We start from the raw sequence: 111834 nt of genomic DNA, 5'->3' as shown, positions 1-111834 counted from the left end.
CGAGGGTGAGGTCGAGGCGGACCTGACCGTCGGTGTGGACGAGGGCGTTGGTGACGAGCTCGGAGACGACGAGCTGGACGGTGTCCAGGTTGCCCTCGGGGACACCCCAGGCGCGCATGGTGCGCCGCGTGAAGCGGCGGGCGTGGCGGACCGCCTCGGGGACGCGCCACACCGTCCAGCCCTCACGCAGCGGACGTACGGCCATGCCGTCGTAGCGCATGAGGAGCAGGGCGACGTCGTCAATGCGGCGGGCGTTGCCGAGCAGGGCGTCGGCCACGAGGCCGAGGTGGGCGGGGTCGGAGACGGAAAGTTCGTGGGCGAAGCGGTCCATGCCGGTGTCGATGTCCGACTCGGGGGACTCGACCAGGCCGTCCGTGGTGAGGGCGAGCAGCGTGCCGGGCTGCAGCCGCAGCGGGGTCATCGGGAAGTCGGCCTGGGCCACCACACCGAGCGGCGGGCCGCCGTCCGCCTCCGCGATCTCCGTACGGCCGTCCGGGTGACGCAGCACCGGCGGCAGGTGTCCGGCGCGCACGCACCAGGCGGAACCCTCCTCCATGTCGACGTCGACGTAGCAGCAGGTCGCGAAGAGGTCCGTCTCCATCTCCATCAGGAGGCGGTTGGCGTGCGAGACCACCACGTCCGGGGTGTGCCCCTCGGCGGCGTACGCACGCAGGGCCGTGCGCATCTGGCCCATCAGGGTGGCGGCGCTCGCGTTGTGGCCCTGGACGTCGCCGATGACGAGGGCGACATGGTTGTCGGGCAGCGGGATCACGTCGTACCAGTCGCCGCCGAGCTCCAGTCCGGCGGTGGTGGGCAGATAGCGGGCGACGGCGATGGCGCCGGGCAGTTTCGGCAGACGGCGCGGCAGCAGCTGGCGCTGGAGCATGCCGACCAGTTCGTGCTCGGCGTCGAAGGCGTGGGCGCGCACCAGGGCCTGGCCGGCCAGGCCGGCGGAGGCGGTGAGCAGGGCGCGTTCGTCGGGGCCGAACTCGTGCGGGTCGTCCCAGCCGATCAGGCAGGCGCCGGCCATCCGGCCCCCGGCGGGCAGCGGCAGGACGGCCAGGCCGCCGGGGCCGACCTCGGCGAGGGCGGGTTCCAGAGCGGTGCCGGTGGGCCCGATCCGGGCGCGGCCCTCGCGCAGCGCGGCGGCGAGGGTGGGCATGGCGCGCAGGGGCGCGTCGGGCCACTCGGTGCGCCACTCCAAGCGCCACAACTCGGGCCAGGCCTCCTGTTCGGGCGGGTCCAGGACGGTGACGACGAGCCGGTCGCCCTCCAGTTCGGCGAGCGCGATCCGGTCGGCCCGCAGCGGCTTGCGCAGGGCGGTGACCACGGCCTGGCTGACGTCGCGGACGGTGCCGGCGGTGGCCAGCGCGGCGGCCAGGCGCTGGACGCGGATCACGTCGGTGACGTCGGGGCGCAGCGTGGAGGCGTCCTCGACGGTGCCCGCCAGCCGCATCGGATGGCCCTCGCCGCCGGGCAGCAGGCGGCCGCGCAGCCGGAGCCACTTCGGCGGGCCGGCGGGCTGCAGGATCCGGAACTCCAGCTCGCGGTCGCCGATGGACATGTGGTCGGCCTCCACCACGGACATCAGCGAGGGCAGGTCCTCCGGGACGGTGCGGCCCAGCAGGGTCTCGACCTTGCCGTCGAACTCCGCCCGGGTCAGCCCGAACACCTCCAGGATCCCGTCGCCGACCTCCACACGGCCGGTGTCCATGGCGAGGCTGAACGCGTCGGACGGCAGCTCTCCGCCCTCGGCAGCCCCGGGCGGCGCGGGGCCGGCGACGGCCTCGGCGATCAGTGCGAGGCATGCGCGGTCCTCGGTGTCGAAGCCGCGGGGGCCCTGACTCACGGCCAGCAGGCAGCCGCCGCCGTCCCCGGGCACGGGCAGAGCCCCCACGAAGAAGTCCGGGGACGGCGTCCGCCTCGACTCGGGGTACCCGGCGAGCTCCTCGGGGCCGAGCCACACCGGCCGCCCGGTGCGGTGGGCGTCGGCCGCAGGGGAACGACCGGAGACGGGGTAGCTGTCGCGCAGCCCGTACAGCGTCCGCGGCACACCGGCCGACTCCACCAGGCAGAGCAGCTCGCCGCCGTCGCCCGGCGTGTAGACGGCGGCCAGCGCCGCTCCCGCAAAGACGAGCGCCTGTTCGAGTGCGCGGTGCGCCCGCTCGGGTGAGTCGAGATCGGTCGTGATCGATTTGAGGGCATCTTCGGCACGCAGCGTTCTCGTTCTGCGTCCCGCAGCGCCCTCACTGACCACGTCCGTAATTACAGCGCTTATGGGGTCGCTGCGCAGCCCCTGTGACCGTTCTGCGCAGGCCGCGGCCGGCGCACGCTCGAAAGGCGCCGAACACGTATTTACGCATGCGTTCCGCTTTACGCATGCGTTCCGCACAGTGATCTCATGACAGCCGCGGCTGTCCGGGCCGTCGCCCGCTGGAGTCTCGTGTCGCGGCTGCCCGGGCGTGGGGGCGTGGCCGGGCGCCGTTCGCCGTGCGCGTCCGGCCGCCAGGAGAGAGATTTGATCCGGGACCCCGCGCGGCCGTGCGAGGAGGTGGTCGGCGTGCCCGACGGGCAGACATCCGAGCAGGCGCCGTCGGCCCCCAGGGCGCCGGTCGGCCGTCCGATGCTGTCGCTCGCGCTGACCGCGATGATGGAGGCCGTCCACGCGCACTCCGGCGGGGTGTACCTGCGCGCGCCCGACGAGCCGGTGCTGGAGATGGCGGTGATGGCGGGCCTGCCGCGGGCGTTCGCCGCACCGTGGGAGCGGGTCGGACTGAGCGCGCCGATCCCGGTCGCCGAGGCGGTGCGCCGGCGGCGGCTGATCTGGGTCGGCGGCGAGGAGGACATGGCGCGCCACTATCCGCGGATCGCCGTGGTCCTGCCCTACCCCTTCGCCCTGGCCGCGATGCCGGTGGCGACCGCGACGACCGTGTACGGCGCGGTGTTCGTGACCTGGCCCGGTTCGCATCCCCCGGAGCTGTCCGACCGGGAGCGGAACCACCTGACCACGGCCTGCGACCGGCTCGCACTGCGGCTGGAACGCGCCGCCGGGCAGGACCGCCCGCTGGGCTCGGAGCCCGATCTGCTGGCCGCGCCGCCCGCGGGAGGCGTGACCGGCACGCTGGGCACGGTCGAGGCGGCGCGCATGGTGGCGCGGCTGCCGTACGGGCTGTGCTCGCTCGATCTGAACGGGCGGATCAGCTTCGCCAACGCGGCGGCGGCCGAGCTCCTCGGCACCCCGGTCGACTCGCTGCTCGGCACCCATCTGTGGGCGACGGTCATCTGGCTCAACGACCCCGTGTACGAGGACCGCTACCGGGCCGCGCTGATCAGCCAGCACGTCACCTCGTTCGTGGCGCTGCGCCCGCCCGGGACCTGGCTGTCGTTCCGCCTGTATCCGAGTACGACCGGGCTGAGCGTGCGCATCAGCAAGGCGCGGGCGGTGGCGGACATGAGCCGGTCCGGGCCGCAGCCGGGGGACGCGGCGTCACGTCTGGTCACCATCTCGCAGGTGCTGACCCTGGCCGGCGCGCTCACCGAGGCAGTGGGCGTCCAGGACGTGGTGCAACTGGTCGCGGACGAGATCGCCCCGGCCGTCGGCAGCCAGGCCCTGGTGCTGCTCGGCTCGCGGGCGGGCCGTCTGCACGTGCTGGGGCATCGTGGGTATCCGGACCCGCACATCGTGGAGCGCTTCGACGGCATCCCGCTGACCGCGCCGACGCCGGGCGCGCACGCCCTGCGCAGCGGGGTGCCCGCGTTCTTCGACTCCGGGGAGCAGCTCGAGCGCCTGTATCCGGTCCGGCACTCCACGCCCGACGGCTTCGCGGCCTGGGCCTATCTGCCGCTGATCGCCTCCGGGCGGCCGGTGGGCACCTGTGTGCTCGCCTACGCAGAGCCGCATCCCTTCCCCACGGACGAACGGGCGGTGCTGACGAGTCTGGGCGGGCTGATCGCGCAGGCCCTGGAGCGAGCGCTGCTGTACGACGCCAAGCAGCAGCTCGCCCACGGGCTGCAGGAGGCCCTGCTGCCGCACTCGCTGCCGTCGCTGCCCGGCATCGTGGCGGCCGCGCGCTATCTGCCGGCCACCCGCGGCATGGAGATCGGCGGCGACTTCTACGACCTGGTGCCTTCGCAGCCGCTGGCGGCGGCGGTGATCGGGGACGTCCAGGGCCACAACGTGACCGCGGCCGGGCTGATGGGGCAGATCCGTACCGCCGTACGGGCGTACACGACCGTCGGCCAGTCGCCGGGGGAGCTCATGGGCAGCACCAACCGGCTGCTGATCGACCTCGGCGCCGACCTGTTCGCCAGCTGTCTGTACCTGCGGCTCGATCCGGGGCGGGGTCGCGCCGTGATGGCCCGGGCGGGGCATCCGCCGCCGCTGCTGCGCCGGCCGGACGGGCGCGTGCGGGTCCTGGACCTGGCCGGCGGTCCGCTCCTCGGTATCGACGCCTCGGCCAGGTACCCGACGACGGAGGTCGATTTCACCCCCGGCTGTGTGCTCGTCCTCTACACCGACGGCCTGATCGAGTCGCCCGGCGTCGACATCGAGGACGCCCTGGCCGACCTCGGCGAACGCCTCGCGCTGACCGGCGACCAGCCCCTCGACGAGCTGGCCGACGACCTCGTGCGGCACTACGCGGCCGCGGAGGAACGGATCGACGACGTGGCGCTGCTGCTGTTGCGGGCGACCGGGGACGGCTGACGGGGAACCGAGGACGGGGGCTGCGCGGGGCGAAGACGGACGGTCCGGCCCTCCCGCCGGAGGGCCGGACCGTGCCACCGTCGGCAGGAACCGCTGGTCTGTGCCGATCAGTGGGTCTCGGTCAGCCCGGAGTTGTCCTCGGTGCCCGTGCCCGACTGGTTCTCGGCCGCGCCGGACGGATCGGCCGTCCCTGACTGATCACCGGCACCCGACTGGTCGTCAGCACCCGACTGGTCGCCGCCGACCGCATCGCCACCGGCACCGGCCTCCTCGCCGCCCGCCTGGTCGCCGCCGGCCTGGTCGCCCGCTCCGGCGCCCGCGTCGCCGAGGGTGGCGCCGGTCGCCGTCAACGCGGTGGTGACCGGCTGGAAGAAGGTCTCGCCGCCGGCGGTGCAGTCACCGCTGCCGCCCGAGGTCAGGCCGACCGCGCTGCCGTCCTGGGTGAACAGCGAGCCACCGCTGTCACCGGGTTCGGCGCACACGTTCGTCTGGATGAGTCCGGTGACCGTGCCCTCCGGGTAGTTCACCGTGGCGTCGAGGCCGAGGACCTGGCCGTCGTTCAGGCCGGTGGTGCTGCCCATCCGGAACACCTGCGCGCCGACCGTGGCCTCCGCGGCCTGGAGGATCTGGACGGTCTGGCCGCCGCCGATGTTGACGTCGCTCGGGGCCTGGGTGTTCGGGTCGTCGTACTTGACGAGGGAGAAGTCGCCGTCGCCGGGGAAGACCGCCTGGTCGACGGTGGCGATCGGCTGGCCTGTCTCGGAGTCTGACCACTGGTCGGCCGCGACTCCGCAGTGACCGGCCGTCAGGAAGGCGGGCGAGCCGTCGCTCGCGGTGACGTTGAAGCCGAGGGAGCAGCGCGCGCCGCCGCCGAAGATGGCGTCGCCGCCCGACACGAACGTCTTGAAGGTGCCGGCGGACTTCTTGATGGTGGCCATGCCCGAGCCGAGGCTCTGCACGGTCGACTCCAGCTGGTCCCACTTGCTGCCGGTGACCGTGGTGTCGGCGGTGACCAGGATCTTGTTCGTTCTGGGGTCGACGGCCCACGCGGTGCCCGGGATGGTGGCCTCGGTCTTCAGCGTCTGCGCGGCGGTCTTCAGCTCGGCCGTGCTGTTGTCGACCTCGCGGACCTTCGCGCCGGCCTTCTTGACCTGGACGACCACGTTGTTCTTGTCGCCGGAGACGTTGACGACATTGACGACGAGCTGCCGGCTGTCGGCGTCGTAGTACGAGCCGGCGAAGGCATCTCCGAGCAGGTTCTGGAGCTGCGAGGCGAGGTCCGAGGCGTCCGCCGCCTTCAGGGTCTTCGGGGCAGCCGCGTCCGACGCGCCGTCCTGGGAGGCGTTGGCGTGCGGAAGCAGCAGGGCCGCCGCTCCGAGTGCCGCCACGCTGCCCGCCGCTATCGCGGCCTTGCGCTTCGGAATTCGCTTGTGACTCAAACTTCTCGACCTCCTGGGGGACGGGGTCTGCGCTGCCGGTCGGCAGCTCGTACAGCGGCGCCTGGATGGCTGTAGGTACGGGCGGGGCAGGCGGGGCGTTCAATTCCGTTTCCCAACTTCCTTTGTGCGGCGCCGAATCGGCCATGCCACGGGCCGGGCGGCCGCGCGGCGGGAACAATCCCCCATATGACGATGACCACCGCCGAAGCAGACAAGATCCTCTCCGCCAACTTCGCCCCTTGGGTCCTGGCCCTGGGCCTGACCGTCGAGACCCTGGGGGACGACCGCGCGACCTTGCGCCTTCCCTGGTCGGCGGGGCTGGCCAGGGAAGGCGGGGGCCTTTCGGGGCAGGCGCTGATGGCCGCGGCCGACACCGCCACGGTCATCGCCGTCTCGGCGGCCCGGGGTGCCTTCGGGCCCATGACGACCGTCCAGCAGTCCACGTCGTTCCAGCGCGCGGTGACGGATTCGGATGTCCTGATCGAAGCGGTGCTGACCAAGCTGGGCCGCCGGATGGCGTTCGCCGACATCACGATGACCGCCGAGCGTTCAGGCGAACTGGCGGCACGCGCCAGCACCGTGTACGCGCTTCTGGGCTGACAGGGTTTCACATCCCGATCCGACACGATCAGCGATCGGCCCATCACGATCTGTTCCGATCACGGGGCGGAATCCCGGCTTCAGCGAATCTGCACATCCAATGCTCAACCAAGTCACCGGAAGCGGGGAATCTGCACAAGTCGACGACGGCGCCGATGCCTTTGGGGCGGGAGTGTCGGATTCGGCCACGCGGCGACAAGAGGCGGTGTGCGCCGATGCCGCGCGGCTTGTGAAGAAGTCGCCAGCAAGCCGTGCGCGCACCTGCACGGTTGGCCGTCCATGAGCCGCAATTGCGCAGGTGGGACAGGTGGTTGATTGGAACCGCAGACCGCAAACCTGCTTTGATCCATCGCACCGCGGGAGCCGCGAGGGCTCTCCGAAAGGGGCGTCCGGCGCCTGCGGTGGCGGCCGTCCATCTGTCCCCAGAGGGGGCCGCTCCCCCCTTGTGAATATCCATATGAAGGGAAGTTCCATCATGAACTCCACCCCCCAGGTTGAGACCGTCGAGATCTCCGACGCCGAGCTCGACAACGTCTCCGGCGGTCTCTCCCTGAACGCCGTCGGCACCGTCACCGGCCTGGTGGACGGCATTGCCCCGGTCTCCGGCCTGGTCAACACGGTCGTCGGCACCGTCGAGGGTGTCACCGGCCTGAACACCGCCCCGGTCACGGGCCTGGTTGCCGGTCTCTGATCGCACCTTTTGTTCCGTTGAGTCCCGGAGCCGCAACCCGGCTCCGGGACTCTCGGATGCCGTGAAACTCTCCGACAGGTGAGGGAAGTCCCTTGCAGTTCCGCCAACAGGCCCTCGCCAAGCTCCAGTCGCCGGAGGAGCTCGATCTCCCGGTGCGCTTCGCCCGCCCCCAGGGCTGGCTCGTCCTGTCGGTGACGGTGCTCGCGCTGGCGGGCGCCTCTGTGTGGGCGGTGACGGGCTCCGTGGCCTCGACGGTCAGCGCGCCCGCGATCCTCACGCACGGCGAGGGCAGCTACATCCTGCAGAGCCCCGCCGCAGGCCAGGTCACCGCGATCCTCGCCAAGGAGGGCGAGCGGCTGCCCGCCGACTCCCCCGTCCTGAAGGTCCGTACGAGCGAGGGCGACACCGTGGTCCGCACGGTCGCCGCCGGCCGGATCACCGCGCTCGCCGCCACCATCGGCCAGATCATCCAGACCGGCGCGAACGTCGCCGCCGTGGAGAAGGTCGCGCACGCCGGCGACCCGCTGTACGCGACGGTGTACGTTCCGGCCGAGAATGTCACCTCCATCCCGGCGAACGCGCCCGTGGACCTCACCGTCCAGACCGTGTCGACGCAGGAGTACGGCGTGCTGCGCGGGCATGTGAAGTCGGTCGACCGGTCCGCGCAGTCGGCGCAGCAGATCGCCGCGTTCCTCGGCGACAGCCAGCTGGGCGAGCAGTTCACCAAGAAGGGCCGGCCGGTCGCCGTCACCGTCCGCCTCGACAAGTCGTCCGCGACGAAGAGCGGTCTGAAGTGGTCCTCGGCGGACGGACCGCCGTACGCCCTCACCTCCATGACCATGGCCACCGGCTCGATCCGGCTGGCCGACCAGCGTCCCGTCGATTGGCTGCTCCCGTGACCACCGCCCAGGACACCCGAGGCAGACGCCGCGCCGCGCCGCCCGCGCGCAAGGTCCCCAAGGCGACCGCGAAGACCGTCCGCACTCCGACCGTCCTGCAGATGGAGGCCGTCGAGTGCGGCGCCGCCTCCCTCGCGATGGTCCTCGGCCACTACGGCCGGCACATCCCGCTGGAGGAGCTGCGCATCGCCTGCGGCGTCTCCCGCGACGGCTCACGCGCCAGCAACCTGCTGAAGGCGGCCCGCAGTTACGGCCTGACGGCCAAGGGCATGCAGATGGACCTGGCCGCCCTCGCCGAGGTGAAGTCCCCGGCGATCCTCTTCTGGGAGTTCAACCACTACGTCGTCTACGACGGCATGGGGCGCCGCTTCGGCCGACGCGGGGTGTTCATCAACGACCCCGGCAAGGGCCGCCGTTTCGTGCCGATGGAGGACTTCGACGGCAGCTTCACCGGTGTCGTGCTGGTGCTGGAGCCGGGCGACGGCTTCGAGCGGGGCGGGCGCCGGCCGGGCGTGTGGGGCGCGATGCCGGCCCGGCTGCGCGGCACCGCGGGCACGATGCCCGCGGCCGTCCTGGCGAGCCTGCTGCTGGTGCTGGTCGGCGCGGCCGTGCCCGCGCTCAGCCGCACCTACATCGACATGTTCCTGATCGGCGGGCAGACCTCGCTGCTGGGCGTGCTGTTCACGTCCATGGGCGCGTGCGTGCTGCTCACCGTCGTCCTGACCTGGCTGCAGCAGGCGAACCTGCACCACGGACGCATCATCTCCTCGACGCTCTCCAGCGCCCGTTTCCTGCGCCATCTGCTGCGGCTGCCGGTGACGTTCTTCTCCCAGCGCAGCCCCGCCGACCTCGTCCAGCGCCTCCAGTCGAACGACGCGGTGGCCGAGACCCTGGCCCGCGACCTCGCGGCGGCGGGCGTGGACGCGGTGGTCGTGGTGCTCTACGCCGTGCTGCTGTACACCTACGACCCGCAGCTGACGTTCGTCGGCATCGGCGTGGCGCTGCTCAACGTCGTCGCCATGCGTGTGGTGATCCGGCTGCGCGCGACCCGTACGGCGAAGCTGCGCGCCGACAACGCCCGGCTCACCAACACGGCGTACACGGGCCTGCAGTTGATCGAGACGATGAAGGCGACCGGCGGCGAGGACGGCTACTTCCGCAAGTGGGCCGGCCAGCACGCCACCACACTGGAGGAGCAGCAGCGGCTCGGCGTGCCGAGCGCCTGGCTGGGCGTGGTCGCGCCGACGCTCGCGACGCTGAACAGCGCGCTGATCCTGTGGATCGGCGGCATGCGGGCGATCGAAGGCCATATCTCGGTGGGCCTGCTGGTCGCCTTCCAGGCGCTGGTCGCCCGCTTCACCGCCCCGCTGACCCGGCTCAACGGCGTCGCCGGCCGCATCCAGGACTTCGCGGCCGACGTGGCCCGCCTGAAAGACGTGGAGAACTTCCAGGCGGACCCGCTCTATGACCGTCGGGCCAGTGACTCGACGCGCCGGCTGCACGGCCATGTCGAGCTGGAGAACATCACGTTCGGCTACAGCCCGCTGGACAAGCCGCTGCTGTCCGGTTTCGACCTGACTGTCGGACCGGGCCGCCAGGTGGCGCTGGTCGGCGGTTCGGGCAGCGGCAAGTCCACGGTGTCGAGGCTGATCTCGGGCCTGTACGCGCCGTGGGAGGGCGTGATCCGCATCGACGGGCAGCGCCTGGAGGACATTCCGCGCGGCGCGCTGGCCGCCTCCGTCTCCTTCGTCGACCAGGATGTGTTCCTCTTCGAGGGCACGGTCCGCGACAACGTGGCGCTGTGGGACCCGTCGGTCCCGGACGACGCCGTGGTGGAGGCGCTGCGGGACGCGGCACTGTACGACGTCGTCATGCGCCGCCCCGGCGGCATCCACAGCAGGGTCGAGCAGGACGGCCGCAACTTCTCCGGCGGACAGCGCCAGCGCCTGGAGATCGCCCGGGCTCTGGTGCGCAGACCCAGCATCCTCGTCCTCGACGAGGTGACGAGCGCGCTGGACGCGGAGACCGAGCTGACCGTGATGGACAATCTGCGCCGGCGCGGCTGCGCCTGTGTGGTGATCGCGCACCGGCTGAGCACCGTGCGCGACAGCGACGAGATCGTCGTACTCCAGCACGGCACGATCGTGGAACGCGGGCGGCACGAGGAGCTGGTGGCGCACGGCGGCGCGTACGCCGCGCTGGTCAGGGAGCGATGAGATGACGTCTGTTCAGGAAGGCGACCTCGTCCTCGGCGCGCTCGGTTCGCTGGGCACGCCGATCGACTGCGCGGGCTTCGCCCGGCTCGACCTCGAGGGCCCGCAGGTGCTGTGGCTGGTCGCGGCGGGCGCCCTGGACCTGTTCGCGGTGGACGCGGCACAGCAGGGCCACTGGCACCACCTCGGCCGGCTGGAGGCGGGCTCACTGCTGCTCGGTCCCGTCGCCGGACCGCAGCACACCCTGGTCGCCCGCCCGGTCAGGGACTGCGTGGTGCACCGCATCGGGCTGCGCGAGCTGTACCAGCCCGCGGACACCCAGACCTGGTCGTACGACGAGTACGGCAACCCCCAGTACGTACCGCCGACCACCAGCCCGCTGGAGTACGCCCTCGCGCTCGGCGTCGGCCGCGGCCTGTCCATCCTCTTCCAGGCGCCGATGGCCACCGAACGGGCCGCCGAGGTGACCGACGACGACGTCTTCTGGATGCAGGTGCCGCCCGGCAGCGTCCAGTACGGCTCGCTGTACGGCGCGGAGGCGGCCGCCGACCTGCTGATGGACCCGGCGGTCTGGCAGGGCATGGTCGACCAGCAGTACCGGCTGCTGGCCACCCTGGACCGCTGGATCGAGCAGCTGGAACGCACCCACGAGACCCGTACGGCCGCCGGCATCAAGGCCGGTGAGGCGGTACGCGCCCAGGCCGACCGGACGCTGCTGGCGTCGATCGGCAAGTCGTCCGCGAAGCGCACGACGTCCGCCGACGCGGACGCCACGTACGCCGCGTGCAAGCTGGTCGCCCAGGCAGCCGGGATCACCCTGGCGGCGGCCGCGCAGAGCGGCACCGGCAGCGACCGGCTCGACCCGGTCGAACAGGTCGCCCTCGCCTCCCGCGTGCGCACCCGGGCCGTACGGCTGTACGGGACCTGGTGGCGCGACAACGTCGGCCCGCTCGTGGGCCACCGGGCACTGTCCGGTACGCCGGTCGCGCTGCTGTGGCGGCGCGGCGGATACGTGGCCGTACACCCGGCGACCGGCCGGGAGACGCCCATCGAGAAGGCCAACGCGGAGGAGTTCGAGCCGCGCGCGGTGATGTTCTACCGTCCGCTGCCGGAACGGGGGCTCAGCCCGCTGCGGCTGCTGCGGTTCAGCATGCGCGGCACCGGCGGGGACCTCACCGGCCTGCTGCTCAGCGGCCTGGTCACGGTCGCGATCGGCGCGCTGGTGCCGGTGGCCACCGGCAAGGTGCTCGGCGAGTACGTGCCGAAGGCCCAGCAGGGGCTGATCGTGCAGGTCTGTCTGGCGGTGATGGTCGCGAGCGTGGTGGCGGCGGCCTTCACCCTGCTGCAGAACCTCACCATCCTGCGCCTGGAGGGCCGGATCGAGGCGACCCTCCAGCCGGCCGTCTGGGACCGGCTGCTGCGCCTGCCGACGAAGTTCTTCACCGAGCGCTCCACCGGTGAGCTGGCGAGCGCGGCCATGGGCATCAGCGCGATCCGCAGGCTGCTCGCCGGAGTCGGCCCCTCGGTCGCCCAGGCGGTCACCGTCGGCGCGATGAACCTGGGCCTGCTGCTGTGGTACAGCGTCCCGATGGCGCTGGCCGCGGTCGGCATGCTGGTCGTGATCGCCGCGGTGTTCCTGGGGCTCGGGCTGTGGCAGGTGCGCTGGCAGCGGCGTCTGGTGGTGCTGAGCAACAAGCTGAACAACCAGGCGTTCCAGACGCTGCGTGGTCTGCCCAAGCTGCGCGTGGCTGCGGCCGAGAACTACGCCTACGCGGCGTGGGCCTCCGAGTTCGCGCGCAGCCGTGAGCTCCAGCAGCGGCTCGGGCGGATCAAGAACCTCAACGCGGTGCTGGGCGCGGTTTATCTGCCGGTGTGTTCCCTGCTGATGTTCATGCTGCTGGCCGGTCCGGCGCGCGGTTCGCTGTCGGCCGCCGAGTTCCTCACGTTCAACACGTCGGTGACCATGCTGCTCACCTCGGTCACCCAGCTGACCGGCGCCTTCGTCTCGGCGGTGGCCGCGCTGCCGCTGTTCGAGGAGATCAAGCCGGTGCTGGACGCGACGCCCGAGGTGCGCACGGCGAGCACCCGGCCGGGCCCGCTGTCCGGCGCGATCGAGGCCCGGCGGCTGTCCTTCCGCTACTCCGACGACGGCCCGCTCGTCCTCGACGACGTGTCCTTCGAGGTACGGCCGGGCGAGTTCGTGGCGGTCGTCGGCCCCAGCGGCTGCGGCAAGTCGACACTGCTGCGGCTGCTCATCGGCTTCGACCGGCCGGTCTCGGGCAGTGTCCTGTACGACGGCCAGGACCTGGCCGCCCTCGACCAGTCGGCGGTACGCCGGCAGTGCGGCGTCGTGCTCCAGCACGCTCAGCCGTTCACCGGCTCCATCCTGGACGTCATCTGCGGCACCGAGCCGTACACGCCGGAGGAGGCGATGGCGGCGGCCGAGATGGCGGGACTCGCAGAGGACATCAAGCGGATGCCGATGGGCCTGCACACGATCGTCGCGGGCAGCGGCGCGGTCTCCGGCGGCCAGCGCCAGCGCTTGATGATCGCCCAGGCGCTGATCCGCCGGCCGCGCATCCTGTTCTTCGACGAGGCGACCAGCGCCCTCGACAACGAGACACAGCGCATGGTCATCGAGAGCACCAAGGCCCTCAACGCCACCCGTATCGTCATCGCGCACCGTCTGTCGACGGTGCTGGACGCCGACCGCGTGATCGTGATGGAGAACGGCAAGGTCGCCCAGCAGGGCCCGCCGGCCCAGCTGCTCGCGGACACGGGCGGGCGGCTGCACGAGCTGGTACGGCGGCAGCTGACGTGACGACGCGGCGGGGTCAGGCGCCGAGGCCCGGAACGGGTGCGCCCGACGGCACCCCGGCCTCGACGTATCCCTCGTAGAACTCCTTCCAGGGCGCGCCGGCCCCGGTGTGCGGCCCGTCGGACCGCTCGCCGCGCGCCTTCGCGTCGAGGGCGATGAGACAGACCTCCCAGCCGGCGCCGTTGCGGGCGGCGGTGTCCGCCGCGCCCAGCACGTTGGTGAGGGTGAAGCGGGTGCGCTTGTCTTCGGCCTCCGCCAGGTCGAAGCGCAGTTCGTCGCCGCCCCACTCGAAGGACAGGTGGCGGGGCGGGTCCACGGCGATGACCCGACCGGTCGACTCGGGCATGTTCGGGTCGCCGCTGAAGGTGATGGTGCCGCCGGGACGCAGCTCGATCTCGGCGCGGGAGGGGAACCACTGGGCGACTTCGTCGGGGTCGGTGACGAACCGCCAGACGCGGTCGATCGGGTGGTCGTAGGTGCGGCTGAAACGGACGGCGGGGCGGCCGTCGTCGAGGGTCACGTACGTGCCGGTGAGGTCGGCGGACATGGTCGATCAGTCCTTCGCGGAGGGTTCCTCGGGGTCATCGGTGTCGTCGATGTCGTCCGGTGTCTCGTCGAGGCGGCGGCCCAGGGCGTCCAGGCTGGTGTTCCACAACCCGCGGTAGGGGGCCAGCCAGGCGTCGAGCTCGGCGATCGGGGCCGGGTCGAGGGCGTAGACACGGCGCTGAGCGTCCTGCCGTACCCGCACCAGACCCGCGTCACGCAGCACCCGCAGGTGCTTGGACGTGCTCGGCTGGCTCAGGCCGCATACCTCCACGATCTCGCCGACGGGCCGCGGCCGCTCGAGGAGCAGCGCGACGATGGCCCGCCGGTGCGGATCGGCGAGGGCGGTCCAGAGCAAGGCATCGGACATGGCCCCAATATGCCTCGGCGGTTATATTCCCGTCAAGGAATACATACGGGGCTAGCGATTCCAGGACTCCGGAACCTCACCACCACCGCTGTGCAGCTGGGTCGCCAGCACCCGCAGGGCCGCCGCGAAGCGCTGCGGGTTGCGCAGGAACTCCATGTGGATGCCGGGGAATTCGGCCCAGGGCACCCCGATCCGGCGGGCGATCTCGACCGAGGGGCGGGCGTAGTACGTACCGCGGTCCTCCGAGCCCGCGCCGAGGACGATCGGGAACGGGGCCGCCTTCAGCGCGGCCTCGTCGGGCCGGAAGGAGGCGAACCCCTGCCAGGCCATCGGTACGTCCCCCCACCACGCGTCGTCTCCGCGAACCGGCGGCCGGCCACGGGGCCGCCACCCTGCGCGTACAGCGCGGCGAGCTCGGAGAAGAAACGGCGTGCGGGGTCACGGTCGGGCAGGACGTTCACGGCGGGCCCGGACTCCCTCCGCAGCGAAACGTTGCCGTTTCGCTGGAACTGGTTTAGGGTCGATGTGTACGAAACCGTTTCGTTCATGACTTGGCGAAGCCCGACTCGGCATATCCGCCGGACCTCGCCAAAGGCTCGGACGACTTTCCCTGGAGTACTTCCCCGATGCCCCAGAAAACCCTGACCGACGGCACCCGTACGGGTGCCGTGGAGGCGCCGCCCGGGGCCTCCACGAAGCGGTGGTGGATCCTCGCGGTCGTCGCCGTCGCACAGCTGATGGTCGTCCTGGACGCGACCATCGTGAACATCGCCCTGCCGTCGGCCCAGGCCGACCTCGGCTTCTCCGACGGCAACCGGCAGTGGATCGTCACCGCATACGCGCTCGCGTTCGCCTCCCTGCTCCTGCTCGGCGGACGCATCGCCGACCTCTTCGGCCGCAAGCCGGCCTTCCTCATCGGCGTCGTCGGCTTCGCCGCCGTGTCCGCGCTCGGCGGTGCCGCGAACGGCTTCGGCATGCTGGTCACCGCACGCGCCCTTCAGGGCGCCTTCGGCGCGCTTCTCGCGCCCGCCGCGCTGTCGCTGCTGAACACGACGTTCACCGACGCCCGTGAGCGCGCCAAGGCGTTCAGCGTGTACGGCGCCATCGCCGGTGCGGGCGGTGCGGTCGGCCTGCTGCTCGGCGGTGTCCTGACCGACGCCTTCGACTGGCGCTGGACGCTCTACGTCAACGTCGCCATCGCCGTCGTCGCCTTCGTGGGCGGCTGGCTGCTGCTCTCCAACCACCGCGACGCCTCGAACTCCAAGCTGGACGTGCCGGGCACGGTGCTGGTCGCCGCCGGTCTGTTCTCCCTGGTGTACGGCTTCTCCAACGCCGAGACGCACGACTGGAGCTCGCCCGCGACCTGGGGCTTCCTGATCGCCGGCGGTGTGCTGCTGGCCGCCTTCGCCTGGTGGCAGACGCGCTCCGCGCACCCGCTGCTGCCGCTGCGCATCCTGCTCGACCGCAACCGCGCGGCCTCGTACCTGGCCGTGCTGATCTCCGGCGCGGGTATGTTCGGCGTGTTCCTCTTCCTCACCTACTACCTGCAGTTGAACCTGGGATTCAGCCCGACGAAGACCGGCGTGGCGTTCTTGCCGATGGTCGCGGCGCTCATGGTGGCGGCGCAGCTCGGCACCACGGCCCTGGTGCCGCGGATCGGCCCGAAGGCCGTCATCCCGCTGGGCTTCGCGATCGCCGCGGTCGGCATGGCCTGGCTGACCGGGATCGGCGTCGGCTCGGACTACACGAGCGCGGTGCTGCCGCAGCTGATCGTGATCGGCCTGGGTCTTGGCCTGGTGATGCCTCCGGCCATGCAGCTGGCGACCGGCGGGGTGGCCGCCGAGGACGCGGGTGTGGCCTCCGCGACGGTCAACGCCATGCAGCAGGTGGGCGGTTCGATCGGTACGGCGCTGCTGAACACCCTCGCCGCGAGTGCCGCGACCGACTACCTGGCCGGGAAGGACCCGAGCAACAAGCTGGTCCAGGCGCAGGCGACGATCGAGAGCTACACCACCGCCTTCTGGTGGTCGGCCGGCTTCTTCGCGGCCGGCACGGTGATCGCGTTCCTGATGTACCGCCGTGGCGTGCCGCAGCAGGACGCCGACGCTCCTCAGGTCATCCACATGTGATCAGCCGCCCGTGACCGAGGGGCCGCCGTCCTCAGGGAGACGGCGGCCCCTCCGGCCGGTGGCGGACGCACATCGGACCGCGTGCCTGGGTAGTCAAACCCCCATGAGAATCAGCGTGGTGGATGTGGGCTCCAACACGGTCCGGCTGGTCGTGGCGGACGCGGAGGGCGGGGTACCGCTGCCGGTGCACACCGCCAAGTGGCGCCTGCGGTTGTCCGAACAGGTGAGACCCGGGGAGCCGATCCCCGGCGACGCCGTCGAACGGCTCGTCGACGCGGTCGCCGAAGCTAGCCGGACCGCGACCCGGTGGGGCGCGGCCGCACCACTGGCCTTCGCGACGGCGGTGGTGCGCAACGCCCCGAACCGACAGGAGGTGTTGCGGGCCGTCCGGACCGGAACGGGCGCCGCGCTGTGCACCCTGCCGGGTGAGGTGGAGGCCGAGCTGACGTTCCTCGGGGCCCGGCGCTGGATGGGCTGGCGGTCGGGGCCGCTGGCACTGCTGGACATCGGCGGCGGTTCGCTCGAAGTGGCCTTCGGGCGCGGCCGGTTACCGGACTTCGTGGCCTCGCTGCCGCTCGGGGCCGGCCGGCTCACCCATGAGTTCTTCGCGGACTGCCAGGATCCGCCCGGCCCGGAGCGGGTGCACGCCCTGCGGCGCAGGGTGCGCCATCAGCTGCGGGACGTGGCTGCGCGTATTCGCTGGGAGGGACCGCGCACCGCGGTGGCCACCTCACGCACCTTCCAGCAGCTGGGCCGGCTGTGCGGGTCCGCGCCCGGACGCAACGGCCCCTTCGTGGAACGGCAGTTGTACCGCTCGGATCTGCGTGCGGCGATCGGCCGGCTGGCCGCGCTGCCCGCCGCGGAGCGCGCCCGCCTCCCCGGCATCTCCGCGCCGCGCGCCGCACAGAGCCTGGCCGGCGCGGTGGTGGGGCACACGGCGATGAAGCTGACGGGACTCACCGCGGTCACCGTCTGTCCCTGGGCGATCCGCGAAGGAGTCCTCCTACGGCACATCGAGGACGGCCCTTCCTGGTGGGCGGAGGTCACCCGCCGCAGCGAGGAGGCCGATCCCCCGGACCTGGTGCCGCTGCGCGTGGCGACGGTGTCGAGCTGACGCACCGGTTCGCTCGGCGCGGCTCTCGCCGGTCCCGCCGTCGGACAACTCGACGGCACGACTCTCGTCGCCTCCCGCCGTCGGACAGTGCGCCCGAGGTTCGCTCTCCGCAGCCGTCGAGGGACATCTGCGCAGCGCGGGACCGCTGCGGGACGCCTCGGCCCGTCGCGGACGCCGCCACGTACGGCGACGACCTCCAGCCGACCCTTCACCCAAGTCAAGAGGTCGAACTGGAAGTTCACCGGTTCGAGTGAACAAGATCGTATGGGCGGCCGGGCAGGGATGGCCGCCACCCCGCCGGGGTAACTACGGAGATCAAATGCCCCCCTGCTGCGGTGGAGCACACATGACTCCGCAAGCCCAAGCCCACGACGGCGACCCGCCCCCGGCACCGAACGCCTGCGCCCGTACTCAGGCGATCGGTTCGTTCACCGTGGTCGAGGTGACGGGAGAGGTGGACATCGCCACCGCGTACCTGGTCGCCGAGCACCTGGACGCCGCGACCTCGCCCCCGGAACCGAACGTGCTGGTCGATCTGCGGCCCGCCGACTTCCTCGACTGCTCGGCGCTGCGCGTGCTGTGCCGGGCCGAGACGCGGGCCAGGGAGCGTGGCGGCAGCCTGCGAGTCGTCTCCGACGATCCGCGCGTGCGCCGGCTGCTGCGCGCCGCGGGCCTGCTGGGCCGTTTTACGCCGCTCCCCGGGCTGCCCGGGGAGCTGAGCGAAGCCAAGTGATTACCAGGGGTCGGCGGGCGGCCCCACTCCGCCCGGCCGACCCCTGGTGCGAGATCGCAGCGGCCCCGCGCCAAGGGCTCGCGCAACTCCCCACCTGCGGGCCTCCCGTACCGCTCACGGGGCCGCACGATCCCGGTCCTTTCAGAACTCGAACACGCTGGTCCCGTAGGAGTTCTTCACGCACTCGTTGGCGAAGGTGCGCTCATAGGAGACGCGCTTGCCCTGCCAGACGCCGTCGACCGTGACGACCACGGGCGCGTACTGCCTGGTGCACTGCACGTCGTCTCTGCTCGACAGGGCGTCGAGGTCCCCGCCGGCACCGCGTAGTTCGGCACAGGCCAGGGCGGCGGCCGGATGGGTGCCGGACGCCGTCGGGGCGCAGGTCAGGGTGACCGCCCGCGCCGGGGTCGCGGCGGCGGCGCTCTCGCCGTGGCCGACGGTGAGCACCAGGGCGGACGGGGCGTAGAGCGAGGTCGGGGTGGCGTCCTGGGCGGCGACGGAGGCCCCGGTGAGGGGTCCGCAGACGGCGGCGGCCGCAAGGCCGAGGGTGGCTGCCAGGCGCGCGGTGGTCCGCATTGTGTGCATCCTTCCGCTGGATTCGAGGTGGTGCCGACCGCGCCCCGATGGGTGCCGCGGCGGCGAGCGTGAGTCTGCCGAGTCCACCGCCGGAACACACATCCGACCCACAGGTTTCAGTAACCTTGCGTATTGAATCAGTGGCGTGAAGTCACGGAATTCGAACGTGCCAACCGCTCAACCGGGCGGTTCCTGATCCGTCGAACCGGTCAGATGGCCTGATTCCAGGTGCCCGTTAATCGTCCTGAAACATTCCGCTTCCGCTCTCGGCTGACTCCTCCGCGGCCCCTTGTGTTCACGTTCGAGCGGAGTAATCGTCATTACATGATTACGACAGAGCAACAAGAGAAGCTGCGCGGCTGGTTCGCCGGCCGTCTGCCCGACGACCTCTTCGAGGAGCTGACCGAGGTGACGGTCGACCGCGAGGAGATCACCGTGATCGGCCGCATCCCCACACCACGGCTGGCCGAGGACGCCCCGGCGGCCGAGCGGGAAGCGGCCGTGCGCAGCCGCATCCAGGAGTTCCGGGAGCGCACCCGCGAGGCCCGGATGGCGGTGGCGCGCGAGGCCGAGCACCGCTTCGGCCGCAAGGTCTCCTGGGGTGTCCGGTGCGGTGCGGAGCGCGCCCTGTTCACGCACGTCGCCGCGCCCGTCATGACCCGGCTGCGCCAGCCGGAGCGCCAGGTCCTCGACACCCTGATCGCCGGCGGGGTCGCCCGTAGCCGCAGCGACGCCCTCGCCTGGTGCGTGCGGCTGGTCCAGCGCCACACCGACGACTGGCTCGCCGAACTGCGGGACTCCCTCGAGCACGTCCAGCGGGTGCGGGCGCAGGGACCGGACACCGAGCCCGAAGACAACCAGGCCGAGGAGAAGTGAGCGCGAACCTGCCCGGATCCTCAACGAGTCGGCGGCCGGGTCCTGAGTCGTGGAGCGGGCCGGCCCCCGGCGGGCGGACCCGCGCCTACCCGCCAGTATCGTCGGCGTGCAGCGCGTGCTCGACGACGAGAGACGGGACGTACGCATGGCCAAGCACTGGGCGGACTTCCAGTACGAGATCTATCTGAACGGGATGACGGGTGCGGTCCCCCGGCTGCCCACCGATCTGACCCGGCTGGAGGAGCTCACCGAGCAGCGGCTCGGCCCCGGCCCGGTCGGCTATGTCGCCGGCAGCGCGGGCGACGGCAGTACGGCCCGGGCCAACCGGGCGGCCCTGGAGCGCCGCAGAATCGTGCCGCGCATGCTGCGGGACGTGCACGAGCGCGATCTGTCGGTGGAGGTGCTGGGCCGCCCGCTGCCCGCCCCGCTGGCGCTGGCACCGGTCGGCGTGCTGTCGATCATGCATCCGGACGCCGAGTCCGCCGCCGCCCGGGCCGCCGCCGCACAGGGCGTGCCGTACATACTGTCCTCGGCGTCGAGCACGCCCATGGAACAGGTCGCGGAGGCGATGGGGGACGCCGAGCGCTGGTTCCAGCTGTACTGGGCCAAGGACCGGGAGGTGACCCGGAGTTTCCTGAACCGGGCGAAGGCGGCCGGGTACACGGCCCTGGTGGTCACGCTGGACACCCCGCTGCTGGCCTGGCGGCCGCGCGACCTCGACCAGGCGTACCTGCCGTTCCTGTACGGCGTGGGCACCGCCAACTACTTCTCCGACCCGGCCTTCCGGGCGGGTCTGGCCAAGCCGGTGCACGAGGACCCGAACGCGGCGGTGATGCACTTCGTCGGCATGTTCGCGGACCCGGGCAAGACCTGGCCGGACCTGGCCTTCCTGCGGGAGAACTGGGACGGCCCGATCGTGCTGAAGGGCGTCCTGCACCCGGACGACGCCCGGCTCGCGGCCGACGCCGGCATGGACGGTGTGGTGGTGTCGAACCACGGCGGCCGGCAGGTGGCCGGTTCGGTGGCCGCGGCCGATGCGCTGCCGCGGGTGGCGGAGGCGGTCGGCGACCGCCTCACGGTCCTGTTCGACAGCGGCGTCCGTACCGGCGACGACGTGTTCAAGGCGCTCGCGCTCGGCGCCCGGGCGGTGCTCCTCGGCCGGCCGTACGTCTACGGTCTCGGCCTCGACGGCCAGTCCGGCGTCGAGCACGTGATCCGCTGTCTCCTCGCCGAACTCGACCTCACCCTCGCCCTGTCCGGCCACTCGCGCCCCGCCACCGTCGGTGCCGCGGACCTCGTCGAGGGCACCGCGTGACCGTGACCGGCTGCGGGGCGCGGTGAGCCGGCTCCTTACGCCGTCCGGTCCGACAGCTCGACCGGTTGCGCGGACGGGGCGTCGCTCCCGGTGATCGACAATGAACCGGGACTGGCCGACGCCTCGTCGGTCAGCCAGCGCTGACCTGTGGAGTCGTCGCGGACCTTGACGACGATGTCGGCGCCCGGGTCCTCGCCGGCGCCGGCGAGGGCGAGGGTCTGGTCCCAGCGGGGCAGCAACTCGCCCTGGACGGTGAGGTCGTAGCGCACGTCGTCGCCCCGCGCGTCCTTCTCGGCGGCGCAGGTGCCGAGGATGACGACACCGGCGTCCGCATGCGAGTCCAGGCACAGCGCGGGGTCGGCCACGCTGCGCAGCAGCCCGTCGTTCTCGTACGACCACTGCTGGGTCCAGGCGGAGGAGCACACCGCGAGTTCGACGGCCGCTCCCGCCTGGGCCTGACCGCCGATGTCGAGGCACAGGTCGGCGGCCGCGTTGCGCAGTCTGGTCTGCCGCGGTGCGGTGGGCAGTTGGGCGGTTCCCGGCGGTGCGGTGGAGACGGCCGGCGGGGACTGGGAGCCGGCGCCGGGGGCCGTGACGCGGCCGCCGGTGACACTGGTGGAGGCGGCCGGGTCGACGCCGCCGTCGTCGCCCGGCCAGAGGCCGACGACGAGCAGGGTCGTCAGCACCCCGGCCGAGGCGAGGCCGACGCCGGTGCGCAGCGCCCGCGGCGAACGGGTCTCGTCCGACGACCGGCGGGCCGGCAGGGGGATGCGGGCCAGGATGCGGTGGCGGACCGCGCGGCGGGAGCCTCCGCCGCCGCGCCGGGCGGAGCCACGGGTACGGGCGCCGGGCTGGGCGGAGCGGCCCGGGCGCGAGTCGAGGTAGCGGCGGGCGCCCCAGCCGAGCACCGATTCGGCGAGCAGGACACCCAGTCCGCTCTCGAAAAGGCCGAGTTGTTCGGCTGCGGAGCGACAGTAGCGGCAGTCGGACAGATGCCGCTGGACATCCGGCAGCAGAGCGCCGCCGCGGCGCATCGGAACGTCGAGGAGCCGGTTGTAGAAGCGGCATTCGTCGGTCGGCGCGAGTTCCCGATGAGCGCGGACGCAGCCCTCGCGGAATTTGTCCCGTGCCTGTTCCAGCACGGCCGAAGCGGAGTCGATGTCCATGCCCAGCAGGCCTGCGGGCACGGTTATGGGCTCTGCCTCGACCTCGGTGTGCCAGAGCACGCACTGGGCGACAGGGGGAAGGGACTGGAACGACCGCTGGGCCAGTTCGCGGTTTTCGGCAGTCATGGACTTGGCGGCGCGCATACCGCGCCCCCCGGCGGGTTTCTGCAACTCCGGGAGAACTCCGGTTATTCGCTCCGCGGCGGCCCAGTGCCGGACGGTGTCCCGTACGGTCACCAGCAGCCGGGGGCGCAGCGCGGCGGCCGGCTCGCCCAGAGTGAGGCGGTCGAAGACCTGGTGGAACGCGGCCCCGGTGACCATGGCGGCGATGTGCGCCGAGGAGGCCAGGCAGATGGCCGCGTAGGCGTGCACCGGCTGCCAGTGCCGGGCGATGAGCAGCGCGGTCGACTGGGCGACCTCGACGTCCGGGCCGCCCCTCATCCGGAGGGCGAGGGACTCGTCGGACTCTCCGGGTTCCCCGCCGGGCGGGGGATAGGGCGGTCGAGGGGGGTGGGGGGTGGGCACTGAGCGGATTCCTTCCCACGCGCGCGTGAGCACACAGAAGTTCTGGTCGCCGAAAGGGCGCAGGGTTGACGCGTACCTTTCAGGCGGGCGCGGGGGAAGGCGAATTCGCCGGGCGCGCACCGGCTCCGGTTCACCGAAGGGCGATGAAGCCCGGCCATTACCCCCCGCACGGGTGGTTCAGCCTTGCACAACTCACTCGTGCACAACAAGCTGCGAGAGCAACATCCGCGTCTTTGAAAATAAGTCAGATACGGGGCCAACTCGCGCCCCTTGCGTGTGCTTTCGGGAATCCCTGCGCCCCGTGTGAAACACATGCACGCTCCGGTGCACCGTCCTGCGCGGGGCCGTTGAGAAAGGCCGCCGGCCCCGGGGCGGGCGGCCCTTCCGTTCGCCGGCGCGGTTCAGATCTGCCAGGAGCGCAGCCGGTCGGCCGCGCCGTAGATGTCCGTCTTGCCGTTCATCAGGTCACGGGCGAGGTCGACGAGGGCGCCGTAGGGCGGGTCGACACCGACACCGCTGACGAACATGTATGCCACGGCGGTCGCACAGGCGAAGCGGGCATTGGCCGCGGGCAGGGGCTTGAGCAGCGCGAGGGTGTGCAGCAGGGCGGCAGCCCGCCAGGCCGGGTCGGAGTCCACGCCGAGGCGCGGCGGATCGACGCGATGGCGGGCGACGGCGGCCACCAACGCCGAGAAGTCGTTGATCGTCGGCTGCTCCGGCAGGACTTCCTCATGGCGCTGCAGCAGCCAGGGCACGTCGATGTGGATGACTGGGGGCATCGGTTCAGGCGGCCCGTCCTTCGCCCTTGGCGGGCGGTTCGTCGTCGGGGAACGCTGCTGCGAATTCGTCGGCATGGGCGGAGAAGAAGCGGCGGAAGGCCTCCGCGCCCTCCTGCAGCGCCCGGTGCCGGGCTATGTCGGCCGCGGCCGCCTCGCGTACGAGGGCTTTCATCGACGTACCGCGCTCCTTGGCGATCTGCCGCAGGTCCTCGAGCTCGCGGTCGCTGAACTCCACGTTGAGAGCTGGCATGCCCCTCACGGTACCGCGCGGGTACTTACTCGTAAATATCAGCAGGTCACGGGCATATTTCTGCGGTACCTGAAGACTCGGCGCAGATTCTGCTGCGCTACGGCGTGGGCGACTGGAACGCCCTGCACCGAGACGTGTTCGGCGAGCTGGTCTTCCCGCTCCAGGTGGTCGTCGGACTCGACGCGTACGGTGCCGACTGCGCGGGCGGCGAGTTCCTGACGGTCGAGCAACGGCCACGGGCTCAGTCCCGGGGTGTCGCGACCCTGCTCCGGCAGGGCCACGGCCTGGTGTTCACGACCCGCGACCGGCCGGTGCGCACGCGGCGCGGCTGGTCGACCGGAGCGATGCGGCACGGGGGTCAGCACCGTACGCTCCGGCCGACGGCACGCGCTGGGTCTGGTCTTCCACGACGCATCGTGAACGTCACCTAGCTCCGCGCCCACAGCCCCCTGCGCCGGTAACTCCCCTGCCAGAAAACCCGGTTGAGGACACGGACCGGCGGCGGCATGGAGTCCAGGAACCTGGCCCGGTCGGCGGGCGAGGTGCCGTCCACGATCCAGGGCACGAACAGCGCGGCCCCGCGCAGTCCCTGGGTCTCGCGGATGCGCCCGGTGAAGGCGGCCCAGTCCGCGGCGGTCAGGACGTCCTGGATCAGGGGCAGGGCGCTGTCCTCCTCGTGCTTGAGGTGATCGGCGAGGGTGGCCGCCAACGCCCGCACCAAGTCGGGAAGTTCGGTCGCCCGATCGGCCAGTGCGGTGTCGACGGCGGCCAGCAGCGGGTCGATCCGCGCGTGCTCGGCCTCCATGTCGTCGAGCAGGGCGAGGGAGCGCGGGTGGCCGGCGACGCGCTCACGCACCCTCGGCCACAGGTCGCTGTCCTCGACGGTGTGGTGGATGTGCAGCTGGCGCTTGAAGTTCTCCCACCCGGCGCGGACCGGGGCGCTGCCGGCCCGGCCGTCGGCGACTGCTTCGGCGAGGCGCTCCAGGTCGCGCCGGAAGGCGTCGTGGGAGGCGTACATGGCGGTGAAGTCGATGGTCATCGTGCGGCTTCCTTCAGTTCGGGTTCGGAGGGTTCGGTCACGGGCAGGGCGTGCGGGTTGGCGGACGGGCCGCGGTGACGTCGTACGGCGAGGCAGGCCAGCGCTCCCGCCAGCAGGACAGCGGCGGAGACGTACACGGCGGGTCCCATCGCGTCGACGAAGCCGTGGCCGAAGACCTGGTCGCCCAGGGCGTTCATACGTTCGGCGACGTCATGCGGCACCCCGTCGGGGACGCCGCTCTGCTGCCGGGCGTCGACGTCGGCCTCGGCCCGGGAGAAGGCACCGACGAACGCGTCGCGGTACGCGGCCGGCAGGCTCCCCGCGCTCTCGCGGGCACGGTCGGTCAGCGCCGACGACAGCCGGCCCTGGAGCACGGCACCGACGACGGCGCCGGCGAGCACCGAGCCGACCTGCCGGAGGGCGTTGGTAACGCCCGACGCGGCTCCGGACAGCCGGGGCGGGACGTTGCGCATGACCTCGGTGGCCATCGGCGCGAAGGTGCAGCCGGCGCCGAGGCCGGTGAGGAACAGCGGCGCGGCGAGGTGCGTCCAGGGCGTGCCCACGTCGGCCTCGGCCACCGTCCAGGTCAGTCCGCCCGCCCAGGCGAGCAGCCCGCCCATCAGGATGTACTTGCCGCCGATCCGGTCGGCGAGCGCCCCGGCCGGCCCCGCCATCACGAACGACCCGAGCGCCACCGGCAGCAGCACCAGGCCGGACTTGAGCGCGCTGAAACCCAGCACGGACTGCAGGTAGATCGTCAGCGGCAGGAACATCCCCACGACCCCGAACGACACCGTCACGCCCACGAAGTTGATGAAGGTGAAGTTGCGGTCCCGGAAGAGCGAGAACGGAACGAGGGGCTCCTCGTTCTGCCGGCCGCGCTCGTGCAGCAGGAAGCCCGCGAAGAGGACGGCGGCCAGGACGAGCAGGCCCCAGATCCAGCGGTTCCAGTGGTACCGCTGTCCCTCCGTGAGCCCGAAGGCCAGGCAGAACAGGGCACTTGAGGCAAGCAGCACGCCTACGGTGCCGAACCGGTGTCGTACCGGGCGCCGGGTGCCCGGGATGATCGTGGCCGTCAGCAGCAGGACGATCGCACCGAGCGGCAGATTGACGAAGAAGATCCACCGCCAGGAGAGGTGGGTGATCAGGGCGCCGCCGAGGATCGGCCCGAGCGCGCCGGAGACGCCGGCGACCGCGCCCCAGACGCCCATCGCCACGCCGCGCCGGTCGGCCGGGAACACCTCGGCGATGATCGACAGGGTCTGCGGCATGAGCAGTGCCGCGCCCACGCCCTGCACCGCCCGGAAGGCGATCAGCTGCGCCGGGTCCTGGGCGAGACCGCAGGCGAGGCTCGCGAGGGTGAACACGGCGACGCCGGCGGCGAACAGGTTCCGCTTGCCGCGCAGGTCACCGAGACGGCCGCCGGTGATGAGCAGGACGGCCAGGACGAGGGTGTAGGCGTTGACGACCCACAGAATCTGGTCGAGGGACGCGTTCAGGTCCTGCCCCAGGTCGGGGATCGCGATGTTCACGATCGTCAGGTCGAGGAGCGTCATGAAGAACCCGAGAGAGAGCGTGACGAGGATCGCCCACGGGTTGCCGTGCCATTTCTTGAACACGATGTCGGTCTCCTTGTGTCTGGACTCGCGTTCAAGAGGCGGGGCCGGAGGGCGGGTGTGACGCGCCGGGATTTCACTGAGACGTACGTCACATTTCGCCCGTTCGACGTCACATTCGGGCCCCTTTGGCCCTCCCAGTACTGAGCGCGTGACCGGGGAGGCCCACATATGACGGAACGTCCTGTCAGCCCTGACACCGACGACCAGCTGCACCAGGCGACCGAGGACTTCCTCGGCCATCGGGAGCTGCTGTTCGGCGTGGTCTACAACATGCTCGGCAGCGTCGCCGACACCGAGGACGTCCTGCAGGAGACCTGGCTGTCGTGGACGTCCCGCGGCGCCGGCAACCGGCTCGCTCCGGTGACCAATGCGCGCGGCTACCTCGTCCGTATCGCCGTCAACCACGCGCTGAAGCGACAGGCGGCGATCAGCCGTCGCCGGGAGACCTACGTCGGCCCGTGGCTGCCCGAGCCACTGGTCGCCGAAACCGGCGGCGACACCGAGGACCCGGCCCTGCGCGAGGAGTCCGTCTCGCTGGCGTTGCTGGTGGTCCTTCAGTCGCTGACGCCACTGGAGCGCGCCGTGTTCGTGCTGGGCGAGGTCTTCGGGTACGCCCACACCGAGATCGCGGAGATCATCGAGCGCACCCCGGCGGCCGTACGGCAGCTCGCGCACCGCGCGCGGGGTCATGTGCACGCCCGGCGACCGCTGTACGAGGCGCATCCACGGGTGCGGCGGGAGGCGACGGAGCGGTTCGTGCGGGCCGCGCTGGGCGGGGACATCGGCGCGCTGATGGAGATCCTCGCGCCGGACGTCACGGTGTGGACGGACGGCGGCGGCAACCGCAAGCCGGCCGGGCTGCTTCCGGTGCACGGCCGCGACAAGGCGGTCCGCCTCATCACCGCGTACGCGGCCCGGCGCGGGCCGCGGAACCTCGACCTGCGCTACCGCCGGGTCAACGGTGACGACGCGGCGGTGCTGTTCCAGGGCGACGCCCCGTACGCGGTGATGGTCATGGACCTCACACCCGAGGGCGACCAGGTGTCCGGCGTCTACATCGTGACCAACCCCGAGAAGCTCACGCACGTCCACAAGGACGAGGCCGAGGACGAGGCATGAGTGCAGCGGTGGGGTCCGACAGTGCCGGACCCCACCGGAGCGTACCGGCCTATCCCTGGTCCGCCACGAAGGACGTCATCCGGGTCAGTGCCGCGTTCCAGTTGATCGCGGTCTCGTTCGTCGACCAGGACTGGATGTCGTCGATGTAGCAGAACTGGCCGACACAGCCGAGGAGTTTGCTCTGTGCGTAGGGGTCCTGGATGCTCGAGTTGGGACCCCCGGCGAGCGTGCCGTTCGGCGGGTTCGGCAGGCTCGGGTCGAGTTCGTGGGCGTACCAGCGGCTGTGCTGGTTGTGGGAGCTGACCTCGCCGTAGCCGGTGACGTAGGACAGGTTCAGGGCGTTGCGGCCGAGGACGTAGTCCATGCTCTGGACGGCGCCGTCCCGGTACTTGGTGGCGCCGGTGAGGTCGTACGCGGTCGAGATGACCACGGCGTTGTTGAGGACCTGGTGGCTGGAGCCCCAGTCGTAGACGTTGTCGTCGGGGGCGTAGGGCATGCCGTACGGCTGTGACTCCAGCGTGGTCAGGTAGCGGTCGGCGCCCTTGACGACGGACTGACGCACCTTGTCGCGGCCGGGGAGTCCGCTCGGGACGGTCGCGAGGTCGAGGCGGCCCGCCGCCGCTGTCCTGCCCCAGTCGAAGCCGAGGCTGCCGAAGATGTCGGCGGTGTGGACCGGGGAGTTCAGGACGTACGTCTGGAACTGCTTCTCCCCCGTGGTGAGATACAGCTCGGCGGCCGCCCAGTAGAACTCGTCGGTCGCGTCGGTGTCGGCGTAGGCCCCGCCGCCGATGCCGTCGTTCGGGTCCGCGTAGACCTCGGGGTGGGCCAGCGCCGCCGTCCAGGCCTTGCGGGCCGCCGTGAGGGCCTTCGCCGCGAACGCCCGATCGTAGGGGCGGTACAGGCGGGCCGCCTGTGCGGCCGTCGCCGCCAGGTTCAGGGTCGCCTGGGTGGACGGCGGATGCAGCTCGCGCTTCTGCGGGTCGTCGCTCGGCAGCAGCGGCAGGCCCGTCCACTGCTCGTCGTGGATCTTGTGGTGGGCCATGCCGGCCAACGGCTGTCCGTCCGGCACCTGCATGCTCAGCAGGAACTCCAGCTCCCAGCGGGCCTCGTCGAGGATGTCCGGCACCTTGTTGCCGCTCTCGGGGATGGCGAGCGTGCCGTCGCCGAGCTTCGCGGGCTGTCCGGTGCGGGCCAGCAGGGAGCGCTCGTAGGTGCTCAGCAGCTCCCAGGTGGCGATGCCGCCGTTGACGACGTACTTGCCGTGGTCGCCCGCGTCGTACCAGCCGCCGGTGACGTCGAGCGTGTAGTCGCACACGCCCGGCTGGCAGGGGACGTTCGCGTCGCCCCGGTTGGGGGCGGTGTTCAGATGGCCGGCCTGCCTGCCGTAGCCCGGCCGGAGCTCGTCGCTGATCGCGATACCGCTGCGCTGCGTGTAGTAGTACTTCACGGCGTCCAGCCGCAGCTGCTCGTAGGCGGCGGTGCCGATGTCGAAGGGACGGCTCGTCTCCCCGTCGGCGACCAGCGTGAAGCCGCTGCCCGGCTTGCGGTAGGAGCCGAAGTCGATGGAGTGGACGTTCTGCCCGGAGGAGACGTCGGTGCCGCGCGGCACGGTCCAGCCGTGGGCGACCGTCGCGCCTTGGGCGTTCTTCAGCTGCCAGGGCAGTTTCGCGGTGGCGTCGGTGACCAGGGTGGCGTTCTTCGGCCCGGTGGGCAGATAGGCGACCTGGTTGACGCGGACACGCGGTCCGGTGTCGGGCTGGTACACCTCCGGCGGTACGCCGCCCAGGAGCGACACGTCGTCCAGGCAGAACCGCCAGGCGTCCGCGCCGCCGCCGACCTGGAAGGCGACCTGGGCCTGGGCGGTGTCGACGGGGGACGTGAACGTGTAGCTGTACGAGTTCCCCGACACGCTCAGTTGCGGGCTCACCTCGTACCAGGTGTCGTACGGCGACACCTGCAAGCCCACTATCGCCCGGGCGACATGTCCCTCGGGCGTGCCGGACGCGGTGAAGGAGAAGCGGTACGACTCCCCCTTCACCAGGGTGATGTCGTTCTGGCCGACGGCTGCGTCCCAGGGGTTGGCGGTACCGCCCGGCACGTCGGCACACAGCCGGCCGTCGGAGAGGGCGGGGGTGACGTTGGCGGACGTCCACCAGGGGTCGGTGGTGGTGTCGAAGGTGCCGTTCCTGACCTGCTCGACTTCGTCGGCCCCGGCCTGCTGGACGGGCAGCGCGGTGAGCGCCGCGCCCAGCAGGCCGGCCAGGGACAGCAGGACGGTTCTGCGTCGTTTCACGCCGGGGCTCCTCGGGGAGGTGCGGGTGGCGCCCCGGTGGGAGCGCTCCCAGATGCGGACGCACGCCATGTTTGTTGGAGCCATGTCACCTAGTCAACGGTCCGGACGGGACTGGTTTCCCGTCCGGACCGTCGAGCCCGGCTACGACTCCAACTTGCTGATCCGCACCGCGCCTTGGGCCTCACCCGGGTGAGCGCTCGTCAGCGCGAGCCGGAGCCGGGAGCCGCTCACCGCGTCGAAGGTGATCGCCGTCGGGGTGTCCGAGGCGGTGGCCCACTCGACGGACGCGCCCGTGACCGGCGCATACCCACGGCCGTCCCAGACCGCGACCTCGACCGACGCGGGCAGCGTGTGCGTGGCGTCCACGGTGAAGGACACCTCCACCCGGTCGAAGCTCCTGGTCCGCCCCCAGTCCACCGACACCCAGTCCTGCGGCCGCGCGCCACTGAAGGCCGACAGCAGGGCCGTCGCCGACTTGGCGAAGGCGTTGGACCAGCCGGTGGCCGGGTCGCCGTCCAGCATGGCGGCGGGAAGGGTGTCGGGGCGGCCGGAGTAACTGGCGTCCGGGTAGGGGTAGTTCAGGGGTGCCGGATAGTCGGGCTGGAATTCCGCCGCCGGGGTGGTCGCCGCCGACCGGGCGTCCGTGATCCGCACGGTCGCGATGTCCGGGCTCAGGCCCTCCGCGCGCGCCGTCACCTTCAGCGTGCCCGCCTTGGTGCCGGACCGCACGACGGCCAGGGCCTTTCCGTGGAACGCGGTCCGGGTACTGGCCTGGTAGCGCTCCGCGCTCTCCTCACGGCCGTTGTCGAGTCCGGCGAGGGAGCCGCCCTTCACGTCGAAGGTGATCAGGTCCTCGGCGTCGGGCACCAACACACCATGGGCGTCGACGACCTCCGCGGTCACGAAGACCAGCGAACGCCCGTCCGCGGCGAGGGACTTGCGGTCCGGGATGAGCCGTACGGCGTGCGGGGCGCCGGCCGTGCGCAGCACGTCGGTGGCGACCACCTTGCCGCCGCGCCGCGCGACCGCCTTCAACTCGCCCGGCTCGTAGGCCACTTTCCAGGTGAGGTGGAGCTTGCCGGCGCTGCCGTTGGGGCTGGTGTAGCTGCCCGGGTAGGAGCCGTCGGTGAAGGTCTTGTCGTCGCCGGTCGCCTCGGTGGTCTCCAGATAGGTGCGGCCGTCGGTGGTCTTCTTGGTGTCGAACGTCCGCGTGCCGAGGGACTTTCCGTTGAGGAACAACTCGACGGTGTCGACGTTCGCGTAGGCCCACACCTCGACCGTGTCGCCCTGCTCGTGGTTCCAGGTCATCGGCACCAGATGGACCATCGGCTCGTCGACCCACTGGCTCCGGAAGAGGTGGTACATGTCCTTCGGGAAGCCGGCCGTGTCGACCGCGCCGAAGAAGGAGGCCTTCACCGGGAAGACGTTGTAGGGGGTGGGTTCCCCGATGTAGTCGATGCCCGACCACAGGAACTGCCCCGCGAACCACTTCCGGTCCCGGTCCTTCTTGTGCCCGTACTCGCCGCTCATCGTCCAGGAGGCGAGGTTGTTGTCGAAGGAGGAGGTCGCCCGCTTGCCCGGGGTGTAGTTCTCGCCGGTGTTGAGGTGCTCGGGCTCCTGGTAGGTGCCGCGGGTCGAGGTCTCCGAGGACGACTCGGACTCGAAGAGGAACAGGTGCGGGTAGGCCGCGTGCAGGACGTCCACGGACTTGGCGGTGTTGTAGTTCAGGCCGAGGCCGTCCAGCTTGGCGAGCATCAGGTCGGCCGCGGAGCCCTTGGCCGGCGGGTTGCGGTACTTGTCGGAGCCGATGACGAGCGGGCGGGTGTCGTCGGCGGCCTTGATCGCGCCGATGATGCGGTCCGCCATCGCCAGCCCGGCGGTGGAGGTGGAGTCGGGGATCTCGTTGCCGATGGACCACAGCACCACGGCGGGCGAGTTGCGGGCCGCGAGGACCATCTCGGTGGCGTCCTTCTCGCACCACTCGTCGAAGAACCGGCCGTAGTCGTACTTCGTCTTGCCGGTGCGCCAGCAGTCGAACGCCTCCACCATCATCACGATGCCCAGGTCCTCGCAGACCTCGATCATCTGCGGCGAGGGCGGGTTGTGGGACGTGCGGAAGGCGTTGACGCCCATCGACTTCATGATGGTCATCTGCCGGCGTACGGCGTCGATGTTGATCGCGGCGCCCAGCGCGCCCAGGTCGTGGTGCAGGTCGACGCCCTTGATCTTGGCGTGGGCGCCGTTGAGCTGGAAGCCCTCGTCGGGGTCGAAGCGGAAGGTCCGGATGCCGAAGGGGGTGCGGTAGGTGTCGGTTCGCCGGCCGCCGACCCGGAGTTCGGTCTCCAGGGTGTAGCGGTGGGGGGTCTCGAAGTCCCACAACTTCGGTTCGGGGACGGTGAGTTCATGGGTCTCGGCGGTCTCGTCGGTGACGGCGACCGTGGTGGACGTACGGGCGACGGTACGGCCGCCGGGGTCGACGATCCGCGAGACGACCTCGACGTCGGCGGCGGCGCCGGACTCGTTGACCACGGATGTCCGCACCCGTACGACGGCCTGCTCGGCGGTGACCTCCGGCGTGGTGACGTACGTGCCCCAGCGCGCCACGTGCACCGGGTCGGTGACGACCAGGCGGGCCTCGCGGTAGATGCCGCTGCCCGAGTACCAGCGGCTGCTGGGCAACCTGTTCTGGACCTTGACCGCGATGACGTTCTCGGTCGTGCCGTCGGTGTGCACCAGGTCGGTCACGTCGAGGGCGAAACCCGTGTAGCCGTAGGGGTGACGGCCGACCTCGGTGCCGTTGCAGTAGACGTACGAGTCCATGTAGACGCCGTCGAACTCCACCGAGATCCGTTGGCCGGCGAGGGCCGGGGGCAGGGTGAAGGCGAGGCGGTACCAGCCGAGGCCGCCGGGGAAGAAGCCGGTGCCGCTGGTGGTGCCGTTCTCCGTGGTGGGGGTCTGCTCGATGCTCCAGTCGTGCGGGACGGCGACCTCGCGCCACGCCGAGTCGTCGTGGCCGGGGTCGGCCGCGTCGGCGTACGCGCCGGTCGGGTCGGTGATCCCGCCCGGGTTGACCAGCGCGAAGCGCCAGCCGTCGCGCAGGGCGAGCGTGCGGCGGCCGGAGGCCTGTCCGGCGGCCTCGGCGGCCCACGCCGCCGGGGTACCGAGCAGCACTCCGGCGGCCGGCGCGGCCGCGGAGGCGAGCAGTACCGATCTGCGAGTGACCGTCATGGCGACTCTCCCTCATCAGGGCCCAGAAGTAATCACAACTGATCGTTAACAAACAGAATCTGACGACGGGCCATGCGCGCCCGTCAAGGGTGCGGAAGCCGTCTTCTGTCCCGGGCGCCCCGCGCGGCTCGACGGCCGGACGTCATCGTGACCGCGCGCCGTCCGGGCTCGGACCACCGTCCGCGCGGGACCGGGACGCACTAGGCTGGAAACTCAAGTGACCCACTTGTCACTGTGAGTGCGCGCGATGGAGTGGCGACGATGAGCCCGGACTATCCGTTCGACGATGCCGCGACGGCACGGGCTGTCATCGCCTGTGACGGCACGCTGACCGAGTGGAACCCGGGTGCCCGGCGGCTGCTCGGGTGGGACGCGGCCGAGGTCGTCGGCCATCCCGCCGCACGGCTGCTGGCCGACAGGAACGCGGGACCGGTGCCCGCCCCGACACAGGTGCGCTGGGACGGGACGGTCGCGCTGCGCCACCGCGACGGCCGTACGGTGTCCGTGTGGTTGCTCGCCCACCGGCGGCCGCAGGACGGCGACCCCGGTCACTGGCTCGTCGTCACCCCGCTGGAGGGCGGCGGGCCGACGGCACCGGACGACCCGCTCGCCATGGCGGCGCTGATCCAGTCCCCTTGTGCCGTCGCGGTCTACGACGAGCGGCTGCGGCTGCGCCGCGTCAACGACGCCATGGCGAAGGTGATCGGCCTGCCCGAGGAGCGCATCCAGGGCCTCAGGGCCTCCGACATCGGCGGGAAGGCGCAGAGCGCGGAGCTGGAGGAGCAGATGCTGCGGGTGCTCCTCTCCGCCCGCGCCCGGGACGTCCAGACGTACACGCGCACCGGTGGCGAGGACCGGGCGCACGCCTGGCTGACCCGGATGGCCCCGGTCACCGACACCGAGGGCCGGGTGCGGGGCGTGTGTATCACCGCCCACGACTTCACCGACAACTACCTCGCCCGCGAACGGCTGCAACTGGTCAACGAGGCGAGCATCCGCATCGGCACCACCCTCGACGTCGCGCGAACCGCCCAGGAGCTGGTGGACGTCTGCGTGCCCGCCGTCGCCGACTTCGTCAGCGTCGACCTGCTGGACCCACGGGATCCCGGCGACAAGCTGCCGGGACCGCTCACCGCTCCGATCGAACTGCGCCGGGGCGCCCACCAGTCGGTGAACCCGGGCAGCCCCGAGGCCCTGGTCAAGGCGGGGGAGGCGCACACCTACCCCGCCGGCTCGCCCCAGGTCGACTCCCTCGTGGTCGGCCGCACGATCGTCGCCTCGGTGGCGGGCGGCGACCTGGACCGGTGGCTGGCCTGGGACGAGGTGCGCGACAGATGGGTCCGGGAACACGGCGTCCACTGCATGATGTCCGTGCCGATCCAGGCCCGCGGGACGACCCTCGGCGTCGCGGTCCTCAGCCGCTTCCGGCGGCCGGACCCCTTCACGTCCGACGACGTGCTGCTGGCCGAGGAGGTGACCGCACGCGCCGCCGTCTGCATCGACAACGCCCGCCGGTTCTCCCGCGAGCGCGAAACGGCCCTCGCGCTGCAACGCAGCCTGCTCCCGCAGACCCTGCCGCGGACCGCCGCCGTGACAGCCGCTTCCCGCTACCTACCGGCCGCCCGGGCCGGGGTGGGCGGCGACTGGTTCGACGTGATCCCGCTGTCCGGCATGCGGGTCGCCATGGTCGTCGGGGACGTCGTCGGCCACGGTGTCCAGGCCTCGGCCACCATGGGCCGACTGCGCACCGCCGTGCGCACCCTCGCGGACATCGACCTGGCCCCCGACGAGCTGCTCACCCACCTCGACGACCTGGTCCTGCGGCTGTCCGAGGAGACGGGCGGCGACGGCAGCCCCGGCGAGGTCGGCGCCACCTGTCTGTACGCGGTGTACGACCCGGTGTCCCGCCGCTGCACGCTCGCCCGGGCCGGGCATCCGCCGCCGGTGATGCTGCCGCCGGGCGGCGCGCCGGAGCAGGTCGACCTGCCCGGGGGTCCGCCGCTGGGTCTGGGCGGGCTGCCCTTCGAGTCGACCGAGCTGCACCTGGCCGAGGGCACCGTGCTCGCCTTCTACACGGACGGGCTGATCGAGTCCCGCGAACGCGATGTGGACGTCGGCCACCGTCTGCTCGTCGATGCCCTGGCGGCCCACACGGGCTCCCTGGAGGTGACCTGCGACCGGATCCTGCACGCGCTGCGCCCGGCGGGCGGGGCCGCCGACGACGTCGCCCTGCTGGTCGCCCGCACCCAGGAACTGCCCGCCTCCCAGGTCGCGACCTGGGACATCCCGGCCGACCCGGCGATCGTCGCCCCGATCCGCAAACAGGTCGTCGAGCAGCTCGCCACCTGGGGATTGTCGGAGGCGGCGTTCACCACCGAGCTGGTGGTGAGCGAGCTGGTCACCAACGCCATCCGGTACGGCTCCCAGCCGATCCGGCTGCGGCTGATCCACGACGCGACCACAATGATCTGCGAGGTCTCCGACACCAGTCACACGGCCCCGCACCTGCGCCGCGCGAAGACCTGGGACGAGGGCGGCCGGGGACTGCTGCTGGTCGCCCAGCTCACCCAGCGCTGGGGCAGCCGGCACACCGCCCACGGCAAGACGATCTGGGCGGAGCTGGCACTGTTCGACGAGGAGTGAGTCCCGGCCGATCCGGGCACCCTCCTCCCGCGACCGCATCGGACTCGCACGAGAGGGCACCCGATCCACATGTCACAGTCCAAGAGCCCCTCCGCCGCGCTGCTGTGCGCGGTCGCGCTGCTGAGCCTGGCAACCGCCTGCGCCGGCGCTGACAGCACGGCGGCCACGCATACGCCCCGGCCGCCGACCGGCACGGCGAGCAGCGCGCAGCAGCCGACGACGACGAGCACCACGGCGATCACCACGGCGAGTACGACGCGGAGTGCGACCGGTGGCCGTACGACCAGCGGCGCCGACGCCACCCGCTGTCACACCTCGGAACTGCGCGCCTCGGTCGGCCGCAACAACCCGGGAGCCGGGCAGGAGAACTTCCCGATCGTCCTCACCAACGTCTCCTCCAGCGCCTGTACGCTGTACGGCTTCCCGGGCGCCGCGTTCGTGGACGCCTCCGGCAAGCAGCTGGGACCGGACCCGAAGCGCGCGTCCGACTCCTCCCCCATGACCGTCACGCTGGCGCCGGGCCGCAGCGCCTGGGCCGGGCTGACGTTCACCAATCCGGAGGTCAGCGAGGCGCGCACGGCCACTCCGGCCTCGCTGGTCGTCACCCCGCCGGACGAACGGGACCCGCTCATGGTGGGCTGGACGGGCGGGAAGGTCCCCGTGGCCGGCAACGCGTCGTCGGTGTTCCTGACGACGTTCAGCTCCGGGACCGGCGCCTGAGGGCAGGTCAGCGGCGGCCGCTCCCGTTTCCGCCGTCTCCGTCTCCGTATCCGTAGCCGCCATTGCCGTTGCCGTCGTACTGGCCGTTCCACGAGCAGGAGTACGGGTAGTACGAGCACGGGTTCGTGGTCGTGGCCGAGCTCGTCGGCGTCGGAGTCGGCGTCGGCGTCGAGCGGGTCGCGGACGGCGTGAGGGTCGGGGACTTCTTCGGGGTCGGGGTGGGCGCGGGGACCTGCGAGGTCTCCGCGTCCCAGTTGACGGCCTCCATCTGGGGGTCGGGTTCGGAGGTGTCGATCACCCAGCGCTGGGCGGCGGTGTCGGTGCGGTTCTTCAGGACCAGGGCGCCGGATCCGTCGGTGGCGGCGGGGCTGAGGGCCAGGTTCTGGTCGGAGCGGGGCACCAGGGTGCCTTGGAGGGTGAAGTCGTAGCGGACGCTCTTCGCCCCCGGCGCGGACTCGCCGACACACGGGGCGAGCCGCACCGAATAGCCGAGATGGGAGTCGAGGCACAGGTCGGGGGCCGCGACGCTGCGCAGCAGTCCGTCGGTCTCGTACGACCACTGCTGGCTCGCCGCGGAGGAGCAGGTGGCGAGCTCGGTCTCGGAGCCCTCGACGGTCTTCTTGCCGACGACGGCGATACAGAGCCCGGACGCGACGTTGTGGAGCCGGCCCTGCAGTGTGCCCTGTGTCTCCTCCCCGGCGCCCACCCACGACGGGGCGGCGGTCGACGAGCCGCCCGCGCCGGAGCCGGTGGCCTCGGCGGCACCGCCGGTCGCCTTGGTGGTCCCGTCCCCGGAGCCGAGGGTGGACCACAGGACCAGCGGAAGGACGATCAGACCGCCGACGGTCAGGACGGCGGCGGTGAGGTTGCGGCGGCGGGCCGCCCTGGCCCGCTGGGCGGCCCGGCGGGTACCCCTGCGCGGGGCGGTGCCGGTCCTGGGCTCCGTCGCCGCGAAGGACTCCCCCGCGATGGCCGGGGATCCCGCCGGCTGCTCCTGGACCGCGGTGTCCTCGGCCGCTTCCGGGCCGGCCACCCGTGACTCGACGTAGGCGCGGGCACCCCAGCCGAGCACGCCTTCGGCCAGGGCGAGGCCGAGCCCCGCGTTGAACGCGGCCAGCTGGTCGGCCGTGTCGCGGCAGTGCCTGCACCGGTCCAGATGCCTGCGCAGATCGGGGTCGACGTCGGCGCCGCCGCGCCGGTAGGTGACGTCCAGCAGCCGCAGGTACTGCCGGCACTCCTGCTCGGGCGCGAGCTCCTGGTGGAGCTGGAGGCACTCCTCGCGCATCCGCTCGTGTCCTCGGCGCAGCGCGACGCGTGCGCCCTCCTCGTCCAGGCCGAGCAGCGCGGCCGGTGCGGTCAGCGCCTCGGCCTCGACCTCGGTGTGCCACACCAGACACCGGGCCGACGCGGACAGCCGCTGGAACGCCCGGGACAGCAGGCGCCTGTTCGCCGGCGGCAGCAACCGGGCGGCCGCGCGATTGCTGTCGTCGGACCCGGAGCGCAGTGCGGGGTGGAGCAGATCGCGTCTGCCGTCGGTGTCCCACTCGGCCGCGATGCGGCGCACGGTGACGAGCAGACGCGGCCGCCAGGCGGCGGTCGGCCCGTCCTGCCGCAGGGATTCGCCGAACAGCCTGGTGAATGACGCGGTGGTGAGCATGCCCGCGGCCCGCACACCGTCGGTGCACAGGCGGGCGTAGGCGAAGGCCGCTTCCCAGTGCCGGTCCAGCAGTTCGCCGACGGGATACAGCGCGGGTGACGCCCCCGTCCACTGCTTCAGCTCTGCGCTCAGCTGCGCATCCGTCGCATCCAACGGATGCGCGGGACCCGGGGAATTCGTCGGGCCTGCCTCATACACGGCTGCATTCCTCCCAGGGACCTGCGACATAAAGTCCATACCAAGTGGTAATGCGACCCCGCCGACAGGACGGCGGAGCCCCGAACGCAAGCGTTCGGCATCTCGGGCGTCCGCCGGGGGCAGCTCTTTTGAAGCGTGGGGGGTGGACGGGAGTGGCGTCGTGCGTACAGCAGAGGGAAATTCCTTGTCTGCACGCTGACAAGTCACACCATTGCACAGGCCTGGGAGAAGGAACAAGCGATCTCGCGTTTTTGTGCATTGCACACCTCTGGCAACTAATTGACGGAATGTCAATCACGGCCGCTCAGCGGATTGCGCTCCTTTCGGAACAGTAATTGCGGCGCGCATTTCCGCCCGGTACGCGCCGGGTGGGATGCCGTGGCGTTCACGGAACACCCGGTTGAAGTGGAAGGGGCTGGCGAAGCCCGAGGCCGCGGCGACGCGCTCCACGGACAGGTCGGTGCTCTCCAGCAGCCGGGCGGCGTGACCCAGCCGCGCCTCGCGCAGTGCCCGCATGGGTGACTGGCCGAGTTGCCGGGTGAAAAGGTGCGCGAACCGGGAGGGCGAGAGTGCCACGCTCCGCGCGAGCGAGCGGACGGTATGCGGGAAACCCGGGTCGGCGGCCATCGACTCCTGGGCACGGCGCACCCGTTCATCGACACCCGACGAGTCCGTGGGAGTGCGCGCCGCGGCCGTGGTGAGCAGGACGACCTCCTCCAGCGAGCACAGGGCGAGTTCCCTGGCGGCGCTGCCGTGCGCCACGGCGACCCGGTCGTCCGCGGGGGTGGGACCGGGCGGTGCGCCGGAGCCGGTCCAGCGGGCGTCGGCGAGCATGCGGCCGAACGCCGCCTCGACCCGGCCGTGCAGGGCGCCCGGGACGGGCGTGACGACGTACATGCCGTCTCCGGCGTCGTACGGGCGCAGCCACGCCGTCCAGGACGGCCGGGCCTGGCAGTGCGCCCACCAGAACCGCCAGTTCCCTGCGCCCGGTCCGACCCCGTAGCCGTGCCGGACCCCCGGCGCCAGCACCACCAGGTCTCCGACTCCCGCCCGCGCCTCGATGCCACCCTGGTGCAGTCGGCCGTGCCCGCCCGTCGTCCAGGTGAACAGCCAGCTGTCGGAGCCGCGCGGCCGGTGGACGGCGTACCCCGCGGGCTGGTCGAAGTGGCCGACCACCACCAGGCCGGGCGGCGGGGACGGATCGCCGGGCGCAGCAGTCCCGGGCAATGCGTCAGCGTTCACGGGCATCCTCCGTCGGGGCGCGTCGCCCTAGCGTGATGGCCACAGAACACCGAAGCCGAGGAGATTCTGTGACATCCACCAAGAGCAGCCAGACGCAAGCCGCTCACATCCTGACGGAGGCCGAGCTCGACCGGTACCGGGAGGACGGGTTCACCGTCGTACGCGGGCTGTTCGGGTACGACGAGATCGACCGGCTGCGCGAGAGGTTCGCGGCGCTGCACGCGGCCGGCCCCGTGCCCGGCCACTTCGAGCCCCGCCCGGCCGTGCCCGGCGAACCGGCCGATCCGCTGAGCGCGTATCCGAGGGTGATGCAGCCGCACGAGATCGACGGAGCGGCGCTGGACACGCTCCTGGACGCACGGCTGCGCACCGTCCTGGAGACCCTGCTGGGCGAGGAGGTGCTGGCCGCGCAGAGCATGTTCTACTTCAAGCCGCCGGGGGCCCGGGGGCAGGCGCTGCACCAGGACAACTTCTATCTGCGGGTCGAGCCGGGCACGTGTGTGGCGGCGTGGATCGCCTGCGACGTGATCGACCCGGACAACGGCGGTCTGGAGGTCGTGCCAGGCACGCACCGGATGGATCTGTTCTGCCCGGAGGAGGCGGACGAACTGGTGTCGTTCGCACGGGAGTACGTACCACCGCCGCCCGGACTGGCGGCCGTACCGGTGGACATGGCGCCGGGCGACGTCCTGTTCTTCAACGGCAGCCTGGTGCACGGCTCGCAGCCGAACCGCACCGCCGACCGGTTCCGGCGGTCGTTCATCGGCCACTACGTCGGCCGCTCGACGGAGCGCATCGGGGGCTACTACCGCACGCTGTCGATGACCGGCGACCAGGTCCCGCTGCCGGAGAGCGAGGGCGCGGGTCCGTGCGGCACGGAGTTCGCGCCGCACGGACCCCACTGATCTCACTCGCCGCTCAGGGCCGTCAGGGGCCGTCACCGTCGTCGAGCGGTCGTCAGCGGTCGTCAGCGGTCGTCAGTGGCCGGCGACGGGGTGCGGGGCGTAGGGCTCCTGGAGCTCCTCGATCTCCTTGTCGCTCAGCTCCAGTCCGACGGCGGCCGCCGCGTCCTCGATGTGCTGCGGCTTGGCGGCACCGACGATGGGCGCGGCCACCGTGTCCTGGTGCAGCAGCCAGGCGAGGGCGACCTGCGCGCGCGGGACACCGCGTTCGCCCGCGATACGGGTGACGGCCTCGACGATGCCGCGGTCGCCCTCCAGGTAAAGGGTGCTGCCGAAGTTGTCGGTGGTGCTGCGCGAGGTGACGGTGCCCCAGTCGCGGGTGAGCCGGCCGCGGGCGAGCGGGCTCCAGGGCAGCACACCGACGCCCTGGTCCGCGCACAGCGGCAGCATCTCGCGCTCCTCCTCGCGGTAGAGGAGGTTGTAGTGGTTCTGCATGGAGACGAACTTGGTCCAGCCATGCCGTTCGGCGGTGTACTGGGCCTTGGAGAACTGCCAGGCGTACATCGAACTCGCGCCGATGTAGCGGACCTTGCCCGCCTTCACCAGGTCGTGCAACGCCTCCATCGTCTCCTCGACGGGGGTGTTCGGGTCCCAGCGGTGGATCTGGTAGAGGTCGACGTAGTCGGTGCCGAGGCGGCTGAGGCTGTGGTCGATCTCGGCCATGATCGCCTTGCGGGAGAGGCCGCCCCCGTTGGGCCCGGCATGCATCCGGCCGTGCACCTTCGTCGCCAGCACGATCTCGTCGCGGCGGGCGAAGTCGCGCAGCGCCTTGCCGACGATCTCCTCGCTCGTGCCGTCGGAGTAGACGTTGGCGGTGTCGAAGAAGTTGATCCCGGCGTCCAGCGCCTGCCGGATCAGCGGGCGCGAGGCCTCCTCGTCGAGCGTCCACTCGTGCACGCCCCGGTCGGGCAGTCCGTAGGTCATGCAGCCCAGACAGATCCGCGACACGTCCAGACCCGTCGAACCGAGCTTCACGTACTGCATCGTGGCTGCTCCTGCCTTCGGTAGGGGGATACCAGGAGGAAGCGTACGTCGTCGCCCGAGGGGCCGCCCCGGGCGTTGCGTTGCTGCCCGCAGGTGACCGCGCGGCGTGGGAGCGGCCGGGCGGCGGTCCGCTCCCGCATCCTCGGCGCAGGTGACCGGCGCGCGGCCGGTCGGCTGCGCACGGGAGGAACTCGGTGCCCACACGTCTGGCCAGGCTCAGGCCCCTTGCGGGGGCGGCCGTACTGCCCCTCGCCCTGGTGTCGCCCGCGTGGGGCCGGTCGGGTCCGCCGCACACGGCTCCGGCGGCGGACGGGCCGTCGACGCTCTGCGCACCCGCGGGAGTCCTGCAGGGCGAGCACGGACAGCGCGCCGTCGTCAGCCTGTGCGCGAGCAGCGGCACTCCGACGATGGGCGTCTCCGCCTCGGCGACATGCCGCCGCCACACGCCGCCCGACGCGCGGTACGCCTGTCTGACATCGGGCACGTGGACCGCCCGGCGCGACGGCCGCACGGTCGCCTCCGGCACGCTCCCCGGCCCGGGGCCCTACCCCGGCCCCGGCACCTACGCCATCGAGGCCACCGTGCACGTTCGTTCGGCGCCCGCGGGCGTCGATCTGCAGGGCACCGTCCGCGCCGCGCTGACACTCACCGCCCCCGAGCCCACGCCCACGCACCGCATCGAGGTCGACCGGCGGACCCTGCGGCCGGGGGCCACGACCACGCTGACGTACACGGTCCATCGCAACAGCGACGAAGGCGACGGCAGCGCGCGCTTCGGACTCATCGGCGAGGAGGGTTCGGGAGTGGAGCTGACCACGGCCGACGCCCGCTGCGTCAATCCGCTGATCGGCCGTCACCCGTCGCGGACGAGGCTGAAGCACTCGCTGGACTGCGCGCTCACCGACCTCCAGCCGGGTCACCCGTCGACCGTGGTGGTCCGGGTGTCGCTCAAGTCCGCCTGCTCCACGGTCGTCTCCAAGCTCGGCTACTGGATGCCGCAGGGACAGGCGCTGTACACCGGAGGTGTCGTGGCGGGGCCGACCGTGGGCTGCGGCTGAGCGCTCCGCTGGCAGCGCGATGACGAACCCGCGGTCCGGTGGGGGCTGGTCGCGCCCATGCGGCGGAGCCGCATGTAGACACGGCCCCGCGCCCCTTACGGGGCGCGATACCGCACCGGACTTCGTCAAGGCTGCTCAGACCCGACCCCGTGGGCTGTGGCTAGACCCCGTCCAGCAGGTCCAGCGCCCGCGCCCAGCCGAACTCGGGCCGCTCACCGTCCGCCCCCGCCCCGCCGGCGTACGGATCCCCGAAGCGGACGCCCATCCCGCGCAGGCGTATGAGGCTGTCCCCGTAGGCGGGGTGGGTGGCCAGGGTGTCGGACACGCAGGGCAGGACGGCGATCGGGACGCCCAGGCCGGGGGCCTCGCACAGGGTGGCCAGGGCGAGGGTGTCGGCGATGCCGGCCGCCCACTTGTTGACGGTGTTGAAGGTGGCGGGCGCGACGACCACGGCGTCCGGGGGCGGGAAGGGGCGCGGCTCGCCCGGCCTGCGCCAGGCGGAGCGGATGGGGCGGCCGGTCTGGGCCTCGACGGCGCCGGTGTCGAAGAACCCGTTCAGCGCCGCCGTGGGCGTGGCGAACACGCCGACCTCCCAGTCCCGTTCCTGCGCGGCGGTGATCAGTTTGCTGACGTCGACGGCGATCCCGGCGGCGCAGACGACGACGTAGAGGAAAGGCTTCCCGTCCTGTTCGGTCACCCGGGCAGGCTACTGAACCGGGAACGAACGCCCGCGTTCGGCATCGGGCCGCGGTCCGAGGATGCGGCGGTCCTGCTCCTCGATCGGCACGTCGTTGATGCTGGCCTCGCGCCGGGTCATCAGCCCGTGCTCGTCGAACTCCCAGAGTTCGTTGCCGTACGACCGCCACCACTGGCCGTCGGTGTCCCGGGACTCGTACTGGAAGCGGACCGCGATGCGGTTGCCGTCGAACGCCCACAGGTCCTTGCGCAGGGCGTAGTCGAGTTCGCGCCGCCACTTGGCGGTGAGGAACTCGACGATCTCGTCGCGGCCGGTGACGAAGGTGCCGCGATTGCGCCAGACGGAGTTCTCGGAGTAGGCGAGCGCCACCTTGTGCGGATCGCGGGTGTTCCAGGCGTCCTCGGCGGCCTGGACCTTCTGCTCGGCGGTGTGGCGGGTGAAGGGCGGCAGGGGCGGGCGGGCGGCCATGGTCTTCCTCCTGGGCGGCACACAGAGGGAGAACGGGCGTTCTCCGGACGACTGCCGACGTAGGAGATCGCTCCTTCTCCCGTCGACCGGCTCGGGCGGCGGTCAGTCCGCCGGGTCCGACAGCGTGATGGCGCCGACCGGGCAGGCTTTGACGGCCACCCGCACCATCGGGTCGCCGGCGCCGTCCTCCTTGCCGGGCAGCAGGGTGCTGAAGCCGTCGTCGTCCTGGGTGAAGACGCCGGGAGCGGCCAGGGCGCACTGGCCCGCTCCGATACAGACGTCCTTGTCGATGTCGATGCGCATGACCGGAGCCTCTTACCAGGTCACGGGGAGTTCCAACATCCCCTGGATCGTGTCACCGGGTTTGAAGGGAATCTCGTCCGCCGGGGCGGCGAGGCGCAGGCCGGGCAGCCGGTCGAAGAGGGTCCGCAGGGCGATCTCCAGTTCGGCGCGGGCCAGGTTCTGGCCCAGGCACTGATGGATGCCGAAGCCGAACGCGACGTGGTGACGGGCGGAGCGTTCGAAGTCCAGTATGTCCGGTTCGGGGTAGGCGGTCTCGTCGCGGTTGATGACCGAGGTCGAGAAGAGCACGCCGTCGCCGGCCCGGATCGTCGTCCCGGCCACCTCGATGTCCTCGACGGCCTGCCGCAGCAGCCCGTCGGCGATCGACAGCATCCGCATCAGCTCCTCGACGGCGGCGGGCAGCAGCGCGGGGTCGGCGCGCAGTTCGGCCAGCCGTCCGGGGTGCCGCAGCAGGGTGTAGGTGCCGAGCGAGATCATGTTGGCGGTCGTCTCGTGGCCCGCGACCAGCAGGATGATCCCCAGGGCGATCAGCTCCTCGCGGTCCACCGCGCCGTCGCTCAGCTGCTGGTGGACGAGGTCGTCGAGCACGCCGGGGCCTGGGGGCTCCTTCTGTTTGCGGTCGATCAGGTCGCCGAGATACGCCTCGAGCCGTTCGCGGCCGTCCAGCACGTCGGCGACCTCGGGGCCACGCAGCAGCCGGCGCGACTGCTCCTCGAAGAAGTCGTGGTCGGCGTACGGGACGCCGAGCAGCGCACAGATCACCGTCGACGGCACGGGCAGCGCGAAGGCCTTCACCAGTTCGGCGGGCGGCCCCTGCGCGATCATCGCGTCGATCCGTTCGTCGACGATCCGCTGGATGTCGGGCCGCAGTGCGGCGGCGCGTCTGACCGTGAAGCTGGGGACCAGCATCCGCCGCTGGGTGTGGTGTTGCGGGTCGTCGACGCCCAGCAGGGCGGTCCTGCGGTCGCGGACGGCCGCGAAGCGCGGGGTCGTCGCGGGGAAGCCGGGCCGGGTGCGGTCGGTCGACAGGCGCGGGTCGGCCAGCAGCGTGCGGGCGAGGCCGTGGCCGGTGACCAGCCAGGCCTGACGGCCGTCGTAGAGGGTGACGCGGGCCAGTGGCCGGTCGGCGCGCAAGGGGTCGTAGGCCGTGGGCGGGTGATAGGGGCAGCTGCGGTCCTGGGGGAAGGCGACGGGTTCCGAGAGTTCCGTCATGGGAGACCTCACAGACGAAGGATGCGTCGTGCCGATCTTCATTAGATGACCCAGGCATCCATGGGGCGACGCAGAGCTCGGCCAGATCGGCGAATGGGGCAATCTGGCCGGAATGCTGCCCTCCGCTCGGTTGGTTCGGGGCCCGGTGCGCGCGACCACCTCTTAATTCGGTTGCCGCGGGGAGCCACGCCCTCCAGTATCTCGCCATGCCTACGACCGATGCCTTTCTGCCGCCGACGCCCGCCGCCGTTCTTCCGGTCCGCGTCCAGCAGCAGCCCGGCCGCCCCCGGAGGCCCGATTCCGCCCGGTCGTGACGGCCGCGCTCGTCGCGGGCCTGGTAGCGGGCTACGGTATCGCCGTACCCGTCGGCGCGGTCGCGACCTATCTCGTCTCCCTCACCGCCCGCACCTCACTGCGCACCGGCGCCTGCGCCGCGCTCGGCGTGGCGAGCGCCGACGGGCTCTACGCCCTCCTGGCCACACTCGGCGGCTCCGCCCTGGCCGCCGCGCTGCGGCCGGTGCTGGGGCCGCTGCGCTGGGCCTCCGCACTGGTGCTGATCGCGCTGGCGGTACGCAGCGCGATCACAGCGGTGCGCCGGTACCGGGGCCACCGGCTCGCCACCCGCTCCGACCCGCCGCCACCGAGCCCCGCCCGGGCCTATCTGGGGCTGCTCGGCATCACCCTGCTCAACCCCACCACCGTGATCTACTTCGCCGCGCTCGTCCTCGGTGCCGGTACGGCGCAGACCGTACGCCCCCTGGAACAAGGCGTGTTCGTCCTGGCGGCCTTCGCCGCGTCCGCGAGCTGGCAGTTGCTGATCGCCGGGGGCGGCGCGTTGCTCGGCCGGGCGCTGACGGGACACCGGGGGCGGCTGGTGACGGCGCTCGCGTCCAGCGGGGTGATGGCCGCGCTGGCCGCGCGGATGCTGGTGGCGCCCGGGTAAGGCTGATCTGCACCGTGCACCGCGACCCGGGACGAATGCCGGACGTTGCGGTGTTGAAGTACGGTGCGATCAGCCGTACGACGCGACGATGGGACGAATGCCATGCCGCTTGAGGGCGAGTACGAACCCAGCCCGACGCAGTGGGTACGTGAACAGGTGGAGCTGTACGAGAGCTCCGGAGGCACCAAGGGGACGACCCTGCGGGACACGGGACTGCCCGTCATCCTGCTGACGACGCGGGGCGTGAAGAGCGGCAAGCTCCGCAAGACGCCGCTGATGCGTGTCGAGCACGACGGACGCTATGCCGCGGTCGCGTCTCTGGGCGGGGCACCCAAGCACCCTGTCTGGTACCACAACGTCAAGGCCGATCCTCATGTGGAACTTCAGGACGGGCCGGCCAAGCAGGACATGACGGCCCGCGAGGTGACCGGCGAGGAGAAGGCAGGGTGGTGGAAGCGCGCCGTCGCCGCCTTCCCGCCGTACGCGGACTACCAGGAGAAGACGGACCGCGAGATCCCGGTCTTCGTCCTCGAACCGGCCGACGGAAAATGAGCGAAATATTTCCCACCCGGGATGCATGAACCGGCGTCCGCCGGGCACCCGGATCTCAGGCCCCGCCGCGCTCCCCCGTCGCGGCGGGGCTTTGTCCTGCCTCCTGTGCGCGCCGGTCGGTCACATCGAGGAAGCGGCCACCAGGGTCGACTCCAGGCCCGTCATCATCGTGAACAGTGCCTCCACGCTGTCGATCTCGGGCTGCGCCGCCGGCAGCGCACGCAGTTCCGGGTCGGCGGCCTCCCCGATGAGCTGGTCACGCGCCTCGCGGCCGAGCACGTGGGCGACGAGGACCAGCAGCGCCCCGATCGCGATCGACGCCCGCTTTCACCAGTGCCCTGTCTCCTCCGCAGGGATTGCGGGCGCGGGGCGTGTCTGCCCCGCCGCCCTGTACCTTGCGGATATCCCGGCCCGGCGGATTCAGTCGGCCACCAGCCACTTCCCGTCTCGCATCAGGTCCCGCCCCTCCAGCTCGTTCGCCTCGCGCCAGGCCTGCACGCGCTCGGGGCGGACCCGGAAGTACAGGTACGGCGTGGCGAGTTGGCGCGGGTCGAAGCCGGTCTTGCCCGCGAAGATCTCGGCGTCCTCCTCGGGCAGGTCCGCGGGTGGCACCGTCAGGACGCTGCCCTCGACGATCACCACGTCGCGGGTGGGGCCGATGCCGAGCCGCGCCCGGCCCGTGGCCCGCAGGTTGCGGCCGGTGGGGCTGGCCTCCGGGGTGGCGATCAGCAGGGTCGCGCCGTCCCAGAAGAAGGAGAGCGGGACCAGGTACGGGATCCCTCCGGCCTCATCGGCCGTGGCGACCCATGCGTCCTCGTCGTGTTCCAGTCGGTGCAGGGTGTCGTGCTTGCGCTGCTTGGCGGGGCGTGCGGGTGGTGGGGTCATCGTCGAGGGCCTCCCGGCGGGATGTCGTACTGCGCTGACGGTCGCACGTCTCCCAGTGTGACCGTCAGCCGCCCGCCCGCGCACTGATCTCCGCCAGGCGCGCCGCCGCCGCGCTCAGCAGGAGGTCCAGCGCGGCCGGGTAGGAGCTGTGCCGCATGGTGGCCACGAGGTGGCGGGCCGTGGCGGCGATGTGCGGGTGGGTGCCGGCGGGCAGCCGGGCGTACGTCGCCCGCCACACGGCCGCCTCCGCCTCGCGCGCGGCCTGCGGCAGCGCCCTGTTCGCGGAGTCGAGGGCGCTGAAGGCCAGGGTCTGGTCGACGAAGGCGTGGTAGATCCGCACCGCCTCCTCGTCGGGGAAGCCGGCCCCGCGCAGCACCCCGAGGATGGCCTCCACGGCCTGGATCTCATGGACACGCCCGGTCACGCGGTAGGAACTCAGCACCGCCGCCCGTGGATGCGCGAGGGCACCCGCGTGCATCCTGAGGCCCAGGTCGCGCAGGTCCGCCCGCCAGTCGCCGGTGGGGTGCCAGGCGCGCAGGGTACGGCCGATGAGCTCGTCGGCGATGGCGAGCATCAGGTCGTCGGTGTGCCGGAAGTAGCGGTACAGGGAGCTGGGATCGGCGCCCAGGGCCCGGCCGAGGCGGCGGACCGAGAGGGCGTCGGCGCCGTGCTCCTCGATCAGTCTGAGGGCGGTCGCGACGATCAGCTCCGTGGAGAGGACGACGCCCTGTTTGGTGGGGCGTCTGCGCCGCCGGGCGGCGGGCGGGACGACGCGGTCGGTCATGGACTGCCTCCCTGGGCCGGTAGCGGGCACCTTATGACAACACCGTTGACCTGTTAAGTCCCCGGCCAGTTTCATGTGCGTTCACCAGGGCCGACCAGGCCCCCCGGTGCGAGCGGAGTACTGGCCATGAACGACAAGCCCTACGGCGCCGCCCCTCCCGCGCGGCCCGCGCTGCGCAAGTCCCTCGGCGTCCTGGACGGCGTCGCCATCGCCGCGTCCAGTACGGCGGCGACCACCAGCATCGGCATCGGCCTCGGCGTCACGGCCGGGGTGGTCGGTCTGCATCTGCCGGCGGTCATGCTGCTGGCGTTCCTGCCGATCCTGGGGATCGCGGGCGCTTACTCCCGGCTGAACCGCGTCGAGCCGAACGCGGGCAACGGCTATGTGTGGGTGGGGCGTTCGCTGACGCCGTGGCTCGGCTTCCTGGTCGGCTGGGTGAACATCGTGGCCACGGTGGCGTTCCTCGCGTACACCACGGCGGTCACCGGGTCGGCGGTCCTCCAGCTGGCCGGGGAGGCCGGGGTGCACCGGGTGGGCGGGCTGACCCTGGACCCGGGCTCGACGGCACAGACGACGGCGGTCGGGATCGTGGTACTGGCCGCGGTCACCCTGACCGCCGTCACCGGCATCCGTACGGCGGCACGGCTCCAGACCGGGCTGCTGGTCTTCGAGTACGTCGTACTGCTCGGGTTCTGCGGCTACGGCATCGTCACCGGTCCGCACGCCTTTAGCCTGAGCTGGTTCGATCCCTTCGCCGTCCCGTCGGCTTCGGCGCTCGCCCAGGGGCTGCTGCTGTCGGTGTTCTGCTACTGGGGCTTCGAGGCCGCCTTCAGCGTCAACGAGGAGGTGCGCGACCCGCGGGACGCCTCGCGCGCCGGACTCATCACCCTGGTGACGATGCTGGTGCTGTTCCTGCTCGGCTCGGTTGCCTTCCAACGCGTGCTGTCGGAAAATGAGTTGGCGGGCCACGGCGCCGAGGGGCTGGCGTTCTTCGGCGACCGGCTGGCCGCGCAGCCGCTGGCCGCTTTGCCGCTGGTGGCCCTGATGTTCTCGGCTGTCGCCTCGTTGCAGGCCGGGGTGATTCCCACGGCCCGGGCGATGTTCGCGATGAGCCGGGACCGTACGCTCGGGCCGGTGTGGTCCAGGGTCAGCTCCCGGTACGGGACTCCGGCGGCCGGGACGCTGCTGATCGGCGCGCTGGCCACGGCGGTGGCGGCGCTCGCCCTGGTCATCCCGCGACTCGCCGACATGATCATGGCGACGGTGAACGCCGTGGGCATCGTCGTCGCGCTGTCGTACGCGCTCACCGCGCTCGCCGCGGCCGTGCGCTTCCGCGGCCTGCTCCGCGAGGACTGGCGGCAGGGCGTGCGCGCGGTGGTGCTGCCCGCGCTGAGTGCCGCCGCCCTGCTCGGTCTCGGCGGATATCTCGGCTGGTCGTTCTACACCTCCGCCGACCATCTCGAACTCAGCGCGGACAACGGGTGGTTCCTGCTGCTCGTGCCGCTGGTGATGATCGCGTCCGGGTTCGCGGCCGCCGTCTGGGCGAAGTTCGTGCGCAGGTCGCCGTACTTCCGCACGGGCGAGGGCACCGACGCCGACGCGCCCCGGCTCCTGGCCACACCTCGATAGTCCCGACAAGGAAACGGAACATGCACGCTGACCTCCTTTTCACCGGCGGCCCCGTCCTCACCCCCGAAGGCCGCACGGCGACCGCCGCGGCCGTCACCGGTGACCGCATCACCGCCGTCGGACACGCCGAGGCGCACGACCTCGCCGGCCCCCGGACGGAGGTGGTCGACCTCGCCGGCCGGCTGCTGCTGCCCGGCTTCCAGGACGCGCATGTCCATCCGGTGCCGGCGGGACTCGAGCTCTCCCAGTGCGACCTCACCGGGACCCGGACCGCCGACGACACCCTGGCCGCCGTACGGGCCTACGCGCAGGCGCATCCGGAGCGGGAGTGGATCCTCGGCGGCGGCTGGTCGATGGAGGCGTTCGAGGGCGGTATGCCGACGAAGGAACTCCTGGACGCGGCCGTCCCCGACCGGCCCGTCTACCTGCCCAACCGTGACCACCACGGCGCCTGGGTCAACAGCCGCGCCCTCGCGCTGGCCGGAGTCACCCGGGACACCCCTGATCCGGCCGACGGACGCATCGAGCGGGACGCCTCCGGCGAACCGAGCGGGACGCTGCAGGAGGGGGCGATGCAGCTGGTCGGGCGGCTCGCACCGCCGGCCACGTCGGCCGACCGGCTGGCCGCGCTGCTGCACGCTCAGCGGGCCCTGCACGCACTCGGCATCACGGCCTGGCAGGACGCGCTCGTCGGGGACTTCCTCGGCATGGACGACCCGTCCGAGGCGTATCGGACGGCGGCCCGCGACGGCTCGCTGACCGCGCGTGTCGTCGGCGCCCTGTGGTGGGACCGCGAGCGCGGCGCCGAGCAGATCCCCGAACTCGTCGAGCGGCGGGCCGCGTTGAGCCACGGCCGGTTCCGTGCGAGCACCGTGAAGCTGATGCTGGACGGGGTCGCCGAGAACGGCACCGCCGCGCTGCTGGACCCGTATCTGGACCGATGCGGCTGCGCCACCGCCAACCGGGGCACCAGCTTCGTCGATGCCTCACGCCTACCCCAATACGTCACCGAGTTGGACGCGCTCGGCTTCCAGTGCCACTTCCACGCGCTCGGCGACCGGGCCGTACGCGACGCCCTGGACGCGGTCGAGGCCGCGCGCGCCACGAACGGGCCGAGCGACACCCGGCCGCATCTGGCACACCTCCAGGTCGTGCACCCCGACGACGTGCCACGCTTCGCCCGGCTGGGCGCCACCGCCAACATCCAGCCACTGTGGGCGGCGCACGAGCCGCAGATGGACCAGCTGACGATTCCCTTCCTCGGGCCCGAACGGGCCGTGTGGCAGTACCCGTTCGGCGCGCTGCTGCGCTCGGGTGCCACCCTCGCGGCGGGCAGCGACTGGCCGGTCAGCAGCCCGGACCCGCTCCAGGGCATCCATGTCGCGGTCAACCGGGTCGAACCAGGCGGCTCCGGCCCGGTGTTCCTGCCCGGCGAGCGCATCGCACTGGCAGAGGCGCTCACGGCGTACACGGCCGGATCGGCGTACGTGAACCACCTCGACGACACCGGCCGGGTGCGCGTGGGGGCCCTGGCCGACCTCGTGGTGCTGGACCGCGATCCGTTCGCCGGGCCGCCGGAGGCGATCGCGGAGACGGGCGTGGCGCTGACGTATGTGGGGGGCGAGCGGGTGTACGCGGCGGACTAGAGGGGTTCGAAGCGAGGGGCCCCGAGTCACGGTTTCCCAGACACCTGTCCATGTACAGTGGACACCTGTCCAAGAAGGGGGAGGGTATGGAGACCGTCGCGAACGTGCTGGTGGGCCTGGTGGCCGCGCTACACGCGTACATCCTGGTGCTGGAGATGTTCCTGTGGCAGAAGAAGCCGGGGCGGGGGCTGCACGGGTTCGACGCGGAGATGGCCCGGGCGACCGCGCCGCTGGCCGCGAACCAGGGGCTCTACAACGGGTTTCTGGCGGCGGGGCTGGTGTGGGGACTGATCGCGGCGGATCCGACCGGCTTCCGTGTGCAGGTCTTCTTCCTGTGCTGCGTCGTGGTCGCGGGTGTGTACGGATCGGTCACCGCGAACCGCCGGATCCTCTTCGCGCAGGCCCTGCCCGGCGCGCTCGCCCTGGCCGCCGTCCTCGTCGCGCAGTGACGCCGGACGACCCGCGGGCCGCCCGGACCCGGGCGAAGCTGCGGCAGGCGCTGCTGGAGGAGTGCGCCGAGCGGCCGCTGGAGGAGGTCGGCGTGGCCGCGCTGGTGCGACGGGCCGGCGTCGGCCGGGCCACGTTCTACGTGCACTACGCCGACCTGGAGGCACTGGCCGTCGACACCTGCGCCGATGTCGTACGGGACGCCGTGGAGGCACTGCACGCGTGGCGCGGGCGGCCCGACCCGGTGTCCGCGCCGCCCGCGCTCCGCACGTTCTTCGCCGAGCTGGCCCCGCGCGCCGCCCTCTACCGCGCTCTCCTGAGCCCGGGCGGCGGCGGCCCGCTCGGTCTCGTGCTGCACCGGGATCTGCGCGCCCGCAGCCTGGCCGAGCGCACCTTGGTCGGCGCCCCGGACGCCCCGCTCGTCGCCTCCGCGGTGGCCGCCACCTTCGCGGGGGTCCTCGCCGACTGGCTGCACGGGGTGCTGGAGGGCACCCCGCAGGAGATCGCCGATCAGGTCTGGCAGCTGCTCGTCGCCCTGCACATGAGCCGCTGACGCCTCACATACAGCCCACTCCGTCCTTCGTGGCGGGCCATGCCTCCACCCCGTCGGGGGTGCGGACGTAGGCCGTCGCCTTGTCGGCCGCCAGCCACAGTTCCCAGTCGTGGAAGTGGTAGCCGGTGTCATGGGCGTCGGCCGGCATACGGACGTCTCCGTCGTACGGGGCGGTGAGCGACTCGGTCCCGAGCACCCCCTGCGGGTCGCGCACGTACTGCCTGCCCTTCTCGCCCTGTCCCAGGCCGAGGAAGTGCGCGCTCTCCCAGTCGCAGTGCTCCGGACCCACGGAGCTGCTCACGACGGAGGTGGGCACCCGGTTGCCGTCACGGTCGAGCCAGATCTCGTACCCCTTCGAGTCGGTGTAGCTCGCCGGGAATTCGGCCGGGTCGCAGGAGGCGCTGGTCTCCGGGCCCCAGCCGGGGCGGTTCGGCTGGTCCTTGGCCACCACGACGGCGACCTTGGTCCTGCCCTTGACGTCGTACGAGAACAGGACACGGTCTTCTTCCTTGCGCTCCACCCGGTAGCCGCTTTCCGGCACCTCGGGCTGATACATGTTGAAGTAGGCGTTCAGGCCCTCTTCCGGCGTCTTGCCGCCGTCACCCTTGCTCCACCCATCGCCCCCGGTGCCCTCGTAGATCCCGTGGTCGCATTCCAGCGCCTGGCCGGCCGAGCCCGAACTCTGCTCTGCCTCGCGCGGACTGCCGTCGGCGCTCTCCTTGAACGGCAGATCCAGCCGCCCGGCGTACGGTGTGGCCGGGGGCGTGCCGGTGACGACGAGGTCGTCGCGCATCCCGTCGCCGCACCCCACCGCCGTCAGACCGACCAGCACCACCGTCGCCACGATCCCCTTGCGCATCCCCACCCCTGTTCCTCCGACTCGCGTGTGCCCTCCTACGACGCACGAGTGGCCGGGATCGTTCGGTGGTCAGCGGGTCGCCTGGAACGTCCGCCGGTACGCCTGCGGTGAGACCCCGATCGCCGCGTGCAGATGCTGACGCAGAGAGGCGCCCGTGGCGAAGCCGACACGGCCCGCGATCTGGTCCACGGACAGGTCGCTGGACTCCAGCAGGTGCCGGGCCCGCGCGACACGCTGCTGGATCAGCCAGCGGCCCGGGCTGAGGCCCACCTCGTCGTGGAAGCGGCGGGCGAAGGTACGCAGGCTCATCCGGGCGTGGCCGGCCAGGTCGGCGAGAGTGAGGGTGTCGTCGAGGCGTTCGAGGGCCCAGGCGCGGGTGGCGGCCGTGCCGGCGGAACCGGACGCGGGCACGGGCTGCTCGATGTACTGGGCCTGGCCGCCGTCCCGGAACGGCGGGACCACGCAGCGCCGGGCGACCGTGTTGGCCAGTTCGCTGCCGTGGTCGGTGCGCACGATGTGCAGACAGATGTCGACGCCGGAGGCGGCTCCGGCCGAGGTCAGGATGCGGCCGTCCTCGACGAACAAGACGTCGGGGTCCAGGGCCACGTGCGGGTACATGCGCCGGAACGCGTCGGCCAGCTGCCAGTGCGTGGTCGCCTTCCGGCCGTCCAGGAGTCCGGCCGCGGCGAGCACGAAGGCGCCGGTGCAGATGGAGACGATGCGGGCGTCGGGCCGGATGTGCGCGAGGGCTGCCACGACCTCGTCCGGGAGGTCGGCGGCGACCCGGGACGGCGAGACGGGGGTGATCACCACCGTATCGGCCGTGGCGAGCACCTCGGGCCCGTGCTCGACCGTGATCGCGAAGTCCGCGTTGGTGCGCACCGGACGTCCGTCGACGGTGCAGGTCAGCACCTCGTACCGGCCGTCGGCCGCGCCGAGGATCCGGCTGGGGATGCCCAGTTCGAAGGGATAGACGCCGTCCAGCGCCAGGACCACGACCCGTTCCACATGCTGCATGGCACGATCTTATCGAAGGTTGGCAATCGTGCCATGTTCTCGGCGGGCGGCCCCCGGCACGCTGGGACACCATGAACACTGTGAAGAACACGATGCGCGCTGTCAGCCAGGACGTCCTGGGTGGTCCCGAGGTCCTGAAGGTCGTGGAACTGGAGCGGCCGGAGCCGCGGCCCAACGAGGTGCTGGTCCGGGTACGCGCCGCCGGACTCAACCCGACCGACTGGAAGCACCGCGCCACAGGCGGCTTCCTCGGCAAGCCGCCGTTCGTCCTCGGCTGGGACGTCTCCGGCGTGGTCGAGGCCGTGGGGATCGGCGTCGCCCGGTTCGCGCCCGGGGACGAGGTCTTCGGCATGCTGTCGTACCCGTTCGGCCACGGCTCGCACGCCGAGTACGTCGCCGCCCCGGCCCGCGTCTTCGCCCTCAAGCCCGCCGGGGTGGACCACACGCAGGCGGGCGCGCTGCCGCTGGTGTCGCTGACCGCGTGGCAGGCCCTGGTGGAGACGGCGGAGCTGCGGCCCGGGCAGCGGGTACTGATCCACGCGGCGGCGGGCGGGGTCGGGCACGTGGCCGTGCAGATCGCCAAGGCGAGGGGCGCGTACGTGATCGGCACGGCGAGTGCCGGGAAGCACGAGTTCCTGCGGGGGCTCGGCGTGGACGAGGCGATCGACTACCGCGAGACCGACTTCGCCGAGGCCGTGAAGGACGTCGACGTCGTGCTGGACACGATCGGCGGCGACTACTCGTTGCGCTCGCTGCGCGTGCTGCGCCCCGGCGGGGTCGTGGTCTCGATCCTGCCGGTGGGCTCGCAGGACTTCTACGCGGAGGCCGAGCGGCTCGGCGTACGGGCGGTGCGCATGCTCGTCGACGCGGACCGCACCGGAATGCAGGCGATCGCGGAGCTGGTCGAGGAGGGCAAGGTGCGTGCGACGATCGCGGGGACGTTCCCGCTGGCCGACGCCGCCCAGGCCCACGCGCTCGGCGACACCGGCCGGACCACGGGGAAGCTGGTGCTGACTATCTGAACGTGAGCACGGGCTTGATCGCCTTGCCCGCGCTCATGTCCCGCACCGCCCGGTCGATGTCCGTGAACGGATAGGTGCTGATCAGGCGGTGCAGCGGGAGCCGGCCTTCGCGCACCATGCGGACCAGGGCGGGGATGAAGGTCTGTGTCTCGCTGTCGCCGAGGGTCAGGCCGACGATCCGCTTGCCCGCGAGCAGCCCGTTGACGTCCAGGGAGACCTCGGTGCCGAACGCCGGGGCGCCGACGACGACCAGTGTGCCGCGTACCGCGAGCGCGTCCACGCCCTGGCGCAGTACGGCGACATTGCCGGTCGTCTCGACGACGCCGTCGGCGCCCCGGCCGCCGGTGAGGTCCGCGATCGCCTCGACGAGGTTCGTCTCGCCGGCGTCGACGGTGTGGGTGGCGCCCAACTCCTTGGCCAGCGACAGTCGTTCGCCGACCCTGTCGATGGCGATGACCGTGGTGGCCGGGGTGAGGGCGGCGGCCATCACGGCCGACAGGCCGACGGCTCCGGCGCCGAGGACGACGAGGGTGCTGCCCGTGTCCGGCTTCAGCACGTTCCAGACGGCGCCGACCCCGGTCTGCACTCCGCAGCCCAGCGGAGCGATCGACTCCAGTGGTACGTCCGGGTCGACCTTCACGAGGCTGCGCTCGTCCGCCAGGGCCCGCTCGGCGAACGAGGACTGCCCGAAGAAGTGGCCGCCGAGCGGCTCTCCGCCCCGGCTGATCGTGTGGGTGCCGTCGGCCCTGCGGCCGCCGATCAGGTTGAGGGGCAGCCAGGTCGCGCAGTACGCCGGGTGGCCCCCACGGCAGGTGCGGCAGTCGCCGCAGGACGTGAAGGACAGCACCACATGGTCGCCGGGCGCCACCCCGGTGACGGCGGAGCCGACGGCCTCGATGACCCCCGCTCCCTCGTGACCGAGGACTCCGGGGAGCGGGAAGGGCAGTCCGCCGCTCGCCACGCCGAGGTCGGTGTGACACAGGCCGGTCGCCGCCATCCGGACGACCGCCTCGTGCGGGCCGGGGTCCGCGAGGACGACCTCGGACAGGGTGAAGGGCGCTCCCCCGGACTCGACCACGGCGGCGCGGGTGGTGATGGGCATCTGATGAACTCCTTGGCGGCAGCCGGCGGCGGTCAGTCGAGGGAGACGACGACGGACTTGGTCCGGGTGTAGGCGGCGAGCGCCTCGGGGCCGTACTCGCGGCCGAAGCCGGAGTCCTTGACGCCGCCGAAGGGGACCGCGGGGTCGAGCATCGCCCAGTCGTTGACCCAGACGATGCCCGCCTGCAGCCGGTCGGCGATGCGGTGGGCGCGGGCCAGGTTGGTGGTCTGGACGCCCGAAGCCAGGCCGTACGGCGTGGAGTTGGCGAGCGCCACGGCCTCCTCCTCGGAGTCGAAGGGCTGCACGGTGAGGACCGGTCCGAAGATCTCCTCCTGGACCACCCGGGAGTCGTTGGGCAGGTCGGCGATCACCGTCGGCTTGTAGTAGTAGCCGCCGTCGAGGTCCAGCCGTTCGCCGCCGCAGACGATGCGGCCGCCCTCCTTGCGGGCCAGGGCGACGTACTCCTCGACCTTCCTCCGGTGCTTCTCCCCCGCCATCGGCCCGACCACGGTCTCGGGCTGCCTGGGGTTACCGACCGGTACGCCGGGGACGGCCTCGGCGAGGATGTTCAGCAGGGTGCTGTAGACGGGGCGGGCCACCAGCAGGCGGGGGCCGCCCATGCAGAACTGTCCGGTGTTGAAGACGAAGCCCTTGATGATCGCGCCGACCGCCTTCTCCAGGTCGGCGTCCTCGAAGACGATGTGGGCGGCGTTGCCACCGAGTTCCATGGTGACGGGCTTGAGGGCCTCGCCGGCGACGCTCGCGGCGTGCCGGCCGACCGCGGTGGAACCGGTGAAGGCGATCTTGTCCACGCCCCGGTGCCGCAGCAGCGCCTCGCCGGCCACGGGCCCGGCGCCGGTGACGACGTTGACCACGCCGTCGGGGACGCCCGCCCGCTGGAGCAGCCGGGCCATGTACAGGGCGCTGAGCGGAGTCTCGTCGGCGGGCTTGTGGACGACGGTGTTGCCGGCCGCGAGCGCCGGGGCGAGCTTCGAACCGGCCAGGATGAGGGGGAAGTTGAAGGGCGTGATCGCGGCGACGACGCCGAGCGGCTCGCGCCGGGTGTAGGCGAGGGCGTTGAGGGGGGTGTCGCGGGTCGCGCCGTGCAGGGAGGAGGCGAGGTCGGCGAAGTACTCGTAGTCGTTGGCCGCGTTCGTGACGTCGACGGCCTGGCACAGCGTGATCGGCTTGCCGACGTCGAGGCTCTCCAGCGCGGCGAGCTCCTCGGCGTTCTCGCGGATCAGCTCGGCGACCCGGCGCAGTACTCGGCCCCGCTCGCGGCCGCTCAGCCCGGACCACCCGCCGCCGCCGAAGGCGGCCCGGGCGGCGCGCACGGCCGCGTCCACGTCGGCGGCGCCCGCCTCCGCGACGGTGGTGACGACCGTGCCCGTGGCGGGGTCGAGCACCTCGGTGCGGGCACCGTCGGCGGCCTCGCGCCACTGTCCCCCGATGAACAGCTGCCCGGGTTCGATCTCGTTGGTGGCCATCGCCGCTCCTCAGCATCGTCGCCAAGTTTTCAACAAACAGGATTCCTGTTGGTTCGCAGTCTCATGAAGGCCAGGTTTCCTGTCAATGGTCTACGCTCGGGGCATGGTCGGCCCGCAGACAACCAAGACACCTCCGTCCCTGCTGTACATGGTCAAGCAGGTGGAACTCGTCGTGCGCTCCCATCTGGACGAGCTGGTCAAGCCGTCCGGGATCACCGCGCTGCAGTACACCGCGCTCACCGTGCTGGAGCGGCACGACGGGCTCTCGGCGGCGCAGCTCGCCCGGGACTCCTTCGTCACCGCCCAGTCCATCGCCGACCTCGTCCGGTCCCTGGAGAGCCGCGGGCTCATACGTAGGGAGCGTAATCCGCGCAACCGGAGGGAGCTGCTGATCCTGCTGACCGACGCCGGACGCGATCTGCTCGCGCACCACGCGACGGCCGTGCGGGAACTGGAGGAGCGGATGCTGCGGAACCTGACGGCACACCAGACCGAGCAGTTCCGCAAGGCGCTCACCGAGGCCTGGCACGCCCTGTCGTAGCCCTTCGCCACAGCCGTTCCCCAGCCGTTTCTCAGCTGTTCGCCCCAGTTGGCTCAGATCTTGAAAGAAGTCGGTCGCAATTCGAAGACATATGTCAATCGAACATGCTCAAATTCACTCGTCCGAGGGTAACTTGCAGGGCGGGGAAGCGATTTGGGTCCCCGTCCCCGAAGCGGGTTGGAGGCGATGTCGTGCAGCAGGAACCTGCGCCGCTCACCCGGCATCTGCGCGTCCACCGGGACCGGGGCCACACGGTCCTGGAGTTCCGCGGCGAGATCGACATCGCGGCGGCCGTGGAGATCGTCCCGCACCTGGACCGCGCCACGTCGGGCGCCGAGCCCCGGATCGTGATCGACCTGAAGCAGGTCGAGTTCTTCGACTGCTCCGGCCTGCGCCTGCTCTACCGGGCCCGGCGCCGGGTCCTCGACCACGGAGGGCAGCTGCACCTGGTGTGCACCCACCCGCTGACGCTTCGCATCCTGCGACTGACCGGCCTGTCCCGGCTGCTGCCCCCACGTCCGACCCTGGACGCGGCCCTGGGACAGCCCGAGGCCACGTCCGGCACGTTATGACCCTCCCCGCTACCTGAGAATCCTGGTGACCTGACCGGCCCCCACCGTCCGGCCACCCTCGCGGATGGCGAACTTCAGCCCCTCCTCCATGGCGATCGGCTGGATCAGCTGGACGTGCATCGTCGTGTTGTCGCCCGGCATGACCATCTCGGTGCCCTTCGGCAGGGTCACCACCCCCGTCACGTCCGTCGTGCGGAAGTAGAACTGCGGCCGGTAGTTCTGGAAGAACGGCGTGTGCCGGCCGCCCTCGTCCTTGGACAGGATGTACGCGCGCGCCTCGAACTCCGTGTGCGGGGTGACCGACCCCGGCTTGATCACGACCTGCCCGCGCTCCACCTCCTCCCGCTTCACGCCCCGCAGCAGCAGCCCGACGTTCTCCCCGGCCCGGCCCTCGTCGAGGAGCTTGCGGAACATCTCGACGCCGGTGACCGTCGTCCTCGTCTTCTGCTGGTGGATGCCGATGATCTCGACCTCGCTGTGCACCCGTAGCGTGCCGCGCTCGATCCGGCCGGTGACGACCGTGCCGCGCCCGGTGATGGTGAAGACGTCCTCGATCGGCATCAGGAACGGCCGGTCCACGTCCCGCACCGGCTCGGGCACGAACTCGTCCACGGCGGCAAGGAGTTCGAGCACCGACGCCGTCCACTTCGGGTCGCCCTCCAGGGCCCTGAGCGCGGAGACCTGGACCACGGGGACCTCGTCGCCGGGGAACTCGTACTCGGTGAGCAGCTCGCGCACCTCCAGCTCGACGAGCTCCAGGATCTCCTCGTCGTCGACCACGTCCGTCTTGTTCAGGGCCACGACGATGTACGGCACGCCCACCTGCCGGGCCAGCAGCACATGCTCCTTGGTCTGCGGCATCGGCCCGTCCGTCGCGGCGACGACCAGGATCGCGCCGTCCATCTGGGCGGCGCCGGTGATCATGTTCTTGATGTAGTCGGCGTGCCCCGGGCAGTCGACGTGCGCGTAGTGCCGGCGCTCCGTCTGGTACTCGACATGGGCGATGGAGATCGTGATGCCGCGCCGGCGCTCCTCGGGCGCCTTGTCGATCTGATCGAACGGCGTATACGGGTTCAGGTCCGGGAACTTGTCGTGGAGCACCTTCGTGATGGCCGCCGTGAGTGTGGTCTTGCCATGGTCGATGTGACCGATGGTGCCGATGTTCACGTGCGGCTTGGTCCGCTCGAACTTCGCCTTCGCCACTGCGCGCCCTCCTCGGGTCCGTCCCCTTCCTGTCTATTCGGTTCACGGCGCGTCGAACAGGGCGCTGACGGACTCACCGTGGTGAATCCGGCGCACGGCCTCCGCGAGCGGCCCGGAGGACAAGAGATCATCCAACAAGGCGGTCTGGTAAAGGAATTGAGGGGAATCTGCCTAGTAGGAAGGGAGGACCGTCGACATGACGACTTCCATCAGGCGCATTCCCAAGCGCATGCCCGGCTGGGCGAAAGTGGTGACCGCCTTCGTGCTGGTGCTCGTCGTGCTGTTCGCCGGCATCCGGCTGGCCGTGCTGCCGGGGCTGCGGGACCTGTTCGGCACCGAGACCCGGGATCGCTCGGGTCCCGCTCTGCTCAAGTCCATCCAGGACATGAGCCGTTACGACGCGGCCTCCGGCAACTTCCAGGTCGTCGTGGACCTGGAGAAGGACGCCAAGTACCTGCCCGACGCGCTCCGCGGCACCCGCACCCTGTACGTCGGGGCGGGCACCGTCGACGCCTATGTCGACCTCGGCAAGCTCGCCAAGAACGACGTGACGGTCAACGACGACCGCACGTCCGCCACGCTCCGGCTGCCGCACGCACAGCTCGGCAAGCCGGCCCTCGACCCCGACCGTTCCTACGCCGTCTCCAAGCAGCGCGGTCTCCTCGACCGGCTCGGCGACCTCTTCTCGGACAACCCGAACGGCGAACAGGCCGTGCAGAAGCTCGCCGTCCGGCACATCGGCGACGCGGCCAAGGACAGCGGGCTGACCACACGCGCCGAGACCAACACCACGGAGATGCTCGAAGGGCTGCTGGGCTCTCTCGGCTTCAAGGAGGTGCACATCTCCTACGGGACCTGATCAGCCACCGGCCACACCCGGCAGGGCCAGCGCGCCGAGCAGCGTCGTGCCCACCAGCACCCAGGCCACGTAGTCCCCGACGTGCCCGGACTGCAGGCGCCGCAGCGGCAGCAGCCGGTGCGGCGCGCCGAGCAGACCCGGGCGGGTGACGGCCACGGCCGCCAGGCCCACGGCCAGCAGGGTGGAGAGGAGGCCCAGGAGGATTCCGGCGGGGGTCCAGTGCACGGAGGTGACCACACCTCCCGACCCGGCTTCGTTGACGGCGTGGGCCACCACGTCGGCGAAGCCGGGGGCCACGCCGACGGCGAGCGCTCCGGCGAGCAGCACCGCGGGGACCGTGGTCATGGAGTCCGGGACCCGGGTCAGTCGCTGCCGGGTCTCGGGCCGCTCGCCGGAACCGGTCGTCTCGTACTCGGCCTTCTCCTGCGGCCGGGGGCCCAGGCCGAGGAACACCCGGGCGGCGACCCGGAGCACCGCTCCCGCCGTGACCGCCGACGTGGCGACGTACAGCACGGTGAGCGGGCCGCCCACCGCCTCCTCCGTGATCGCCTTGCCGAGTGCCGTACCGAAGGGCGGCAGGCCCGCGAGGCCGAGGCCTCCGGCGGCGAACAGCACGGCGACACCGCGCAACCTGCGGGCGCGTCCGTGCAGCGCGTGTTCGTCGACGCTGCTGTACCGGTCGAGGAGGATGCCGGTACAGGCGAACAGCGCGGCCTTCACCCCGGCGTGGCCGAGGACGTACAGGGCGATCCCGTCGTCGGCCTCCGGCTTGAGTACGCCGATGCCGATGAGGAACAGTCCCGTGTGGGCGACCGTCGAGTACGCCAGCAGCCGTTTGATGTGCCGCTGATACCAGCACATGACCGCGCCGACCACCGCCGTCAGCGCGCCCAGCACCACCAGCGCGCGCTCGGCATCGGCCGCCGGCACCCCGCCGGGGCCGGAGAACACGGTGCCGTAGACGCGCCACACGCCATATGCCCCGAGTTCGACCATGACGCCCGACAGCAGCATGCACACCGGGGTGGGCGCGACGGCGTGCGCGTCCGGCAGCCAGAAGTGGAAGGGCACGGCGGCGGCCTTGATCAGCAGGCCCGTCACTACGAGGACGAAGGCGGCGAGGACGAGTGCGTCGGGCCGGCCGTGCGCGTCGAGTCCACGGCCGATCTGCGTCATGGACAGTTCGCCGGTGCGCGCGTACAGCAGCCCCACGCCCATCAGCATGGCGTACGCGCCGAGGGAGTTGACGACCCCGAAGGTCAGTGCGCCCTGCACGGCCCTGGGGTCGTCGATCCGGTAGCCGGTCAGCGCGTACGCGACCACGCTCATCAGCTCGAAGAACACGAACGCGTTGAACAGGTCCCCGGCGATCGCGAAGCCGCACATGCCCGCCTGGAAGACCAGCATCAGCGCGGGGAAGGAACCGGCGTGGCGGCGTGGCGGTTCCTCGAAGTAGCGCCAGGAGTACGCCAGTGCCGCCAGCGTCAGCAGGGAGGCGAGCACGGCCAGGCCGAGCCCCGAGCCGTCGCCGGTCAGGGCGATGCCGACGCTCTCGCCGTTGACCGGCACCCAGCCTCCGGCCCACTCGACCATGGGCGGCGAGGAGTTCAGCAGCAGGATCAGCGCGAGCGCGGCGGTGCCGGCCGAGACGGCGCAGCCGATCGACTCGGCGGCGACCCGCGGCAGCCGACGGCCGCAGGCGACCAGCAGTCCCGCCCCGAGCAGCGGGACGGCGACGACCAGCGGGAGGAGGTGATTCATCAGCCGCGCAGCTCGGAGAGTTCGTCGGGGTCGACCGTGCCGTGCCGCTTGGCGATCTGCACGACCAGGGCGAGCAGCAGCGCGGTGACCGTGGCGCCGACCACGACGTCGGTGAGGGCGAGGGCCTGTACGACCGGGTCGACGACGGGACGCGAACCGGGCTGCACATCGGAGAAGACGGGCGCGGTGGCGCCGTCCCGGTAGCCGACGGCCAGCAGCAGGACATAGGTGGCGGACTGGCAGACGGCCAGGCAGCCGACGGCGTGGATCAGGTTGCGGCTGGTGGCGAGGCCGTAGCAGCCGGCCAGGAAGATCCAGACGGCGACCAGGTACGGCAGCACGTGCGTCAGGGCGGTCACAGCGGACTCACTTCCCGCTCTCCTCCTCGATCTCGACGGCCTGGTCCAGGAAGCGGGCGAGCAGCACGACGACCGCGCAGGCGACCTCCATGCCGATGGCCGCGTTCAGCAGCGGGACGGTGCCGCCGGACGACAGCGTGTTGAACGTGCCGTACGGCAGCAGGGTGTTGGCGAGGAAGGCGGTGCCCGCGAGTACGCCGGCGAGCCCGGTGACGACGTAGGCGGAGGCGGACAGCGCGTCGCCGACCTCGTACCGGCCGACCGGGCGGACGCGTTCCAGGGCACGGTAGTCGGCGCCGAGATAGAGCAGGTGCAGGGCGGTCGCGGCGACGACTCCGCCCTGGAAGCCGCCGCCGGGGCTCAGCTGGCCGTGCGCGATCACGTACAGGCCGGTGACGACGGCGACGGGCAGCACGGTCAGGGAGTAGCCACGCACGAGCCGGTCCACCTCGGCGGATTCGGGCTTCGCGCGGTGTTCGTCGCGGGCCTGGCGCAGCAGGACGACGCAGCCGAGCACGGCCGCGAAGAGGATGCTCATCTCGCCGAGCGTGTCGTACGCGCGCTGGTCGAAGTTGACGGAGGAGATGACGTTCGCGGTGTGCCGGGCGAGAGAGGCGCGTACGGCGCGTGCGCCGTAGGGGTGCCGGGCACCGCCGAAGGCGGGCAGGTCGAAGCAGGCGGCGACGAGCAGCGCGGCCAGCCCGACGCCGCCGGTCACCACGAGCCACAGCCGGACGCGGCGGTTCACCGCTCGCGCCCCTTCCGCTGCGCCCGCCGTTTCACCTTGCGGACCGTGAGCAGCAGCAACAGGGGTGTCAGCGCGGAACCGACGGCCAGTTGGGACAGTCCGACGTCGGGAGCCTGGAGCACGGTGAACAGCACGGCGAGGGTCACGCCGAGGACAGCCAGGACGAGGGCCTGACGCACCGGATCGCGGGTCGCGACGGCGGCTGTCGCCGAGGCGGCCACCAGCAGTAGCGCGACGACGATGACCGCGTCAGCCACGGCGGACCCTGCCGAATCCGCCTGCCAGCGCGCGTGAGGCGATGACGTTGCCGCCGATCAGCAGTGCGCCGATGACCAGGAGCTTCGCCATCGCCCGGCTCGGGCCGGTGGCCGCGCACAGCACCAGGACGACGACCGCGCCGAGACCCGCGGCCGCCCAGGTCACGCCCCAGGCACGCGGCGGGTCCCCGGTGAGTTCGTCGGCGAGCAGCCGGGCGAAGACGAGCGTGCCGACCGGGCCCAGCAGCGCGAGTACCAGGGCGAGGTCGACGTACGCCGGGCGGTCGTAGGCCTGGGCGAGGAGCAGGAGGGCGGAGCAGGCCACGGCGGTGGAGAGGTTCTGGGCGACGACCCGGCGGCGCAGCGGGCCGGTGGCCACACCCCACAGGGACGCGCCCACTCCCCCTGCAAGCACGGTGGTCGCGGCGAGGAGCCAGCCGTTCACCGGTCGGCCACCGCCCGGCGGGCGGCCCGTGCCGCCAGCGCCCCGACGCATGCGGCGCCGGCGCCGACGGCCCACTCCAGGGTGTAGACCGTGCTGATCAGGACCAGCCACAGCACGGTGAGCGCGGCCCACCAGGCCAGGATCTCGGCGAGCGCGAGGAGCGTTGTCATGCGCCGGTTGTCGCGCCGGTTCACACGCCACCTCCTCGCGGTCCTGCCCCGTCCGTCGTTCCCCGGCATCCAAGCACCGCCCCTGCTGTGGCGAGCGGCGGCGCGCGCGGGTCCCAACCCGGTTGCCCCGAGCGCAGGAATGGAAACGCGGGCGCACTCCGGGCGCCCTTCGTTCACGGCTTCGACGGCCCGATCGCGGGTAACCGCCTTATGACATCGCGAAGTTGAAGACTGGAGGACCGCATGGCCCGTACAGCCTCGAGGTCGCGTACCGCCTTTCTCTCCCGCACCACCAAGTCGAAGCCGACTCCTGCCAAGTCCAAGCCGTCTCCCGCCAGGACCAAGGCGGCTCCCGCCGGAACCGAGCCGGCCGCCACGAGCGGCAAGCCGTCTCGCTCCCGCGCCGCCAAGAAGGCCAAGCCCGCGCCGCGACCGGCCCGCGGTGACCACCGGCCGCTCCCCTTCCTCCTCCGCCTGCCGGCGATGCTGTGCGCCTTCGCGTTCATGGTGGCCTTCGCCGTCGTGCTGGCCCGGCTCACCCTCCAGCCCTCACCCGCGTCGGAGGCGCTGACGCACACCAATCTGCATCCGGGCCGTTCCCTGAAGGCCTACCTGGACCAGCCGGCGCTGCGTGACGCCGTCAAACAGATCGGCGGGAACCTGCTGCTCGGCGTGCCGTTCGGCATTCTGGTGCCGGTCGTGGCTCCTCGGGCCCGCGGGGTGCTGCGCGTGCTGCTGCTGACCGCGATCGTGATGCTCCTGGTGGAGTTCGCACAGGGCGCACTGATCACCGGGCGCGCCTTCGACATCGACGACGTCATCCTCAACACCGGCGGGGCCCTGGTGGGTTACCTGCTCCTGGGACGGAGGCTGAGCCGCGCGGTGCACGCGCGCAAGCGGTCGGAGTAGCGCGCGAACGGGCCCCGCTCGTTCGGCCGCGCGCTCGACCACTGGTCCGTACCAAAGTATTGACGGCCACTTAACTTACTTCTTAAATCAAGAGGCGACGCATCCATCCCCCACCTCGGTCGGCACGCCCGTCCCCGGGCACGCCGTACGGAAGGGAGAGCCGTGGCCTCCCCACGCCTGCTCCGCAGATGTCTTCTCGCCGCCCTGTCCGCCGTACTGGCCGCGTCCGCCGCGATCGGTCCGGCGCAGGCGGACGCGCCGTCCGTTTCGGCGGCCGCCGTGACGTTCTCCGACAGCTTCGACGGACCGGCCGGTGCGGCCGTGGACGCCTCGAAGTGGCAGCTGGAGACCGGCGACAACGTCAACAACCACGAGCGGCAGTACTACACGTCCGGCACCAACAACGCGTCCCTGGACGGCCAGGGGCATCTGGTGATCACGGCCCGGCGGGAGAACCCCGCCAACTACCAGTGCTGGTACGGCACCTGCCAGTACACCTCGGCCCGGCTCAACACCGCCGGGAAGTTCACGGCCCAGTACGGCCACGTCGAGGCCCGGATGAAGATCCCGCGCGGGCAGGGCATGTGGCCGGCGTTCTGGATGCTCGGCACCCCGGTCAACTGGCCGGACTCGGGCGAGATCGACGTCATGGAGAACGTCGGCTTCGAACCCTCGACCGTCCACGGCACCATCCACGGGCCCGGCTACTCCGGCTCCGGCGGCATAGGCGCGGCCTACTCCCTGGCGAACGGCCAGGCCTTCGCGGACGCCTTCCACACCTTCGCCGTCGACTGGGCGCCCGACTCGATCACATGGTCCGTGGACGGCACCGTCTACCAGCGGCGCACGCCCGCCGACCTGAGCGGCAAGACCTGGGTGTTCAACAAGCCGTTCTTCCTGATCCTGAACCTGGCGGTCGGCGGTTACTGGCCCGGCGACCCGGACGGCTCCACCGTCTTCCCGCAGCAGCTCGTCGTGGACTCGGTCTCGGTGACGACGGGCGACACGTCCGCCGGCGCGGCGATCAAGGGGCTGGCCGGCAAGTGCGTGGACGTGGCCGCAGCGAACTCCGCCAACGGCACCCCCGTACAGCTCTACGACTGCAACGGCACCGCGGCCCAGCAGTGGACGGTCGGCGCGGACGGCACGCTCCGGGCGCTCGGGAAGTGCCTGGACGTCACCGGCAACGGCACGGCGGACGGCTCGACGGTACAGCTGTGGGACTGCACGGGCGGCCCGAACCAGAAGTGGGCCGTCTCCGCGGCGCACGACATCGTGAACCCGCAGGCGAACAAGTGTCTGGACGTCACCGGCAACAACTCGGCCAACGGCACCCGCCTACAGATCTGGACCTGCACGGGCGCCGCCAACCAGAAGTGGACGGTCGGCTGAGCCGGAGCCGCGCCGGTGCCGCTAGCGGCGGCCCCAGCGCGGTGTCCAGGTGAACTTGTCCCCGCCGACCCAGCGGACCACGTCCGGATCGTCCAGGTCATGGACGACGATGCCGAACGCGGCAGCTGCCTCGAGGACGTCGGTGATGGCCTTCGCCTCACCGACCACTTCGCCGTCGATCTCCACGATGCGGAACGGCGGCGTGCCCGGCTGGACCCCGAGCACCATGATCCGTGGATTGGAGATGTAAGGGCACGCTGCTTCGGTCATGTCATCGAGCGTAGAACGCAACCGGCGATCGTGAGTGGCGTGCCTCACCCGGCGAGCCCATCTCGGCCGCCGTCGCCACTCCCCGGGACGGAAGGGACGCACGGTGTCACCGGGCCTCCCTTCCGTCGTGCGGCCCGGCCCCGGCTGGAGAACCCTGGATCCAGGAGGTGGCGATGGATCCCGTGGAGGCACTGGACCGGATCGCCTTCCTGCTGGAGCGGTCCCTGGCGCCGACGTACCGTGTCCGCGCCTTCCGCACCGCGGCGCGCATGCTGGGGCAGCTGCCGGAGGCGGAGCTGCGCGAGCGGGCGCGGGCCGGGACGCTGGAGCAGCTCAAGGGCGTGGGGCCGAAGACCGCCCAGGTGGTGCGCGAGGCGCTGGACGGGCAGGTGCCCGGCTATCTGCAGAAGCTGGAGGGCGAGGCCGCCGGCCCGCTCGCCGAGGGCGGTGAGCGGCTGCGGGCGCTGCTGCGCGGGGACTGCCATCTGCACTCCGACTGGTCGGACGGTGGCAGCCCGATCGAGGAGATGGGCCGGACCGCGGCCACGCTCGGGCACGAGTGGGCGGCGTTGACCGACCACTCCCCACGGCTGACGGTGGCGCGCGGGCTGTCGGCCGAGCGGCTGCGCGAGCAGCTGGCGGTGGTGGCGCAGCTCAACGAGACCTGGGCACCTTTCCGGCTGCTGACCGGCATCGAGTGCGACATCCTCGACGACGGCGCCCTCGACCAGGAGCCGGAGCTGCTGGAGCGGCTCGACGTGGTCGTCGTGTCCGTCCACTCCAAGCTGCGCATGGACGCCCGGTCGATGACCCGCCGCATGATGGCCGCCGTACGCGATCCGCACGCCGACATCCTGGGGCACTGCACGGGACGCCTGGTGACCGGACGGGGCCGCCCGGAGTCGGAGTTCGACGCGGACGAGGTGTTCGCCGCGTGTGCCGAATCCGGCACGGCCGTGGAGATCAACAGCCGTCCGGAGCGGCTCGACCCGCCCAGACGCCTGCTGCGCCGGGCCGTGGCGGCGGGCGTGCTGTTCTCCGTCGACACCGACGCCCACGCGCCGGGCCAGCTGGACTGGCAGATCCACGGCTGCGCGCGGGCCGAGGAGTGCGGGGTGCCCGCCGAACGGGTGGTCACCACGTGGTCCCTGGACGAGCTGCTGGCCTGGACGCAGGACGGCCGTACGCCGTCCGGAGTGGCAAAGGCCTGACGTGGTACTCGTGCCGGGGTCCCCGCCCAGCTGCCGGCCGCCCGGGGCGACAGCCGCCCCGACCGTGCTTCCCCCGTCCGGTCGGGGCTTTCCTTCGCCGCCACCCCGTTTCCGCTTGACTTCGAGAGCACTCGAATTCGTAGCGTTCCAGGTATGAGCACTGCACAGCACAAGATCGGCTCGGGCTTCGGCGCCGCGAGCACCGCCGACGAGGTCCTTCAGGGCATCGACCTCACCGGGAAGCTGGCCATCGTCACCGGTGGCTACTCGGGCCTCGGCCTGGAGACCACACGCGCCCTGACGAAGGCGGGCGCGCGCGTCGTCGTCCCCGCCCGCCGCCCGGACACGGCCCGGGAGGCGCTGGCCGGGATCGACGGCGTCGAGGTGGACGAGCTGGACCTCGGCGACCTGGAGAGCGTGCGTGCCTTCGCCGAGCGGTTCCTCGCCTCCGGCCGGACCGTGGACCTCGTCATCGACAACGCCGGGATCATGGCCTGCCCGGAGACGCGGGTCGGGCCCGGCTGGGAGGCCCAGTTCGCCACGAACCACCTGGGTCACTTCGCCCTGGTGAACCGCCTGTGGCCGGCGATCGCGCCGGGTGGCGCCCGCGTCGTCTCCGTCTCCTCGCGCGCCCACCACTTCTCCGGCATCCGCTGGGACGACGTCCAGTGGCGCCACGGCTACGACAAGTGGGAGGCGTACGGACAGGCCAAGACGGCGAACGTGCTGTTCGCCGTGCACCTCGACAAGCTCGGCCGGGACGCCGGCGTACGGGCCTTCTCGCTCCACCCCGGCGGCATCATCACACCGTTGCAGCGCCACATCCCCAAGGAGGAGATGGTCGAGCGCGGCTGGATCGACGAGAACGGCAACGTCCTGAACCCCGAGGGCTTCAAGACCCCCGAGCAGGGCGCGGCCACCCAGGTGTGGGCGGCGACCTCGCCCCAGCTGGACGGCCTGGGCGGCCTGTACCTGGAGGACTGCGACGTCGCCGAGCCCGCCCCGGCGGACGGTGCGACGGTCGGCGTGAAGGACTGGGCGACCGATCCCGAACAGGCGTCGCGCTTGTGGGAGTTCTCGGCGGAACTGACCGGGGTGAACGCGTTCCCAGCCTAGAACTCGTCGAGTTCCCTGGGCCCGTACAGCGCGGCGGGTGCCCCCGTCGCGAGGGCCCAGTAGCGGTCGCCGTACGACCAGTGCCACCACTCGGTGGGGTAGTTGACGAGGCCCGCCGCGCTCAGTGCCTTGCCCAGCACTTCGCGGTTCGCGCGGGCCTCGTCGGTGATGTTGTCGGCCCCGGTGTAGCAGGCGCCCGCGCTCTGCTCGGGGCTGGCGTTCATGGGTGTGCCCAGGTCGAGTTCGCGGCCGTCGGCGTCGACCAGGGTCAGGTCGACGGCGGCGCCCGCGCTGTGCGGGGCGATCTCGGGCGGGGAGACGTAGCGGCTGGCCGCCGTGCGGAGTTGTCCGGCGGTCCGCTCCGGGTGCTCGGCGCGCAGTTCGTCGGCGTACCGCTCGAAGTAGAGGCGCTGGAGGGACGGCGGGCGGTATCCCTCGACGAACAGCAGGCGCAGCCCCTCGGGCAGCAGCGCCTGCGCTTCGAGGAGCCGGTCGAGGACGCCCTGCCGCAGGTGGACCTGGGCGCCGTGGGAGTCCTTCTGCTTGCGGTCGTCGACCAGCAGGGAACCGCTTACGTCCACGAGGGGCTCACCGCACTCCTCGACGGGCACGGCGGCGACCCTGGCGTCGGACATCAGAATGATCTCGCTCATGGCCTGATCATCCCTTACGGGACCAAGGCGGCTCGGCCGTCTGCCATGAACTCCCGCAGGTCCGCCTTGAGTTGTGCGGCGTGGGTGGCGAAGAGGCCGTGGCCGGCGTTCTCGTACACCTTGAGCGTGCCGTTCGGTACCAGGTCCGCCGTGCGACGGCCGGTCAGGTCGAACGGCGCGGAGACGTCGTGCGTACCGTGGACGACCAGCACGGGCAGGTCCAGCTTGGTCAGTTCGGGCACGGCGTTCAGGTCGGCGATGACGTCCCAGAGCGCGACGCCGGCTCGTGCCGTCGACCCGTGGCAGCGCCGGACCATGGACTGCACGTAGGCGTCGGAGAGTTCGTTGCCCGGCCGGTCAAGCGCGAAGAAGTCATGGGCGCCGTCGGCGAAGAAGGCGGCCCGATCCCGTTGGAAGGCGTCCTTGGCCGCTTCTGCGAGCTCCGGGGCGATGCCCTCCGGATGGTCCGCCGACCGCACGGGACCGGGCACCATGCCGGCGACGAGCGCCGCCCGGGCGACGCGCTCGGCACCGTGCCGCGTCAGGCACCGGACGATCTCGGCGGTGCCCACGGAGTGGCCCACGAGGGTGACGTCACGCAGATCCAGGTGCTCGATCAGGCCCTGCAGGTCATCGGCGAGGCTGTCCAGGTCGAACCCGCCCCACACGTCGTCCGAGCGGCCGTGCCCGCGCCGGTCGAAACCGACGCAGCGGTAGCCCTCCTCCGCCAGCGGCAGCATCTGGTACTCCCACATCTCCGTCCCGAAGTAGGAACTGTTCACGAAGACGACCACGGATCCGTCGGCCGGACCGTAGTCGACGTAGTGCAGCCGTGTGCCGTCCACGGGGCTCTCGAAGTACGGCATGGGTTCCTCCCGGGATGCGGTGGCGGCGCGGTTGCCATGCCCTTCATGCTTCCGGTCGGCGCGCGGCGCGTCGATTACCTCCGACGTCATCCCGTTCCGGCTCTCGGTGAGCGCGCAGGCGGTCTCGCCGGGACATGTGCGGGTCTCCGTCGGCCGGGTACTCGGGCAGCCCCACCTCACCCACAGGGAGGAGACCGAGGTGAGCAGCGAGCCCGGCCGGAGGGTCGTCGTCACGGGCGCCACCGGCAATGTCGGTACGAGCGTGGTGCGTCTACTGTCCGAGGATCCGGAGGTGGGCTCGGTGCTGGGCCTGGCCCGCCGGCTCCCGGACTGGTCGCCGCCGAAGACGGACTGGGCCGCGGTCGACCTGGCGGCCGAGCGGCCCCACCCGGTGAAGGAGTTCCAGGGGGCGGACGCCGTGGTCCATCTGGCCTGGTCGTTCCAGCCGACGCACGATCCGGCGGCGACCTGGCGTACGAACGTGCTCGGCAGCATCCGGGTGTTCCAGGCGGTCGCCGCGGCCGGGGTGCCGGTGCTGGTGCACGCGTCGTCCGTGGGTGCGTACTCTCCGGGGCCGAAGGGCCACACGGTGGACGAGTCATGGCCTACACACGGCTGGCCGGGCGCCGCGTACTGCCGGGAGAAGGCCTATCTGGAGCGCGTGCTGGACACGTTCGAACGGGAGCACCCCGAGGTGCGGGTGGTGCGGATGCGGCCCGCGTTCCTCTTCAAACGGCAGTCGGCGAGCGAGCAGCGCCGGATCTTCGGTGGGCGTTTCCTGCCCGGCCCCGCGGCCCGGCCCGATCTGCTGCCGTTCCTGCCCGCCATCCCGGGGCTGCGAGTGCAGGCCCTGCACACGGACGACGCGGCCGAGGCATACCGGCTGGCGGTGGACTCCGGGGTCCGGGGCGCCTTCAACCTGGCGGCCGAACCGCCGGTCGACGCGGAGCTGCTGGGCGAGATGTTCGGCGCCCGCCCGGTGCGGCTCCCCCGTACCGCGGCCCGCTCTGCGGTCGCCGCCGCCTGGGGTCTGCGTCTGCTGCCCGCCTCGCCCCATCTCTTCGACGCGGTCCTGCGGCTGCCCCTGATGGACTGCACGCGTGCGCACACCGAGCTGGGCTGGCGCCCGCACCACACGTCGACCGAGGTGCTGGAGGAGTTCCTGCTGGGCCTGCGGCGCGGCGAGGGCGCGGAGACGGAGCCGATGCGGGGGCGCAAGGTGGGCTGAGTCAGGCCATGGGTTCCCGCGGACTTGACGGCGCTGCCCCGGCCGGTGCGGTCGGTGCCGGTGAGCTGACGGTAGACGGGCCACGAGCGGACCCGGTCGGCCATACCCATGGGGGCTCCTGTGGCGGTCAGTCGGTGGGCTCGTCCGGTGTGGGGTGTTCGGGGTGGACGTTCGCCGACTGTGGCTCGCCCCGCCTGCCCGTGCCCGCCTCATCGGTGTCGGGGACATCGGGCTGCTCCGCCTGCGCACCCTCCGGGCTCGCCTCCCACGGGTCCTCGCCCTCGCGGGCCTGCTGGTCCGGCAGGTCCCGCGGTACGGGCGGACCGCTCTCCCCGCGCTCCTCGGGACGCTGGTCTGCCACGCCGTACTCCCTTCGTGTCGGCTGAGCGACACGCGAGTACCTCTTCGCCGGGTCGTGAAACGTCAGTGCGGAGCGCGTTCCTCCAGGGCCGTGCGCCAGGCCGGGGCCGGTCCCTCGGGTGCGGGTTCCGGGCGGCGGCCGCCGCGGGCGAAGAAATCGGCGAGCGGCAGGATCGCGGCGCCGACGGTGACCGCGTCGGGGCCGAGCTTCCCCAGGTCGACGGTGACCTTCTCGGCCGGGTGGCGCAGGGCGTACGCGGTGGCGTGGCGGCGTACGGCCGGCAGGAAGCGGGCACCGAGCTGGAGGCCGGCCCAGCCGCCGATGAGGATGCGCTCGGGCTGGAAGAGGTTGATCAGGTCGGACAGGCCGGCGCCCAGGTACTCGGCGGTCTCCTCCAGGACGGCCAGCGCGACGGGGTCGGCCGCGTCGCCGCCCTCGGTCGGGTAGGCGGCGGCCAGCATCGCGGTAAGCGCCGTCTCCTCGTCGGCGGACTCCGGCGGCTGCCCGCCCGCCTCGCGCCAGCGCTGGAGCAGCGACTCGGCGCCCGCGTACGCCTCCAGACAGCCGAGCGCGCCGCAGCGGCAGCGGCGCCCCCTGACCCGTACGGTCAGGTGCCCCCACTCCACGGCCCGGCCGTGCTCCACATCGGGGGTGACCAGGCAGGCGCCGACGCCGGAGCCGAAGAGGACGACGACCGCGTTGTCGGCGCCGCGTCCGCCGCCGAACCACATCTCGGCCTGGCCGAGGGTCCTGGCGCCGTTGTCGATGAAGTACGGCACGGCGTCCGGGAGCTGGGAGCCGGTGCGGAGCAGGGCCTCCAGCGGGACCGCGTCCCAGCCGATGGTCTGGCCGTGCACGACGGCCCCGCGGTCCGGGGTGCGCTCGACGATGCCGGGGACGCCGATACCGACGCCGAGGAGTCGCTCGGGTGCGATGCCGGCGGCGGCGAGCACCTCGGCGATGCCGTCGCGGATGTGGCCGACGATCACCTCGACCTCGTATCGCTGCTGCTCCAGCGGGTGTTCCGCGCGGGCGAGTTCGGTGAGGGTCAGATCGAACAGCTCGATCCGCACCCGGGTCTCGCCCACGTCGACGCCGATCATGTGGCCGCTGCCGGGTGCGACGCGCAGCAGGGTGCGGGGCCGGCCGCCGTCGGAGTCGACGCTGCCGGCCTCCTCCAGCAGGCCGTCGGCGACCAGGTCGGCGACGACGTTGCTGACCGAGCCGGAACTCAGACCGGTGACCGGGCCCAGCTCGAAGCGGCTGAGGGGGCCGTCGAAGTACAGCCGTTGCAGCACGACCGTACGGTTGGCCCGCCTGAGGTCGCGCACCGTGCGCCCGTTCCGCCCCGCCATGTGGCTCCTTCCGAACCCTGCCGGAACCCCTCCGGCACCGTGCCCGACCTGCAACATACCGCCGCGGGCACGCCTGGCGCACTTTCCATGACCCTTAATTCACGCAGCGAGCTAAGCGGCCCGCCGCTGCGCGCGCACGCCTACGCGGCGGGGGCCAGGTCCGTGATCTCCTCCAGCGCCCTGACGAGCCCGGGGGCGACCAGCTCCTGAACCCAGCGGTCGCGGCCCTCGTCGAACCCCCGCGGAACCCCCTCGGTCAGCATGATCAGGTAGAGGTAGGCGCGGTAGAGGGCGAGGCGGAGGCGGGCGGGTGTGTCGAAGTGGACCCGGCCGCCGGCCTCCCGGTAGCCCGCCAGGAACGGCTCGTCCTTCCGGATGTCCCCCAACAGCGCGAGGGAGACGAAGTCGGCCAGGGGGTCGCCCCAGAGCATGCGCTCGCCGTCGATGAGCCCGCCGATGCGGGGCGCCCCGGCCGAGCGGTCCACGAGGATGTTGCCCGGCCAGAGGTCGAAGTGGACGAGGCTCGGGACGGTGACCTCGACCAACGCCTCCCCCGCGGCCCGCGCGGTGCGGGCGATCTCGTCGACGGGGCGGGGCAGCCGGGCCCGGTAGTGGCGGCCGTCGTCGAGGACCGCGTCGAACATCGCGGTGAACGCGGTCCGCCAGTCGGGGGCGAGCGGCCCCAGGGCGCCGGACGGATAGCCGAAGCCGGGTCCGGTCACCCGGTGCAGGCGGGCCACCTGACGTCCCAACTCGGTGCGCAGGTCTGCCTGTTCGGCGTCCGTGAGCGAGTCGTCCCAGGGCTCGCCCGGGCAGCACGTCATCAGCAGATGGCGTACGGCCCGGTCGCCGTCGAGGGCCACCACGCGGGGCGCCGGTATGCCGGCCTCGGCAGCGCCGCGGCAGAACTCCTCCTCGGAGACGAGGAGTCGGTGCTCGTATCTCAGGCCCGGCACGGTGGGCGCGACTTTCAGTATCAGGAGGTGGCCGTCGGTGAGGCGGAGCTCCTCGACGGTGTTGTAGGTGCCGCCGCCGAGGGGGCGGAGGTGGGCGAGGCGGTCGGGCGGGATACCCGCCGACTCCAGGACCTGCCGGGCCCGCTCCCAGGAATCTGCCACCGTGCGCCCACCTCTCCCCATCGGTCAGCCCGCCGCGTACACGTCCTCGACGTACCGCCCGGCGGCGATCAGCCCGTCCAGCCACTGTTCGGCTGCGACCTCGTCGGCGCCCGGCGTGCGGTCCCGGTACAGGGTACGGAACGCCTCGCGCACACCCGGCGCCATTCGCGAACCGTCGCCGCAGACGTACACCCGGGCTCCGGCGCCGAGCAGTTCCCAGTGGAGGACACGCCCGCGCTGCTGGTGATGCTGCGCGTGCCGGGCGAGGGCGAGCGGTGCCTGGAGGCCGAGCCGGAGCGGGCGCGGGTCTCGCCGGTCGAGGCCCGGATCCTGGCGCTGCTCGCCGGGGGCGCGACGACGGCCCGGGCCGCCCGGGAGACCGGGCTCACCGCGGACGGCGTGACCTACCATCTGCGGCGACTGTCGGCACGCTGGGGCGCGGCGAACCGTACGGAGCTGGTCGCCCGCGCTTGTGCGCTGGGGGTGCCGGCGACGGGGGTGTGGCCGCCCGCGCCCGCCGTCGGGGAGTAGGCGGTACCGGCTCCCTCGGGCGCGCCGAAGCGGGCGAGGGTGTGCCACACCTTCTTGAGGTCCTGGAGTTCGTGGCGGCCGGTGCGGGCGGCGTCGCCGATGACGCGCGGGTCGAGGCGGGCGTGCTCGGCGATCCGGGCGCCCAGGTCGGCGTACTCCTGTCCGCGGTATTCGGCGTGGCGGTGCAGCTCGGGCACGTAGAGCCGGTAGCCGGGGTGCCACTCCAGGGGACAGGGCAGCAGGCGGGCGGCGGTCTCGACCGGGGTGCCGCGGTAGCTCGCGTCCAGGACCAGCGCCTCGGCGTCCCGGGCGAGGTCGACACCTCCGTGCACCTGTGCCTCGATGTAGTCGTCGAGGGCGTCCCGCTCGTCGGCCTCGGCGAGGGCGACCAAGGACATGCCGGCGGCGACGCCGAAGTCGGTGGGCTCGGCCGCGCTGTCGGGGTAGCAGAACGTGGTGCGGGTGAGCACCGCCGCGGTCAGCCGGAAGTGCGAGGAGCCGAACCGCGGGGCGGCGCCGACCACTTGGCGACGGAAGTCCAGCGCGCCGTACACCGGCCGGTCGTGCGCGTCGGCGTCGTCGTACGCGCCGCCGAAGATCCGGCTCTCCCAGCGCCGGCGGTCACCGCCGGGATGCGCGGTGAGTCCGCCATTGCTGGTGCCCGTGACGAACTGCGAGACATAGGCGCCGTCCTCGGCCAGCGCCCGCAGGACGGGCAGGCCACGGACGAGTCGGTCCGGGTGGAAGTTCAGCGTGACGCGCAGGTCCGGGTCGACGGCCGGTCCGGTGGAGCGGGCCGCGACATGGCGCAGCGCCGCTCGCGCCCGCGGTGACGCGAGACCCCTGAAATCCACTGGCGTCCTTCCTTCTCGGCTGCTTACCCTAGGCAGAAACCTAGAACTCCTAGGTTTCCCGCGACAGGAACACCAGGAACACTCAGGTACGCCAGGAGGCCCCTCCATGAGATCACTCACCGAGCCGGAGATCCGTAACTCCTTCGTCAATTGTTCGAAGGGCGAGGCAAAGCGCGTGGCCGTGCCCCGGGATCTCGACCAACACCCCTGGGACGACCTGGACTTCCTGGGCTGGCGAGATCCGGGCGCGCCCGACCGCAGCTATCTGGTCACCGAGCGGGAGGGGCAGTTCGTCGGCGTGACGCTGCGCTTCCCGTCCTCGCAGCGCGGCTTCCTGCATCGCAGCATGTGCTCGCTGTGTCTGACGACCCACCGGGGTGGCGGGGTCTCGCTGATGACGGCCCGCAAGGCGGGGGCGGCGGGGCGCGAGGGGAACTCGGTCGGCCTGTACATGTGTACCGACCTCGCCTGTTCCCTCTACGTGCGCGGCAAGAAGGTCCCGGACTCCGGTTCCCGTTTCGAGGAGAGTCTGACGGTGGAGGAGCAGATCGCCCGCACGACGGGCAATCTGTCCGCGTTCCTCGACAAGCTGTACGCCTGAGGACGTCCATCACGCGTCACGGGGCCCCTCCGTCAACGGGACGGCACCCCCAGAACCCGGAACCCCCAGAACCCGGCCCGCCCGGCTCACGCGGCCGGTGGCGTCCAGCGAGGGTCGCGGCCCAGGAACGCCAGGAGCGCCTCGGCGCTGCCGTAGCCCTCACGCAGCGGCTCGGCGGGGGCGAAAACCTGGTAGGCGTCGCGGAGGTGGTTCACCAGGCGGTCCGCCGCCGGGCGGATTCCCTCGGCCAGGTCGTCCGGCAGTGGCCGGTTCTGGCCCGTTGCGACGGCGATGTCCCAGGCGTGCACGGCCGCGTCCATCGCGGCCGCCGCGGCGGCGAAAGCCAGGGGCAGCGGGCCCAGCGGGGTGGGCACCTGATCCGCTTCGGCGGGCAGCTGCGCGTACCCGTCCGCGACCGAGGCCAGCACCTTGTCGAGTTCGGCCACCGGGTCCCCGGCGAGGGCGTCGGCCGGCTGAAAGGGGTCACTGTCCGGTCGGCCGCCGGTGAGGACGAGGCCGAATGCCTGCTGGTCGATGCGCGCGTGGTTGAGGACCTGCCGTGCCGTCCACGCGGAGCACGGCGTCGGAGCCGCCCAGGCACCCTCCGGAACCGCGGTGGCCACCTCCCGCAGGTAGTCGTGCGAACGGGTGAGGGCCTCGATGCCCTGGATCTCCGCCATGTCCGTGTCCCTCCTGTCACCTTCCGGCCGGTGAGAACAATCTAGGCTCATTTGCGGACACCTACGGTCCTCAACGGGGACGTTCGAGTGGTCCTGTGAAAGGGAACAGGCCAAGAGATGCAAGATGCTCATGAGTGGAAAGAGCCCCTCGGACGGTTGGTGAGACGCCACCGGGACCCCGTGGTCGTACAGGCGTTGCGGTCGGCTGCCGCCGCGTCGGTCGCGTACGTCATCGCGCTGCACCTCAGCCCGGAGCCCAGACCACTGACGGCCCCCCTGACCGCGCTGCTGGTCGTACAGGTCACCCTCTACTCCACGCTCACCACCGGTATCCGCCGGGTGAACTCCGTGGTGGCCGGCGTCCTCGTGGCCATCGCCTTCAGTCTCCTGGTCGGGCTGACCTGGTGGAGTCTCGCGCTGCTCATCGTGGCGTCGCTCGCCGTAGGCCATCTGGTGCGGGTCGACGAGTTCGTACCCGAAGTGGCGATCAGCGCCATGCTGGTGCTCGGCGTCACCAGCGTCGGCGACACCGCGTGGGCGCGGATCGTGGAGACGCTGATCGGCGCGGTTGTCGGGCTCGGCTGCAACCTGCTGCTCGCCCCGCCCGTCTGGGTGGACGAGGCGGGCGAGTCGATCGAGGGGCTGGCGCGCCGGGTGCGGCAGTTGATGCTGCGCGTCGGCGAGGAGGCCGCCGGCCGCACGCCCGTGGAGCAGGCGGCGGCACGACTGCACGAGGCGCGCCGGCTCGACCATGACATCGTCGAGGTGGACGCGGCCCTGCGGCAGGCCGAGGACAGCCTGCGGCTCAATCCGCGCGTGCGCGAGGGGCTGCTGCACCGGGTGGTGCTGCGCACCGGTCTGGACACGCTGGAGATCTGCACGGTCGTGCTGCGGGTGATCACCCGCACCCTCACCGACCTCGCCAAGGAGCGCGAGCCCGAGCCGCTGTTCCCGCCCGAGACGGGCGCGGTCGTGGAGAAGCTGCTGTCCGAGGTCGCCGACGCCGTGGTCAGCTTCGCGATCCTGGTCACCACCCATGTCAGCGTCAACGCCGAATCGGCGGAGGAACGGCTCACCGCCGAGCTGCGTCAGGCCGCCGCCACCCGCGACAAACTGGCCCAGCTGCTGCTGGAGGAGATCCAGCGCGACGCGCGGCAGTGGCAGCTGTTCGGTGCGGTGCTGACCGAGGTCAACCGCATCATCGACGAGCTCGACACCGAGCACCGCTCGCACCGGCTGCTGGAGGAGCTGGACCGCTGCTCGCGCGAGCAGCGCGAGCGCAGCCCGCTGCTCACCTGGCTGCGGGAGCGACTGGGCGGCCGCGTTCCGCGCCGGCAGCGGCGGAACCGCAAGGCGACCGCCCGTCGTTCTCTGTGACGACGGCGCATGAGCGACGACGGCGCGTGCGTGACGACTGCGCACGCGTAACGACGGCGCGTGCGTGACGACGTGCATGACGCGAGGTACGGCACATGAGGCGATGTACGGCGATGAGGGGAGCGTCCGGATGACCGACACCACCGTGCGGATCGACGGGAACACACTGCGGCTGCCGGGCGGTGTGGCGGTGCGGTTCGTCCGTACGCTGCGCCTGCCCGAGACGGGCAACCACCCGCTGCCGCCCGGGCTCGGCGAGTTCCCCGTGCGCCGCGTCTCGGACCACCCGGACACCGTCCCCGAGCAGTGGCGGGCGCGTGGCGGCGTGATGCTGCCGGTGTATCTGCGTGAGGCGATGTGGCTGAGCTTCTCGGGGACGACGGAGCCCGCCGCGCTCCAGGTCGGGGTGGGCAAGGTGTGCGCGGTCTCGGGGAAGCGGTGGAGTGACCGGCTCACCCGGCGCCCGCAGAACTACCTCGTGCTGCCGCGGCAGCCCTGGCTGGACGGCATCAACTCCGGCAAGGGCACGGTCCGCCAGTTCGTGGCGGTGCCGCTGGGGCTGGGCGCGACGGTCGAGGGCCAGGTCACGGGCGAGGAGGTCTGGGGCGGCGTACAGCTGCAGTCGTTCCCGCTGAACGACCGGGCGCTGGCCGAGTGGCGTGAGGAGGAGCGACGCCAGGCGGAGCGGAGGCGGCTGACGATGACGGCCGGGGGCGGCTTCGGTGGCCCGCACCCGCCCGGCGCGATCCCGGCCGCCCCCATGGCCGCGGCCGCCCCCGGTGGAGCGCCCCGCGCGGCCGCGGCCATGGGGCTCGGTGTCGGCGGCTCGATGCGCCAGGAGGTCTACAAGGACGACCGGCCGTTGAAGGACTGGGCGACGGAGCCCGCCGGGCGGGTCTTCGTGCATCTGGTGACGCCGCCTGAGTGGCGTCGCATCACGGGGGAGGAGCCCCCGCCGTCGCCCGTGGACCGTGCGGCGTACACCCGGGCCGGCCTGCCCTGGTACGACTACTACGACCAGGACGCCGAGGACCTCGCCCCCACGGACACGCTCGGGGACGTGAAGCCGGTCGGCGACTGGCTGGGTGACGATCACGAGCCCTGGCAACAGCCGTCACCCGACCAGGTGCAGCCGCTGAAGGACGCGTCGGGGAAGCCGGTGGAGGACGGCGACTGGTAGTGGACAGCGGCGAGTGTTGCGCCTTGCGCAACACTCGTTGCTTTTTTGCGCTTCAGGGGCGCCGACGTCAAGGTGGCTGTGACGACCGGGGCAACCGACGACCTGAGGTGCGGACATGGGCAGTGAGGCAGAAGCGTCGCGCGGCGGCTGGAGCAGGCGCCGTTTCGTCGGCACGCTCGGCGGAGCGGCCGCGGCGACGGCTCTGGCCGCCTGTGGGACCGCGTCGGAGGTCTCGAAGGCGTCGTCCGAGACAGCCGGGGCCAGGGGGCGACAGCCGACCCCGGAGACCTCGCCCCAGACATCGCGGAAGCCCACGGGCTCCGGCCCGCACCCCCTCTACGTCGGCACCTACACCTCCCCCGAGGACGGCGGCAAGGGCATCGGTCTCGCCACCTACGACACCGCGACGGGCCGGATCACCGGCACCGGGACTCTCACCGGCGTCGACGACCCGTCGTACCTCGCGGTGCACCCGGACGGCCGGACGCTGTACGCGGTGAACGAGCGCGAGAAGGGTGCCGTGACCGCCGTACGGCGCTCCGACCGCAGCATTCTGGGCAGCAGTGCCACGGGCGGCGCGCAGCCCTGCCATCTGTCGGTCCATCCGGGCGGGCGCTGGCTGCTCACGGCCGACTACGGCTCGGGCAGCGTGGCCGTGTTCCCGATCGACGCGTCCGGGGCGCCGGGCGAGCGCACCGACATGGTGACCCACTCCTCGCCCGCGCCCGGGCCCGGGCAACAGGGCCCGCACGCCCACCAGTTCATCACCAGCCCCGACGGTGGCCACGTCCTCGCCGTCGACCTCGGCACGGACACGGTGTACACCTACCGCCTGGACGAAAGGGCCGGCACGCTCAAGGAGGTCGCGCAGGCGCACACCCGGCCGGGCGCCGGTCCGCGCCATCTGACGTTTCACCCCGGCGGCCGGTACGCCTACCTCGCCAACGAGGTCGACGACACGGCGGCGGTCTGCGCGTACGACCCGGCCACCGGCCGCCTGACCATCGGCGAGCCGCAGTCCACCGGGAGCGGCAAGGGCACCAACTACCCGGCGCAGTTCGTGGTGACGGCGAACGGCTCGTACGCCTATCTCGCCAACCGGGGCCACAACAACATCGCGCGGTACGCGGTGGAGGCGGACGGCGCGCGGCTGAGGCTTCTCGACACGGTGCCGGTGGCCGGTGACTTCCCGCGGCAGATCGCATTCTCGCCGGACGGCGGGCTGCTGTTCGCGGCGAACCAGCGGTCGGGCACGGTCAGCGTCTTCCACGTGGACGACAAGAGCGGTGACCTGCGGCTCGCGGGCGAGCCGTTCGCCTCACCCGTCGCGGTCTGTGCGCTGCCGCTGTAGGGCGCGCGGGCAGGAGGCGGCGCTCGCCTGCGTGAGCAGGGCGTGCATGCGCTCGGTGAGCTGCGCGACGTCGTCGGCCGGCGCATGGAAGGGCAGTCGCACCTCGCCGTCGGCGCGGGCGCGCTCGATGCGCAGGGTCAGTCCGTGCCGGTCGACTGCGAGCGGCTGAACGCGTACGGCGCCGTGCAGGCTGTCGGGCCGGACGAGCCGGGTGAGCCGCTCGACGGCGTCGGGGTGGGCGTCGGCGAGGTGGGTGAGGAGTTGGGCTTCGGCGCCGGCCAGGGGGTCGGGTGCGGCGGCGGCGAACTCGTCGAGGGCGACAACGACCGCGCCGGAGGGCTGTTTCAGCACGACGCGGGTGGCCTGGAAGACGAGCTGGTCGTCCTCGGGGGCGAACCAGCCGGCGAGCCAGAGCCGGGCGCGGATCCGGTTGCGCACGGGGACGGGTGCGACGTCGGCGAACTCCAGCACGGCGGACGGCTCGCCCCGGGGCGCGCAGATCGCGGCCGTGAGCAGGGTGCTGTCCTCGGGCACGTGCACATGCACCCGGCCGTCCTCGTCGACGGTGTGCGCACCGACGAACTCCTCGCGTCCGCCGTCCGCGGTCACCGCGCAGGACCACGCGGCGGCCAGCACCGAGCGGGCCCGTTCGGCCGCGGAAGGCGCGGCCGTCCAGGTCTGGCTGTCAGCCATCCCGAAACCTCCTTAGGTAAGCCTTGCCTAACCTATCGGAGATCCGGGCTTGCGCCAACCGTGGTGCCCGCCCCCGTCGGGCTCAGGCATCAGCCGCCACCCCTCGGGCGTGAAGGTGAAGGTGTCATCGAAGGGACCTTGGTCGCCGCAGCGCACGGCGAGCAGCGCGGGCTCCTCGCCCTTCGCCGGCCATGTGACGTCCGGCTCGCTGTCGTTCCACAGGGCATTGTTCGCCCACCGGCGATCAAGCCGGAGGCGTGATGACCCCCAACAGCGCCCGCGCGCACAGGTCCCGCACCTGCTCCCGGGTCAGGTCCTGGCCCCGCAGCCACTCCAGGCAGACCGCCGTGGTGAACGCGAGCCAGCCGCGTACGGCCAGCCGTACGTCGGGGCGCTCCTCGAAGAGCGGGCCGAACTCGGGGTCGGCGCCGAGGGCGGCCAGGATCTGCTTCTCCTGCGCCGCCAGCGCGCGCTGGTAGACCCGGCGCACGCTCTGGTCGCCGGCCGCGTCCGCGCGGTGGAAGGCGCGGTAGCCGTGCGCATGGGTCTCGACGTACTCCAGGTAGGCGTCGAGCCCCGCGGTGAGCTGCTCGCGCACCGGGACGCCGGGCACGGCGGACGTCATGCGCAGCATCCGCTCGCTCTCGCGCTCCACGACCGCCGCGAAGAAGTCCCGCTTGGTCGGGAAGTAGTGGTAGAGCAGGCCTCGGGAGACGCCCGCGATCTCGGCGACCTGCTCGATCCACACGTCGTCGTACGGGCTCTCCGAGAACAGTCGCGCCCCGACCGACAGGAGCTGCTCCCGGCGCTCCTCGGTGCTGAGCCGGCGGCGTGTGCGCTGCCCCTGGTTCGCGGCCATGGCGGCACTTTACTTGACGTCGGTTCAATTGCGGGACCAGACTGGGCGCCGTTATTGAACCCACGTACAACACGCTCAACGTGCCGCTGGCTCAAGGGAGATCGCGTCATGGCGGAGATGGTGGAGATGGCGGCGCCGTCGGCGGGCAACGACCTGCCGAAAGGATTCCGCAGCGCCGAGCACGGCTGGCCCGAGCTGCACCGCATCCCGCATCCGCCGCACCGGCTGCCCCTGGTCGGCGACATCCTCGGCGCGAGCCGGCGCACCCCCCTCCAGGACTCCATGCGGTTCGCCCGGCAACTGGGGCCGATCTTCCGGCGCCGGGCGTTCGACAGGGAGTTCGTGTTCGTGTGGGGGGCCGAGCTCGCGGCCGACCTGGCGGACGAGACCCGCTTCGCCAAGCATGTCGGGCTGGGGGTGGCCAATCTGCGGCCGGTCGTCGGAGACGCGCTGTTCACCGCGTACAACCACGAGCCCAACTGGCAGCGGGCGCACGACGTCCTGGCCCCGGGCTTCAGCCGGGAGGCGATGGCGGCCTACCACCCGATGATGCTCGACGTGGCCGGGCAGCTCACCGGCCACTGGGACCGCGCGCTGGCGGCGGGCCGGGCGGTGGACGTGCCCGGCGACATGACCCGGCTGACCCTGGAGACGATCGCGCGCACCGGCTTCGGGCACGACTTCGGCTCCTTCGAACGCTCCCGGCTGCACCCCTTCGTCACCGCCATGGTGGGCACGCTCACCTACGCGCAGCGACTCAACACCGTGCCCGCGCCGCTCACTTCGCTGTTGCTGCGGCGGGCAAGCCGGCGCAATGCCGCCGACATCGACTACCTCAACCGCACGGTCGACGACCTCGTACGGGCCCGGCGCTCGGCGAGCGGGGGCGGGAACGGGGATCTGCTTGACCGAATGCTCCAGACCGCCCACCCGGAGACCGGGGAGCGGCTGTCACCGGAGAACGTACGCCGCCAGGTCATCACGTTCCTCGTCGCGGGCCACGAGACGACCTCGGGTGCGCTCTCCTTCGCCCTGCATTACCTCTCCCGGCACCCCGATGTCGCGGCCCGCGCCCGCGCCGAGGTGGACCGCGTGTGGGGCGACGCGGCGGTGCCCGGGTACGAGCAGGTGGCCAGGCTGCGATACGTGCGCCGGGTACTGGACGAGGCGCTGCGGCTGTGGCCGACGGCGCCCGCCTTCGCCCGCGAGGCCCGGCGGGACACGGTGCTGGCCGGCGAGCACCCCATGCGGCGGGGCGCATGGGCGCTGGTGCTGACGGCGATGCTGCACCGTGATCCGGAGGTGTGGGGCGCGGACGCCGAGCGGTTCGACCCGGACCGCTTCGACGCCAAGGCCGTACGCGCCCGTGCCGCGCACTCCTTCAAGCCGTTCGGAACCGGGGCGCGGGCCTGCATCGGGCGCCAGTTCGCGCTGCACGAAGCCACGCTCGTGCTCGGGCTGCTGCTGCGCCGCTACGAGCTGCGGCCCGACCCGGACTACCGGCTGCGGGTGGCCGAACGGCTGACGCTGATGCCGGAGGGGCTGCGGCTGCACCTGGAGCGGCGCACCGGCGCACCGGCGAAGGCACATTCGCTTACGGAAGAGGCTCCTTCAGAGCCGCGCTGTCCAGTGCACGGGGCGGGCGACTGACTCCGGCAGCCGGGTGCCGGCGCTGCCGCGGGCCGCGTTGAGCTGCGGCTGGGTCAGGAAGAACGCGCCGGTCAAATCGGCGTCAGAGAGGTCGGCGTCGCGCAGGTCGGCGCCGATGAGATCCGCACCCCGCAGGTCGGCGCCGGTGAGGTCGGCGGCGATCAGGTAGGCGCCGCGCAGGTTGGCGCCACGCAGGTCGGCGCCCTTGAGCCGGGCGCCCATCAGATCCGCGCCCCGCCGGTCCTTCTTGCGGCCGCGCGTGCCCGCCCGGACCAGTTCGCTGGTCTTGAGGAGGAGGACATTGACCTCCTGCCGGTGGGCACCCACGTCCAGCGCGGCCAGTTCCCCGGGGGTCTGCCGGGTGAGTTGTTCCGTCTCGGCGAGGATCCGGCGCAGATCCGCGTGGAGGGGGCGGGCCGCGGGCAGGGTGAGCGCCTCGGTCAGGTACCAGAGCAGCTCGTGCAGCTGGCGGACGACCGGGAAGACGTCGAGCATGCGGCGGGCGTGCTCCGGCGACCCGTCGCGCCAGTCCTGTCCGCTGAAGGTGATCTGCGAGACCTTCTGCCCTGCGCCGAAGCAGTCGTAGACCGTGCAGCCGTTGAAGCCCTTCTGGCGCAGCCGCGCGTGGATGCCGCAGCGGTGGTCGCCCTGGAGGTTCGGGCAGGGCTTCCCCGCGTCCTTGTCGATGGCGAAGTCGGCCGACGCCGCGAAGGGCAGGGCGACACAGCACAGCCCGAAGCACTGTGCGCAGTCGCCACGCAGGTCGTCGAGGCCAGCCTGGTCGGCTGTCTGATCTGGCATGACGCCCAGCCTACTGACCGCCGGCGCACCCCTGGACCATCATCGAACCGATCGGTACCATCTCGTGCATGCCCGTACCCAAGGGAACCTCTCTCGATCCGGAGCGCACCCGCGCCGCGCTCCTCGCCTCGGCGACCGAGATCCTCTACGAGCGCGGACTGGACGGCGTAGGCGTCGCCGAGCTGTGCCGGGAGGTGGGCGCCTCGAAGGAGACGCTGTACCGGCACTTCGGTTCCAAGGACGGCCTCGTCGAGGCGGTCCTGGAGGCACGCAGCGACCGTGTCGTACAGTGGCTGACCGACGCGGTCGAGGCCGCCGGACCCCACCCCGGCGCCCAACTGTCGGCGCTCTTCGACGCGTTGGGCAGCTGGTACCGACAGCCCGGCTTCCGGGGCTGCGCGATCGTCAACGCGTCGACCCAGCATCACACCCCGCCCGCCCGCACCATCGCCGACCGCCACCTGGGCCGCTACCAGCGGCTGCTGACCTCGATCGCCGAACGTGCCGGCGTCCGTGAACCGGAACGGCTGGGGCGGCAGTTGCTGATCCTGCTGGAGGGCGCCACGGTCGTCGCCGACCACCACGACCCCGAGGGCCGGGCCGCCGAGGACGCCGAGCGGGCCGCCCTCGCGCTGCTCACGGCGGAGGGGGCGTGAGGGGCGTCCAGGGCACCACCTCACCCGGATTCGAGGCGGTCACGGAGGTCTTCGCCCGCAACTTCGAACGGTACGGCGAGGTCGGCGCCGCCTTCGCCGCGTACCGGGACGGCGAACCCGTCGTCGACCTGTGGGGCGGCCTGGCGGACCCGGCGACGGGACGCGCCTGGCGCGCCGACACCCTGCAGCTGGTCTTCTCGGGCGCCAAGGGCCTGACGTCCGCATGTGTCCTGCTGCTCGCCGAACGGGGGCTGCTGGACCTCGACGCGCCGGCCGCCCACTACTGGCCGGAGTTCGCCGCGGCCGGAAAGGAGCGGATCACCGTCGCCGAGATCCTGTCGCACCAGGCGCGGCTGCCCGGCGTACAACAGCCCGTCAGCAACGAGGAGTTGCTGGATCACGCCCACATGGCGAAGCTCCTGGCCGCGCAGCCGCCGTCCGACGACCCGCGCGCCGGGTTCGTGTATCACGCACTGACCTGGGGCTGGCTGACCGGCGAGCTGGTGCGGCGGGTGGACGGGCGGACCGTCGGCGCCCTCTTCGCCGAGGAGTTCGCGCGCCCGCTCGGCCTGGACGTCCGGCTCGGACTGCCGGACGAGGAGCACCACCGGGTCGCGGTCACGCTGGCGGGGCCGGGTGTGCTGCCATCACCACAGTCCGAGGACGAGGACTCGTTCCGCGCCCTCACCCGCAACCCGCTGACCGCGCCGGACGCCCCCGCACTCTGGAACAGCCCCGCCTTCCGGCGCGCCGGACTCCCGGCCGTCGGCGCGTATGTGACGGCCCGTTCGATGGCGCGCTTCTACGCCTGCCTGGCCCGGGGCGGCGAGCTGGACGGCATACGCGTGCTGAAGGAGTCCACCGTCGCGCTCGCCCGACGGGAGCTGCGGCGGGGTGTCTCGCCCCTGTGGGGAACACCGATGGCGTACGGAGCCGGCTACGAACTCCGCACCGAGCTCGCGCTGTTCGGCCCCCCGCCGGACACCTTCGGGCACGCCGGAGCCGGCGGGTCACGGCACGGCGCCTGGCCCGGTGAGCGGGTCGGGTTCTCGTACGCGATGAACCTCACCCGGGCGGAGTTCCCGGACCGCCGCCCGCTGGATCTGCTGGCCGCCCTGCACGACGCGGTACGGCGCTGACCCTTCCGCGCCCCCACGGGGACGGGAAAACTCACCGCCGAGTTTCCGGCCCTGTGGGGGTCTCCTCATCCAACGGAAAACAAGCTCGGCTACCAAGGAGACAGCAGCCGGCCGAGGCAGGAGCCGACGGATCGAGGAGAGACGTCATGTGCAGTCACCAGACCCCGTGTCCCACCGCGGACAGCCCGCACCACCACGCCGCCGTGATCGTGGCGGCCCACCCCGAGCAGGGCTGGAGCCTGCTGTGCAACGGCACCATCGTCTTCGACGACACCGGTGAACTCCTGCCCGACGGACGGGTCGTGGGCCCGCACCGCGCCCTCGGCCCGCTCGCCGTGGCCGCCTGAGCCGCCGGTCAGTCCCCCAGGTCGTCGAGGCCGAGGCGGTCGAGCCGCTCCGGGTCGGACAGGATGTACATGCCGGTGATCAGGCCGTCGGAGACGGTCACGGCCATGACCGCCAGCGGCCGGCCCTGCGGCACCGTGACGACCCCCACCGAGCCGTTGACCAGCACGAGCCGGGCAAAGCCCGCGAACTGCCCGAATGTCGCCGCCTGTTCGGCCACCGGCTTCGCCCCGTGGACGACCTTGGACGCGGCCGCGCCGCGCACCAGCGCACCCGAATCGGCACGCAGCACCACGTCCGGGTGCAGGAGGGCGAGCAGCCCTTCGAAGTCCCCGCCGCGCGAAGCCGCGAGGAAAGCCTCCAGGACCTCGCGCTGCCGCCCGAGATCGGGCTCGGTCGACGGCGTGGCGCCCTTCACCCGGCGCCGGGCGCGGCTGGCCAGCTGCCGGGTCGCGGCCGGGCTGCGCTCCACGATCAGCGCGATGTCGTCGAACGGCACCGCGAACATGTCGTGCAGGACGAACGCGAGCCGCTCGGCGGGTTCCAGGGTCTCCAGCACCACGAGGAGCGCGAGGCCCACCGAGTCGGCCTGGAGCACCTCCGCCTCCGGGTCGATCTGTGCCAGAGGACTGATCACGGGGTCGGGCACAAAGGTGTCGAGGGCGTCGAAGGCGCCCGAGCCGGTTTCCATCGGCTGCTCGCGGCGCGCGGTGCGCGAGCGCAGCATGTCCAGGCAGACCCGGCCGGTCACGGTGGTCAGCCAGCCGCCGAGGTTCTGGATGCCGCTCGCGTCGGTGCGGGCGAGCTTCAGCCAGGCCTCCTGCACAGCGTCCTCGGCCTCGGCGAGTGAGCCGAGCATGCGATAGGCCACGGCCTTCAGATGCCCGCGGTGCTCCTCGAACCGGTCCGCCAGCAGTTCCGTGTCGTTCATCGCTTCCCCCTGTCTGCCTATCTGCTGAACAGTTCGAACGCCACGGCCGGCGTGCCGCCGAAACGCTCCCCCATGGACTTCGACACGCCGGTCAGGAAGTCCCGTACGTACAACTCCGGCTCCTCGTCGGTCAACGCCTCGATGTACGTGCGGTGTTCCAGCAGCGAGTGCACCGCGCGCTCCAGTCCCGGTGACGCGTCCACGGCGTGTGTGGGCGTGGGATCGTCGGCTCTGTCATGCCCGCAGACTAAGCGCTCCGCTGGAAGCGTGGTGACGATCCCGCGGGCCGGTGGGGGCTGGTCGCGCCCACGCGGCGGAGCCGCATATCGACACAGCCCCGCGCCCCTTACGGGGCGCGATACCGCACCGGACTTCGTCAGGACTGCTCAGCCCGCGCCGCTGACATCAGGCCTCGTCGCGTGTCAGTGCCAGCAGCCGGTCCAGGACCCGGGGGCCGCCGGCCCGGACGCCGTCGTGCTCGAACTCGTCCGTGACCCAGGTGCGCAGGCCCCGGACGGCGCGGGCGGTCTCGAGGGAGTGGGCCGTGTCGACGTACATGTCGTCGTGGTAGACGGCCGCCGCGACCGGCACCTCGTTGGCGGCCAGGCGCGCCGGGTCGTAGAGGGGCTGCCAGTCGGTGCGGGCGGCGAGCAGTTCGGCGGTCTCGCGCAGGGGACGCAGCGCCGGGTCGCAGTCGAACATCCAGGGATGCACGGACTCCCCGGTGAACAGCAGCGGCCCGTCACCCGTGAGGGCCTTCGCCGCGTCGAACTGCGGGAACTCGCCGCGGACGCGTTCGGCCGACCATGCGGTGGGGCGGCCGTCCTGGCCGTAGATCGCCTCGTGGACGAGGGCGTACAGGGGGTGCCCGGCGTACGAGAGCAGGCCCTGGACCTCCTCCTGGAAGGCGTCGGACAGCTCCAGGCCCCGCGGGGTGCGAACGAAGGCCTGTTCCAGGAGGAAGTGCAGGCGGTGGCTGCCCTCGCTGCCACCGAGGAGGATGCCCAGGGACTGGAAGGCCTCGACGGTGAGCCGGTAGCCGCCCGGGAGGACCACCTCGTGCTGGAGGAGGTGGTCGGCGATGCGGCGGGCGCGTTCGACGTCCTGCGGGTAGCGGGCGTAGTGCGCGGTGACCTTGCGTTCGATGCGCGGGTAGGCGGCGCGGTAGACGTCGTCGGCGTGAGCGTGCAGGGAGGGCAGGCCGCCGGTGAGCACGGCTGCCGTCAGGCCTTCGGGGGCTGTGGACAGATACGTCACCGTGCAGAAGCCGCCGAAGCTCTGGCCGAGGACGGTCCACGGGGCGCCGTCGGTGACCTGCGGGCGGATCGCCTCGCAGTCCCGGACGATCGAGTCGGCGCGGAAGCGGGCGAGGTAGTCGGCCTGCTCGGCGGGGCCGCCGCGCAGCGGGAGCGTCTGGCGGTTGGCGGGCGTGGAGTGGCCGGTGCCGCGCTGGTCCAGGAGGAGGACGCGGTACTCCTTGAGGGCGCGGCCGAGCCAGGCCGGCCGGCCGACGAACCGGTTGGCGCCGAAGCCGGGGCCGCCCTGGAGGTAGACCAGCCACGGCAGGTCCTGGCGTGCCTTGTCGCTCGCGACGACCTCGCGGCCGTAGAGCCGGATCGTTTCTCCGGACGGGTCGTCGTGGTCGAGGGGCACGGTGAACTGGCGGTCGGTGAGGACGACACCGGGCTGGCGGTAGCTGACGGTCAACAGGGCTCCCCGTACGGACGGACTGTGCCGTCCCAGTTCAGCACACCCACGGCCGCCGGACCCGACCGGGGATCATGAACAGCTACTGAACGGCGGCTCAGCGCCCGGGCAGGCTGGAGCTCCGCACGACCAGCTCGGGCTGGAGCACCACGCGCCGGTGCTCATGAGCCTTGCGTCCGCCCTCCGTCTCCGTCTCCGTCTCCTCGATGAGCAGCTCGGCGGCGAGCGCGCCCAGGGTGACGGCGGGCTGCCGTACGGAGGTGAGCGGGACGGCCGCGGCGGCCGCGAACTCGATGTCGTCGTAGCCGACGATGGCGAGGTCGTCGGGGACGCCGACACCGGCCGCGTACATGGCCTGCAGGACACCGAGGGCGAGCAGGTCGTTGGCGCAGAAGACGGCGGTCGGCCGGTCGGCGAGGCCGAGCAGGCGGGCGCCCGCGTCCCGTCCCGCGGCGACGTCGAGCCGCTCGGTGGGCAGCTCGCGCAGCGCCTCGGGAGCCAGGCCCGCCTCGGCGAGGGCGTTCAGGGCGCCGGTGCGGCGGTCGCGCACCTGGTTCAGGCCGGGCGGTCCACTGACGTAGGCGATGGAGCGGTGCCCGGCGTCGACGAGATGGCGTACGGCCAGCGCGCCGCCCGCCACGTCGTCGACGGAGACGGAGCACTCGGTGGTGCCCTCCGCCACCCGGTCGACCAGGACGAAGGGGATGTTGTGCCGGCGGAAGCTCTCGATGTTGCGTCCGGTGGCGTCGGCCGGGGTGAGCAGCACGCCCCGCACGCGCTGCTCGGCGAAGAGCGACAGGTACTCGGCCTCCTCGCTCGGGCTCTGCGCGCTGTTGCAGACCATCACGCCGAGCCCCGCGTCGCGCGCGGCCCGTTCGGCACCGCGCGCGACGTCCACGAAGAAGGGGTTGCCCATGTCGAGGACGAGCAGCCCCATGATCCGGCTGCGGCCCGCGCGCAACTGGCGCGCGGACTCGCTGCGGACGTAGCCGAGCCGCTCGATCGCGGACTGCACCCGCGCCCGGGTCTCGCCGGCGACCGTGTCCGGACGGTTGATGACGTTCGAGACCGTGCCGACGGAGACTCCGGCGGCGCGGGCGACGTCCTTGATACCCACCGACTGGGCCATCGGGCGGAGACCTCCAGGGAAACGAGGGGCGGCGGGAAGGCCTTCACATTACCGTCATGACCGGGCCAGACGTGTCCGGTCAGGCGGGCAGCGCGAAGTCGACGACGTGGAGCGCCGAGGGGGTCGTACCGCTCGACTTCTCCTGGTACATGAACGACAGGACGTTGTCCGCCTTGACGCGCAACTCGTCGATCACGACCTCGCCGAAGGCGTTCAGACCACTGCCGTCGTACAGCAGCGCCCAGTCGGTGTACCCGGACGCCTTCGAGGCGCCGGCGATCCGGCCGTAGGGGAAGATCGCGTAGGCGTTGTCGTACTTGTCCAGGACCAGCTTGGTGCGCTGGCTGGAGTTCAGTACGACGGGGATCTCCGTCTTCTGCCAGGTGCCCGAGGAGTTCTTGCGGACATGGAAGGCGCGGCCGTTGGCGGTGCGGTCGGTGACGTAGTTCGTGGTGCACTGGCCGAAGCGGCCGGGGACATAGCTGATGATCGCGTGCGGGAGGCCGGCGGAGTCGGTGGACTGGCTCTCCTGGTTCATCAGGGAGTGGTCGGGGTTGAGCGGGTCGACCACCAGCCCGCTGTCGGTGACCGCGACCGTGTCCGAGCCGCCGGTGGTGCCGACGACGGTGCCCGCGTCGTTGCGCCAGGTGCGGCCCCGGTCGGTGGAGTACACGTAGCCGGTGTCGTGGTTGGTGATGCCGCCGCTGCTGCACATGACGGCGCCGTTCTGCTCGCGCCAGGTGAAGAAGGCGTGCAGTCGGCCGTTGACGTCGTAGTCGATGCCGTGGAGGTACATGTTGCGGGCCGTGCTGGAGCCGTGCTCGCTGGTGTAGGTGCCGGTGGAGCTGGTCCACTCCCCCAGCGCCGTCCAGGTCGAGCCGTCGTACTCCGCGAGGGCGTTGCGGCCGTTGCCGGAGATGCCGACGCGGTAGCTCAGCTGGAGCTTGCCCTCGGGGGTGGCGACGAACTGCGGGTAGGTGAACTGGGAGGTGAGCGCCAGCCCGTCGAGGGTCGTCTGTACGGAGCCGAAGACCGAGGCGGTCCAGGACGTGGACGCCGGGTTGTCGAGGAGGCCCGCGGCCGACTTCACGTAGAAGAAGCCGTCGCTGTGCGAGTCCATGTTGAGGTGCAGCCGGCCGTCCGCCCTGGAGACGCCCAGGGAGATGACGTTGTGGGAGTCGTCGCTCTTGAGTTGGTGGGAGAGGGTGACCGTGGACCAGCCGGTGGCGCCGAGGGCCCGGCGGGCGACGACCGCGTTGCGGGTCGAGGTGTACCAGGCCGCGTACTGGTAGCCCTTGTAGGTGAGCAGGCCGTTCTTCTGGAACGCGTTGTTGTTGACCAGGCCGTCGTAGGAGACGAAGAAGACCGCCTGGGCGTCGAGTCGGGTCGTGCTCGTCTCGGTGACCGAGGGGCCGGGCGTGGCCGCCCGTGCCGTGCCCGGGGCGGCCACAGCGGCGGCCAGGGCGGTCGCCAGAACCGTGCGTCTTCTCATGGGGGGCTCCAGATCAGGAGAGGTGGAAGACTTCCGTCAGGGGTTTCATCGCCTCGTCGGGTCTGGCGCCGTCCAGCGACTCGAAGAACGGCGCCATCTCCGCCTGCCAACGGGCGTTGACGTCGGTGGCCTCCATGCCGGCCTGGGCGGCGGCGAAGTCCTCTGTCTCCAGGTAGCCGACGAGCAGGCCGTCCTCGCGCAGGAAGAGCGAGTAGTTGTGCCAGCCGGTGGCGGAGAGCGCCTCACACATCTCCGGCCACACGGCGGCGTGCCGCTCGCGGTACTCGTCGAGGCGGTCCGCCCGGACCTTCAGCAGGAAGCACACGCGCTGCATCAACAGCCCTCCGGTGTAAGGGGGTTCAGGATCAGGAGCTTCTGGATCAGGAGCTTCGGGGGATCAGAAGTTGAACTGATCGATGTTCTTCGCGTCGAACACGGTCGGCTTGCCCAGGCTGATCACGCCGTCCTTGCCGATGGTGTACGAGCCCATGTCGCCGGCCGTGAAGGTCTCGCCCTCCTTGCCGGTGATCTGCCCGGAGGACAGCGCGACGGCGGTGCGGGCGGCGAGCTCGCCCAGCTTCGCCGGGTCCCACAGCTCGAAGCCCTCGACGGTGCCGTTCTTGACGTACTTGCGCATGTCGTTGGGGGTGCCGAGACCCGTCAGCTTGACCTTGCCCTTGTACTTGGAGCCGGAGAGGTACTGAGCGGCCGCCTTGATGCCGACGGTGGTCGGGGAGATGATCCCCTTCAGGTCCGGGTACTCCTGGAGGAGGCCCTGGGTCTGCTGGAAGGACTGCTGGGCGTCGTCGTTGCCGTAGGCGACCTTGACCAGCTTCATGTCCTTGTACTTCGGGTCCTTCAGCTCCTCCTTCATGTAGTCGATCCAGGTGTTCTGGTTCGTCGCGGTCTGCGCGGCGGACAGGATCGCGATCTCGCCCTTGTAGTCGAGCTGTTCGGCGAGCAGCTGCACCTCGGTGCGGCCCAGGTCCTCCGCGCCGGCCTGGGAGACGAAGGCGTTGCGGCAGTCGGTCTTGGTGTCGGAGTCGTAGGTGACGACCTTGATGCCGTTCTTCATGGCCTGCTTGAGCGCGGTGCACAGGGCGCCGGGGTCCTGCGCGGAGACGGCCATCGCGTCGACCTGCTGCTGGGTGAGGGTGTTGACGTAGGAGACCTGGCCGGCGGTGTCGGTGGCGCTGGACGGGCCGACCTCCTTGTAGCTGGAGCCCAGTTCCTTCAGGGCCGCCTCGCCGCCCTTGTCGGCGGAGGTGAAGTAGGGGTTGTTGACCTGCTTGGGCAGGAAGCCGACGGTCAGGCCCTTCTTGGTGGCCGCGTTCGGATCGGCCGTACCGCCGGTGGCGGCCGAGCCGCCGTCATTGGCGACGTCCTTCTTGGTGGTGCCGCCGCAGGCGGTGACGGCCAGGGCGAGGGAGGTGGCGGCGGCGAGGGCCGCACAGGTACGGCGGATCGACGACTTGCGCATGGCGACAGTCCTTTACGAAGGTGAGCGGAGCGGATGGCAGGGCGGACGCGGGTGAGAGTTACGACGTCGGAGTCGAGGCGGCCCTGCGGCCCGCCCTCGCTACGGAGATCTGCCGTGCGACCCGGGGGCCGAGCACGGAGACGACGAGCAGGACGCCGGTGACGACGATCTGCGACTGGGCGGAGACGTTGAGCAGGCTCATCACGTTCTGCAGCGCGCCGAGCAGGAAGACTCCCGCGATCGCGCCGCCGAGCGTGCCCTTGCCGCCGTCGAAGTCGATGCCGCCGAGCAGCACCGCCGCGATGACGGACAGTTCGAGTCCGGTGGCGTTGTCGTAGCGGGCGCTGGCGTAGTGCAGGGCCCAGAAGATGCCGGTGAGGGAGGCCATCAGGCCGGTCACCATGAACAGGATCAGCTTCTGCCGCCTGACGCGGATGCCGGCGAACCGGGCGGCCTCCTCGCTGGCGCCGATCGCGAACAGCGAGCGCCCGAAGGGGGTGGCGTGCAGGGCCACGACGGCGATCACCAGCAGGACGACGAAGGGCAGGAAGGCCTGCGGGAGGAAGGTGTCCCCCAGGCGTCCGGCCGCGAAGTCCAGGTACTGGGTGGGGAAGTCGGTGACCGCGTCGGAGCCGAGCACGATCTGGGCGATGCCCCGGTAGGCGGCGAGCGTGCCGATGGTGACGGCGAGGGAGGGCAGCCCGAGCCGGGTCACCAGCAGGCCGTTGACCAGCCCGCACACCACGCCGAGCAGCAGGCACAGCGGGATGATCGTCTCGATGGCCATGCCCTGGTTCCACAGGGCGCCCATCACGGCGCCGGACAGCCCGGCCGTGGACGCCACCGACAGGTCGATCTCTCCGGCGACGACGAGAAGGGTCATGGGCAACGCGATCAACGCGACCGGCAGGGCGTTGCCGATCAGGAACGAGAGGTTGAGGGCGTTGCCGAAGCCGTCGACGAAGCCGAAGGAGAACAGCAGGACCACGATGAGCAGGGCGCCGACGACCGTGTCCCAGCGGACGGCGCGCGTCAAGGACTCAGGCATGGCGGGCGTTCCTCTTCTTCAGGGCCAGGGCCACGCGCAGCGCGACGATCCGGTCGACCGCGATGGCGAGGATGAGCAGGATGCCGTTGATGGCGAGCACCCAGACGGAGCTGACGCCGAGGGCGGGCAGCACACTGTTGATGGAGGTCAGCAGCAGGGCGCCGAGCGCGGCGCCGTAGACGCTGCCGGAGCCGCCGGTGAAGACGACGCCGCCGACGACGACCGCGCTGACGACGGTGAGTTCGTAGCCGTTGCCGGTGCTGGAGTCGACGTTGCCGAACCGGGCCAGGTACATCGCCCCCGCGAGGCCGGCCAGGCCGCCGCAGAAGGTGTACGCGGCCAGGATCCGCTTGCGGACCGGGATGCCGGCGAGCCGGGCGGCCTCCGGGTTGGAGCCGAGGGCGTACAGCTCGCGGCCGCTGCCGAAGTGCTTGAGGTAGTACGCCGTCGCCACCAGAACGGCGAGGGCGATCAGCGCGAGATACGGCACGGCGGAGATGCCGCCGGAGCCGAAGTCGACGAATCCGCCGGGCAGGTCGGCCGCGGTGATCTGGCGTGAGCCGACCCAGATGGAGTCGATGCCGCGGATGATGTACAGCGTGCCGAGGGTGACGACGAGCGCCGGCACCTGGCCGAGGCTGACGAGCAGTCCGTTCAGCAGGCCGAAGCCGATGCCGAGCAGGATCGCCAGGACGACCGCGACGACCGGGTTGCCGCCGCCGTCGAGGTAGATCCCGGCGGCGAAGGCGCTGATGCCGAGGGTGGAGCCGACGGACAGGTCGACGTTGCGGGTGATGACCACCAGCGACTGGCCGGTGGCGACCAGCACCAGGATCGTCGCGTTCAGCAGCAGGTCCTTGATGCCCTGCTCGGACAGGAACTCGCTGTTGCCCGCCTGAGTGACAGCGATCATCACCAGGAAGACGACCAGGATGGCAAGTTCGCGCATCTTGAAGACGCGGTCGACCAGCCGGGTGCCGCTGGACTTGGACACCTCGCCGGCGGGGGCGGGGTTGGGCGCGATCACCGTCATGCGGCGGCCCTCCCGGTGGCTGCGGCCATCACGGTTTCCTCGGTGGCGTCGGAGCGGGGGATCTCGGCGGTGAGCCGGCCCTCGTGCATCACCAGCACGCGGTCGGCCATGCCGAGGATCTCGGGCAGGTCGGAGGAGATCATCAGGACGGCCACCCCGTCGGCGGCCAGCTGGGACAGCAGCCGGTGGACCTCGGCCTTGGTGCCGACGTCGATGCCACGGGTCGGCTCGTCGACGATGAGCACCTTCGGGCCGGTGGCCAGCCACTTGGCCAGGACGACCTTCTGCTGGTTACCGCCGGACAGCGTGTTGACGGTGTCGGCGATCCGGGCGTACTTCACCTGGAGCTTGACGGCCCAGTCGAGCGAGCGGCTGCGCTCGGCGCCCCGGTCCACGAGCCCGGCCTTCACCGTCGTCCGCAGTCCGGTCAGGCCGATATTGCGCTCGATGGACATGTCCATCACCAGACCCTGGGCCCGCCGGTCCTCCGGGACCAGCGCCAGCCCGGCGGACATCGCGGTGGACGGGGCGCCACTGGTGAGCGGACGGCCGTCCACGGAAACCTCGCCGGCATCCCAGCGGTCGATGCCGAACACCGCCCGGGCCACCTCCGTGCGGCCTGCGCCGACGAGTCCGGCCAGACCGACGATCTCGCCACGCCGCACCTCGAAGGAGACGTCCGTGAAGACGCCCTCCCTGGTCAGCCGACGAACGCTGAGGGCGACCTCGCCGGGCTCGACGTCCTGCTTCGGGTAGAGCTCGTCGAGGTCGCGCCCGACCATCCGCCGTACGAGATCGTCCTCGGTCATGCCGTCCAGCAGCTCGCTGGAGATCAGGGCGCCGTCACGCAGGGTGGTCACCCGTCGGCAGATCTGGAAGATCTCCTCGAGGCGGTGCGAGATGAACAGGACGGCGGCGCCTTGGTCGCGCAGGGTGCGTACGACGCCGAAGAGGCGGGCGACCTCGCTGCCGGTGAGGGCGGCGGTCGGCTCGTCCATGATCAGGACGCGGGCGTCGAAGGAGAGCGCCTTGGCGATCTCCACGATCTGCTGGTCGGCGATGGACAGGCCGCGCGCCGGGCGGTCGGGGTCGAGGTCGACGCCGAGGCGCTTCATCAGGGCGGCGGTCGCCGCGTGGGTGGCCTTGTGGTCGATCCGGCCCAGCGCCCGCCGGGGCTGGCGGCCCATGAAGATGTTCTCGGCGATCGACAGGTCGGGAAAGAGGGTCGGCTCCTGGTAGATCACGGCGATCCCGGCGTCGCGGGCGTCGCCGGGGCCGTGGAAGACGACCGCCTCACCGTCGAGCAGCACTTGGCCGGCATCCGGTCGGTGCACCCCCGCGAGGGTCTTGATGAGGGTCGACTTGCCCGCGCCGTTCTCGCCGGCGAGGGCGTGCACCTCACCGGGAAACAGCTCCAGGGAGACGTCCCGCAGGGCGCGTACGGCACCGAAGGACTTGGTGATGTCCTTCAGCGCCAGCACCGGGGCCGGACCCGTGTCGGACGGGTGGGTCATTGGGGGCTCCTCGACGACGCCGGCGGGACGTCCCTCACGGCGTCGTGAAAGGTTTCAACTGGGTTGCCGGGACGTTAGACAGGTACGCCATGTCACGTCAATGGGTCTGTGTCGAAAAAGTTTCGATAATCAAAGGTCACATCCGGGTCACGGACAGACGGCCTCGCCGCAAGGGTTGACACCCGTTCGGAGGCCTCATAGCTTCCCTTTCTGAATCGTTTCATTGAGAACTCTTTCCATCCCGACGTCACAGGAGCCCTGCAGTGACCGACCTCGCCGCGGTGAAGGCCGCGCTCAAGACCCAGGCCGTCGAGACGCCGTCGTGGGCGTACGGGAACTCGGGGACCCGTTTCAAGGTGTTCGCCCAGCAGGGTGTGCCACGCAATCCGCGGGAGAAGCTGGACGACGCGGCGCAGGTGCACGCCTTCACCGGTGTCGCGCCGACCGTCGCCCTGCACATTCCGTGGGACAAGGTCGACGACTACGCCGCCCTGGCCAAGCACGCCGAGGAGCGCGGCGTGAAGCTGGGCGCGATCAACTCCAACACCTTCCAGGACGACGACTACAAGCTGGGCAGCATCTGCCATCCGGACGCGGCGGTGCGGCGGAAGGCTGTTGATCATCTGCTGGAGTGCGTCGACATCATGGACGCCACCGGGTCGCAGGACCTGAAGCTCTGGTTCGCCGACGGCACGAACTACCCCGGTCAGGACGACATCCGCGAGCGGCAGAACCGCCTCGCCGAGGGCCTCGCCGAGGTGTACGAGCGGCTCGGGGACGGGCAGCGGATGCTGCTGGAGTACAAGTTCTTCGAGCCGGCCTTCTACACGACCGACGTGCCGGACTGGGGCACGGCCTACGCCCACTGCCTCAAGCTCGGCGACAAGGCGCAGGTCGTGGTCGACACCGGGCACCACGCGCCGGGCACCAACATCGAGTTCATCGTCGCCACGCTGCTCCGGGAGGGCAAGCTCGGCGGGTTCGACTTCAACTCGCGCTTCTACGCGGACGACGACCTGATGGTGGGGGCCGCGGATCCGTTCCAGCTGTTCCGGATCATGTACGAGGTGGTACGCGGGGGCGGGTTCACGTCCGACGTCGCGTTCATGCTCGACCAGTGCCACAACATCGAGGCGAAGATCCCGGCGATCATCCGGTCCGTGATGAACGTGCAGGAGGCGACGGCGAAGGCGCTGCTGGTCGATCGGACGGCGTTGGCCGTCGCGCAGGCCTCCGGCGATGTGCTGGGCGCGAACGCGGTGGTGATGGATGCATACAACACCGATGTGCGGCCGTTGCTGCGTGAGGTGCGGGAGGAGATCGGGATCGACCCGGACCCGATCGCCGCGTATGCCCGGTCCGGGTGGGCTCAGAAGATCGTCGCCGAACGGGTCGGCGGGGAACAGGCCGGTTGGGGGGCGTAAGCGCCTGCCGGCACCTGTTCTCTCTTTCTGTACTCACCACGTTCAAGAAGTTAGGAACATCCATGGCTGTCCACCCCGAAGCCGCCGACCTTCTGGCCCGTTCCCATCGGCTCGGCGCTGATCCTCGGAACACCAACTACGCCGGTGGCAACGCGTCCGCGAAGGGCACCGACACCGACCCCGTCACCGGTGGTGACGTCGAGCTGATGTGGGTGAAGGGGTCCGGTGGTGACCTGGGCACGCTCACCGAGGCCGGGCTGGCCGTGCTGCGGCTGGACCGCATGCGGGCGCTCACCGACGTATACCCGGGTGTCGAGCGCGAGGACGAGATGGTCGCCGCGTTCGACTACTGCCTGCACGGCAAGGGCGGTGCCGCGCCCTCCATCGACACCGCCATGCACGGCCTCGTCGACGCCGCCCACGTCGATCATCTGCACCCCGACTCCGGCATCGCGCTCGCCTGCGCGGCCGACGGGGAGAAGCTGACCGCCGAATGCTTCGGCGACAGTGTGGTGTGGGTGCCCTGGCGGCGGCCCGGCTTCCAGCTCGGGCTGGACATCGCCGCCGTCAAGGCCGCCAACCCGCAGGCGATCGGCTGCATCCTCGGCGGGCACGGCATCACCGCGTGGGGTGACACCTCCCAGGAGTGCGAGCGCAACTCGCTGCACATCATCCGCACCGCCGAGCAGTTCCTGGCCGAGCGCGGCAAGTCCGAGCCCTTCGGTCCCGTCATCGAAGGCTACGAGGCGCCGGCCGAGGCGGAGCGGCGCGAGCGGGCCGCGGCCCTGGCGCCGTACGTCCGTGCCGTCGCCTCCCAGGACAGGCCGCAGGTCGGGCACTTCACCGACTCCGAACCCGTCCTCGAATTCCTCGCGCGTGCCGAGCATCCGCGCCTCGCCGCGCTCGGCACCTCCTGCCCCGACCACTTCCTGCGCACCAAGGTGCGGCCGCTGGTCCTGGACCTGCCCCCCACCGCCCCGCTCGAGGAGGCGATCGCGCGGCTGAAGGAGCTGCACGCCGCCTACCGCGAGGAATACGCCGCCTACTACCAGCGGCACGCCGAGCCCGACTCCCCCGCCATGCGCGGCGCCGACCCGGCCATCGTGCTCATCCCCGGCGTCGGCATGTTCTCCTTCGGCAAGGACAAGCAGACCGCGCGGGTGGCGGGTGAGTTCTACGTCAACGCGATCAACGTGATGCGCGGAGCGGAGGCGGTGTCGGCGTACGCGCCGATCGAGGAGTCGGAGAAGTTCCGCATCGAGTACTGGGCCCTCGAAGAGGCCAAGCTCCAGCGGATGCCGAAGCCGAAGCCGCTCGCGACCCGGGTGGCCCTGGTCACCGGCGCGGGCAGCGGGATCGGCAAGGCCATCGCGCACCGGCTGGTCGCCGAGGGCGCCTGTGTCGTCGTCGCCGACCTCAACGCCGAGAACGCCGCCACGGTGGCCGAGGAGCTCGGTGGTCCGGACAAGGCCGTCGCCGTGACCGTCGACGTCACCTCCGAGGAGCAGATCGCCGAGGCCTTCAAGGCGGCCGCGCTCGCCTTCGGCGGGGTCGACCTCGTCGTCAACAACGCCGGCATCTCCATCTCCAAGCCGCTCCTGGAGACCTCCGCGAAGGACTGGGACCTTCAGCACGACATCATGGCCCGCGGCTCCTTCCTCGTCTCGCGCGAGGCGGCCCGGGTGATGATCGCCCAGGAACTGGGCGGCGACATCGTCTACATCGCTTCCAAGAACGCCGTCTTCGCCGGCCCCAACAACATCGCCTACTCCGCGACCAAGGCCGACCAGGCCCACCAAGTCCGGCTCCTGGCCGCCGAGCTGGGCGAGCACGGCATCCGCGTCAACGGCGTCAACCCCGACGGGGTCGTGCGCGGCTCCGGCATCTTCGCGGCCGGCTGGGGTGCCCAGCGGGCGGCCGTGTACGGCGTGGAGGAGGAGAAGCTGGGCGAGTTCTACGCGCAGCGCACCATCCTCAAGCGGGAGGTGCTGCCCGAGCACGTCGCGAACGCCGTCTTCGCCCTCACCGGCGGCGAGCTCACCCACACCACCGGGCTGCACGTCCCCGTCGACGCGGGTGTGGCGGCCGCGTTCCTGCGATGAGCGCCGCCGTGAGATCTTCCACTCTGAAGTCGTACGCCGCGGTCGACCTCGGCGCGTCCAGCGGGCGCGTCATGGTCGGCCGCGTGAGCCCGGACTCCGTGGAGCTGGCCGAGGCGCACCGCTTCCCCAACCGGCCCGTGCGGGTTCCGGAGGGGCTGCGCTGGGACGTCCTCGCGCTGTACACGGGGGTGCTGGACGGGCTGCGGGCGGCCGGTGCCCACTGCGGTGGACAGCTCGACTCCGTCGGCATCGACAGCTGGGCCGTGGACTACGGCCTGCTCGACGCCGACGGGGCCCTGCTCGGCAATCCGGTGCACTACCGCGACGCCCGCACCGAGGGCGTCGCGGAGAAGGTGTGGGCAACCGTCCCGGCCGCCGAGCTGTACGCGGCGACCGGGTTGCAGTACGCGCCCTTCAACACCCTGTACCAGCTGACGGCGGCCCGGGCGTCGGCCCAGCTCGCCTCGGCGAAACGGCTGTTGCTCATCCCCGATCTGCTGGCGTACTGGCTGACCGGCGAGCAGGGCACCGAGCTGACCAACGCCTCCACCACCCAGCTCGTCGATCCCCGGACGCGGGAGTGGTCGTACGACGTCGCAGCCCGGCTGGGCATCGACCTGAGCCTGTTCGCACCGCTGCGGCAGCCGGGTGACCCGGCGGGGCTGCTGCGGGCGGAGGTGCTGGAGGAGACGGGGCTGGCCGCTCCCGTGCCGGTGACGACCGTCGGCTCACACGACACCGCCTCCGCGGTGGCTGCCGTCCCCGCCACCGGCGAACGGTTCGCGTACATCTGCACCGGCACCTGGTCCCTGGCCGGCCTTGAACTGGACGCGCCCGTCCTCACCGAGGAGAGCCGCGCCGCCAACTTCACCAACGAACTCGGCCTGGACGGCACGGTCCGCTATCTGCGCAACATCATGGGACTGTGGCTGCTCCAGGAGTGCGTACGGGCCTGGGGCGACCCGGACCTGGGCGTGCTGCTGCGCGAGGCGGCCGGGGTGCCGGCGCTGCGGTCGGTCGTGGACGCGGGGGACCCCGTGTTCCTGGCGCCCGGCCGGATGCCGGAGCGGATCGCCGAGGCGTGCCGGGACTCCGGCCAGCCCGTGCCTGCGACCCGGGCGGAGATCACGCGCTGCATCGTCGACTCGCTCGCCCTCGCCCACCGCCGGGCCGTCGAGGATGCCCAGCGGCTGGCCGACCACCCCGTCGACGTAGTCCATATCGTCGGCGGCGGCACCCGCAACGCGCTGCTCTGTCAGCTGACCGCCGACGCCTGCGGACTGCCCGTGACGGTCGGCCCGACGGAGGCCGCCGCCCTCGGCAACGTCCTCGTGCAGGCCCGGGCGCACGGGCTCGTCGGCGACCTCGCCGACATGCGACGTCTCCTGGTTCGTACGCAGCCGCTGACGCGGTACGAGCCGCGGGGCGACACGGCACGGTGGCAGGAGGCGGAGGACCGGCTCGCCGCGCGGTGAGCCGGGGTCTCCCCGAGGCCCGGCACTGCCACTACCCTGCATTCATCCGATGATCAATGACTAGGAGCCGCGATGCGTGTCGCACTGTTCCTGACCTGTGTCAACGACACGCTCTATCCCGACACCGGCCGCGCCGTCGTGAAACTCCTGACCAGGCTGGGCGTCGATGTCGACTTCCCGATGGCCCAGACCTGCTGCGGCCAGGCCCACTACAACACCGGGTACCGGCACGAGGCCGAACCGCTGGCACGGCATTTCTCCGATGTCTTCGGGGAGTACGAGGCGATCGTGACCCCGTCCGGGTCGTGCGGGGCGATGGTGCGGGAGCTGTATCCGCGGATGGGCGAGCGGGCGCGGGCCGAGGGCCGCGGGGACGCCCTCGCCGCCACGCTGGCACCGGTGGTCCCGAAGACGTACGAGCTCGCCGAGTTCCTGGTCGACGTGCTCGGCGTGACGGACGTCGGCGCGTACTACCCACACACCGTCACCTACCACCCGACCTGCCACGGGCTGCGAAGCCTCGGCCTAGGTGACCGTCCCCGGCGGCTGCTCCAAGCCGTCAAGGGGCTGGAACTCGTCGAACTGCCGGGGGCGGAGGAGTGCTGCGGGTTCGGCGGCACCTTCGCGCTGAAGAACGCCGACGTGTCGGCGGCGATGGGCGCGGACAAGGTGCGCAACGCCGAGTCGACGGGCGCCGAGGTGCTGTGCGCGGCCGACAACTCCTGCCTCATGCACATCGGCGGGACCATGACCCGCCTCAAGGCGGGGATGCGGCCGCTGCACATCGCGGAGATCCTGGCCAGCACGGAAGAGGAACCGGCAGCATGAGCGGCACATTCGTAGGAATGCCGGCCTTCCCGAAGGCCGCGCACGAGGCGGTCGGCAACCAGACCCTGCGCGGCAATCTGCGGCACGCCACCCACACCATCCGCGCCAAGCGGGCGAAGGCCGTGGCCGAGGTGTCCGACTGGGCGGAGCTGCGGGAGGCCGGCAAGCGCATCAAGGACCACACGCTGCGTCATCTCGACCGGTATCTGGTGCAGTTGGAGGAGTCGGTCACGGCGGCGGGCGGCATCGTCCACTGGGCCACCGACGCCGACGAGGCCAACCGGATCGTCACCCAACTGGTGAAGGCCACGGGCGAGTCGGAGGTCGTCAAGGTCAAGTCGATGGCCACGCAGGAGATCGGACTCAACGAGGCACTGGAAGCGGAGGGCATCCGCGCCTACGAGACCGATCTCGCCGAACTCATCGTGCAGTTGGGCAAGGACCGCCCCTCCCACATCCTCGTCCCCGCCATCCACCGCAACCGGGGCGAGATCCGCGACATCTTCGCGCGCGAGATGAGCGAGTGGGGACGCCCCGCCCCCGAGGACCTGACCGACACACCCGCCGAACTCGCCGAAGCCGCCCGCCTCCATCTCCGGGAGAAGTTTCTGCGCGCCAAGGTCGGCATCTCCGGGGCCAACTTCATGGTCGCCGAGACCGGCACGCTCGTGGTCGTCGAGTCCGAGGGCAACGGGCGGATGTGCCTGACCCTGCCCGAGACGCTGATCTCCGTCGTCGGCATCGAGAAGATCGTGCCGACCTGGCGCGACCTCGAGGTCTTCCTCCAGACCCTCCCCCGCTCCTCCACGGCCGAGCGCATGAACCCGTACACCTCGATGTGGGCCGGCACCACGGACGGAGACGGGCCGAAGACCTTCCACCTGATCCTCCTGGACAACGGCCGCACCGACACCCTCGCCGACGAGGTCGGCCGCCAGGCCCTGCGCTGCATCCGCTGCTCGGCGTGTCTGAACGTCTGCCCGGTGTACGAACGCGCGGGCGGCCACGCCTACGGCTCGGTCTACCCCGGGCCGATCGGCGCCATCCTCACCCCCCAGCTCCGGGGCATTGCAAGCGACATCGACGCCTCACTGCCGTACGCCTCCTCACTGTGCGGCGCCTGCTACGAGGTCTGCCCGGTCGCCATCGACATCCCCGAAGTCCTCGTGCACCTGCGGGAACGGGTCGTCGAGGGCGGCCAGGTGACGCGGGAGGGCAACAAGGTCGTGCTGAAGCCGGCCAAGGGGCATGCCGCTGAGCGGGCGGCCATGCGGGCGGCGCGCTGGGCGTTGGACCGTCCGGGTGTCCTGCGCACAGGGCAGCGGCTCGCGTCCCGGACGCGCCGCCTCCACCCCCGGACCCTGCCCGGACCCGGCAAGGCCTGGAGCGCGACCCGCGACCTCCCGCCCGTGCCCGCGGAACCGTTCCGCGACTGGTGGCAGCGCACGAACGGCGGAAAGGACAGTGCCAAGTGAGCAGCAGGGAACGGATCCTGGGCCGGGTGCGGCGCGCGCTCGCGGACGTACCGCAGGACGACACGCCGTACGAACAGGCCGTCGAGCGGGGCTATCTGCGCGAGCACGGCGCCGGGAGCGTCGAAGCGACGGTGGACCTGCTGGCGGAGAACCTGGCGGACTACCGGGCGATCGTGCACCGCACCACCGACGAGGAGCTGCCGTACGTCATCATGCGGCTGCTCGCCGAGCGTGGGCCCCAGTACGTGCTCGTGCCTCCGGGACTCCCGCCGGAGTGGATGTCGGCCGCCGACCCCACCAGGGTCCACGACCGTGCCGTGAGCACGCCCCACGAACTGGACAAGGTGACGAGCGTGGTCACCGGCTGCGCCGTCGCCATCGCCGAGACCGGCACGATCGTCCTCGACGGCGGACCGGACCAGGGCCGCCGCCGGATCACCCTGATCCCGGACCACCACATCTGCGTCGTCCGCGTCCCCGACCAGGTCGTGGCCTCCGTCCCCCAAGCCCTCGAACGCCTCGACCCGGCCCGCCCGCTGACCTGGATCTCCGGTCCCTCCGCCACCAGCGACATCGAGCTCGACCGGGTCGAGGGGGTGCACGGTCCGCGCACCCTGGAAGTGGTGCTGGTGAGCGGTCAGCCGAGGGCCGAGGTCACCTCGTAAGGACCGGACGCAAGCCGATAGGAGGCGACTCCGTTCTCGAAGCCCAGGTATTCGACCCCGGGTACCTGGGCAAGAGGTGTTCTGCCGTCCCGGACGGTGGACGGTTCGGTGGTGGGGATGCGCAGGGTCGCGGTGCTGTTCGCGGGAACCATCGCCCGGTAGGTCAGGGTCCGGTTCTGGGAAACCTCCCACTCGCTGACGATCTCGCCGTACGGCGATTCGTGCGAGCCCGCCACCCGCGTGATCTTCCCGGTGGGGTCGACGTGCGGCTGAAGGAAGAAGTGCTTGAACCCGGGGTGGACCGGGTCCTTGGCGATTCCGGCCACGCCCTCATACATCCATTCGACGATGGCGCCGTAGGCGTAGTGGTTGAAGGAGTTCATCTCGACCGGGCCGAAGCCGTCCGCCTTCGAGTAGGAGTTCCAGCGCTCCCAGACGGTGGTGGCACCGTTCTGCACCGAGAACAGCCATGAGGGCAACTCGTCCTGGTGGAGCAGCTTGTACGCCAGGTCGTCGCGGCCTTCGTCGGTGAGCACCGGGGCGAGGACGTTCACCCCGAGGAAGCCCACGGACAGCGTGTTCTCCGCGTGTCCCGCCACCCGGCACCGGGCTCGGTGACCACGGTCTGGGAGGTCCCGTCGGCGTACCGGATCAGCAGCTTGGCCTTCAGAGCGAGGGGGTTGCCGTCCTTCGCGTAGTACTTGCTGTCGTCCAGTCCCGGGATGCCCGTCGCCGCCTCGCTGATCCGGGAGTTGTACCAGCCGTTGCCGAGCACCGCCGCGAGCGTCACCCGCCGCTCCCGCGCGACCAGCTCCGTGACGTCGTACGTCATGTAGTTGATGGTGCTGTCGTAGTTGGTCCAGCCGGGGGTGAGCAGTTCGTACGTGCTGCCCTCGCCCTGCGGCACCGAGACCCGGTGGCCGTTGACGTAGGCGTCGTACACGCCCAGGGCCGATATGTAGAGCCGGGCCTCGCGGACCCGCCCCTTGAGCGCGGTCTGCCGTCGCAGCAGCGGTGCCCCGGCGCTGTTCGGGGCCTTGCCCGCCATGCTGATCCAGGTCGCTCCGTCCCAGCCCGACACGCCGTCGGTGCTGCGCAGACCGGTCTCGAAGTGGGCGGGCGGCGCACCGGTGACGGCGCGGCCGTCCTCGTCCCACGCGGTCACGGTCCAGAAGTAGCGCGTCGAGGCGCGCAGCCGTGTGCCGTCGTAGCGCACCGCCACCGAGTCCGGTGACTCGACGCGGCCGCTGTTCCACACGTCCGCGCGGGCACGGGTCAGCCGCTCGGGCGAAGTGGCCACCAGGATCTGATACGCCGTCTGGCGCCGGCCGCGGGCCGGGGACGCCATGCGCCAGCCGAAGCGTGGCTCGTCCGTGTCCACGCCGAGTGGGTTCGTGCGGTGTTCCACCGTCAGCCCCGACAGGGAGGTCCGGTCGGAGGCCGGCGCGGCCCATGCCGTGCCTCCCGTGCCGATCCCTCCGGCCATCGCCACGACTCCGGCGCCCAGCGCGGTGCCGAGCACCGTTCTGCGCCGGACGTTGCCTGTTCCCTCGTTGTGTGTCGCCTCGTTCACGCCGTCATCCCTTCGGCTTCAGAGGAAGCGCGTTGTAACGTTTCACTTCGACTGGCTGCGAAGGTAGTTGCGGCCGAGAGGCATGTCCACCACTCCAACAGCCCAACTATCAGACAGAATCCAACAGAAATGATCGTCGGACGGTTGTCATCGAATAACCGAGACCCGCCTCACTTCCCGCCGAATTGAAACTTTTCAAAAGCGGAACTTGCAGTTCATGCGCAGGGGGACGCAGCTGGTGAGCGGGCATCGGGCGGCCCGGTTAGCGTGAGGGAATGATCCGGTTCGATCAGGTCACCAAGCGCTACCCGGACGGAACCACGGCCGTGGACGACCTCTCCTTCGAGGTGGCCGAGGGCGAACTCGTCACGCTCGTGGGACCGTCCGGCTGCGGCAAGACGACGACCATGATGATGGTCAACCGGCTGATCGAGCCGACGTCGGGCCGGATCTTCGTGAACGGTGAGGACATCGCCGCGGTCGACCCCGTGCTGCTGCGACGGCGCATCGGGTACGTCATCCAGCAGGTCGGGCTGTTCCCGCACCGGACGGTGCTCGACAACGCAGCCACCGTGCCCACGCTGGTCGGCTGGAAGAGGGCGAAGGCGCGGGCGCGGGCAGCCGAGCTGCTGTCGCTGGTGGGTCTGGATCCGAAGACGCACGGACCGCGCTATCCGCACCAGCTGTCGGGCGGTCAGCGGCAGCGGGTCGGCGTGGCGCGGGCGCTCGCCGCCGACCCGCCGGTGCTGCTGATGGACGAGCCGTTCGGCGCGGTCGACCCGGTGGTGCGGGAGCAGTTGCAGGACGAGTTCCTGCGGATGCAGGCCACGGTGCGCAAGACGGTGCTGCTGGTCACGCACGACATCGAGGAGGCGGTCCGGCTCGGCGACCGTATCGCCGTGTACGGGCAGGGGCGCATCGAGCAGTTCGACACGCCGGGTGCGGTACTCGGCACGCCCGCCACGCCGTACGTCGCCGAGTTCGTGGGCGCCGACCGGGGGCTGAAACGCCTGTCGGTGACCGAGATCGAGCCCGACGACCTCCAGCAGCCGCCGGTCGCGCGCCCCGACGAGCCGGCCGAGCGGGCGGCGCACCGACTGCGCGCGGAGGGCACCCGCTGGGCCGTCGTCCTGGACGCACACGGCGACCTGCACGGCTGGGTCGGTATCGACGACCTCGCGGCGGGCGGCTCGGTCGGCGACCACGCCCATCGGATGAACGCCTGGGTGCCGGTGGGCGCGCCGCTGAAGCAGGCGTTCGGCGTGATGCTCCAGCACGACGCCGGCTGGGTGGCGGTCCTGCAAGGCGCCCGCCTCCTGGGCGTCCTCACCCCGGCGAAACTGCACGAGGCACTACGCCGCTCGGTGGACGCGGACGCGCAGGGCGTGCCGCGGGCGCAGGTGACGTTCGACTCGGTCGCCGACGCATAGGACCTGTCCTGGTCGCCGACGCGGTCAGGAGTGACAGTCCCCGGCCCCATCCGACCGGGCGCTCACTTCAGCAGCCCCTTGTCCTCCAGATAGGTCCGCGCCACGTCCTTGGGCAGCCGGCGCCAGCTGTCGACCTGCTCGTTCATGGACGCCAGGTCCCGTGTGGTGAGGACGTCGTTGAGCTTGCCCAGCGCCTGGGTGACCTTGGCGCCGCCCGCCCGGGAGCGGTTGACGACAGGGACGACGTAGTCCGCGTTCTGGAGGTGCTTGTCGTCGGCGAGGAGGACCAGGCCGAAGCCGTCGAGCGTGGCGTCCGTCGTCGTGGTCAGCAGCATCTGGTCCTGGCCGCTCTGCACGGCCCGTTTCGCCTGGGTCGTGCCGACGCCCTTGGGGTCGACGGCGGTGATGTCGATGCCGTAGGTCTTCTTCAACCCCGGTGCGCAGTACGGACGTTGGACGCACTCGTCGCCCGCCGCGAGCCGGACCTTCAGGCCGGAGGCGCCGAGGCCGCTGAGGGTCTTCAGATGGTGCTGCCGCGCGTAGGCGGCGCTGACGGCGAACGCGTTCTGGTCTACGGCCTTTCCGGCGTCCAGGACGGTGAGCCCACGGGGCGCGGCCAGTTCGCGCAGCGCTTTCATCGTGGCGCCGAGGTCGGGCGAGCCGACCGGCGCTGCGTCGGCGCCGTTCGCCTTGGCGTTGAGCCAGTCGGCGAAGGTCGCCGCATACTCGGGTACGACGTCGATCTGGCCCGATTCCAGGGCGGGTTCGTACAGCTCGCGATTGGCGACGGTGAGGATCGATGTCTTGTATCCGGCCTGGTTCAGCAGCAGCGCGTACATCTGGGCGAGCAGGTCGCTCTCGGTGAATCCGGCCGAGCCGATGGTCAGGTTGTGGCTGTCGCCGGGCGGTGCGGTGACCTCGCCGCGGCTCTCCAGGGACGGCCCGGTGGAACAGCCCGGCAGCACGAGCAGGAGCACCAGCGGTGCCGCCACCGGCGCCGTACCGCCTCTCACCGCGCGCCTCTGGTCCAGGCCGGCGCCACCCGTTCGACGACCTCGAAGATCCCCTCCACGATCAGCGCGAACACGGCGACCAGCACGGCGCCCGCCACCACCTGCGGTGTGCTGGCGAGATTGAAGCCCGCCGTGATGATCCGGCCCAGCCCGCCCCCGCCCGCCAGCGCGGCGATGGTGGCGGTGGCGACGAGCTGGACGGCGGCGATCCGCACCCCGTTCAGGATCAACGGGAGCGCGAGGGGCAGCTCCGCCTGGAACATCAGCTGCCGGCCGGTCATCCCCATCCCGCGTGCCGCCTGGACGACGCCCCGGTCGACCTCGCGCATGCCGACGTAGGCGTTGGTGAGCAAAGGCGGGACGGCGAACAGCACCAGCGCGACGACCGTCGGGCCCTCGCCCCAGGTGCCGACCGGGGTCAGGAGCAGCAGGACCAAGACGGCGAAGGTGGGTACGGCACGGCCGACGTTGGAGATGTTGACGGCCAGCGCGCCGCCCTTGCCGAGATGGCCGAGGACGAGGGCGACCGGCAGGGCGATCAGGCAGCTGATGGTCAGGCAGACGACGGTGAGGACGAGGTGCTGGAGCAGGCGGTGGAAGATGCCGTCGGCGCCCGACCAGTGCGCGGGGTCGGTGAGCCAGCCCCAGGCCGCGGTCAGGGTCGTCATCCGCGGGCCGTCCTGGTCCAGGGGGTGATGAGCCACTGCACACCGAGCAGCAACAGGTCGGCGGCGATCGCGATCACCACGCACAGCACGGACGCGGTCAGCACCTGTGCCTTGAAGTACGTGTTCATGCCCGCGTAGATCAGATTGCCGAGGCCGCCGTAGCCGACGATCGCGCCCACCGTGACCAGGGAGACCGCCGAGACGGTGGCGATGCGCAGGCCGGCCATCGAGGCGGGCAGGGCGAGGGGCAGTTCGACGGTGAGCAGGAGGCGGACCGGACCGTAGCCCATGCCGCGCGCGGCCTGCCGGGTCTCTTCGGGAACGGCACGCAGGCCCGCGAGGATGTTCCGGACCAGCAGGGTGAGGGAGTACAGGACGAGTCCGGCGACGACGAGGGTCGCCGAGAGTCCGTAGACGGGCAGCAGCAGCGAGAACATCGCCAGGGACGGGATCGTGTAGAGGATCGTCGTGACGCCCAGCACGGGTCCGGCCGCCCAGCCCCAGCGGCGCGCCAGCACCGCGAGCGGCACGGCGACAGCCAGGCCGATGAGCACCGACACCGCGGTGAGTTGGAGATGCTGGAGCACCGCGTCGACGAGGATCTGGCTGCGGCTGGTCAGATACGCG

Annotated in this window: 102 protein-coding genes and 6 pseudogenes (2 of these 108 only partly in view); 48 read left to right on the top strand and 60 right to left on the bottom strand. The window is 71.6% G+C overall.

Annotation, left to right across the window (positions count from 1 at the left end; all coding sequences use genetic code 11):
• On the bottom strand, window positions 1–2257 hold the 5' portion of the coding sequence (locus ABT114_RS02880; RefSeq protein ID WP_351137834.1) for a SpoIIE family protein phosphatase. It extends 188 nt beyond the left edge of the window; the window shows 2257 of its 2445 coding nt (coding positions 1–2257); the start codon lies at window positions 2255–2257; its stop codon lies beyond the left edge, outside the window.
• A gap of 294 nt (window positions 2258–2551) precedes the next feature.
• Between ABT114_RS02880 and ABT114_RS02875 the strand changes: the two genes are divergently transcribed.
• Window positions 2552–4705 (top strand): SpoIIE family protein phosphatase, encoded by a 2154-nt coding sequence (locus ABT114_RS02875; RefSeq protein WP_351138202.1) that lies wholly within the window; start codon window positions 2552–2554, stop codon window positions 4703–4705.
• Between the two features lie 107 nt (window positions 4706–4812).
• On the opposite strand, the gene ABT114_RS02870 is transcribed toward ABT114_RS02875, so the two are convergent.
• Complete coding sequence (locus tag ABT114_RS02870) at window positions 4813–6144, bottom strand: S1 family peptidase (RefSeq protein ID WP_351137831.1); 1332 nt, start codon at window positions 6142–6144, stop codon at window positions 4813–4815.
• A gap of 186 nt (window positions 6145–6330) precedes the next feature.
• On the opposite strand from ABT114_RS02870, the gene ABT114_RS02865 reads away from it, so the two are divergent.
• From ABT114_RS02865 to ABT114_RS02845, 5 genes are all read left to right on the top strand, one after another.
• Window positions 6331–6744 carry a PaaI family thioesterase gene (locus tag ABT114_RS02865; protein WP_351137828.1) on the top strand — a complete coding sequence of 138 codons (414 nt, stop codon included), beginning with the start codon at window positions 6331–6333 and terminating at the stop codon, window positions 6742–6744.
• A 475-nt stretch (window positions 6745–7219) separates the two neighbouring features.
• A complete protein-coding gene (locus tag ABT114_RS02860; RefSeq protein ID WP_351137826.1) occupies window positions 7220–7435 on the top strand; it encodes a type A2 lantipeptide in 216 nt (71 codons plus the stop codon).
• Between the two features lie 92 nt (window positions 7436–7527).
• Window positions 7528–8334, top strand: coding sequence for an HlyD family efflux transporter periplasmic adaptor subunit (locus tag ABT114_RS02855; protein ID WP_351137823.1), 807 nt, complete (start codon window positions 7528–7530; stop codon window positions 8332–8334).
• Window positions 8331–10550, top strand: coding sequence for an NHLP family bacteriocin export ABC transporter peptidase/permease/ATPase subunit (locus ABT114_RS02850; RefSeq protein WP_351137821.1), 2220 nt, complete (start codon window positions 8331–8333; stop codon window positions 10548–10550). The genes ABT114_RS02855 and ABT114_RS02850 overlap by 4 nt, the downstream gene beginning before the upstream one ends.
• A 1-nt stretch (window position 10551) precedes the next feature.
• A complete protein-coding gene (locus ABT114_RS02845; protein WP_351137819.1) occupies window positions 10552–13368 on the top strand; it encodes an NHLP bacteriocin export ABC transporter permease/ATPase subunit in 2817 nt (938 codons plus the stop codon).
• A 13-nt stretch (window positions 13369–13381) separates the two neighbouring features.
• On the opposite strand, the gene ABT114_RS02840 is transcribed toward ABT114_RS02845, so the two are convergent.
• The 3 genes from ABT114_RS02840 to ABT114_RS02830 are packed head-to-tail and all read right to left on the bottom strand — an operon-like array spanning window position 13382 to window position 14608.
• On the bottom strand, window positions 13382–13912 hold the full coding sequence (locus tag ABT114_RS02840) for an SRPBCC family protein (protein WP_351137816.1): 531 nt from the start codon (window positions 13910–13912) through the stop codon (window positions 13382–13384).
• 6 nt (window positions 13913–13918) lie between these two features.
• A complete protein-coding gene (locus tag ABT114_RS02835) occupies window positions 13919–14278 on the bottom strand; it encodes an ArsR/SmtB family transcription factor (protein WP_351137814.1) in 360 nt (119 codons plus the stop codon).
• Window positions 14279–14329: 51 nt separating this feature from the next.
• Window positions 14330–14608, bottom strand: a complete 279-nt coding sequence (locus ABT114_RS02830; protein ID WP_351137812.1) for a hypothetical protein — start codon at window positions 14606–14608, stop codon at window positions 14330–14332.
• 296 nt (window positions 14609–14904) lie between these two features.
• Here ABT114_RS02830 and ABT114_RS02825 point away from each other — a divergent pair, with 296 nt between their 5' ends.
• From ABT114_RS02825 to ABT114_RS02815, 3 genes are all read left to right on the top strand, one after another.
• Window positions 14905–16407, top strand: coding sequence for an MFS transporter (locus tag ABT114_RS02825; protein WP_351137810.1), 1503 nt, complete (start codon window positions 14905–14907; stop codon window positions 16405–16407).
• A gap of 103 nt (window positions 16408–16510) precedes the next feature.
• Window positions 16511–17521, top strand: a complete 1011-nt coding sequence (locus ABT114_RS02820; RefSeq protein ID WP_351137808.1) for a Ppx/GppA family phosphatase — start codon at window positions 16511–16513, stop codon at window positions 17519–17521.
• Between the two features lie 346 nt (window positions 17522–17867).
• Window positions 17868–18254 carry an STAS domain-containing protein gene (locus ABT114_RS02815; RefSeq protein WP_351137806.1) on the top strand — a complete coding sequence of 129 codons (387 nt, stop codon included), beginning with the start codon at window positions 17868–17870 and terminating at the stop codon, window positions 18252–18254.
• A 141-nt stretch (window positions 18255–18395) separates the two neighbouring features.
• Here the strand turns inward: ABT114_RS02815 and ABT114_RS02810 are convergent, their stop codons facing one another.
• Complete coding sequence (locus ABT114_RS02810; RefSeq protein ID WP_351137804.1) at window positions 18396–18830, bottom strand: protease inhibitor; 435 nt, start codon at window positions 18828–18830, stop codon at window positions 18396–18398.
• A gap of 324 nt (window positions 18831–19154) precedes the next feature.
• Between ABT114_RS02810 and abmR the strand changes: the two genes are divergently transcribed.
• Window positions 19155–19706 (top strand): ATP-binding transcription factor AbmR, encoded by a 552-nt coding sequence (gene abmR / locus ABT114_RS02805; RefSeq protein WP_351137802.1) that lies wholly within the window; start codon window positions 19155–19157, stop codon window positions 19704–19706.
• Window positions 19707–19851: 145 nt separating this feature from the next.
• Complete coding sequence (locus tag ABT114_RS02800) at window positions 19852–21021, top strand: lactate 2-monooxygenase (protein WP_351138200.1); 1170 nt, start codon at window positions 19852–19854, stop codon at window positions 21019–21021.
• A 35-nt stretch (window positions 21022–21056) separates the two neighbouring features.
• On the opposite strand, the gene ABT114_RS02795 is transcribed toward ABT114_RS02800, so the two are convergent.
• The 3 genes from ABT114_RS02795 to ABT114_RS02785 all read right to left on the bottom strand — a co-directional run bounded on the left by ABT114_RS02795 (window position 21057) and on the right by ABT114_RS02785 (window position 23741).
• Window positions 21057–22712: an RICIN domain-containing protein gene (locus ABT114_RS02795; protein WP_351137800.1), complete on the bottom strand. Its 1656-nt coding sequence runs from the start codon at window positions 22710–22712 to the stop codon at window positions 21057–21059.
• A gap of 401 nt (window positions 22713–23113) precedes the next feature.
• Entirely contained in the window at window positions 23114–23491 is a 378-nt protein-coding gene (locus ABT114_RS02790; RefSeq protein ID WP_351137798.1) for a toxin Doc, read from the bottom strand.
• Window positions 23492–23495: 4 nt separating this feature from the next.
• Window positions 23496–23741 (bottom strand): hypothetical protein, encoded by a 246-nt coding sequence (locus ABT114_RS02785; RefSeq protein WP_351137795.1) that lies wholly within the window; start codon window positions 23739–23741, stop codon window positions 23496–23498.
• Between the two features lie 77 nt (window positions 23742–23818).
• Between ABT114_RS02785 and ABT114_RS02780 the strand changes: the two are divergent.
• Window positions 23819–24161, top strand: a pseudogene (locus tag ABT114_RS02780) (2OG-Fe(II) oxygenase); the annotation flags it as partial.
• A 7-nt stretch (window positions 24162–24168) separates the two neighbouring features.
• Here ABT114_RS02780 and ABT114_RS02775 read toward each other — a convergent pair.
• The gene (locus ABT114_RS02775; RefSeq protein ID WP_351137793.1) at window positions 24169–24780 is read right to left on the bottom strand and encodes a hemerythrin domain-containing protein; all 612 of its coding nucleotides are present in this window, start codon (window positions 24778–24780) and stop codon (window positions 24169–24171) included.
• Window positions 24777–26399 (bottom strand): DHA2 family efflux MFS transporter permease subunit, encoded by a 1623-nt coding sequence (locus ABT114_RS02770; protein WP_351137791.1) that lies wholly within the window; start codon window positions 26397–26399, stop codon window positions 24777–24779. Before ABT114_RS02770 ends, ABT114_RS02775 begins: the two co-directional genes overlap by 4 nt.
• A 168-nt stretch (window positions 26400–26567) precedes the next feature.
• Between ABT114_RS02770 and ABT114_RS02765 the strand changes: the two genes are divergently transcribed.
• Window positions 26568–27518 carry a sigma-70 family RNA polymerase sigma factor gene (locus tag ABT114_RS02765; protein WP_351137789.1) on the top strand — a complete coding sequence of 317 codons (951 nt, stop codon included), beginning with the start codon at window positions 26568–26570 and terminating at the stop codon, window positions 27516–27518.
• 49 nt (window positions 27519–27567) lie between these two features.
• Here ABT114_RS02765 and ABT114_RS02760 read toward each other — a convergent pair whose 3' ends face one another.
• Window positions 27568–29811, bottom strand: coding sequence for a glycoside hydrolase family 9 protein (locus tag ABT114_RS02760; RefSeq protein ID WP_351137787.1), 2244 nt, complete (start codon window positions 29809–29811; stop codon window positions 27568–27570).
• 141 nt (window positions 29812–29952) lie between these two features.
• A complete protein-coding gene (locus ABT114_RS02755) occupies window positions 29953–33039 on the bottom strand; it encodes a glycoside hydrolase family 2 TIM barrel-domain containing protein (RefSeq protein ID WP_351137785.1) in 3087 nt (1028 codons plus the stop codon).
• A 261-nt stretch (window positions 33040–33300) separates the two neighbouring features.
• On the opposite strand from ABT114_RS02755, the gene ABT114_RS02750 reads away from it, so the two are divergent.
• Window positions 33301–35682, top strand: coding sequence for a SpoIIE family protein phosphatase (locus tag ABT114_RS02750; RefSeq protein ID WP_351137783.1), 2382 nt, complete (start codon window positions 33301–33303; stop codon window positions 35680–35682).
• A 69-nt stretch (window positions 35683–35751) separates the two neighbouring features.
• Window positions 35752–36402 (top strand): DUF4232 domain-containing protein, encoded by a 651-nt coding sequence (locus tag ABT114_RS02745; protein WP_351137781.1) that lies wholly within the window; start codon window positions 35752–35754, stop codon window positions 36400–36402.
• A 7-nt stretch (window positions 36403–36409) separates the two neighbouring features.
• Here ABT114_RS02745 and ABT114_RS02740 read toward each other — a convergent pair whose 3' ends face one another.
• Complete coding sequence (locus ABT114_RS02740) at window positions 36410–38296, bottom strand: ricin-type beta-trefoil lectin domain protein (protein ID WP_502987001.1); 1887 nt, start codon at window positions 38294–38296, stop codon at window positions 36410–36412.
• 255 nt (window positions 38297–38551) lie between these two features.
• Window positions 38552–39505, bottom strand: coding sequence for a helix-turn-helix domain-containing protein (locus ABT114_RS02735; RefSeq protein WP_351137777.1), 954 nt, complete (start codon window positions 39503–39505; stop codon window positions 38552–38554).
• A 104-nt stretch (window positions 39506–39609) separates the two neighbouring features.
• Here ABT114_RS02735 and ABT114_RS02730 point away from each other — a divergent pair, with 104 nt between their 5' ends.
• A complete protein-coding gene (locus ABT114_RS02730; protein ID WP_502987270.1) occupies window positions 39610–40404 on the top strand; it encodes a phytanoyl-CoA dioxygenase family protein in 795 nt (264 codons plus the stop codon).
• 72 nt (window positions 40405–40476) lie between these two features.
• Here ABT114_RS02730 and ABT114_RS02725 read toward each other — a convergent pair whose 3' ends face one another.
• Entirely contained in the window at window positions 40477–41445 is a 969-nt protein-coding gene (locus ABT114_RS02725; RefSeq protein WP_351137773.1) for an aldo/keto reductase, read from the bottom strand.
• 194 nt (window positions 41446–41639) lie between these two features.
• On the opposite strand from ABT114_RS02725, the gene ABT114_RS02720 reads away from it, so the two are divergent.
• Window positions 41640–42503 carry a hypothetical protein gene (locus tag ABT114_RS02720; protein WP_351137771.1) on the top strand — a complete coding sequence of 288 codons (864 nt, stop codon included), beginning with the start codon at window positions 41640–41642 and terminating at the stop codon, window positions 42501–42503.
• 160 nt (window positions 42504–42663) lie between these two features.
• On the opposite strand, the gene ABT114_RS02715 is transcribed toward ABT114_RS02720, so the two are convergent.
• The 4 genes from ABT114_RS02715 to ABT114_RS02700 form a co-directional block, all read right to left on the bottom strand.
• Window positions 42664–43200 (bottom strand): flavoprotein, encoded by a 537-nt coding sequence (locus tag ABT114_RS02715; protein ID WP_351137769.1) that lies wholly within the window; start codon window positions 43198–43200, stop codon window positions 42664–42666.
• A gap of 9 nt (window positions 43201–43209) precedes the next feature.
• Window positions 43210–43668, bottom strand: coding sequence for a nuclear transport factor 2 family protein (locus ABT114_RS02710; protein WP_351137767.1), 459 nt, complete (start codon window positions 43666–43668; stop codon window positions 43210–43212).
• Between the two features lie 102 nt (window positions 43669–43770).
• Complete coding sequence (locus ABT114_RS02705) at window positions 43771–43971, bottom strand: ferredoxin (protein ID WP_351137765.1); 201 nt, start codon at window positions 43969–43971, stop codon at window positions 43771–43773.
• Between the two features lie 12 nt (window positions 43972–43983).
• Window positions 43984–45183, bottom strand: a complete 1200-nt coding sequence (locus tag ABT114_RS02700; RefSeq protein ID WP_351137763.1) for a cytochrome P450 — start codon at window positions 45181–45183, stop codon at window positions 43984–43986.
• A gap of 310 nt (window positions 45184–45493) precedes the next feature.
• Here ABT114_RS02700 and ABT114_RS02695 point away from each other — a divergent pair, with 310 nt between their 5' ends.
• Together ABT114_RS02695 and ABT114_RS02690 are read left to right on the top strand one after the other, a co-directional pair.
• Window positions 45494–46126: a LysE/ArgO family amino acid transporter gene (locus tag ABT114_RS02695; protein ID WP_351137761.1), complete on the top strand. Its 633-nt coding sequence runs from the start codon at window positions 45494–45496 to the stop codon at window positions 46124–46126.
• Window positions 46127–46228: 102 nt separating this feature from the next.
• On the top strand, window positions 46229–46678 hold the full coding sequence (locus ABT114_RS02690; RefSeq protein WP_351137759.1) for a nitroreductase family deazaflavin-dependent oxidoreductase: 450 nt from the start codon (window positions 46229–46231) through the stop codon (window positions 46676–46678).
• A gap of 55 nt (window positions 46679–46733) precedes the next feature.
• Here ABT114_RS02690 and ABT114_RS02685 read toward each other — a convergent pair.
• The 3 genes and pseudogenes from ABT114_RS02685 to ABT114_RS02675 form a co-directional block, all read right to left on the bottom strand.
• Window positions 46734–46999, bottom strand: a pseudogene (locus ABT114_RS02685) (cation diffusion facilitator family transporter); the annotation flags it as partial.
• Window positions 47000–47098: 99 nt separating this feature from the next.
• A complete protein-coding gene (locus tag ABT114_RS02680) occupies window positions 47099–47563 on the bottom strand; it encodes a pyridoxamine 5'-phosphate oxidase family protein (protein WP_351137757.1) in 465 nt (154 codons plus the stop codon).
• Window positions 47564–47627: 64 nt separating this feature from the next.
• Window positions 47628–48347: a TetR/AcrR family transcriptional regulator gene (locus ABT114_RS02675; protein WP_351137755.1), complete on the bottom strand. Its 720-nt coding sequence runs from the start codon at window positions 48345–48347 to the stop codon at window positions 47628–47630.
• A gap of 126 nt (window positions 48348–48473) precedes the next feature.
• On the opposite strand from ABT114_RS02675, the gene ABT114_RS02670 reads away from it, so the two are divergent.
• The 4 genes from ABT114_RS02670 to ABT114_RS02655 all read left to right on the top strand — a co-directional run bounded on the left by ABT114_RS02670 (window position 48474) and on the right by ABT114_RS02655 (window position 52622).
• Complete coding sequence (locus ABT114_RS02670; RefSeq protein WP_351137753.1) at window positions 48474–49976, top strand: APC family permease; 1503 nt, start codon at window positions 48474–48476, stop codon at window positions 49974–49976.
• A gap of 20 nt (window positions 49977–49996) precedes the next feature.
• Window positions 49997–51622: an amidohydrolase gene (locus ABT114_RS02665; RefSeq protein ID WP_351137751.1), complete on the top strand. Its 1626-nt coding sequence runs from the start codon at window positions 49997–49999 to the stop codon at window positions 51620–51622.
• Window positions 51623–51708: 86 nt separating this feature from the next.
• Window positions 51709–52071: a DUF1304 domain-containing protein gene (locus tag ABT114_RS02660; RefSeq protein WP_351137749.1), complete on the top strand. Its 363-nt coding sequence runs from the start codon at window positions 51709–51711 to the stop codon at window positions 52069–52071.
• Entirely contained in the window at window positions 52068–52622 is a 555-nt protein-coding gene (locus ABT114_RS02655) for a TetR/AcrR family transcriptional regulator (protein WP_351137746.1), read from the top strand. Before ABT114_RS02660 ends, ABT114_RS02655 begins: the two co-directional genes overlap by 4 nt.
• 4 nt (window positions 52623–52626) lie before the next feature.
• On the opposite strand, the gene ABT114_RS02650 is transcribed toward ABT114_RS02655, so the two are convergent.
• Window positions 52627–53481, bottom strand: coding sequence for a hypothetical protein (locus ABT114_RS02650; RefSeq protein ID WP_351137744.1), 855 nt, complete (start codon window positions 53479–53481; stop codon window positions 52627–52629).
• A gap of 69 nt (window positions 53482–53550) precedes the next feature.
• Window positions 53551–54498 (bottom strand): GlxA family transcriptional regulator, encoded by a 948-nt coding sequence (locus tag ABT114_RS02645; protein ID WP_351137742.1) that lies wholly within the window; start codon window positions 54496–54498, stop codon window positions 53551–53553.
• A gap of 71 nt (window positions 54499–54569) precedes the next feature.
• Here ABT114_RS02645 and ABT114_RS02640 point away from each other — a divergent pair, with 71 nt between their 5' ends.
• Window positions 54570–55520 (top strand): NADP-dependent oxidoreductase, encoded by a 951-nt coding sequence (locus ABT114_RS02640; RefSeq protein ID WP_351137740.1) that lies wholly within the window; start codon window positions 54570–54572, stop codon window positions 55518–55520.
• Here ABT114_RS02640 and ABT114_RS02635 read toward each other — a convergent pair.
• On the bottom strand, window positions 55513–56622 hold the full coding sequence (locus ABT114_RS02635; protein ID WP_351137738.1) for an NAD(P)-dependent alcohol dehydrogenase: 1110 nt from the start codon (window positions 56620–56622) through the stop codon (window positions 55513–55515). The two genes, ABT114_RS02640 and ABT114_RS02635, sit on opposite strands and share 8 nt — an antisense overlap.
• A gap of 32 nt (window positions 56623–56654) precedes the next feature.
• On the bottom strand, window positions 56655–58109 hold the full coding sequence (locus ABT114_RS02630) for an aldehyde dehydrogenase family protein (protein WP_351137736.1): 1455 nt from the start codon (window positions 58107–58109) through the stop codon (window positions 56655–56657).
• 103 nt (window positions 58110–58212) lie between these two features.
• On the opposite strand from ABT114_RS02630, the gene ABT114_RS02625 reads away from it, so the two are divergent.
• The gene (locus tag ABT114_RS02625; RefSeq protein WP_351137734.1) at window positions 58213–58650 is read left to right on the top strand and encodes a MarR family winged helix-turn-helix transcriptional regulator; all 438 of its coding nucleotides are present in this window, start codon (window positions 58213–58215) and stop codon (window positions 58648–58650) included.
• 191 nt (window positions 58651–58841) lie between these two features.
• Window positions 58842–59222: an anti-sigma factor antagonist gene (locus ABT114_RS02620; protein WP_351137732.1), complete on the top strand. Its 381-nt coding sequence runs from the start codon at window positions 58842–58844 to the stop codon at window positions 59220–59222.
• 9 nt (window positions 59223–59231) lie between these two features.
• Here the strand turns inward: ABT114_RS02620 and tuf are convergent, their stop codons facing one another.
• Entirely contained in the window at window positions 59232–60425 is a 1194-nt protein-coding gene (gene tuf / locus ABT114_RS02615; RefSeq protein ID WP_351137730.1) for an elongation factor Tu, read from the bottom strand.
• A 196-nt stretch (window positions 60426–60621) separates the two neighbouring features.
• Between tuf and ABT114_RS02610 the strand changes: the two genes are divergently transcribed.
• A complete protein-coding gene (locus ABT114_RS02610; protein ID WP_351137728.1) occupies window positions 60622–61284 on the top strand; it encodes a DUF4230 domain-containing protein in 663 nt (220 codons plus the stop codon).
• On the opposite strand, the gene ABT114_RS02605 is transcribed toward ABT114_RS02610, so the two are convergent.
• Genes ABT114_RS02605 through ABT114_RS02580 form a run of 6 tightly spaced genes read right to left on the bottom strand, consistent with a single transcriptional unit; the run spans window position 61285 to window position 65024 of the window.
• Window positions 61285–63045 (bottom strand): complex I subunit 5 family protein, encoded by a 1761-nt coding sequence (locus tag ABT114_RS02605; RefSeq protein WP_351137726.1) that lies wholly within the window; start codon window positions 63043–63045, stop codon window positions 61285–61287. It abuts the gene before it with no gap.
• A complete protein-coding gene (locus ABT114_RS02600) occupies window positions 63045–63395 on the bottom strand; it encodes a sodium:proton antiporter (protein WP_351138198.1) in 351 nt (116 codons plus the stop codon). The genes ABT114_RS02605 and ABT114_RS02600 overlap by 1 nt, the downstream gene beginning before the upstream one ends.
• Window positions 63396–63411: 16 nt before the next feature.
• Window positions 63412–64152 carry an MnhB domain-containing protein gene (locus ABT114_RS02595; protein ID WP_351137724.1) on the bottom strand — a complete coding sequence of 247 codons (741 nt, stop codon included), beginning with the start codon at window positions 64150–64152 and terminating at the stop codon, window positions 63412–63414.
• On the bottom strand, window positions 64149–64409 hold the full coding sequence (locus ABT114_RS02590) for a Na(+)/H(+) antiporter subunit B (RefSeq protein ID WP_351137721.1): 261 nt from the start codon (window positions 64407–64409) through the stop codon (window positions 64149–64151). Before ABT114_RS02590 ends, ABT114_RS02595 begins: the two co-directional genes overlap by 4 nt.
• Window positions 64402–64854 carry a monovalent cation/H+ antiporter complex subunit F gene (locus ABT114_RS02585; protein ID WP_351137718.1) on the bottom strand — a complete coding sequence of 151 codons (453 nt, stop codon included), beginning with the start codon at window positions 64852–64854 and terminating at the stop codon, window positions 64402–64404. The genes ABT114_RS02590 and ABT114_RS02585 overlap by 8 nt, the downstream gene beginning before the upstream one ends.
• Window positions 64851–65024 carry a hypothetical protein gene (locus ABT114_RS02580; protein WP_351137715.1) on the bottom strand — a complete coding sequence of 58 codons (174 nt, stop codon included), beginning with the start codon at window positions 65022–65024 and terminating at the stop codon, window positions 64851–64853. Before ABT114_RS02580 ends, ABT114_RS02585 begins: the two co-directional genes overlap by 4 nt.
• A gap of 243 nt (window positions 65025–65267) precedes the next feature.
• On the opposite strand from ABT114_RS02580, the gene ABT114_RS02575 reads away from it, so the two are divergent.
• Together ABT114_RS02575 and ABT114_RS02570 are read left to right on the top strand one after the other, a co-directional pair.
• Complete coding sequence (locus ABT114_RS02575; RefSeq protein ID WP_351137713.1) at window positions 65268–65933, top strand: VanZ family protein; 666 nt, start codon at window positions 65268–65270, stop codon at window positions 65931–65933.
• 162 nt (window positions 65934–66095) lie between these two features.
• Window positions 66096–67325 carry a ricin-type beta-trefoil lectin domain protein gene (locus tag ABT114_RS02570; protein WP_351137711.1) on the top strand — a complete coding sequence of 410 codons (1230 nt, stop codon included), beginning with the start codon at window positions 66096–66098 and terminating at the stop codon, window positions 67323–67325.
• Window positions 67326–67346: 21 nt separating this feature from the next.
• Here ABT114_RS02570 and ABT114_RS02565 read toward each other — a convergent pair whose 3' ends face one another.
• Complete coding sequence (locus ABT114_RS02565; protein ID WP_351137709.1) at window positions 67347–67595, bottom strand: hypothetical protein; 249 nt, start codon at window positions 67593–67595, stop codon at window positions 67347–67349.
• A gap of 173 nt (window positions 67596–67768) precedes the next feature.
• Here ABT114_RS02565 and ABT114_RS02560 point away from each other — a divergent pair, with 173 nt between their 5' ends.
• Entirely contained in the window at window positions 67769–68806 is a 1038-nt protein-coding gene (locus tag ABT114_RS02560) for a PHP domain-containing protein (RefSeq protein ID WP_351137707.1), read from the top strand.
• A gap of 153 nt (window positions 68807–68959) precedes the next feature.
• The gene (locus tag ABT114_RS02555) at window positions 68960–69922 is read left to right on the top strand and encodes an SDR family NAD(P)-dependent oxidoreductase (protein WP_351137705.1); all 963 of its coding nucleotides are present in this window, start codon (window positions 68960–68962) and stop codon (window positions 69920–69922) included.
• On the opposite strand, the gene ABT114_RS02550 is transcribed toward ABT114_RS02555, so the two are convergent.
• Entirely contained in the window at window positions 69919–70575 is a 657-nt protein-coding gene (locus tag ABT114_RS02550; RefSeq protein ID WP_351137703.1) for a M15 family metallopeptidase, read from the bottom strand. The two genes, ABT114_RS02555 and ABT114_RS02550, sit on opposite strands and share 4 nt — an antisense overlap.
• A gap of 14 nt (window positions 70576–70589) precedes the next feature.
• Window positions 70590–71441: an alpha/beta fold hydrolase gene (locus tag ABT114_RS02545; protein ID WP_351137701.1), complete on the bottom strand. Its 852-nt coding sequence runs from the start codon at window positions 71439–71441 to the stop codon at window positions 70590–70592.
• 199 nt (window positions 71442–71640) lie between these two features.
• Here ABT114_RS02545 and ABT114_RS02540 point away from each other — a divergent pair, with 199 nt between their 5' ends.
• The gene (locus tag ABT114_RS02540; RefSeq protein WP_351137699.1) at window positions 71641–72669 is read left to right on the top strand and encodes an SDR family oxidoreductase; all 1029 of its coding nucleotides are present in this window, start codon (window positions 71641–71643) and stop codon (window positions 72667–72669) included.
• Window positions 72670–72796: 127 nt separating this feature from the next.
• Here the strand turns inward: ABT114_RS02540 and ABT114_RS02535 are convergent, their stop codons facing one another.
• From ABT114_RS02535 to ABT114_RS02520, 4 genes and pseudogenes are all read right to left on the bottom strand, one after another.
• Window positions 72797–73030, bottom strand: a complete 234-nt coding sequence (locus ABT114_RS02535) for a hypothetical protein (protein WP_351137697.1) — start codon at window positions 73028–73030, stop codon at window positions 72797–72799.
• A gap of 62 nt (window positions 73031–73092) precedes the next feature.
• On the bottom strand, window positions 73093–74385 hold the full coding sequence (locus tag ABT114_RS02530; protein WP_351137695.1) for an ROK family protein: 1293 nt from the start codon (window positions 74383–74385) through the stop codon (window positions 73093–73095).
• 140 nt (window positions 74386–74525) lie between these two features.
• Complete coding sequence (locus ABT114_RS02525) at window positions 74526–75503, bottom strand: phosphotransferase family protein (protein WP_351137693.1); 978 nt, start codon at window positions 75501–75503, stop codon at window positions 74526–74528.
• 24 nt (window positions 75504–75527) lie between these two features.
• Window positions 75528–75722: pseudogene (locus tag ABT114_RS02520) on the bottom strand (hypothetical protein); the annotation flags it as partial.
• Here ABT114_RS02520 and ABT114_RS02515 point away from each other — a divergent pair.
• Window positions 75720–76019, top strand: a pseudogene (locus ABT114_RS02515) (LuxR C-terminal-related transcriptional regulator); the annotation flags it as partial. The pseudogenes ABT114_RS02520 and ABT114_RS02515 overlap by 3 nt on opposite strands.
• Here the strand turns inward: ABT114_RS02515 and ABT114_RS02510 are convergent.
• Window positions 75908–76888 carry a DUF3626 domain-containing protein gene (locus ABT114_RS02510; protein WP_351137691.1) on the bottom strand — a complete coding sequence of 327 codons (981 nt, stop codon included), beginning with the start codon at window positions 76886–76888 and terminating at the stop codon, window positions 75908–75910. The pseudogene ABT114_RS02515 and the gene ABT114_RS02510 sit on opposite strands and share 112 nt — an antisense overlap.
• 106 nt (window positions 76889–76994) lie before the next feature.
• Between ABT114_RS02510 and ABT114_RS02505 the strand changes: the two genes are divergently transcribed.
• Window positions 76995–77489 carry an FBP domain-containing protein gene (locus ABT114_RS02505; RefSeq protein ID WP_351137689.1) on the top strand — a complete coding sequence of 165 codons (495 nt, stop codon included), beginning with the start codon at window positions 76995–76997 and terminating at the stop codon, window positions 77487–77489.
• A gap of 86 nt (window positions 77490–77575) precedes the next feature.
• Here ABT114_RS02505 and ABT114_RS02500 read toward each other — a convergent pair whose 3' ends face one another.
• On the bottom strand, window positions 77576–78169 hold the full coding sequence (locus ABT114_RS02500) for a TIGR03086 family metal-binding protein (RefSeq protein WP_351137687.1): 594 nt from the start codon (window positions 78167–78169) through the stop codon (window positions 77576–77578).
• A gap of 117 nt (window positions 78170–78286) precedes the next feature.
• Here ABT114_RS02500 and ABT114_RS02495 point away from each other — a divergent pair, with 117 nt between their 5' ends.
• The 3 genes from ABT114_RS02495 to ABT114_RS02485 all read left to right on the top strand — a co-directional run bounded on the left by ABT114_RS02495 (window position 78287) and on the right by ABT114_RS02485 (window position 82077).
• On the top strand, window positions 78287–79546 hold the full coding sequence (locus ABT114_RS02495) for an FUSC family protein (protein WP_351137685.1): 1260 nt from the start codon (window positions 78287–78289) through the stop codon (window positions 79544–79546).
• Between the two features lie 130 nt (window positions 79547–79676).
• On the top strand, window positions 79677–80726 hold the full coding sequence (locus ABT114_RS02490) for a hypothetical protein (RefSeq protein ID WP_351137683.1): 1050 nt from the start codon (window positions 79677–79679) through the stop codon (window positions 80724–80726).
• A gap of 115 nt (window positions 80727–80841) precedes the next feature.
• A complete protein-coding gene (locus ABT114_RS02485) occupies window positions 80842–82077 on the top strand; it encodes a lactonase family protein (protein ID WP_351137681.1) in 1236 nt (411 codons plus the stop codon).
• Here the strand turns inward: ABT114_RS02485 and ABT114_RS02480 are convergent.
• Together ABT114_RS02480 and ABT114_RS02475 are read right to left on the bottom strand one after the other, a co-directional pair.
• A complete protein-coding gene (locus ABT114_RS02480; protein WP_351137679.1) occupies window positions 82045–82770 on the bottom strand; it encodes a DUF2470 domain-containing protein in 726 nt (241 codons plus the stop codon). The two genes, ABT114_RS02485 and ABT114_RS02480, sit on opposite strands and share 33 nt — an antisense overlap.
• Before the next feature lie 244 nt (window positions 82771–83014).
• Window positions 83015–83629 (bottom strand): TetR/AcrR family transcriptional regulator, encoded by a 615-nt coding sequence (locus ABT114_RS02475; RefSeq protein WP_351137677.1) that lies wholly within the window; start codon window positions 83627–83629, stop codon window positions 83015–83017.
• Window positions 83630–83737: 108 nt separating this feature from the next.
• On the opposite strand from ABT114_RS02475, the gene ABT114_RS02470 reads away from it, so the two are divergent.
• Window positions 83738–85279: a cytochrome P450 gene (locus ABT114_RS02470; protein ID WP_502986929.1), complete on the top strand. Its 1542-nt coding sequence runs from the start codon at window positions 83738–83740 to the stop codon at window positions 85277–85279.
• Here ABT114_RS02470 and ABT114_RS02465 read toward each other — a convergent pair.
• On the bottom strand, window positions 85241–86080 hold the full coding sequence (locus ABT114_RS02465; protein WP_351137675.1) for a pentapeptide repeat-containing protein: 840 nt from the start codon (window positions 86078–86080) through the stop codon (window positions 85241–85243). The two genes, ABT114_RS02470 and ABT114_RS02465, sit on opposite strands and share 39 nt — an antisense overlap.
• Window positions 86081–86148: 68 nt before the next feature.
• Here ABT114_RS02465 and ABT114_RS02460 point away from each other — a divergent pair, with 68 nt between their 5' ends.
• The 3 genes from ABT114_RS02460 to ABT114_RS02450 all read left to right on the top strand — a co-directional run bounded on the left by ABT114_RS02460 (window position 86149) and on the right by ABT114_RS02450 (window position 88222).
• On the top strand, window positions 86149–86736 hold the full coding sequence (locus ABT114_RS02460; RefSeq protein WP_351137673.1) for a TetR/AcrR family transcriptional regulator: 588 nt from the start codon (window positions 86149–86151) through the stop codon (window positions 86734–86736).
• Entirely contained in the window at window positions 86733–87875 is a 1143-nt protein-coding gene (locus ABT114_RS02455) for a serine hydrolase domain-containing protein (protein ID WP_351137671.1), read from the top strand. Before ABT114_RS02460 ends, ABT114_RS02455 begins: the two co-directional genes overlap by 4 nt.
• Window positions 87876–88021: 146 nt before the next feature.
• Window positions 88022–88222 carry a DUF5999 family protein gene (locus tag ABT114_RS02450; RefSeq protein ID WP_351137669.1) on the top strand — a complete coding sequence of 67 codons (201 nt, stop codon included), beginning with the start codon at window positions 88022–88024 and terminating at the stop codon, window positions 88220–88222.
• 8 nt (window positions 88223–88230) lie between these two features.
• Here the strand turns inward: ABT114_RS02450 and sigJ are convergent, their stop codons facing one another.
• The 10 genes and pseudogenes from sigJ to ABT114_RS02400 all read right to left on the bottom strand — a co-directional run bounded on the left by sigJ (window position 88231) and on the right by ABT114_RS02400 (window position 98554).
• Complete coding sequence (gene sigJ, locus ABT114_RS02445; RefSeq protein WP_351137667.1) at window positions 88231–89151, bottom strand: RNA polymerase sigma factor SigJ; 921 nt, start codon at window positions 89149–89151, stop codon at window positions 88231–88233.
• Window positions 89152–89168: 17 nt separating this feature from the next.
• Window positions 89169–89381 (bottom strand): annotated as a pseudogene (locus tag ABT114_RS02440) (PIG-L family deacetylase); the annotation flags it as partial.
• A gap of 175 nt (window positions 89382–89556) precedes the next feature.
• Window positions 89557–90858 carry an alpha/beta fold hydrolase gene (locus ABT114_RS02435; RefSeq protein ID WP_351137665.1) on the bottom strand — a complete coding sequence of 434 codons (1302 nt, stop codon included), beginning with the start codon at window positions 90856–90858 and terminating at the stop codon, window positions 89557–89559.
• 97 nt (window positions 90859–90955) lie between these two features.
• Entirely contained in the window at window positions 90956–91987 is a 1032-nt protein-coding gene (locus tag ABT114_RS02430) for a LacI family DNA-binding transcriptional regulator (RefSeq protein WP_351137663.1), read from the bottom strand.
• 79 nt (window positions 91988–92066) lie between these two features.
• Entirely contained in the window at window positions 92067–93479 is a 1413-nt protein-coding gene (locus tag ABT114_RS02425) for a BNR repeat-containing protein (RefSeq protein ID WP_351137661.1), read from the bottom strand.
• A gap of 13 nt (window positions 93480–93492) precedes the next feature.
• A complete protein-coding gene (locus ABT114_RS02420) occupies window positions 93493–93813 on the bottom strand; it encodes an L-rhamnose mutarotase (protein ID WP_351137659.1) in 321 nt (106 codons plus the stop codon).
• 63 nt (window positions 93814–93876) lie between these two features.
• Window positions 93877–94959 (bottom strand): rhamnose ABC transporter substrate-binding protein, encoded by a 1083-nt coding sequence (rhaS, locus tag ABT114_RS02415; RefSeq protein ID WP_351137657.1) that lies wholly within the window; start codon window positions 94957–94959, stop codon window positions 93877–93879.
• A 58-nt stretch (window positions 94960–95017) separates the two neighbouring features.
• Entirely contained in the window at window positions 95018–96007 is a 990-nt protein-coding gene (locus ABT114_RS02410; RefSeq protein ID WP_351137655.1) for an ABC transporter permease, read from the bottom strand.
• Window positions 96000–97040: an ABC transporter permease gene (locus tag ABT114_RS02405; RefSeq protein WP_351137653.1), complete on the bottom strand. Its 1041-nt coding sequence runs from the start codon at window positions 97038–97040 to the stop codon at window positions 96000–96002. Before ABT114_RS02405 ends, ABT114_RS02410 begins: the two co-directional genes overlap by 8 nt.
• The gene (locus ABT114_RS02400) at window positions 97037–98554 is read right to left on the bottom strand and encodes a sugar ABC transporter ATP-binding protein (protein ID WP_351137651.1); all 1518 of its coding nucleotides are present in this window, start codon (window positions 98552–98554) and stop codon (window positions 97037–97039) included. Before ABT114_RS02400 ends, ABT114_RS02405 begins: the two co-directional genes overlap by 4 nt.
• Before the next feature lie 263 nt (window positions 98555–98817).
• On the opposite strand from ABT114_RS02400, the gene rhaI reads away from it, so the two are divergent.
• From rhaI to ABT114_RS02370, 6 genes are all read left to right on the top strand, one after another.
• On the top strand, window positions 98818–99978 hold the full coding sequence (gene rhaI, locus ABT114_RS02395) for an L-rhamnose isomerase (RefSeq protein WP_351137649.1): 1161 nt from the start codon (window positions 98818–98820) through the stop codon (window positions 99976–99978).
• A 62-nt stretch (window positions 99979–100040) separates the two neighbouring features.
• Complete coding sequence (locus tag ABT114_RS02390; protein ID WP_351137647.1) at window positions 100041–102080, top strand: bifunctional aldolase/short-chain dehydrogenase; 2040 nt, start codon at window positions 100041–100043, stop codon at window positions 102078–102080.
• Between the two features lie 23 nt (window positions 102081–102103).
• Window positions 102104–103555, top strand: coding sequence for a rhamnulokinase (locus ABT114_RS02385; RefSeq protein WP_351138193.1), 1452 nt, complete (start codon window positions 102104–102106; stop codon window positions 103553–103555).
• Window positions 103556–103627: 72 nt separating this feature from the next.
• A complete protein-coding gene (locus tag ABT114_RS02380; protein ID WP_351137645.1) occupies window positions 103628–104383 on the top strand; it encodes a (Fe-S)-binding protein in 756 nt (251 codons plus the stop codon).
• Window positions 104380–105858, top strand: a complete 1479-nt coding sequence (locus ABT114_RS02375; RefSeq protein ID WP_351137643.1) for a LutB/LldF family L-lactate oxidation iron-sulfur protein — start codon at window positions 104380–104382, stop codon at window positions 105856–105858. Before ABT114_RS02380 ends, ABT114_RS02375 begins: the two co-directional genes overlap by 4 nt.
• On the top strand, window positions 105855–106523 hold the full coding sequence (locus ABT114_RS02370; protein ID WP_351137641.1) for a LutC/YkgG family protein: 669 nt from the start codon (window positions 105855–105857) through the stop codon (window positions 106521–106523). The genes ABT114_RS02375 and ABT114_RS02370 overlap by 4 nt, the downstream gene beginning before the upstream one ends.
• Here ABT114_RS02370 and ABT114_RS02365 read toward each other — a convergent pair.
• Window positions 106496–108009 (bottom strand): annotated as a pseudogene (locus tag ABT114_RS02365) (glycoside hydrolase family 78 protein). The gene ABT114_RS02370 and the pseudogene ABT114_RS02365 sit on opposite strands and share 28 nt — an antisense overlap.
• Before the next feature lie 362 nt (window positions 108010–108371).
• Here ABT114_RS02365 and ABT114_RS02360 point away from each other — a divergent pair.
• Window positions 108372–109526 carry a betaine/proline/choline family ABC transporter ATP-binding protein gene (locus ABT114_RS02360; protein WP_351137639.1) on the top strand — a complete coding sequence of 385 codons (1155 nt, stop codon included), beginning with the start codon at window positions 108372–108374 and terminating at the stop codon, window positions 109524–109526.
• 62 nt (window positions 109527–109588) lie between these two features.
• Here ABT114_RS02360 and ABT114_RS02355 read toward each other — a convergent pair whose 3' ends face one another.
• The 3 genes in view from ABT114_RS02355 to ABT114_RS02345 are tightly spaced (each overlapping or abutting the next) and all read right to left on the bottom strand, a layout consistent with a single transcriptional unit that may run on beyond the window.
• Window positions 109589–110539, bottom strand: a complete 951-nt coding sequence (locus ABT114_RS02355) for an ABC transporter substrate-binding protein (protein WP_351137637.1) — start codon at window positions 110537–110539, stop codon at window positions 109589–109591.
• Window positions 110536–111207 (bottom strand): ABC transporter permease, encoded by a 672-nt coding sequence (locus tag ABT114_RS02350; protein ID WP_351137635.1) that lies wholly within the window; start codon window positions 111205–111207, stop codon window positions 110536–110538. Before ABT114_RS02350 ends, ABT114_RS02355 begins: the two co-directional genes overlap by 4 nt.
• Window positions 111204–111834 carry the 3' portion of an ABC transporter permease gene (locus ABT114_RS02345; RefSeq protein WP_351137633.1) on the bottom strand. Its footprint extends 50 nt past the window's final position, so only the last 631 of its 681 coding nucleotides appear in the window; its start codon lies off the right edge, out of view — the gene reads right to left on this strand; the stop codon is at window positions 111204–111206. The genes ABT114_RS02350 and ABT114_RS02345 overlap by 4 nt, the downstream gene beginning before the upstream one ends.

Origin of the sequence: Streptomyces sp. NPDC002088, from assembly GCF_040296605.1 — a bacterium.
Taxonomy (GTDB): domain Bacteria; phylum Actinomycetota; class Actinomycetes; order Streptomycetales; family Streptomycetaceae; genus Streptomyces.
Note: the sequence above shows the minus strand (reverse complement) of the source record. Positions and strands in the feature narration are given on the sequence as shown.

Excerpts from the sequence above, each read along its gene's own strand:
- ABT114_RS02865 (WP_351137828.1), top strand. The coding sequence starts at position 6,331 with ATGACGATGACCACCGCCGAAGCAGACAAGATCCTCTCCGCCAACTTC.
- ABT114_RS02860 (WP_351137826.1), top strand. The coding sequence starts at position 7,220 with ATGAACTCCACCCCCCAGGTTGAGACCGTCGAGATCTCCGACGCCGAG.
- ABT114_RS02845 (WP_351137819.1), top strand. The coding sequence starts at position 10,552 with ATGACGTCTGTTCAGGAAGGCGACCTCGTCCTCGGCGCGCTCGGTTCG.
- ABT114_RS02840 (WP_351137816.1), bottom strand. The coding sequence starts at position 13,912 with ATGTCCGCCGACCTCACCGGCACGTACGTGACCCTCGACGACGGCCGC.
- ABT114_RS02835 (WP_351137814.1), bottom strand. The coding sequence starts at position 14,278 with ATGTCCGATGCCTTGCTCTGGACCGCCCTCGCCGATCCGCACCGGCGG.
- ABT114_RS02830 (WP_351137812.1), bottom strand. The coding sequence starts at position 14,608 with ATGGCCTGGCAGGGGTTCGCCTCCTTCCGGCCCGACGAGGCCGCGCTG.
- ABT114_RS02825 (WP_351137810.1), top strand. The coding sequence starts at position 14,905 with ATGCCCCAGAAAACCCTGACCGACGGCACCCGTACGGGTGCCGTGGAG.
- ABT114_RS02820 (WP_351137808.1), top strand. The coding sequence starts at position 16,511 with ATGAGAATCAGCGTGGTGGATGTGGGCTCCAACACGGTCCGGCTGGTC.
- ABT114_RS02815 (WP_351137806.1), top strand. The coding sequence starts at position 17,868 with ATGACTCCGCAAGCCCAAGCCCACGACGGCGACCCGCCCCCGGCACCG.
- ABT114_RS02810 (WP_351137804.1), bottom strand. The coding sequence starts at position 18,830 with ATGCGGACCACCGCGCGCCTGGCAGCCACCCTCGGCCTTGCGGCCGCC.
- abmR (WP_351137802.1), top strand. The coding sequence starts at position 19,155 with ATGATTACGACAGAGCAACAAGAGAAGCTGCGCGGCTGGTTCGCCGGC.
- ABT114_RS02800 (WP_351138200.1), top strand. The coding sequence starts at position 19,852 with ATGGCCAAGCACTGGGCGGACTTCCAGTACGAGATCTATCTGAACGGG.
- ABT114_RS02790 (WP_351137798.1), bottom strand. The coding sequence starts at position 23,491 with ATGCCCCCAGTCATCCACATCGACGTGCCCTGGCTGCTGCAGCGCCAT.
- ABT114_RS02785 (WP_351137795.1), bottom strand. The coding sequence starts at position 23,741 with ATGCCAGCTCTCAACGTGGAGTTCAGCGACCGCGAGCTCGAGGACCTG.
- ABT114_RS02775 (WP_351137793.1), bottom strand. The coding sequence starts at position 24,780 with ATGACCATCGACTTCACCGCCATGTACGCCTCCCACGACGCCTTCCGG.
- ABT114_RS02765 (WP_351137789.1), top strand. The coding sequence starts at position 26,568 with ATGACGGAACGTCCTGTCAGCCCTGACACCGACGACCAGCTGCACCAG.
- ABT114_RS02755 (WP_351137785.1), bottom strand. The coding sequence starts at position 33,039 with ATGACGGTCACTCGCAGATCGGTACTGCTCGCCTCCGCGGCCGCGCCG.
- ABT114_RS02750 (WP_351137783.1), top strand. The coding sequence starts at position 33,301 with ATGAGCCCGGACTATCCGTTCGACGATGCCGCGACGGCACGGGCTGTC.
- ABT114_RS02745 (WP_351137781.1), top strand. The coding sequence starts at position 35,752 with ATGTCACAGTCCAAGAGCCCCTCCGCCGCGCTGCTGTGCGCGGTCGCG.
- ABT114_RS02740 (WP_502987001.1), bottom strand. The coding sequence starts at position 38,296 with ATGGACTTTATGTCGCAGGTCCCTGGGAGGAATGCAGCCGTGTATGAG.
- ABT114_RS02735 (WP_351137777.1), bottom strand. The coding sequence starts at position 39,505 with ATGCCCGTGAACGCTGACGCATTGCCCGGGACTGCTGCGCCCGGCGAT.
- ABT114_RS02725 (WP_351137773.1), bottom strand. The coding sequence starts at position 41,445 with ATGCAGTACGTGAAGCTCGGTTCGACGGGTCTGGACGTGTCGCGGATC.
- ABT114_RS02710 (WP_351137767.1), bottom strand. The coding sequence starts at position 43,668 with ATGGCCGCCCGCCCGCCCCTGCCGCCCTTCACCCGCCACACCGCCGAG.
- ABT114_RS02705 (WP_351137765.1), bottom strand. The coding sequence starts at position 43,971 with ATGCGCATCGACATCGACAAGGACGTCTGTATCGGAGCGGGCCAGTGC.
- ABT114_RS02700 (WP_351137763.1), bottom strand. The coding sequence starts at position 45,183 with ATGACGGAACTCTCGGAACCCGTCGCCTTCCCCCAGGACCGCAGCTGC.
- ABT114_RS02690 (WP_351137759.1), top strand. The coding sequence starts at position 46,229 with ATGCCGCTTGAGGGCGAGTACGAACCCAGCCCGACGCAGTGGGTACGT.
- ABT114_RS02680 (WP_351137757.1), bottom strand. The coding sequence starts at position 47,563 with ATGACCCCACCACCCGCACGCCCCGCCAAGCAGCGCAAGCACGACACC.
- ABT114_RS02675 (WP_351137755.1), bottom strand. The coding sequence starts at position 48,347 with ATGACCGACCGCGTCGTCCCGCCCGCCGCCCGGCGGCGCAGACGCCCC.
- ABT114_RS02670 (WP_351137753.1), top strand. The coding sequence starts at position 48,474 with ATGAACGACAAGCCCTACGGCGCCGCCCCTCCCGCGCGGCCCGCGCTG.
- ABT114_RS02665 (WP_351137751.1), top strand. The coding sequence starts at position 49,997 with ATGCACGCTGACCTCCTTTTCACCGGCGGCCCCGTCCTCACCCCCGAA.
- ABT114_RS02660 (WP_351137749.1), top strand. The coding sequence starts at position 51,709 with ATGGAGACCGTCGCGAACGTGCTGGTGGGCCTGGTGGCCGCGCTACAC.
- ABT114_RS02650 (WP_351137744.1), bottom strand. The coding sequence starts at position 53,481 with ATGCGCAAGGGGATCGTGGCGACGGTGGTGCTGGTCGGTCTGACGGCG.
- ABT114_RS02645 (WP_351137742.1), bottom strand. The coding sequence starts at position 54,498 with ATGCAGCATGTGGAACGGGTCGTGGTCCTGGCGCTGGACGGCGTCTAT.
- ABT114_RS02640 (WP_351137740.1), top strand. The coding sequence starts at position 54,570 with ATGAACACTGTGAAGAACACGATGCGCGCTGTCAGCCAGGACGTCCTG.
- ABT114_RS02635 (WP_351137738.1), bottom strand. The coding sequence starts at position 56,622 with ATGCCCATCACCACCCGCGCCGCCGTGGTCGAGTCCGGGGGAGCGCCC.
- ABT114_RS02630 (WP_351137736.1), bottom strand. The coding sequence starts at position 58,109 with ATGGCCACCAACGAGATCGAACCCGGGCAGCTGTTCATCGGGGGACAG.
- ABT114_RS02625 (WP_351137734.1), top strand. The coding sequence starts at position 58,213 with ATGGTCGGCCCGCAGACAACCAAGACACCTCCGTCCCTGCTGTACATG.
- ABT114_RS02610 (WP_351137728.1), top strand. The coding sequence starts at position 60,622 with ATGACGACTTCCATCAGGCGCATTCCCAAGCGCATGCCCGGCTGGGCG.
- ABT114_RS02605 (WP_351137726.1), bottom strand. The coding sequence starts at position 63,045 with ATGAATCACCTCCTCCCGCTGGTCGTCGCCGTCCCGCTGCTCGGGGCG.
- ABT114_RS02580 (WP_351137715.1), bottom strand. The coding sequence starts at position 65,024 with ATGACAACGCTCCTCGCGCTCGCCGAGATCCTGGCCTGGTGGGCCGCG.
- ABT114_RS02575 (WP_351137713.1), top strand. The coding sequence starts at position 65,268 with ATGGCCCGTACAGCCTCGAGGTCGCGTACCGCCTTTCTCTCCCGCACC.
- ABT114_RS02565 (WP_351137709.1), bottom strand. The coding sequence starts at position 67,595 with ATGACCGAAGCAGCGTGCCCTTACATCTCCAATCCACGGATCATGGTG.
- ABT114_RS02560 (WP_351137707.1), top strand. The coding sequence starts at position 67,769 with ATGGATCCCGTGGAGGCACTGGACCGGATCGCCTTCCTGCTGGAGCGG.
- ABT114_RS02555 (WP_351137705.1), top strand. The coding sequence starts at position 68,960 with ATGAGCACTGCACAGCACAAGATCGGCTCGGGCTTCGGCGCCGCGAGC.
- ABT114_RS02550 (WP_351137703.1), bottom strand. The coding sequence starts at position 70,575 with ATGAGCGAGATCATTCTGATGTCCGACGCCAGGGTCGCCGCCGTGCCC.
- ABT114_RS02545 (WP_351137701.1), bottom strand. The coding sequence starts at position 71,441 with ATGCCGTACTTCGAGAGCCCCGTGGACGGCACACGGCTGCACTACGTC.
- ABT114_RS02530 (WP_351137695.1), bottom strand. The coding sequence starts at position 74,385 with ATGGCGGGGCGGAACGGGCGCACGGTGCGCGACCTCAGGCGGGCCAAC.
- ABT114_RS02505 (WP_351137689.1), top strand. The coding sequence starts at position 76,995 with ATGAGATCACTCACCGAGCCGGAGATCCGTAACTCCTTCGTCAATTGT.
- ABT114_RS02500 (WP_351137687.1), bottom strand. The coding sequence starts at position 78,169 with ATGGCGGAGATCCAGGGCATCGAGGCCCTCACCCGTTCGCACGACTAC.
- ABT114_RS02495 (WP_351137685.1), top strand. The coding sequence starts at position 78,287 with ATGCAAGATGCTCATGAGTGGAAAGAGCCCCTCGGACGGTTGGTGAGA.
- ABT114_RS02490 (WP_351137683.1), top strand. The coding sequence starts at position 79,677 with ATGACCGACACCACCGTGCGGATCGACGGGAACACACTGCGGCTGCCG.
- ABT114_RS02485 (WP_351137681.1), top strand. The coding sequence starts at position 80,842 with ATGGGCAGTGAGGCAGAAGCGTCGCGCGGCGGCTGGAGCAGGCGCCGT.
- ABT114_RS02480 (WP_351137679.1), bottom strand. The coding sequence starts at position 82,770 with ATGGCTGACAGCCAGACCTGGACGGCCGCGCCTTCCGCGGCCGAACGG.
- ABT114_RS02475 (WP_351137677.1), bottom strand. The coding sequence starts at position 83,629 with ATGGCCGCGAACCAGGGGCAGCGCACACGCCGCCGGCTCAGCACCGAG.
- ABT114_RS02470 (WP_502986929.1), top strand. The coding sequence starts at position 83,738 with ATGGCGGAGATGGTGGAGATGGCGGCGCCGTCGGCGGGCAACGACCTG.
- ABT114_RS02465 (WP_351137675.1), bottom strand. The coding sequence starts at position 86,080 with ATGCCAGATCAGACAGCCGACCAGGCTGGCCTCGACGACCTGCGTGGC.
- ABT114_RS02460 (WP_351137673.1), top strand. The coding sequence starts at position 86,149 with ATGCCCGTACCCAAGGGAACCTCTCTCGATCCGGAGCGCACCCGCGCC.
- ABT114_RS02450 (WP_351137669.1), top strand. The coding sequence starts at position 88,022 with ATGTGCAGTCACCAGACCCCGTGTCCCACCGCGGACAGCCCGCACCAC.
- sigJ (WP_351137667.1), bottom strand. The coding sequence starts at position 89,151 with ATGAACGACACGGAACTGCTGGCGGACCGGTTCGAGGAGCACCGCGGG.
- ABT114_RS02430 (WP_351137663.1), bottom strand. The coding sequence starts at position 91,987 with ATGGCCCAGTCGGTGGGTATCAAGGACGTCGCCCGCGCCGCCGGAGTC.
- ABT114_RS02425 (WP_351137661.1), bottom strand. The coding sequence starts at position 93,479 with ATGAGAAGACGCACGGTTCTGGCGACCGCCCTGGCCGCCGCTGTGGCC.
- ABT114_RS02420 (WP_351137659.1), bottom strand. The coding sequence starts at position 93,813 with ATGCAGCGCGTGTGCTTCCTGCTGAAGGTCCGGGCGGACCGCCTCGAC.
- rhaS (WP_351137657.1), bottom strand. The coding sequence starts at position 94,959 with ATGCGCAAGTCGTCGATCCGCCGTACCTGTGCGGCCCTCGCCGCCGCC.
- ABT114_RS02410 (WP_351137655.1), bottom strand. The coding sequence starts at position 96,007 with ATGCCTGAGTCCTTGACGCGCGCCGTCCGCTGGGACACGGTCGTCGGC.
- ABT114_RS02405 (WP_351137653.1), bottom strand. The coding sequence starts at position 97,040 with ATGACGGTGATCGCGCCCAACCCCGCCCCCGCCGGCGAGGTGTCCAAG.
- ABT114_RS02400 (WP_351137651.1), bottom strand. The coding sequence starts at position 98,554 with ATGACCCACCCGTCCGACACGGGTCCGGCCCCGGTGCTGGCGCTGAAG.
- ABT114_RS02390 (WP_351137647.1), top strand. The coding sequence starts at position 100,041 with ATGGCTGTCCACCCCGAAGCCGCCGACCTTCTGGCCCGTTCCCATCGG.
- ABT114_RS02380 (WP_351137645.1), top strand. The coding sequence starts at position 103,628 with ATGCGTGTCGCACTGTTCCTGACCTGTGTCAACGACACGCTCTATCCC.
- ABT114_RS02375 (WP_351137643.1), top strand. The coding sequence starts at position 104,380 with ATGAGCGGCACATTCGTAGGAATGCCGGCCTTCCCGAAGGCCGCGCAC.
- ABT114_RS02360 (WP_351137639.1), top strand. The coding sequence starts at position 108,372 with ATGATCCGGTTCGATCAGGTCACCAAGCGCTACCCGGACGGAACCACG.
- ABT114_RS02350 (WP_351137635.1), bottom strand. The coding sequence starts at position 111,207 with ATGACGACCCTGACCGCGGCCTGGGGCTGGCTCACCGACCCCGCGCAC.